The sequence below is a fragment of the Haloferax sp. SDI50 genome (assembly GCF_059802635.1).
The window spans coordinates 1-115,343 of record NZ_JBPULL010000002.1; the positions used below are offsets into that span (position 1 = coordinate 1).

Genomic DNA, 115,343 nt, shown 5'->3' on the forward strand with positions numbered 1-115,343 from the left:
CACAGTACGCAGTAGTAGAGGACAAATCCGTAGTTGAAGGTATCTGGGAAGATGAGCAAGGTCACTACGATGAGTTCAATCAGTTCCTCCGTGACAACCCTAGCTACAGCACGAGCACAGAAGAAACCGACGCACACTAGAAGGAGAACAAACAGAAAACATCAGCCAGCAAACACTAGCCTGAGCCCTAAAAACCTCTATCTCCTCCTTAGTTTCCGTTTTTCAGGGAGTCGGCTTTGTTGAAATCCTTCAGCGTTGACATTGCAAAGAGCGCTCTTTCTGGCTAGTTTCCGTGGATCACAGTGAAAACTGGTCTCTCAACAAATCGCAAGACGGCAAGAGGATTTCAACAGAGCCGCAAAATTGTAATGAATGCCCATCCGACTGCGACGAGAGTCGAGCCCTTGTACGCCCAATAGACTGTGAAGAGCAGGGTACCAACAGTCAGTAGAAGATGAGTACGTCGGCTGGCATACATTGGAATATAAATTTTCTTACAGGTACTAAATAACTTTCTTGGTAGCTACACACACAGCGCGTCGTGCTGGCAGGTCCAGCGAAGTCAATGTAAACCCTGACCGGAGGCCAACAAGCGTTTATGTATTCTGAAACTAGGTACGGACAGCAAAATGCACGATCTGACCGGGTTCCAACGCGACCTGCTGTATGTCACCGCCGGCTTGGATGAGCCACACGGACTCGCAATCAAAGACCAACTGGAAGACTACTACGAAACCGAGATCCACCACGGCCGGCTGTATCCCAACCTCGACACGCTCGTTGAGAAAGGACTGCTCGACAAGGGTGAAAAGGACCGCCGAACGAACGTCTACGCAATCACCGCTCGCGGTCGCCGGGAAATCGAAGCCCGCGACGACTGGGAACAGCAGTATACCAGCGAACTTACAGAATAGTGTGTCGAAGGCGTGTTGAATGCAGCTCGCGAGTCAATCAGTTTGTTCGGCTGGGTATGCAGAACTGTTGCACAATCCAACTACCGCCAAATCGGTGAAAAAGCGGTGAATTGAGATGTCTACTGTTGTGAGAGCGCGTTATCCGGATATCCTGCTCGCCTTCTTACAGCCTGCCGCTCGGTTTCAGTCAGCCGGTACGGAGACAACTCTTCATCCAGCGAACCGAGTGCCGACCGACGGGCCTGATGAGATTCGAGGAAATCCGCGATACGCTCTGCCGCGACTTCCTTGAGTTCACCACTCAATAGAGACCCCTCACGGTAATCTGCTGCCAGTTGTTCAACCCGCTCGTCGCTCTTCTCAAAGAAGTAGTACAACAACAGGTAAGAGACATCAACCTCTGGATTCCCACCTTGCGAGCGATGTTCCTCGATGCTCGTCTGTCCACCTGAGTACGCGTACGTTCGGATCTTATCGGTGACCGTCTCTCGGTCGTCCGAAAGGAGGATACTCGGGGCGTCGTCAGACGAACTCATCTTTCCCGGCCCTTCAAGACTCGGGAGGAATTTCGAAAGCAATGCCCCGGGCTTTCGTACGTCGTACCGTTGTTTCGAGGCAATGTCACGACAGACGCGTACATGTGGGTCTTGGTCTACTGCAATTGGAACGAGTGTCGGATGGGGACCTTCGACAAGCTGTGGAAGGAGCAGATGAGTTGCTTGCACGGCGGGATAGAACGACAGGCCGATATTCTCCGGTTCTCCGTACGTCGCGTCGACTGTCGATTGGGTCACTTCCTTTGCAAAGGCAGTAGCAAGTGGGTACACCACGTCGGCGTCTGCTGTATCAACGATGATGCGAGTGCGGTCAGGGTCAAAGCCGACGGCAAGGAGGTCGCGGAGATTCTGGCGAGTGTAGTCGCTGATTTCGTCCAGCGATTTGTCCTTGAGAAAATACTTCTCGTCGTCGGAGAACGGTATGTAGACGCGTGTGCCAGTCCGTTCTTGGAGATATTTTGCAAAATAAAAGGGGAAGATGTGGCCGATATGCATCGGCCCGGAGGGACCACGTCCGGTCACAATTGAATGGGGTTCGCCATCGTTTGCGGCATCAAGGAACGAGTCTACATCTCGTTGGGCGTAGAAGACGTCTCGACGGACGAGCGGGTGGCCGGGGTCGGGGAATCGCGTTTTCTGTTCGGAGGTGAGTCGGTCGGCTCCGAATCGGTTGAGGAGTCGGTCGTAGTCGATGTCGCCTTCGACGGCGTAGGGCGTTACGGTGAAGTTGTCTTCTGCTGGCATTGGTGGTGTTGAGAGGGTAGTCACTTGGAGTGCGGTACAGCGAAGAAGCGAGTGAGCATCGCGGTGGTATCGTTGGGTGAAGCCCGTCAGACCCTACACCGAGATACTGTCCACTTCCCGTAACGCGTACCAACGCCAGCAGTTGGCGGAGGAAGTGGACTGCACATGTCCGACGATGGGCACATGTAATATATATCCTCTGCTTCGATTGTCACGTCTTCTTTAGATACTGCACTATCGTGGCTGTCGATTCAAGCTGCTGAACTCACTCTCTGAGTGTGTCACAGCGCTTCTGTCAGATTCCGGGATTTTCAACGGAGTGGCCTGAGGAGAATTCACGAACAGGTGAGAAATCACGTTCAGCCGTGCCACAGCGTTGTCTTCTTGTTTACTCGCTTCAATCTCGCTGGAAAGGTCGCATCTTCTACCAGTAACTAAGGTCGTGGCTGCGCGCGCAGCGTCTGCGAGCACGGAGCGGAGGGTGGGGCGGCGGGGCCTGGGTCGGCTCGGCCACCAACAAAAAAGAGGGCTGCCTCGCGCCGTTAGGCGTCCCACCAAGCGTCGCGCTCAGGGGGGTGCACGGTCGTCCACCCCGTCAGGGCAATCGAGACGCGCCCGTCGTACCAGTTCCGCGCCGCCCCGTGAATCCGCACGCGTTCGCCCTCACGAATCCACGGCACGTCCGACGCCTTCCAACTCGTCAGCTTCACCTGTCCGCTTTCGTCTTCGAGTATCCCCGCTTGCTGAATCGCCGGCGACTCAGACTCCCACACCGTCGTCAGCGTTCCTTCAATGCACACCTCGCGTCGCAACACGCCCTCAAGCTTCTCGATCGACACCATCGTCCCCGGTGCGCCCTCAAGTTCCTCGAACACGCTTACCGCTGCCGACATCATATCCTTGCCACCCAACACCGCCTCGCTCAGTCGCCGACTGATCGCCGCTCGCGACCACCCATCCAACTTCTCCGCCAACCGTTTTGCCTGAGAGTTCACCGCGCCCAACTGTGCTTGGGTTAGCTCCGTCCGGGGGTCCGCCCGGTCGGGATCCATCACCGGATTCACGCTCGCCGCACGCTTCTGGAACTGCCGCCGTCGCGCAGCGCTCCGCTCGGCCGCAATCGCCCGGGACCGCGCCTCACGACCCTCTTGCGAGCCCAGTTCCGCACGGGCACTAATCCGTCCGAGTTCGGCTTTCCGCGCTCGAATGCGCTCTTCTTGGGCCAACGTCACGCCGTCAATCCGCTCGTCGCTCGTGTCTGCAATCCCGTCAGGGTGGTTCGCATCCACTTTTGCTTGGATCTCCTGTTGCACCGTCGCCTGGAACGTCGACGTCTCGTCGACGACCTCGAAGCCGCCTTCGTCGACTACCGTCTCGTCCGCGTGTTCGAACGCCTGTTCAGCCACCGAAACTACCTTGCGATTGGAGTTGTTACTAGACATTGTTGTTCCTGAAGGCGCTGACGCGCCGGCGCCCGCGACTCCACTCGCGGGATTCTCACGAACCAACCTGCTTGAGCCACGGCTCCGACGTCGACCGATGACGCCGTCACCGAGGTGCCCGCGTCGCGCCTTCACGCCGGACCCTGTCCGGCGCGGCGCGGCACCGACGGCACCCCCACAGACGAGTGCGGGGGGTGAACCTCGAGGTGAGCGCGCGGTCACCACCATATACCCAGCCGGTCACCGCGGGTCGGCGCCTCGCCGACCGCCGTCCGTCGGTAGACACAACGGAAGCGGTCGCGGCGCCGGGGCGGCACGGCCGGGGGGTATACGGTGGTGAACGGCGTCGCATACGGCCACAGCGAGGCCGCAGAGAGCGAGGACCCGCCGGAACAGCACCGCGCCCGGACCCGCACGAGCCTGTCCCGTCCGTCGTAGGCGCAACGGCACGACGACACCGAGAATTCGATCAAGGCGATCAGGTAGTTCTTCGGAGAAGGCTTATGTCTACACGGACGCATAGCATATGTATATGTCCGATGCTGATACAGGGTCCAGCAATAACGGCCCAGAGATGGTGCAGATAAACCTCCGGCTAAGCAAAGCCTTTCTCGAAGACATCGACGCAACGTGGGAAGAACAGGGGTTCAACTCACGGAGCGAATTCCTTCGCTACGCTGCTCGTGACGCCATCAAACATCCCGAATTTTCGCGAGAAGGATGGAAGCAAATCGCAGCGAGCGAACACGACCTCCGGTCCGGTGAATCAGATTTAGTCTCGCGAGACGAAGTCCTCGAAATGATGGATCGAGACGCGGATGGTGAGTGAGGAAGACTGGACGTGGAGGTTCTCACCACGCGCTGCGAACCAATTCAAAGGGCTCGATACGCACGTTCAAGACCGGATCGTCTCAAAACTCGACGAGATTGTCGACTCAGAGTGACGAGGTCCTGACGACTTTGTTGAGCCGTTAACTGGTGGACCATTCTCGAAACTCCGTATCGGACAGTATCGTCTGGCTTGTGTCTTGGACTACGACGAGTCAATCCTCGAGGTCCATCGAATCGAGCACCGAAGCGGTGCGTATACTGCCGACGATTGAACTTCAGAACAGGAAGTATCAGTATCTCTCAAATTAGTGGCTGGTTTTTGAGCAATGGAGTATCCTCAGTTCGGGAGTGATACGACTACCTTAACCAACAGAATCGAGATGGTGTTGCAGAACGTTGGTTAAACCTCTCGTCTATTGACTCGATAATTCCTCGATAACCGCTACTGTTGCAACGAGTGTCTGTCGCCGGTCCTGTCGTTCTTCTATCTCCTGGTTCAACTGCCGTATCTTTTCTGAGAGTTGCTCAACTACGTCCGTCGTCTCAGGGAGACGGCCATCGGGACGAGGGACGTTCCCACTCCGAATTTCGAGATCGGTCCGCCGTAGATGCTTGCACCCACCGCTCGGGTTCCGCTTCGAGAAATCTGGACACGTACACGTCTCACTCGCAACGTCGACCTCGTAGATGTTCCCTGACTCCGATTTCACCTCGTAGATTCCTCCCTTCTGTAGTAACGAGACGTCCTCTCTTCAGTTCGAACTCGCCTAGTGTGCACGGCGACTAGTCGGTGAGAACGTACAGGAAACGCTATTCCTGTTCTATATCACTGACCGAGCGGAAAATGACGCGTCGGGCCTCGAAATCCTCCAAGAACGCCTTCGAGCCGCCGACGGTAAACGTGTCGTCAGACGTCTCAACGACGAACGATTCCTGGGTCGGAAAGTCGTTCGAGAAGGGCCGGACGAGGCTCTGTTTCACCGCCACGATCGTCCCAGTAGTCGTCTCGAACGCCGCGTTACTCTGGGTGGGACGAATGTCCATCTCGGCCGTGACGACAGCACCGTCCATCAGATGTAACGTCGCGTCGAACACCGCATGGCGGAAGCTCGTGAACGTCGCCGGCAGTTGGCTTTTCGACCCAACGTGTACCTGCTCACCCATCGGCCAGTAGTTGGCGATAAATGAGTCAAACAACGAGGAGACGATATGCTCCTCGGCGTGATAGATGGCGTACTCATCTGAGTTCGAGTTCAGTATCGCATCTGCCGAGGCAATGATACCATCACCGCGGTCAACGGTCAGCGTCACTGGCGCCGGGGCGCTCCACGTCTGGATGATACTCGCAGTCGCACCGTCGATCGAACTCGTGCCGTCGTATTCCGTGACGAGAAGCATACAAAATACTCCCCGGCTCTGGGCCTCTCTAAGCGAGTCTTCGACCCGATGGAGAACCGATGCGGGAAGTGCGAGAACGAGTTCGGATTCAGCGGTGTCGATCAGCTTGTTGAGCTGAGCGAGTATCGTCCGTCGAGATTTGATGATACTGAACTTCTGCTGTTCGTAGCTCTCGGAGTCAAACAGGTCCTCTAACTGGGATTCGACGGTCTGTAGTTGGGAAACGAGGTTGTCGATGCCCTCTGCGGGCGGAATCGCCCGTAACTGCGTCGGTTGGACGTGGTCGTCGATTTCGATGAGGTCGCGCTCCTCGAGTTTTCCGACGATATCGTACGCGTAACTCTTAGAGATGTCTGCCTCTTCGGAGACGACCCGGATTGTCGTAGCCCCGTTACGGAGTATCGTCACGTATGCTCGTGACTCCTTGTCCGAGAGCCCGATCCGCATGAGGCTGTCCACCACCTCGTCTTCCACCATACCCAAGTGTTCGGCCAAGGTGGGGGATAAATCTTAGTATGGGAGTACAGACAGAGAGCTGTCCGGCGGGTAACCGCCTCGAACCCCGTTGTTCGAATGTAACGCTCCCTACTCGGTGCGGGCACCTCGGGTGACACGGGATGCGTGCGTGGCTAGTCGAATGGCGTGGGACCAACCCAACGGCGTCGCGCTGTCCGGCGCCCCAGTGTCGAAGAACTGCTCCGGGAGGTACCCCGATGGAAGGCACAGACTGCCGTCGAGATCAATTTGGTCGAACAACTGGTCGGCCCACTTCTCGGGATCGTACTCGTCGGTCGACGAGAAGAGTCGGATCGACTTCTCGGCCGCGTACGCGCCCCAGCCAGTCGAGACGGTCCAAACCTTCTCGCTTCCCTGGCCTCGCTGCCGCCACGTATCGCCCTCGAATCGCGTGAGTCCGGAGATGTCGTCAGTCTCTTTCCAGAGCCTGGAGAACGCGGTGTGGAGATGGCGCTCGAGCCGCCGCAATCGCGTTTCGCCGATGTTCCCGATAGCCCGGTAGGCGAGGTGAGCGTCGACGAGCGAGAAGGTCGTGCTGTCGACTCGGTCGTCTAAGTCACCGCTCCCGTCGTCTAATCGGAGCGCGTAGATACCCTCGTCGGCGGCCCACGCCATATCGAGTGCGTCGAAAACCTGCGTTGCCCGCGCAGTTGCGCGCTCTCTGGTGGCTGCATCGCACGTGACGACCGCAATCGTACTGTAGGCCTGAACGAACTTCGCGGCAGTGTGCGTGAAACGACCATTCGTATTCTCCCACGCATTTTCGCACACCGTCGGGAAGCCATCGTCTTCCAGCGAACTGTCGAGCCCGTCGACTCCCGACTGTAACGCGTTCTCGATGGCCTCGACGGTGACGTTTCGGAGCGACTGTCGGTACGTCGAGAGATACTCGGCGAGGAAAACGAGGACGCTCGCAGTCTGGTCGGCTTGGTACTGCGTTTCCGTGCCCTCGATGTGGCCGTTCGCCCATCCCGGCGCAAGCCGACCATTCATCGGCCACACCCGGTGAGGCCACCGGCCGTCGGGTAACTGCGTCCGCAGGTAGAACTCGGCGCTCTGTCGGTGTGTCTCGGCTGCGTCGAGTCCGAGCGACTCGTCGGCTTCCAAGAGAAACGTCGAAACTTCTCCGTCGTCTCGGAACCACGTGTAGCCGTAGCCGCCGGAGTACTGGTAGTACGGGTCGAAGTCCGGCCCCGCAATTCGGGCCCCAGTCGGTGCGGAGAGTAACTCAAGGACCGAAAGGTCAGTCGCGACGAGTCGGTTCGCGACCGTGGAGTACTGTCCGGCCTGCCGTGCCGTCGCGAGGAGCGCGGCTGAATCGCTGTTAGTTCGTCGCGTCCGGGTCGCGACCGCAGAGAGCGCATCCGAGCGAGACTGCGTTTCGATGTCCGACAGCAGGGTGACGAGACTGGTCTCACCGTCCTCGAAAGCGACGCGGACTCCAACACCACCGGTGAGGCGACTCTCCTCGTACTCTTCGGACGCGCCGAACTCCGGAAACGACCGCGATTCCGCGGCGAGTATCTCGTCGAACCGTTCGAGTACTTGGGGCGTACACTCCACGAACTCGGTCGAAGTACCGAGATAGTCGTGTTCTCGGTTGTGGTACACCTCGACGGCCTCGTCGTGGACGAGCTGCCCGACGCGCCCGTCTCTCCCCTCCGGGCTAATCTCGACGAACCCGACCAGTTCGATATCTTCCGGTGCATCGTCGCCAAGCTCAAACGTCGTCGTGTGGGCGAGTCCATCGGTAACGTCGCGTTGTATCACGTCGAATCCATCGAGACGGTGCGTCGTCTCGATGAGCGAACGACCCGCCCGGTGCGTCTGGCTCCCCGTGTCGAGCGCATCGAACCACTCGACCGCGTCACCGACACGGATGCCGAAACGCGAGGACACGATACCTCCGAAGCCCGAAAGTGGGTACGAGTAGTCTCGGAGTGACCCGGCTGGTGAAACGTGAACGAGACGTTGGTCCGACCCGCTGAATCTGCCTTGTCGCGTGCGTCGTTCGCCCGGAAATACGTCGGTCGCGTCTTCGTTCTGCTTGTAATCGTCGAGTGACCGTCGGAGTCCCATACACCTACTGGCCCAGAGTCCAGATAAAGTTCTTGTGATATCTCAAAGTCAATTCCTAAACTATAAGTGGGCCTATTTTGATGAACAATTCGGACGATGACAGCGAACCCAGAGACGAGCAAGACGACGAAGAAGAGCGTCTCACGACGGCGGTTTATCGCCGCTGCAGGTGCGACGGGAGTCACAGCGGGCCTCTCCGGCTGTGCGAGTATGTTCGGCAACGGCTCCGACACCGGCGGGCAGGTCGGTGAGTCCGAAAGCGGCGGAACGACCGTCGTCTGGGGCTTTGACGCGACTGTCGCACAGGACCACGCGGACCAGCTCCGTACTGCACTACACGAGAAAGGGGGACTCTCGGACGACATCCGCGTCGAGTTCCAGCCGGGCCAGCCGGACAGCGGGAAGCGTCGCTCGACGTACAATCGGCTCTTGAGCTCTCAGGAGACGACGCCGGACATGTTCATGATGGACAACGGCTGGGTGAACATCTTCATCCAGCGGGGACAGCTCGCTAACCTCTCTGAGGTTCTCCCCGAAAGTGCGCTTTCGACCATCGAAAACGAGTACTTCGGTGGGTTCACTGAGACGGCCATCGACCCCGCAAGCGGGGACCTGTTCGGTGTTCCGCTGTACCCCGACTACCCGACGATGTTGTACCGGAAAGATCTCGTCGAAGAGGCCGGCTACAATCCAACTGAGGAAAACTGGGCCACCGAGCCGATGACGTGGAAGCGGTGGTCGAACATCGCTGCCGAGGCACAAGAGGTCTCGGGCGTCGATTACGGCTTTACCACCCAGTGGGATATCTACGTCGGAACCGCCTGTTGTACCTTCAACGAGGTCCTGTCTTCGTGGGGCGGCGCCTACTTCGGTGGTCGCGAGAATCTCTTCGGTCCCGTCGGCGAACGACCCGTCACCGTCGATTCGGACCCGGTCGTTAACTCGTTGAATATGATGCGAAAATTCGTCCACGACGAGAGCTTCGACGGGGAGTTCAGCGACTACGGCGGTGGTTTCACACCGACGAACATCCTCGGGTGGATCGAAGACAGTTCGCTCGCACCGTTCGTCGACGGGAACGCCGTGTTCCACCGCAACTGGCCGTACGCGATTAACCAAGCAGCGTCGGAGTTCGGTGACGACCTCGGGACGATGCCGCTTCCCTACGGCGTCCCCGAAGGCGAGGCGCAGTTCCCCGGAACCGGTGGGTCCACCTCCGCACTCGGTGGCTGGCACATTACTGTCAACCCGAACAGCCAGAAGCTCGACGCCGTCACACAGGTCATCCAAGCGTCGATGCGCGAGGAGTTCCAGCTGTTTCTCCTGGAGGTCGAGGGATGGCTACCGCCGCGGGCGAGCCTGTTCAACTCCGAGACGGCTTCGGAGCTCGAACCGACCGGCGACTACATGGACACGCTCCGCGTCGCCGGTGAGAACACGATGGCTCGACCGGTTACGGCGGTCTGGAACAACCAATCGAGCAAAATAGCGGAACAGGCTAATCGCGCGGTCGGACAAGAGGTGTCTTCGGCCGAGGCGATGGCGACGCTCCAATCCAGCCTCGAAGAGACTGAGAGAAGCAACTGACGAGCTGAGAGCTCCACACTCAACAGATCAAACCATGAGTCCCACACCTCTCGGAGGGATAGTATGAGCGCTGATACGGCTTCGGAACCGGCACGTGAGTCACGGCAGTCGGGGCCAGTCGTCGTCTTCTTGCGGTGGCTGGAGAACCTGAGCGACACGCAGTACGCGTACCTACTGCTCACCCCGGTATTCGTCCTGCTTGGTATCGTGGCTATCTACCCGCTCTTGCGGACGTTCGAGCTGTCACTATACGCTGTCTCGACTGACCTCTCTAGCGTCCGTTTCGTTGGTCTCGACAACTACGTCGCGCTGTTCACCGGAGAGAAAAACCGGTTCCTCCCCGGAGGAACGACGTTCCTCCCGACCGGATTCGACGCCGCGAGTCTCCTCGATAGCGCCCTCGTAATCACCCTCATCTTCGCCGTGGCCAGCGTCTTGTTCGAGACCCTCATCGGACTGGGTCAAGCACTCGTCTTAGATCAAGACTTCTACGGCCGGCGGTGGGTCCGTGCGGCGATTATCATTCCGTGGGCCGTCCCAATCGTCATCCAGGGGATGATGTTCTTCTTGATGTTCGATTCGAACGTCGGATTCGCGACGCCGATTCTCGCCGACCTCGGAGTAGTGGCACCAACCAACACACTAAACGACACAATCAGCGCGACGTTCATCATTATCGTCGCCGACATCTGGAAAACCTCGGCGTTCATGGCGCTACTCATCCTTGCCGGGCTCCAGAGCATCAATCGTAATCTGTACGACGTGGCCCGCGTCGCCGGTGCGAGTAAGTGGCAGCAGTTCAGATATATCACGCTCCCGCTCATCCTGCCGACCATCGGAGTTGCAGTGTTATTCCGCTCGGTGCAGGCGATGCGCGTGTACGGTATCATCGATACGGTCTCAAGCTGTACCGTCGTCCCCTCACTCTCCTGCATGGTCGTCTCGACGTTCAACACGCACGAGGGGACGTCCGCGGCCATCGCATTCGTGACAGCGGCCATCATCGGCGTCGTCGTGATGGGAATCATCCTGTGGCAGGGGGAGGACGCGATATAATGTCCAGCGAAACCGACGGCACGGCAGACGATGCCGGGCCGCTCGCGCGGTGGGCACGGAACGCGATCCACAACCCACGACGGGTGTATCGAGCGCTGTTCTACGTCGCGATGGCATTTTTCATGGTCACGACAGTATTCCCGTTCTACTGGTTACTCGTCCTCGCGGTGACGCCGCAGGGGAACCTGCTTTCCGGGAGTTTCCTCCCGACGGTCGAAATATTCGGTGTCAGCGGCACGTTCCCGCTCCCCGTTCCGAAAGGATTCAATCCGACGGCATTCGTTACCGTCTTCGAACAGGTCCCGTTCCACCTGTACGTGCTGAATAGCTTCGTGCTAGCTGCCACGACGACAGTTATCGTCCTCGTCGTCGCGAGCCTCGCGGGCTACGTGTTCGGACGGATCGAGTTCCCCGGACGCGCGCTGTTGATGCTCGGTATCCTCGCCATCAGCTACTTCCCGCCCGCAGCGTTCGTCATCCCGCTGTTTCAGGCGTTCGCCGGTAACGCCCCGATAACGATTCCGTTCATAGGTGTCCCGCTATTCACGCCGCCCCGACTACTGAACACCCCGGGGTCGATGATCATGCCGTTCAGCGCGCTGTTCCTCCCGCTGTCGATATTCATCCTCACGACCTTCTACGGGCAGATTCCCGACGGGTTGGAGGACGCGGCGCGGGTGGAGGGAACGACCCGACTGGGCGCGCTGTTCCGCGTCATCGTGCCGCTTTCGGCACCCGGCGTGGCGACCGCGGGCGTCCTCACGTTCATCAGCGTCTACAACGAGTACTTCTTCAGCTCGATTATGGCGACGTCACCCGAAGCGTCCAAGTGGTCGCCGATCGTCGGCGGGATTCTCAGCTACCAGACTCAGTACACGACGCAGTACAACCTCATGGCCGCAGCGAGTGTTGTGGGGGTCATCCCCGTCGTCGTCCTCGTCATCATCGCGCAGGAACGCATCGTCAGCGGACTGACCGCAGGAGCACTTAAAGAATAACAATGGCACGAGTACGACTCGAACACGTAAGCAAGCACTACGACGACGTAACGGCGGTCGACGACATGAATCTCGACATCGACCACGGCGAATTCATCTGCTTTGTCGGCCCGTCGGGATGTGGGAAGTCGACGACGATGGAGAGTATCGCTGGACTCACGAAGCCGAGTGAGGGCGAAATCTACATCGGCGACCGCGAGGTGACGAACCTCCCGCCGAAGGACCGCGGGGTCGCGATGGTGTTCCAGAACATCGCGCTGTTCCCTCACATGGACGTCTACGACAACATCTCCTTCGGGCTCCGCCTCCGCAACTACGACAAGGAGGAAGTCGAGCGCCGCGTCGAACGCGCCGCCGAAATCGTCCAGTTGCAGGGCATGCTCGAACGCATGCCCGACGAGATGTCCGGCGGACAGCGACAGCGCGTCGCCATCGCCCGCGCCATCGTCCGTGAGCCCGATGTCTTTCTCATGGACGAGCCGTTAGCGAACCTCGACGCGAAGCTCAAGGTCCACATGCGGACCGAGCTCCAGCGCCTCCACAAGGAACTGGACACGACCATCATCTACGTCACCCACGACCAAGAAGAGGCGATGACGCTCTCGGACCGTATCGCCGTCCTTGACGCCGGCCAACTCCAGCAGATAGACCCGCCGCTCGTCTGTTACAACGAGCCGGCGAACCTGTTCGTCGCCGGCTTCATCGGCTCGCCCTCGATGAACTTCGCCGAGGCGACGGTCACAGAAGACGCGCTTTCGACAGCGAACTTCTCGCTCGCGTTCGATCCGACATCTGTCGAGTCTGTGGAGGTAGGTGACGAGGTGACTGTCGGGATTCGACCCGAAGACATCTATCCCAGCCGAGCGCGCGTCGAAGTCGAAGACTCCTCTTCGCTCATCGCCGCGCGCGTCGATATTCTCGAACCGATGGGTGACGAGATATTCGCGTACATGCTGTTGGGCGAGGGTCGAACCTCAATGGACCAGTCAGGGACTGATGACCAGTTGCTGATGAGTGTTGAGCCCGACTCGACGATTCGGGAAGACACGGACGTCGAAGTCGTGATAGACCGGGGGAATGTCCACCTCTTCGATACGGCGTCAGGAAACGCACTCACCCACGGCCTATCCCCCGTTTCAGGCAAGTTAGAGACCGAGACGACAGCCGACCCAGACGACTGAAGCGACCCGGCAACCTCGCCGTCGGCGACGGTGAGACGCAGTAACTCTTGGAGGCCACCGAAAGAAACCGCTCTCTCGGCCTCCTCTCCTCACACCAAGAGTGTGCCGAGCACAGATGGGTTCCGCAGTTTCTATCAAGGCGCGTTGACATCCATACTTTCCTGCAGGGCGGAGTTTAGCCTTGGTTTTCCATAATGGGGGGAGAATAGGTTCCGCTACCCCTCATCGTATAAGTGTATTAGTGGAAACGGTGAGGTCTGATATTCGTCAGACAGTCTAGATAGATTCCCAACGTAGAGAAGAATGCTGTTCACTCGTTGGTTAATAGTCAACTGTGAGTAGCACCAACGTCTACTCGTGTTCGGCGAGCTAATGCGACGAGATTGCCAGCCACCACACCACTATTTCCAGTAAAATATTGTCTCTCCGTCTCACCAACAAACGAGGACTAGTTATCCGAATCGACCGGTCCTTTGTACTTGGCAAGCACTCTATCACCTGCTCACTATTGCCAGTAGTAGTATCGATTGTCGTTGATCTTTTTCTCCGTAACCGTTGCCTACGAGGGTACGTTGTCCGGACGGTCCACTGGCCGCGCTCTGACCAGGTTGCTTTCTTCGGTTTCCGCTAGCCGTGCTTCTCGTTCATGGGATTCCGCAAGCTCTTCGGCGTATCTTGCAACGTGTCGAAGGAGTTAGGGTGAGTAGTCGTCGGGGGTATCGATAATGTCGGTGGGAAGTTCTAGGGGTGTCGGTAGCTCGTAGGATATGATCACCCAACCCACGTTAACCAACAATAATTGTCAACAACCCATTTCTATTGGTTAAGATGAGGTCTTTAACTCATCTCTGAAGCCCACATCAACCTGTGCACCATTTTCAACGTCGGCCCTTCAAATCTCGAACAACCGTGTTTGCCTCCATTTACCATCTTCTAATCAAAGCACCAAGAGTTCAGAAGAGTCTGAGAGCGAGTACTCTGAAGCAAGCGTCCATACAGAACTTGAAACAGTTGTTCAACCTTTTGAGAAGACAACAACACTCAACCAGAACAGTGGATATGGATTGATGTCTAGTGAACTTAATCCTGAGATTGGCGATGATTGGCATAAATATGATCTCATCGTTACGACTACTCACTCCAAGCTAGGTCGAAGTCAGTTGGAAGGGAATTTGTGCCGGCTAAGGGATGAACACGACTCAGAACCGAATCAGAACTTGTGAGGTTCAGTCTTCTCCCACCGCGCATACCATGATTCCTGTGGTGGCTGTATATCGGGTCATTTCCTGACTGGGATGGAGGCAGAGCACAGGTGGGATGATAATCACGCAGACCCAAGTGATGATGGCCTGTCAGGATACTATCCAAATACAGTACAGAACGGGAACTATAGTAATAGCTTTTCTCTATCGCTAACGGTACTGGACCCTCTGGATCGATCGAGTTCGACTACGATCAACCAGATGTCACAGTTACTCCCCAATCGGAAGGAAATAATGCAGTATGGGATTACTCTCCTAATGGCTTCGAGTCAGGTGAAGATCTTCTTGTGAACCTCGGAAGCCAGTGTTGGATATTGGACAATATCTCGAACCTCAATGAGAGACCAGCAGTCGGGACAGTATATAACAAGGCAAAGTGGAACGAACTACCGGGGGTTTCGACGACCGCTGAGACAGAAGTGGTATACCAACACGAGCTGGAGTAGTTAAAAGCTGAAAGATATTCGTTATTTCTATCCTACTTGGTACCCGAGGCATACCGAATTTCTTCGTGGCGACTCGTTTGAATTGAACCACCGCCCTCGAACTCTGTCTCTACGGTAATTGTGACTGGGTTATCACTCCCCGCTTCAAATGTAAGAATACCTGCCAAACCCTTCTGTTTAGTCCAACTTTGCTGCCACTGGTCAACAACGTCGTTGATAATCAGATGGACCGTTGTTTGTTTCGTACCAAGTATGTCGTATCCATTTAGATCTAGCTGGGGCGACACCAACATTACCACATTCCCGTCCTTCTCGAAGAGGTCTAGTATGAATACTGTTTGTTTGACCTCGGACGGAACCCCATTTCTGACGGTACTTGATTTTACATGATGATGTGTAGTCCTTTCACTCTCGTTTTCCCCAGTAACCGCTGAGCATCCCGCGATGGCTAGGGGAGATGCAGCAACAATTCCGCACAGAAAGTCTCGTCTGCGCATTTCTAGTCTAATGGTTTTATAGTTAGATATTTATCATTTTTGCTTATTGCGAGTGGACCGTCATATGTTTCTCAGCAGAATTAACAATTACAAGGTCAAAGATCATTAACTGGTTTTAATTTCTCCCTTCAACAGTATGAGCACATTGTCTGCAGTCACAATCGGGGAGGCTCGTACCCATCCGTCACTCGACCTGAACAAGGAGTCCCGCCGGCTCCGTTGCACTCGGAGCGTCCTAGTCTAGTCAACCAACATCCGGTGATATTCGAGGCCGTGAGGCTCATAGTCGCCATAGATTCTCATGGTGATAACTATCGACGAGAACGGGTTCAACAACGAGATGGGCACGGACTCGATCCAGACCAGTAAACCGCAACCCCTGTATGTTCAAGACGTACCACCGTTGAGTAGGCGTATGTCATCGTTCGATGTCGTAACGGTCGGGAGCGCCGTCATCGACCACATCTACTCTCTGTCGAATCTACCGAAACCCGACGGTGGTGCATTTGCCCGTGAACACGCGACCGATGTGGGTGGCGTCGCTGCAAATGTCGCCTCAGGCCTCGCTGAGTTTGGGAACACGGCAGGAATCATCACACGCGTCGGGGCCGGCGATGCCGCCGAGATCGAAGCTGATCTCCAAGCACGCGGGATTGATTGTTCTCGGATGCAAGCTGGACCCGAAGAATCGTCGTACACGCTGATTCTCCGTGATCCAGATGGAGAACGAATGATCGTCGCCGGTGGCCAGAGCGTTCCGAACTTGCGACTTGATGCGCGCGATATCGAGTATGCGGGTGACGCTAGTGTGGTGTTCACGAGTGCCTATGCTCCGGATGAGGTCGTCTCGAAACTCGTGACCGCCCGCGAACGCCGTGAGATTTCGACACTCGTCTTCGACCTCGCAGGGCCACTCTCGGAACTCGAAGGCCGAGGGACAACACCGGAGACGATTGACCGACTGCTTTCTGTTGTTGATCTCTTCGTGGCCGGCGAGGTCGCCGCACACTCGTATTTTGGTGGTGGTGCCGACGAAGCCATTGCCACGCTTACGCAGCGGAACGTCTCTCGCGCGGCGATTACACAGGGAAGTGACGGGGCGCGCCTTCTCGAAGGAGACACAGTAACTGACATCCCGGCCTTCGAGGTAGACGTGAATGATACGACCGGCGCTGGCGATACCTTTACTGCGGGACTGATTCACACGTGGCTCCTCAATGACTATTCAGCACGCAACGCAGGGCGCTTTGCCGCTGCCGCGGCGGCACTCAACTGTGCTGAACCGGGTGCACGCGGCAACCTCCCATCCGAACCCGACGTTCGGGAGTTTATCGAGACGCAGTGAACCCCTGGGGACAGCGAGGCCTATCGAACGGACGCGACAAGGCGTTCGACCGCTGCCTCGTCGACGGGATTCGTCGTCTTGCCACCTTCTTTGAGCGCGGTTCCAACGATTGCGCCATCAGCGACTGAAAGCAGTTCGGGTGCCGTCTCAGGGGTGACACCGCTTCCGATCAAGACAGGGGCGTCGAGACCGCGAGCATCGCGAGCGTTGACCACTGCTTCGAGAACCGTCGTATCGACCGCCTCGCCCGTGCCAGTCCCACTCACGATGATTCCGTCGGCACCACCGCGTTCGACGAGTTCACCAACAACCTCGTTGTGTGACCGCTCGGCGAGCGGCGCAGAGTGTTTCACGTCGATGTCTGCAAGGATAGCAACGTCAGTATCGAGTTGGTCACGCAGACGCAGTGTTTCGTGTGCCATCCCCTCGACGAGACCCTGATCAGTCAGCCGACCACCGGTATGGACGTTCACGCGAACGAAGGCACCATCTGTTGCAGCGGCAATGCCGAGGGCACTTTGAACATCGTTTCGGAGGATGTTCACGCCAAACGGAATTGCAACGTTCTCACGAAGTGTTCCGGCGAGTGCTGCAACGTCAGCGACGACGTGCCGAGGTACCCGGTCTGGATAAAACGGGGCATCACCGAAGTTTTCGAGCATAATACCGTCGACACCACCTGACTCGAGTGCTGACGCATCCTCAAGAAGCCGGGTTCGAATTGCGTCCCGGTCACCCTCGAACCCAGGAGAACCAGGGAGGGGAGGTAGATGGACCATGCCAATAATTGGGGTTTCTGTGCTGAAGAGATCCATATCCGATGTGGCCGTTCGAGAGACTTAACCGTACAGATATGTGGCTCTGTGAGGACGAATGTTGGTTTCGAGCGGTATCGCGCGTTGAGGCACAGGGTTGTATTCTCGCTTTCAGGCCACCGCCACTCGGTCGACAATAATGGTCAAGCCGCCCGACGCGTAGTCAGCCTCGAAGTCGACTGCAAATGCGTCGGCCTCGTAGGCGGCGTGGTAGGCGCGGTGGCGTTCGAGTGAGCCAGTCACCTTGAAGTGGAAGAATGCGGCCGCCGTGTCGGGCTTGCTCGGTGTTTCGACCTGCGACTCGACGAATGCGGGAAGCGGGATCTGGGGCGTCTCCGTGTCGATACTCGCAGCGAATTCCTTCGCTTCCTCGACGGTTGCTTGCGAATGTGCCGGTGTCTCGTCGGTGAACACGTTCACCGGGGTTTCCGTCCCGTCGGTGAACAGGACGTCTTCGAAGGTGTGTATCCCGAGGATTGCGCCGGGGTCTAACTCGCAATCGTGGAATGGATCGTCGCCTTGTTTCTCGGGCATCAAATCACGAGCCTCCGGCGGGACTCACCCATTCCGGCCCTTGAAAAACAGCAGTTGGCTTCGAGTAACCCGCCCACCGATGGATACCCAAAACCCCTATGGGTTCTGTATCCGACGTTTCGGTCAGATGCCCTCCATATCGCGCCGTGAATACCTTGTAGTCTCAGCCACGACAGTTCTCGCGGCAACTGCCGGCTGCCAGACCAATTCGTGTACTCCGACAGATCCTGGCGTCGCGCAGTGGCCACAGACACGTGCCTCTCCGCACAATACGAACGCCGTTCCCGATCAGCCGACGCTCACGGCTGGCGGTGATTATTGGACGAGTTCCCTCGCGGACGATATCGATATCACCGGACTCGTTGCCACAAATGATACGGCTGTCGTCGTCGGTCGCACGCCTCGCGAGCAGAATGGTATCGTGACAACCGTACAACTCGACGACGGGTCCTCCGAGACGACCCACGAACTCAATCGGCGTCCAACTGGGCCGCCAGCCCTCGCGGATTCGATCGCTGTCACGCCCGTACTTGGCGACTATACCGAACCCTCGACCGGCGGGCTCGTCGCACTCGACACCGATAGCTGGACGACCACCTGGACACACGATACGGCTGGCAGACCCAATCCGCCGACCGTCGCTGACGACCTCCTCGTCGCCACGAGCGACCGAGGCGATGTAACCGCTCTTGAGGCGTCCACCGGCGACACGCGGTGGACGCGATCGTTCGGTGACGATCACCAGCGTGCAAGCATCCCGGCACCGCCGGCCATCGACAATGACTCTGTGTACATCTCGGCAGATGGCTCTGCTGCCCAAGGAATCTACGCGCTAGACCGCGAGACGGGTGAAACAAAGTGGGAAATTCCTGAGCCAGATATCCCGGAACCGCTCGTCCGCACGGGGGATGTCGTCCTCGCGAGCTACGACCGTTACGAACTCGTGGCGTTCGATGCCACCAGTGGAGACCGGCAGTGGTCAAAAGCGATGTACGATGGTGACCTGTTCGCGCCAGCGGTCGGGTACCGCCGCGTTTTCAGCGCGGACAAGAAAACCGTGTATGGGCTGGCCGTTGAGGGTGGAGACGTCCAGTGGGAACAAGCCCTCGATGTCGCAGGCCCCCCATCGGTCGTTGGGGAGTCGGTCGTCGTTCCGACGACTGACCGGACTGTCGGTCTGAGCATTGAGGACGGGAGCGAGCTGTGGACTCTGTCTGAAACATCTGCAACAGGATGTGTTCCTGTCAGTCGTGGTCTGCTTTTCACGTCTGGGGATTCGGTCACGCTGCGAACGAACTGTGAATGATTCACTGACAGCGATCGATAGTAGTGCTATCAACAAATACACCGATTCTGATATGAGTTCGTCGGCAGAGGCATCGGATCGCTTGGGTCTGCCGTACCTCCGTCTCAGACATCAAACTGAACTGCCTTCTTCGTCTTCTTAGTCATACTCGAAGGTACCTGAATCCGATGCGGTAACGGTCTCCCCAAACGTTCCTGATTCGGTTGCCTGAACCGAGAACGAACACTGCAACGTCGATGGGAGGGCTTGCGCGTCTCGAATGACGAACGGGAATTCGATCGTCCCATCGATATCAAGCTCATCCATCTCCATCACGAACTGGCGGTGTGTCGTCCCATTCTGGAACCGCTGAAAGTAGGTGTTGAAGCTGTCACTCCGCACTGGTGGGCTGACCAAGTAGGTGAGTTGGCCGTGTTGGTCCAAATAGGTATTCGGAGTGGCGAACGTCGCCGTGAACTGATCCAGCTTATAGGAGGATGACGGGTCGATACTCGCGTTGAAGGTGAACCACCGTGACGGAATTGACTCCTCCGAGTCGAATTGTGGTTTCCGCCTGATTTCGACGTACCCGATGCTCTCAGCGTCGGATTGGCCCGGGAAATCCCACGACAGTTCGTCTGCCGAGTTTTCGTGAACGACGGTATCAAGCGTTCGTGACCCAGTCCCAGGCAGTCCACTACATCCAGCAAGAGCGGCGGTGGCAACCACTCCTCCGGCAGTTAGGAACTGCCGCCGTGTTCGGTTCCCGTGATCGTTCTGTGGAGGGTGCGGGGACTCAGGCACTCATAGCAAATTGGGAAACAACTGAATTAGTGTCTTTGGTCGTACCGTTCCACTCGAAGTACTTGCGATGGCTGTTTCGGCAGATTTGACCACGGTAGCATCGGATTCGTACTGATCCCGCCTCTATGAGCGGTTCAGACTCGCCTTCTCGAAGTGTTCCGAGAGAAACGGCGTTCCCGATGCCACCCGCTCGTTGAGGAACCCGATGGCGTCAGTAACCGCATCAGCGTCGCGCTCCGCAGCCGCGACACAGTCGACGTACCCAGACTGAACGCACGCGAGAAGTGGTCGTAGGCGCCGTCGACGCGCTCCATATTGTCGTCAAGCGACTCGACGAGGGCCCGATAGACGGTCGCTGCCGACGCGTACCGCCCCTGCTCGCGGTACTCGTTCGTGAGGTTGAACCACTGCGTGAAGTCGATGGGCTCGAAGACAACGTGATACTCAGGGTTTGTCTCTTCGAACCGTCGGTCGATCGAGGCGCGAGCGAAGCGAGCAACTCGGAAAGCCGCCCGGAGCGAGCGTCTCGATGCGAACGGTGAGCAGCGCGAACCGTGAGCAAGCGGAGGGCGTCGAGCGGTGCGAGCCGTAACGGTAACACGGAAAAAGTAGACATCGGCTGCCCGCCTATCTGAAAACTCCTCGTGCTGAAATTCGTCTGCGAATTAGACAACGAACTCCTCAATACAGCTGTGTTACTGATCTACGTCCGCGTTGGTTTCGAGAGTAAACTGTTCAAAGAAGGACTCCATAAAGTCCCACCGGGATTCTCCAAGACGTTGGCCTTGGTCTGTATATAGCGCATCAAGTCGCTCGCGTGCCCAGTTACGTAAGAGTTCGATGTCCGGCAATTCTGAGCGGTCCCTGCTGAGCGTGGATGCGTCATCGATTACAGCATACTGATCGCCAGTACGTCCCGAGCGTTCACCGACGATACAGGCGAGTCGAATGAGTCCGACTGCACCGGTCGCATCGAGCTTATCAGCATCGAAGAGAAACTTTGCTTCGATCGTTTCAGGATCAGGAGAGCTTGCTCGGATGCTGTGTGCTCGGAGACAATGCTCGATTGCGTCGATTTGGTCAGGCTTCACGTCTTCAGCTTCAAGCAGGCTTGTGGCTTCGTTGGCTGCCCATTTGTCATGGTCATCAATTTCTCCGACACGTTCGAGTGGTCGACCAATATCGTGAAACCACGCAGCTGCGGCTAGAACGTTCCGGTCAACATCCTTGGGGTACTTGTCCGCAAGCTGTTGCGAAATATCGTGTACCCGTTTTGCATGGTAAATATCGTGCGCGGGGAAGGCGGCCTCGTAATACGAGCGCGATAATTCTCGAGCAAGTGGACCTAGTTCGGAGGGCATATTCTCAAAAGTCACCGCAGGGCGCTTATCCATTATGGACTACACGTCTGTCCGAACAGCTGGTTCAGTGCTAACCGAGTTCCTATCGATTCAAAAGCGAGCGACCAGCGGATCGACATCCACTCCGTATACACGGAGCGTCCGCTCGCTGGTATCACGGCAACACCACGGCGGTATCTTGCGGGTCTGTGCGCTATTCGCCGGAGGGCATCGTAGTTCCCGCAACGGGACAGAAGGAACAGAAGCTGAGCAAGCGCTTGTTCACGTCAAGTCTGACTCGATACCCGACCTACCGTTCGGGCCGAAGAAACCGTACACCTCGCCCTCGTCGACGGTAAGGTTGAGGTCGGTGGCGGCGGGCGCGCCGTCGTAGCGCTTCGTGAGGCCGCACGTCTCGATGGCGGTCATCTCCGGTCACCGCCCGCTCTGGGTGTTCGTTCGCTGGCAACGCGTATGGGCTGGAGGGCCATGCGCTCCCGTATTCTGTGAACGTGGAAAAATCTTCGCGGTACCCGGGCGACGAGGAGCAACCACATGGGTCATGAACGCCCGATGGCCTAACGAAGCGAAGCTCAGACTCTCCCGAAGAAAATCCAGCAGGCGAATATTCTCGACGCTGATGTTACGGAATGGTCGGTCGCGAGCGACGCGGAGGTCTCGTAAGCGAAGCGAACGGGAGCAAGCGGGACTGCGTCTCGCGTGGTCGCGGGACGTCGAGCGGCCGAGGGATTTCGACGGTGATGCTTTACAATCGCGTGCTTTCTATCAGAACTCGAATGTCTGACCTCTATGATGCGATTATGTCGCGGGCTGCTGACAGTGAATACATCGATCCCGAACACGTCTGGCCGCTCGGAATCGGCTGCGCCGTCGTCCTCATCGCTCTCGTCGATATTCGTGCGCTGAACCAGCTACTGGCGTCCCTTGACGGATTCACGCAGCGACGACAGTGCTGGTAATGGCGTTGAAAGGAATTGGCGCGGGGATGATGCCCATTTCGCCTACAGTACGAGCGATATTTCGTTTCGAAGCCATCGTCTATCGGAGGTGCGTGATGCGCCCCGCCACCCTCTCGCGGGGGCAACAGACACCACCGGAACGCACCCTGTCAACCTATGCACTAAATTTGATACTTCCATAGTTCCACTACCCCTGTGACGGCCCCTCGGCCTGAGAGTGCCGGCGGCCTTCGCACACTGCATATCGCCACGTTCTTTGGACGAAAACCGCGATATGCAAGACGCTATGACGGTCTCAAATCTCAGAAGAGCCCCGTCGGGCTGATTTGAGGGCGTGGAAAACACCTCGACGAGCTCGGAATTAATTCTGCCCTTTCTAAAATTGCTCGACGGGAGTCAGAAGAGCTTGATGTTACTCGTCTGCCTGGTTGCCGACCTCTGCAATGACCAGTACGATTCCGAAAACGAACAGCCCGTAGCCCGCGATACCCGCCGCGAGCGACTGCTGGAACAGGCCGACCGTGCTTCCCGCACCGATGCCGCCGCCAAGCATCCCAATCTTCCATGAGGTACCCTCGCCGGACAGGGTTCGAATCGTCTCTGCGTTGTCGAGCGCAAACGCCGTTGTCGTCCCGTATATGAGTGGAATCATTGCCATGAGACCGAGATTACCGTCGTCAACGACGGCCGTCAGCGACATTACGCCCAGACCGACAATCACCGATAGAACGTACCGAATGGGTCGTCGCACAGCGGCGTATCGTCCGAGCGTTACTTCAATGTCCGAGGTTGTCTCTTGGACGCCAGTCTTGTCAGGTTCCGAGGGTTCAACAGAGTCGGGTCGTCTGAAACTCTCTTGTTGAGTTCCGAATCAGCGATAGCATGCCGCGAGCGCGCGGACATCTTTTATGTCGGTGTTATCTTGCGAGAGACATCGAAAAAATCCAGCGCTGTCTAACTCGCTGCCGTCTCAATGAGCGGCAATAGTCATTCGACGATAATCGCTCCTTTCTGGCCGAGTGATCTGTGGGGCTGACAGGTGTAGCGATACGTTCCGCGCTGTTCGAACGTATGTCGGAAGTGGACTCCGGATTCGGGCGTAACCTGACCGGAGTGGATGTCCGAATTCAGGAACACCACGTTGTGCCCGCCGCCGGTGCCGGTCCAGTTCCACTCGACCGTCGTACCCGTCGTAATCTTCAGAACCGGGGGGTCGAACGCAAAATGACCTCTGTTGCCCCGAGTCCCGACAGAGACTGTCGCCGTGTCGACGTCGGTTCGGTCAACCACTGTACCGTCGAAGTTACTGCTGTCGACGACCCACCTGTCGACGGTCTGGTTCCCCGTCGACGGAGGTTCTTTGACGAACACGGCGCCGCGCATTCCCTCATCTCGGTGCGGTTCCGAGACGAACGGATACGTCCCTGGTTCTTCGAAGATGTAGTGATAGGATGTCCCCGATTGGGCGTTCGGTCGTCCGCTGTCGAAGGTCCCATCGAGCGCAACGATGTTGTGGAGACCGCCGTGACCGGTCCAGTCCCAGGTCACATTCGTCATGGGAGCGACTTCGATTACGGGCGGATCGAACGACAGTCCGTCCTCGACGGGGTGGCCAACCTCGATCGACGGTTGGGAACCAGGCCCGTATCGAAGCGCATCACCTCGGTAACCGTTGGCATTTGCCAGCCAGTCGTCGATTGACTCGGGGGGTGTCAGGGTTGACTCCGTGGTCGTCGTTGCAGTGGTTTCGGAGTCGTTCGTGCTCGTCGACGACGTCGTACTGGTACTGGCGGCGTTCGGTTCACGATTTGCTGTGCTACAACCAGCTATCGCCACAGTGCCAGCGAGAGCGGTGCTGCGGAGGAGTTGCCTACGAGTCGGGGACCGTTTCATTGCAGTTTGACGGTCGAGTTATTGTCAAATCAACCCGATGACGCTTCCCCAGCACTGGGAGTACGCCCACACCTACATATGTATAGAGCGTGTAAATTTAGGGTTTTAATATTAGGTGAGAGCCGCTACCGGTCGACCGATTGTCTCGGTGTGAGTGACAGAACGGGGATTCCGTGCGAAGACGAGGAAAGCGGACGCCCGATACAAGATGGGCGGGAGGACTCGCGGCATCCCTCAACTAGCGACCCCAGCCAAGGCGGCTAGATCAGAGTTCCGAGGCCTGAGCGGGAGACTTCCAAGACGGATGGCGTCGAGACAGCTAGTGTTGCATGGACGGGGAAATCGGGACGTACGCGACCGTGACAGTATCGAGCGTCCACTCCCTCCACCGAGATAGCCAGCGACTCCCGTTGCAGCAATCGTGGGTGCGCCTGCCTGCTGGAGTAGTCTTCGGCGCGAGATTTGAGCCATCGGTTTTGGCAACTCTATCGACATATCAACCGATTCTTGTGATTTCCCCATCTAGAGTTGATACTAACGAGGATTGAAGTTCGTAGATGTTGCTAGGGGCGGCGTGAACGCAGAGAAGGGCAGAACAGAATTAGTTCATGTCGGCCAGCGGGCCGAAGTCGTCGACGGGGAGAACTGAGTAGTCGATTGTGAGCGTGTCCTTCGTCGCTCGAATCTTTCCGACGAAGGTTGAGATTTCTTCGAGCGACCCTTCCAACACGAACAGCTCCATGCAATGATGGCCGCCGACGTGGCTATGGAAGTTCGATGCGACGATGTCCTCGTGCTCGTGGCGGAGGTGCATCATTTTCTCCTCGACACTTGTCGTTTCGTAATCGAAAACGACCGTGACGACGCCCATTAAGTCTCGGTCTTCGAGTTTCTTGTCCTCGAACTCACCGAGAAGGTTTCGGCTCGCCTCGCGAATTACTTCACTGCGACCAGTATAGCCGTGGTCGTCCGCGAACTGGTCGATTCGATTAAGCAATTCTTCCGGCATCGAGACGCTTACCACGCTCATATAACAACACAGGGCGGGCAAAATATTAAACATTATCATCCTCAGCTTCGGAAGAACAGTAATTGTGGTCTGCCCGCTCACGATGGAGGGGTACCAACACTCGATGAAATCGACGCCAAAGGCGAAGAAACGTCGGCGCTCCTCACCGACCGCGTACAGTTCTGTCAGCACTATTCGGGGAACGAGTCGTCCGGGTCGGTTGCAGCGAGAGTTGGCACAATCAAGTCTGTTCAGGATGGGACCGACGACGCAGTCGAGGAGATGAACGCTCCTGACGGCAGAGTGTGTCCGCGTTGCGGACCCGCTCTCACCGAGGGTGGGCCGCCGATGTGCCCACGCCGCGGTGCTCCTCGCTGATATTTTTGGCCCGCCTAAAATTCGGAACGCTTTTGCGTATTTAGGCGAGCCTAAACCACATGCCAGACGGTTCCAGCGATCACGAGACATCGACGCGACGAGACGCAATCAAGTACGGTGGGGCAGTCATCGGTGGGGGACTGCTCGCTGGCTGTATCGGACAGTCAAACTCTGCGTCACCGTTGACTGAGACAACCGCGAACGACTCGTCAACCGCGACGAAGACCACAGAACCGGAGGTGGAGAGTTATTCGGTGACGATGGCACCAACCGGTACTGTCGGACTCGACGAGGTTCCCCAGAACGTATTCACCATTCTCGTTCACCACGCAGACATGGTCGTCGCTCTCGGTCACGGTGATGCCCTCAATGCGATGTACAGTCCGTCCAACTTCGAGGGCAATTACGACAAGCTTCTCGAACGGCTCAATGGAGTCTCGGTCGATTGGTCGGAGCTCTACAACTCGTGGAATCCGGACAAGGAAACCCTGTACGAACTCGACAGTGACCTCCACCTAGCCGACCCGGCATACGTCTCGACAATGGATGCGTGGGACACCGCGGATGTCGAGGAAGTCCAAACGGAAATCGCCCCCTGGTTCGGGAACTCCCTCAGTCGGAACCACAGCGAACCGCCGGCAGACTGGGCAGACCAGTACCAGTATTATTCCCTCTGGGATATTTTCGGCAAAGTAGCGCAAGTCTTCCAAGAACAGGAGCGGTACGAAGCGCTCTCTGACGTCAAAACTAATCTCGACTCGGCAATCTCGTCGAGTCTCCCAGCAAGCGATAACCGGCCGCAAACGGCGCGAGTCATGACGACTCCGGAGCTGGATACCATCTGGACCTTCCACATGAACGGCCCGGGATTCATTCGGTCGCACACGCGTCCATTCGGCGTCCCCGACGCACTCTCGGATGTGGAAGAGAGCAGCACGATTGACCTGGAGACCCTCGTCGAGACCGATCCGGAAGTCATCCTCGTCGAAAACGCGTTTGCCAGGAGCGGCGATTGGCGAGCAGTAAAAAAGGAGTTCCACAACGACCCGGTTGCGGGAGAAATTTCGGCAGTGAAAAACGACCGGGTGTATCCGCTCAGCGCCCGGTACGGCGGCCCAATAATGAACCTCTTCCAGTTAGAGATGGTCTCCAAACAGCTGTATCCGGAGCAGTTCGGTGAGTGGCCTGACTACGACGGTGGTCCGTATCCCGACTTTTCCAAGGGGGAACAACTGTTCGACCACCAGCGCGTCGCAGACATTATTCGGGGTGATACCGATGCATAGCAATTTCGTCGAAATGCCGACGCGCAGAGACGTGGTCAAAGGCAGCGGCGCAGTTCTAGGCAGTACGGTACTCGCCGGCTGTGCAAGCGATACCTCTGACCCACCCCAAACTGAACCGCCCCAAACCACCGGAACGGACAGGACCACCACAGCCCAATCGCTCTCGGCGGCGCTCCAGCCTGTCGGTGAGATCGAACTCGATTCAGTCCCGGAACACATCTTCACCGATTTGACCCATCACGCGGGGATGGCGCTTGCAGTTGGCCGAGCCAATGCCGTCAACGCGACCTGGGGCGGTGACGCAGCCACCCAGATGTGGAACAGTTATCTCGAACGGCTCGACGGCGTCTCCGTCGAGTGGAGCGACCTCCCGAACTCATTCAACCCGGATAAGGAACTGCTCTACGAACTCGACAGCGACCTCCATCTCGCAGATCCCGCATACATGACGTGGATGGACTCGCTGACTCGTTCCGACATCACTGAGATCGAAGAGAACGTCGCGACGTGGTTCGGCAACACGTTCAGCAACACACACGGTACTCCACCCGAAGGATGGGCTGACGCATACGAGTATTATACGCTGTGGGGGATCTTCGAGCAAGTCGCCAATCTCTTCGGAGCCGGAGAGCGGTACAGAGCGCTTGCTGAGATTCACACCTCCGTGCTCGCGTCGATCAAGCAAAACCGTCCGTCCCCAGACAGCCGGCCGACGGCAGTAACTTTCAAGGTGGTCGACGAGTCACTGTGGGCCTACCCCCTCAACGCACCGGGTTTCACCTACGCACATACACGTCCGCTCGAAGCGAGAGAGGCGTTCCCAGACCTATCGAGTAGCCGCCAGATCGATTACGAGATACTGCTCGAAACCGATCCCGATGTGATCCTCGTCGCCGAAATGATGGGCCAAGAAGGGATCGAGGATATCCGGACGATGTTTGAGGAAAACCCCGTCAGCCAGCAGGTTAGTGCAGTTACGAACGGCCGCGTGTACGCTGGCGGCGTACGTAATCAAGGCCCGATCATCAACCTCTTTCAGCTGGAGATGACCGCCAAACAGCTCTATCCCGACGCCTTCGGCGAGTGGCCTACGTACACGGGTGGACCATACCCCGATATTCCGGACAGCGAGCAACTATTCGACCGCGAACAGGTCGCGAATATCATCAACGGCGACTTCTAACTAAGGTTTGACCCCAGGACCCAGGACCCTCAACGGGCAGAAAGCGGGTCTACCGAACGTCCGATTCGTTCTCGATGTTGCTGAACGTAAGTCGCGGATCAAAATCAGCCTCCGAGGTTGTGGATCGGTGATAATGCAACAGCCGCACTCACTAGCTCTCGAAGTTCGAGAAGAGCCCAGAAGTCATCAGTAATCAGGAACGCTGCATCCACCTCGCGGACCGCGGTTACGCAACTGGCTTCACCATCGTCGATTCGGCTCGTTGCGAACACAGATATCGCCGTCGAGGAGTTCGAACGCCAACGGTGCGAGACGGCCGCTGAATCCGAGCCAGCGTCGTCTCCGAGGTCGCTATCTGAAGGCGGCCCGTACCGTGTCGAGAAGTACGTCGGGCTCGTACTGATGGGTGCTCACCGGCGGCACATCGCCCTCGGCGTCGAACAGTTCGTGAACCGCTATCAGTGCCGAGCGAACCGAGTACTCGACGGTGAACACCACGTCGTCGGGAACCTCGGCGAACTGGCCGAGGAACGCGAGGTTGTTCGATCCCGCAGGGACGACCCCGGGGCGGTCACCGGGCGTCCGCGGCATGAACTGACTCGTGATGAACGGCATCATACAGGGGATACAGGTGGCCGTCCCGCGTAGCTCTTCGAGACGGTCGGTGTAGCCGAGGTGGTGACAGAGCTCCGCCAGAATCTCCTCGCCCGTACAGTCCTCCATCTTCTTGTTCACGTGATTCCCGCGTTCTTCCGGGAAGAGACCGTACCCCCAGATGACCTTCACGTCATCCGGTTGGTTCGCGAAGTGGGGCTGGACGGCGGTGACGATGGAGAGCAGCCAGTTCGACTCCGTGAACGTCACGAGCGCGTTCCCCGGCTCTTCGCGGGTGACCTCCACGACGTGTTCGAGGAAGTCCGGCTCGCGGAGTGTGAGCGTGAACGACTCCCACTTCGACTCAGACACGTGGTTGGCGAATACCGAAGGGTTCCCGAACTCGGGGAAGTCGTCCGCGAGTGCCTTCCAGAGTTCGAACGACGTGCCGCTGTCGTGCAGGTCGGGGGCCTCGGTCATCGACCCGAGGCTCAGTGCGTCCGTCATCGACCCATTCGTCACGAAGACGACGTCGGTCGGCTCGACGGTGATAGTGCCGGCGGAGCCGTTTTGGTCCTCGTAGCGGATGGTTTCGACCGTCTTTCCCGCGCGGGCCGGGACGATATCGAGGTCAGTGACGGTGTGGCCACCCAAGAAATCGACGCCGCGTGCCTCCAGCCAGCGCCGGAGCGGTCGTACTACGGAGTCGTACTGGTTGTACTTCGTCCGCGACACGCCGCTCAGCGTGTGGAGTCGGGGGAATTCCCGTGTGAACCGCTGCATGTACCGGCGCATCTCCGCCACGCTGTGCCACGGCTGGAAGGCGAACGTCGTCGCCCACAGATACCAAAACGTGGTATCGAAGAAGGTCTCGTCGAACCACTCCTCGATGCGTGTCTCGCCGAGTCTCTCCTCGGGAGTGAGAAGGAGGCGGAGCAGCGATAGACGGTGTTGCGTCTCGAACCCGTAGGAGGAGACATCGAGTATCTCTTGGTCCGCGCCGACGAGTCGGGCCTCGGCGTACGTCTCGTGGTTCTCGTTGAACTCGTCCATCTCCTCCCTGATGGTCGTGTCGGGGTCTTCGAGCGACGGGATCGACCGGAAGAGGTTCCACGTACACTCGTAGGTCGGAAAGTTGAACATGCGGCCGCCGGGTAGGACGTAGCCCTCCTCGGGGGTCCCGCGCCCGTCGAGCGCGCCGCCGAACACCTGCCGCTTTTCCAGCACGTGAACGTTCTCGCCCGGTATCTCGGTGTCTCGAAGGAGGAACGCGGCCCCGGCGAGAGACGCGATGCCGCCGCCGACGAAGTAGGCGTCGCGTTCGGCCGCGTCCGCTTCGGTGCCGACCGTATCGGTCACGCGCAGGTCACCCCGTCAACCGTCGTCATGCGGCGGCCTACCCGCCGGTTCGGGTGGCGTCCGACGCCGTCGGCGGGGAGGTTTCGCAGCCGTGGTTGTAGCTTCGATGCCATGTCTATATCCCGGGGGCGTGCGGCGATAAGTACTGACTCTAACCTGTTGTGGTGTTTAAGATGTCTTTTTATCTGAGGCGACGGTGTGCCGGACGAGTCGGTCTTGTGCCCGCCGGAGTCGCTCGGAGACGGACGGGGCGGTGACGCCGAGTTCGGCCCCCAACTCCGCCAGCGAAGTCGTTCGCGGAACGGAGAAGTAACCCGCCTCGTGGGCGGCGAGCAGCGTTTCGCGCTGTTTCGCGGTGAGTCCGTACTCGTTGCTGTCCGAGGGGGCGACGTCGACGACGCGGTCGAGTCGGAACGTGATGCCGTTTTCTTCGCAGTCCTTGTTGAACTCGGCGAGCGTCGCTCGGTCGGAGAACCGCGTCCGCACGTCCCATCCGCTCGGGGTTATCGTCGCTGAGATGGGGGCGGTGTCCAGCCGGATGAACTCCGTGTAGATGGCCGGCGGCCGCTCCGAGAGTTCGACGCGATAGAGACGGCGGTCCACAGTCGACCCGAGCACGCTGTGAGTCGCCACCGACGCGTCCCGTAACGCCGCGTCGACCGAGTCCAACCGGCCGCCATCAGCCCAGAAGATGAGCACCGGTCGGCTCCGCGCGGACGTCAGCGTGTTCTCTACCCGGAGGGTCACGTCCGGTACGGCGGCGGCGACGTCGGTCAGCGGCAACCGCTCCGAGACGAGACGACACTCGACGACGAGGGTCATGGTCAGTGGAAGACGACGGACGAGGTCCCCAAAAGTCCTGAGGTCAGAACGCCTCGGCTCGCTCTGTTTGATGAACCCGCGTTGACTTCGTGTCGACATCGATCACCGCCGACGCGTGTGCGACGACACCCATCGCCGGCGCAGAAATAACCTCTCCAAGTACCTCACGAAGCACGGTGCGGAGGGATGTTCTCGATAGTGGATACAGATTCCCGGTCGGCTTAGGAAATGAGCTCGATACAGAATACTTCGGGTGAATTACTAAGTCGGCTCTAGGGCTACGATACTCATGGCGGATTGGAATGCGGATTTCGGGCCGTTCGATGGACATACTTGGCTGAATTGCGCCCATCAAGGGCCCTTACCGAAGCGAGCCGTCGAGGCGGTTGACGATGCGGTTACATTGAAACGAGCGCCCCACCGGCTCCCAGAACGGGCCTTTCGCGAGGTACCAGCCGGGGTCAAACGGGCACTCGGAGCACTCATCAACGCCTCTCCCGACGAAATCATCCTCGGAAACAGCTTCTCGTACGGGCTGCACCTGCTGATTCACGGGCTTGAGTGGAACGATGGTGATGAAGTAATCCTCGTCGAGGGTGATTTCCCGGCGACAATGCTCCCGTGGCAGCTGCTCGAATCCCAGGGGGTCCAACTGCGGTTCGTCGATGCCGAGCGTTCGACACCTTTGACACAGCAGCTCGCCGAGACAGCGACCCCGCGGACACGCGCCTTCTGTACGACGTGGGTGGACTCGTTCACTGGGCGGCGGCTCGATATCGACGAGATCGGAACCGTCTGTCACGAACACGACGTGCTCTTCGTGCTAAACGGCTCGCAGGGCGTTGGGGCGCGGCCGATTGACGTATCGCGAACCCCGGTCGATGTGCTCATCAGTTGTGGCTACAAGTGGCTCTGCGGACCGTACGGCACGGGCTTTACGTGGCTCACACCGGAGGTTCTCGATTTACTTGGTCCAGTGAACGCCTATTGGTTACCGATGCAAGCCGGAACGACGCTGGACGAAATGCAGAATCTGTCACTTGATACGGAGCTCGGGGCGTCCGGATACGACATCTTTGGAACGGCGAACTTCAACAACTTCATGCCCTGGACCGCGGCGATCGAGTATTTGACCGAAATCGGCATCGAGCGGATCAGCACTCATGGCGAGCGACTCGTCGGTCGGCTCATCGAAGGGGCTGAATCGAGTTCGTTCGACGTTGTAACGCCGGAAGACCCTCAACGGCACGCCAACATCGTCGTACTCAGCCATTCGTCGGAAAGCGTGGCCCGTGAAACCCATCGAGCGCTTGCGGATGCTGGCATCCATACAGCCTTGCGCGAAGGGAATATTCGTGTCAGTCCTCACGTGTACAACACGCACGCCGAAATCGATGGGCTGGTCGAGCGACTGCCGGAATAATCCAGACTCGCCATGGTGTCGCGCAGATCCGTGGAACTGTCCGTTGAGCGCTCGTTACACGGGAGCAATCGAACGATTTCAGTTGGGAGTCGCACGCAGGATTCGCGCCCCGAATCAGCACAACGGACAGTATTGGCCCGCGGCCGACACGGTATGCCGCCGAGTGTCCGGATTGGTATCGCTTATGTAGCGTGCTCAGCACCAACGGTATGCACCTTGAGACAAGTTCCTGGACAGATGTCAAAGCGCGGCACCGACGGTAGCGCTGCTCCCCGTTGGAAGCACGGAACAACACGGGCCACACGCACCCGTCGGTACGGTATCGTTACACGCCCGAAATGTCAAAAGTTCCAGTATCGTTTTGTACCCTCGCGTCGCGTACCTAGGTGACTCCGAACTGAGCACGCCGGGGGCGGACTATCGATACTCGGCGTAACTGCCCGAAGCAGAAACGGTCCCGCGGTAGGTATTATTCTAACCCGTCTCAGATGTTTCCGTGGACGATTTCTGCGACGCGTTCACGGTCGAATAGCGTCACGTTCTCGAACGAGTCCGGGTAGATATCTTTCGCCGCCCGGTCGGTATGGTAGAAGTTGATGATTGGCCCTTGATCAAGGTAACCGGCACTGTAAACCGCGTCGTCCTCAACCGCCTGCACGCTATGGGACCCCGCTTGGTCTTGGAGTGGTTCGACGACTTCCTTCTGGAACGTTGACTCGGACGCCCCGCCATAGTTTCGCACCAGCAGCACCTCGGGGTCGATTTCGATCAGGGCTTCGATATCGAGCGTCCCCCTGTCAGAGAAACTGTAATGACCGACATCCGTCGCCGCAAGCGCATCGGTCAGCCCGAGGTCACGCCACTGCTTGGTGCTGACTCCCCCGTCATCAAACCGGAACGGGTAGAACTGGAAGCCCGCTCCGTCGGCCGGATATACCAGTAAGGCGGTTGGACGCTGGTCGGCTGGCGGCAAGTGCTCATCGACCAACGCAAGCATCTCCTCGTGGAGTTCGACGAATGCCTGGTATCGGTCCTGTGCCTGAAAGACCTCAGCCATCAGTCCGAAGGCCTCGTACAAGGTGTAGTAACGGTAATCGTGCCAGTCGTCGCTGTGGCGGCGGATAAAGTTGCCAAAGAACGGGCCGACGTTGTCCGCAATCTCATCGACGTCAGACTGATCCCAGCCGTACCAGAGTCGCAGTATATGGGGGTCTATGAAATGAACGTCCGCGTTCATCTCATAGAACAGTTCCTTACTCACACCGTCGGCAACCAGTTCCACGGTGTCATCTGCGTCGAAGTCTATCCCGGGAAGCTCTTCGAAGGCCTCGCTCGCAAAACGGTCGTGGTTCTGAATACCAAGCGTCTGTCCACCACCGAGTGCGAACGCCATATCCGCAAAAGTGGGTAGTAATGCGGTCCACCGCTCGGGCGGGCCGTCGAACGCAACCTCACCCATTGGTTCGATTGTGACAGTGTACGGCTCATCTGACCCGGTCGCCGTATCCGTCTCCGAAGCAGCCGTCTGTGTCGATGACGTACGCGACTTCGGAGACGAACTGCTTGGCTCGGAAGTACCAGAACAGCCTGCAAGGAGCCCGCTTCCCACGACTGTTCCGCCGTACTTCAGACAGCCACGCCGTGTCAGTACCCTGTTGTCTCTGGAACCGTCAGCCATACTGTTTAGGCCAGCCTAAACATACAAAACAGTTCCGAACTTTAGGCCAGCCAAACATTCAGCAACGTCAAAACAACCACCGGGGGCGACTGGCTTAGCGTATTCGTTTTCGTAGAGAACAACCGTCTGCAAACGCGACCCGGTTCACGCGTTCACGTCGCTTCGAAATTCACCAGAAAGCACTCGGCGAGCAGATCGGTGAATGTGAGCCCAACGTAACTCAACGACCTGCTCGGTCCTCAAACTGCGACTATCGTTAAGTACCTTCTCAGCACACATCCAATCAGAATAGACATGAGCGAGTTAGTGAACGAGGTGGCCGTCCTGTACGTCGACGACGACGAGGACTTCACCGACCTGACGGCGACGTTCCTCGAACGGGAGCACGACCGGTTTCGCGTCGAGACGGCCACGTCGGTCGCCGAGGGACTCAATCGTGCGACAAATTCGACGTTCGATTGTGTCGTCTCGGACTACGACATGCCCGAGCGCGACGGGTTAGACTTCCTCGAAGCCCTCCGCGAGGACGCACCCGACCTCCCGTTTATTCTCTTTACCGGCGAAGGCAGCGAGGAGGTCGCCAGCGATGCCATCTCCGCGGGCGTCACCGACTATCTCCAGAAAGAACGGGGAACAAGCCAGTTCACCGTGCTCGCGAACCGTATCGAAAACGCAGTCGAGCGGCACCGCTCGCAACGCGCGCTCGAAGCGAGCGAACAGCGCCTCTCGTTGTTCATCGAACAGTCGCCGCTCGGCGTCCTCGAATACGACAGCGACTTTCGGATCGTCGGGCTCAACGAGCGCGGCGAGGAGATTCTGGGCTACACCGAGGAAGAACTCCGCGGCCACAGTTGGGAGACCCTCGTCGCGGACGACAGCTACGACAACGTCGACGCCGTCACAGACCAGCTCGCGGTCGCGGAGGGCGGCTACCACAGCATCGACGAGAACGTCCGGAAAGACGGCGAACACATCCGCTGTGAGTGGCACAATCGAGTCATCACCGACGACGACGGCGAGGTCGTCGGTATCATCTCGCTGTTCCAAGACGTGACCGAACGCGTCCGCCGCGAGGACGAACTCGAACGGACCAACGCGCTGCTCTCGACGCTCATCCGGTCGCTCCCGGTCGGCGTCCTCGCGGAGAACAGCGACCGGACCGTCCTCGCGATTAACGACCGACTGCTCGAACTGTTCGACGTCTCGGAACCATCGGCGGAACTCATCGGCGCGGACTGCCAAGTATTGGCGCGGGAGGCCAGCGAACTCGTGGTCGATTCGGAGGGCTTCGTCGAGCGCGTCGACGAACTAATCGCCGGGACAGAGTCGGTCCACAACGAGTCAGTCGCCCTGACGAACGGTCGGACGCTCAACCGAAGCTACGAACCGATCGAACTCCCCGACGGGACCGGCCATCTCTGGATGTATCGCGACACGACCGAGCAACGCGAGCGAGAACAGCAGCTTCAGCGCCAAAACGAGCGACTGAGCGAGTTTGCGAGCGTCGTCAGCCACGACCTCAGAAACCCGCTGAACGTCGCCGCGGGGAACGTGGAACTGGCTCGTGAAGACCACGAGAGCGAGCGTCTCGAAACCGCCGCTCGGGCGCTGGCCCGTATCGACGACCTCATCGACGACCTGCTCACGCTCGCCCGGAAAGGCGACAACGTCGGTGAACGAGAACCGGTGTCGCTGGGGACGCTCGTCACCGACTGCTGGGAGACCATCGAAACGGGTGACGCCGAACTCCAAACCGACCTGACGGCGACGGTCGTCGCCGACCGGAGTCGGCTCCAACAGCTCATCGAGAACCTCGTCAGAAACAGCATCGAACACGGTGGCGACGGCGTGGTGGTCACGGTCGGCGAACTCCCCGACGGGTTCTACGTCGAGGACGACGGGGTCGGCATCGCGGCCGACCGACGCGACAGCGTCTTCCAAGCCGGACAGACGACGTCACGGACGGGCACCGGGTTCGGGCTCGCTATCGTGAAGCAGGTCGCGGAGGCCCACGGCTGGACGGTCAGCGTCACCGAGTCAGACGGTGGTGGCGCGCGGTTCGAGATTACGGGCGTCACGTTCGCTGCGGGCGACAGGTGAACGGCGGCGGCTGTCGTCCGAGGCGCGGGAGCGAACGCGGGAGCGAGTTTCGGTCGGCACGGCCGTGACGGACGACCGCTCGTCGGTCACGCCGGACGCGGAGTTCAGTACGGCGCGCCGCAGCTCGGACACATCGGCGGCGCGCCCTCGGGGAGGTCGATACCGCAGTGGGGACAGACACCCTCTGCGTCGGGCGACGTTAGCTCGGTGACCGCGTCCGCGGTCGTGTGTCGAACGCCGGCGAGCGTGCCAACGTCCTCGACCGTCGACGCCGCAGCCGCGGTATCGCCCTCCATCGACGCCCGAAGAAACCCGACTCGTTCGGCGGCGAACGCGGTTTCCTCCTCGGACTCCGCACCGAGCGCCGAGTCCGGAACCGCCACCGATTCACCGTGGTCACGGCGGTCGCCGCGCTCACCGACCAACAGCCCGAGCGCTTCGGCGGCGCGGCCCCTGACGAAGGCGTTCTCGTCGACGAGCCGAGCAGAGAGCGCCCCGCGAACCGCCGCGAGCGCGTCGGGCGAATCGCAGCCGACGCCCGCAATCGCCGTACAGAGATGGTACCGGACGAGTTCGTCCTCGTCGTCGAGATGTTCGGCGAGCGCCGAGACGCGGTGTCGGAGCCGACCGGGGTCACCGAGCGCGACGCATTCGAGCGCCTTCGCCAGCTTCTGTTTCACCTCGGGTTCGTCGAACGAGAGGCCGACGCGGAGGTCCGCGAGCACCGCCGGCGAGGCGACCGCGTCGGGGTGGTCGAGCGCGACGTAGCCCAGCGCCTCGGCCGACCGCGCGCGGACGTAGTAGAACTCGTCTTCGTCGGCGAGGCGCTCGGCGAGCGCCGAAACCGCGGGCGCGACCGCGTCGGGGTCGGCCGCCGCGACCGCGACGAGCGCCTTCGCGGTCAGCAGTCGGACGGCGCGGTCATCGTCGGTGAGAAACGGCGTGACGGCGGGGAGGAACGACTCGAACGCAGTCGGGCGGTCGTCGGCGAGGCGTCGAAGCTCTCGGAGCGCCTGTTTTCGGTCCTCGGCCGAGCCCGTTCGGAGCTCCCCGAGCGACCCGCTCACCGCCTCGTAGGCGCGGTTTTCGACTGATTCGACGAGGCGCTCCAGCGGGGGCGCGTGACGTGTGTCGTCCATCGGTTCGTGCTCCTCGTTAGCGAAGTATCTCCTCGGTACGTCAATAAGTTGGTGGGAGACCGCGTCGACACCGAACAGAACAGACAAAAAGACTACATTTTCGCGGAGCGACGACAGAACCGTGAGCCCGATTACGCTTGCCGTGGCGGCGCTCCTTGGGAGTGTGGCCGCGGCCGCGACGTATCGACACGCGAGACGCCGCGACCGAAACCCGACGAGGTGGAGCGCGGAGGTCGGAGCGACGTTCCTGCTCGCGCCACTTCTCGCGGCCGAAGTGGGACTCGACGCCGTCCGAACAACGCTGGTCGCCACGTCCTCGGCTGGGGTCGTCGAGGCGATCCCTCCGGTAGCGTTCCACGGCGTGACTATCGCTGTTGGGCTGGTCGCCGGTGCGGCGGCACTCGTCCACTACCGGCGTGCCGCGGTGGCCGCGTAGTCGAGTCGAAGCGACGCGAGGCAACGAACCGCGTCGTCCTCGCGGTCACTCCAGCGGGAACCGCGCGACTGCGCCGTCGTCGACGTACGAGGCGAACACCGACGCCGGCTCGACGCGGAGGGAAAGCCGGCTGTTCGATTCCGGTTCGTACGACCACCGCGACGCGCCGGTGTCTCGGGCCAGCACCTCGAAGCCGCGGTCCCAGACGGCGACGACACGAGAGTCAGTGACGCCGAGCGAGTCGACGGACGGGAGTCCGGTCACGGTCTGCCACCGCCGCGTCCCGTCGAGGCCGAAGCAGTCGATTTGACCGAGAACCCCGCCGTCGGGGTCGTCGACGCGGGTCCCGACGAACACCGCGTCGTCCGTGGCCTCGACCGCCCGAATCTGGTAGCCGGTGGGGTTCGCCCACAGATGCTCGCCGGTCTCGCGGTCGAACGCGAGCAGTTCCTGCCGCCCGTCCCCACGGCGGATGAGGTACGCCTGCGACCCGAGCACTATCGTCCGACCCACGTCGCCGATGGGGACGCGCCACCGAGCGCTCCCGTCTGACGGCTCGTAGGCTGCCAGCGTCCCGTCTCTCGCGGCGACGACGAGTCGAGAGTCCACGACCACGTTGGAATACCACCGTCGGGGCTCGGTTCGCCACCGGACGCTCCCGTCCGCCGGCGAAAGCGAGACGACGCGCGAGTCGCTCCCGCCCACCGGCACGGGAACCACGACCGAGTCGTCGGTGACGCCGTTGAGGAAGTGCGAGGAAACAGCCCGGTCGAAGCGTCGGTCACCGGTCTGGGGGTCGTAGCCCGTGAGCGTGTTCTCGGGGCCGGCGAAGTCGAGTTCAGCGACGAGCGAGTCGGTGCGGACGAGTCGCGCCCGGCGCGCCGTGCCCTCGTCGCGCCACAGTTCGTCGCCCGCCGCATCGACGGCGTAGAGGTCGCCGTCGGTGCTGTGGACGTGGTACGGGCCGCCGGACGAAGAGGCGACGGGTCGCGTCTCTATCGGGCCGCCCGTTTCGAACCGGACGGCGGTCGACCCGTCTTCGCGTCGCAGGCCGTACAGCGCCTTGTCCTGCATCCCGACGAGAACCAGTTCGTCGGTGATGGCGGGCGGGCCGGCCATGTACGAGCCGTCGATGTCGCGTCGCCAGACGGGCCGTCTCCCGCCGAACCCGGGAATCGAACCGCAGCCGGCGACCGCGAGCGAACCGACGGCCGCGAGCCCGCCGAGCACCGCGCGGCGGGAGACGTGTCGGTTCCGATTCCCGGCCGAACCCGTCCGTTCCGGCGGCTCACTCGGCATCGAGCACCTCCGGGGCGAGGCGAGCGAGTTGCCATTCCTGTCCGACGTAGACGCCGCCGCCCGCGGCGACAGCCCAGTTCACTCTGCCGCCATCGGGAGTTCGCTCGAACAGCTGTTCGTCGACGAGCGTCCCGTCGGTCGCGTGGACGTACAGGGCGGTCGGGTCGAACGGGACGGTCCCGCTGTGCCCCCGGGCGAGGATGTCCGACCCCGCGACGGTCACCAGGCGGTTGCCGACGCGGGTCGGCCCACGGGTCACGGGGGCGGCCAGCTCGTCCCGCCACAGTCGGGTGCCGGACGCGGCGTCGAAGGCGTAGAGGAAGTAGTCCGCGCCGCCGACGTACACGCGGCCGTCGGCGACGAGCGGCCGGGCGAACACGGTGTTTCGGAGCGGCGCGCGCCACCGAACCTCGCCGGTCGCCGCGTCGAGCGCCAGCAGTTCCTCGGTCGCGCTCCCGACGAAGACGGTGTCGCCGGCGACCGTCACCGACGACGGCGACGGACCCACGTCGACGCGCCACGATTCGGAGCCGTCAGTCGCGAACCGGCGAAGCGTCCCGTCGAGGACGGGCGCGAAGACGCCGGCATCGGAGCCGTCGCCGGCGGATACAGAGGCGGGCGCGCCGGCGAGCGACGCCGGCAGGTCGGCGCGGAAGCGTCGGTCGCCCTCCTCGCGGGACAGCCCGAGCAGCCGGTCCACAACGTCGTGTTCCACGCCCGAGATGGGGAAGACGACGGTGTCGCCGGCGACGACCGGCGGGTACTGAACGACGCCCGGGTCGGCTCTATCGACGCCCGTCAGTTCGGTGGTCCACGCTCGCTCGCCCGCCTCGTAGTCGACCGCCGTGGCCCGCTCCGCCCTCGAAAACAGGTAGGCGTGGCGGTCGTCGAAGCCGAGGGGCGACCGGCGGCCTTTGCCACCGGTCACCGCCCAGCGCTCCTCACCGGTCGCGGGGTCGAGAGCGGACACCATCGGGTCGTCACGAAACGGGCTCTCAGTCCCGACGAGCAGGGGGCCGGACGGCGGCCGAACGGCGCGGGTCGGAGTCCGCACGTCCACCGTCCACGCGGTCGGCATCGGAAGCGAGTCGCCGCGGCCCGTGAGACTCGCACAGCCGGCGAGACCGGCGGCGAGCGCCGGAATCGTCTTCAGCGCGTCGCGTCTCGAATAGGAGGGCATCGCGGGGACGTGTGTACCGATTGATAATACCCCTGTTGGTTCCGACGGCGGCGCGGCCGGCCGTGGCCGGCGAGTCTCCGAGTCGGGAGCCACGAAACCTTTTATGCCGCGCCGAGACGGCGGGCGTATGCTCTCCAGACGAGAGGTACTGGCCGCGGGCGGAGCCGCGCTCGTGAGCGGGGTCGCTGGCTGCGGCGGTTCGTCGTCGGCCCCGGACGCGACGTTCGACGCGCCGACGACGGCGTGGCCGACCGCCGGCTACGACCCGCAGGCGACGGGTCGCGCCCCCGACGGCCCGACCGAAGGAACGGTCTCGTGGAGCGTCTCGCGGAGTTCCACCGACCCACCGCTCTACGGCGCGCTGTCCGCGCCAGTCGTCGCTGACGGCACGGTCTACCTCGCCGGGGTCGCCACCCACTATTACAGGCCGGACGACTTCGTGAGCCCGCTGGCCGCAGTCGACGCCGCGTCCGGGTCGGTCCGGTGGGTCGAAGGCTTCGCGGACGGACTCAGCGGCGGCCCCGCGGTCGTCGGCGGCGACTCAGGAACCGTCGTCATCGGCGGGTACGACGGCGCGCTCCACGCCGTCGGGAGCGACGGGGCGAGCGAATGGTCGGCTGACCTCGGCGGCCGTCTCGGCACGCCGACAGTGTACGGAAACCGGCTGTACGTCGAAAGCGGGAGCGGCCGCCTACACGCGGTCGGAAGCGACGGAAGCCGGCTGTGGACCGCCGACCGGCCGGGGCCGGCGGAGCGCCTCCTCGGCCCGGACGAACCGGTCGAAACCACGATGCCCGTTGCCGACGACCGCGGCGTCTACGCCGCCTTCACGCCGTTCGACCGGGAGCGCGAGGCGGTCGTCGTTCTCGGCTACGACCACGGTGGCGAGCGGCGCTGGCGGACGGTGCTCGACGGGCGATACGGCCGGTCGCCCAACGGCCTCGCCGTCACCGACGACGCGCTGTACGCGACCGTCGGCGGAACCGTCTACGCGCTGGACCCCGACACCGGCGAGCAGCGGTGGCAGTTCGTGACCGGCTCGGCGGCGGCAGGCCCGCCGACGGTCGACGACGAACGGGTCTACGTCGGCGCGAAGAATCTCTACGCACTCTCGCGGACCGATGGCGGCGAGCGCTGGCGCGTGGTGAACGAAGCGCCGCCGAGCCACGACCGCGACCCGACCGCCCTCCCGTATCTCGCTCGCCCGCCCGTCGCCGACGGGCGAGTCTACCTCCGAACCGGAGCCGTCGACGCCGCCGACGGGACACGGCTGTGGGGCGGCGACGCCGACGAGTGGCTTCGGAGCGCGAACTACTTCGCCGAGCCGTACTACGACCGACCGGTGGCGTCGCCGGTCGTCACCGGGGACGCGGTGTATCTGACCCACGCGCACCGCGGGGTGGTGAAGGTCGCATGACCGACGCCGGCAAGCGACCGACTCGACGACGGCTCTTGGCGAGTCTCGGAAGCGCCGCCGCCGTCGGTGCGGCGGGCTGTCTCGGGACGCGGTCGGAGCGCACTCCGACGAGCGGGGAGTGCCCCGAGTACGACCCCGTCGAACCGGCGACGACGGACTGGCGCGGCGTGCTAGGCCCGGCGACGAACACCGGAGCCGTCGCGGCCGAGGCCGTCCCCGAGGGCGACCTCACGATAGACTGGACGGTGCCCGTCGAGACCTACGTGGGCCACCACGTCCCGGTCGTCGCCGACGACACCGTCTACGTCCACGACATGGACGACGAACTCTCGGCGGTCGACGCCGAGACCGGCGAGCGGGTGTGGACCAGACCGCTCACCGACCCCGAACCCGCGCCCGCAGTCGGCGACGGAACGCTCGTCGTCGTGACCCGCGAGGCGACCCACGCCTTCGACGCGGCGACGGGAGACCGACGCTGGAAACGGGAGGGACTCGGCGGCGGCATCTTCGGTGCGAGCCCCATCGTCGCGGGCGACACCGTCTACGTCCAATCGGGCGTGGCGACCCACGCGCTGGCGCGTTCGACCGGCGAGACCCGCTGGCGGGCCGCGACCGGGTTCCCCTCCGACTCGACGCCCGCGGTCGACGGCGACACGGTCTACACCGCCGGCGACGACACCTACGTCCGGGCGCTGGATACGGCCGACGGGACGGAGCGCTGGCGCGCGAAGACGAGCGCCCGAATCGGCTGTAACGTCTCGGTCGTCGAGGGGACCGTCCTCGTCGGGACCGGGGCGGGAACGGTGCTCGGATTCGACGCCGAGACCGGCGAGGAGCGCTGGCGCTACCGACTCGAACCGCGGCGGGCAGGGGGCGAACGCCGACCGAGGCAGCCCGAAACCATCGCGACCGACGGGAGTCGGGTGTACGTCGCGGCCGACGACCGACTGGTCACGCTCGCGCTGGCGGACGGGACCCGTTGTTGGGACTCCCGGAGCTACGCGGGAAGCTATGCGAGCGGTATCGCCGTCGGCGCGGGAACGGTGTTCGTCCCGACGCAGGATGACAGCGGCGGCGCGATGACCGTCCTCGACGCCGCCACCGGGAATACGCGACAGGAATTAGCCGGAGACGAGCGCCAACGCTTCGACATCGGACCGAGCGTCGCCGGGGGCGGCGTCTACTTCGCCGGCCGGAGCGCCGTCGTTCGGCTGAGTTAGGGCGTTCGTCGCCGGACGCGACTCGGCCGGTTAGGTGGTCGGGCGGGTAGTCGGGCGGTCCGTTCCGCGGTTCGTCAGTTCGGAAGCGGCGGCCACGTCGTCGCGACCGTCTCGGCGATGAGCCGGGTCTGCGCCCGCCGGAGTCGCTCGGACGCCGAGGACGCGGTGATGCCGAGTTCGTCGGCGACCTCCCGCAGGGTGGCCCCGCGAGGGATGTCGAAGTAGCCCAGTTCGTACGCCGTCCGGAGCGCCTCGTTCTGTCGGTCGGTGAGTCCCTCGCCCGGCGGTTCGGGGTCGCCGTCGCGGGCGAGTCGTCGGAGTTCGAAACCGGCGTTCTGCCGCCAAAACGACGCGAATCGCCCGAATTCGTCGCGGTCCGCGAACCAGCCGGTCTGCCGCCAGCCCGCCGGTCTGACCTCGATGCGCTCGATGATGGCGTCGGCGGTGGCGAGGGCCTCCAGTCCGGCGAGGTCGTCGAGGCTGTCTCCGAGCTGTTCTTCGAAGCTCCGCGCCGGGGCAGCCTGATACCGGCGCGTCTCGCCCGACTCACCGATTCGCGTCCAATCGGCCACGTCGAAGGCGTCGTCCATGGCGCTTTCGAGCGCCCGCGTCTCTCCCCCGGTGACCGTCACGATGAACATCGGCCGCTCGCCGTGGTTGTACTGGAGTTCCAACGCGAGCGTCGCCTCCGGGACCGCCGCCGCGACCCCGGTCAGCGGGAGCGCGTCGCAGTCGATGTCGAACTCGGCGATGAGCCCCATACGTCCGCTCTCTCGGCGGTCGGTCATGGGCGTGTCGAAGCGGCCGAGGCGGTCTCCGTCTTCAGCCCCCATGTAAACGGCCGCACGGCTGAGAGTGCGACTTAGCCGACGCCGGCGACAAGTGAGGGTGCGATGCAACCGATTCGATTCGAACCCGGAGCCGGACTGTCCGACGAACGATTCGGAGACGACACGCCGCTTCTGTGCTGTCACGGCGGGATGGCACCGCCGGCGTTCTGGGACCCGGTCGTCCCGCATCTCGGGGACTACGAGGTCGTCGTCCCGGAGCGCCCCGGTTTCGGCACCTGTCTGGACGACGCCGAGACGACGCCCGCCGAGGCGGTGCTGGAGCGCGAGGCCGAGTGCGTCCGCGAACTCGTCGACGAGATTCGCGCGGCGACCGGGCGCGACCCGGTGCTGTTCGGTCACTCCTACGGCGCGCTCACTGCCCTCGAAGCGGCGACCGACGCGCGGGTGGCCGCCGTCGCCGCCTACGAACCGGCGGTACTCCCGGAAGCGAACCGAACCGAGGCGAACCTCTCGGAGCGCATGGCCGCGCTCGTGGAGGCGGGACAGCGGCGCGAGGCGGTCAAACGCTACGTCGAGCAGGTGCTCCACCCCGACGGCATCGACGACCTCGACGCGTGGCTCGACGAATGGCCCGTCTGGCCCGACTGCGTCGCCCTCGCCGAGGAGGTCGTCCGGATGAACCGCGCGGTCGAGCAGTACCGGCTTCCGGCCCGCTTGGACGTGGACGCGCCTGCCGTGGTCTTGGCCGGCACCGACGGTCCCGACTTCCTCCGCGAGAGCGCCCGAAACGTCCACGACGCCCTCCCGACCAGTCGGTTCGTCGAGTTCGACGCGCTCGGCCACGGCGGCCCCGGCGACGACCCCGAGCGGGTTACGGCCGCGGTCGACGCGTTCCTTCGTGACCGAGTCGGTCTCGCGTGAAAGCCCCGATTACACGGGTACACGCGTAATCGCGGTCTCGGCAACACGGGCCGCCTCCCGTTCGTCAACGACCGAGTTGTGGGTCGGAGACCGGATGCGGGAGAGACGACCTGTCAACCCAACATTCTTTGTGCGGTACCGCGACGTGGGCGGTATGGCAGCCCTCCAATCCATCGGTACAGCCGCCGGGTCCCTCAGACGGAACCCGATACTGTTCGTCGTCGCCATGGCGTTCAGCCTCGTCCAACTCCCGTCGCTGTTCGCACAGGCGGTCGCCCCGCTCGTCGGCGGCATCGTCTCGCTGGTCTTCAGCGGGGTCACGATATTCGTCATCCCGTTTTTCCTTGGCGGGGTCCTCGGCATGGCCAACGAAGCTATCGACGGTCGCACCTCGCTCGGCACGCTCGTCAGCGAGGGGAAGTCGCACTACGTCTCGCTGCTCGTCGTCTACTTCGGCCTGCTCGTCGTCAACCTCGTGTTGTCGTTCGTCGGCGGCCTCGCCGCGGTGTTCGTCGGCCTCGCCGTCCTCGGGAGCGGAATCGAGTTGGGCACGGTCGGGCTCGCGATTCTGGCCATCGTCGTCCTCGCTGTCGTGCTCACCTACCTCGCCGTGGCGTTCGTCGTGCAGTTCTTCGGCCACGCCATCGTCATCGACGACCTCGGCGCGGTCGACGGCGTCAAGCGGAGCGTCGCCTGCGTCAGAAATAATCTCGTATCGGTCTTCGGCTACTCGGTCATCGTCGGCCTCGGCGGCCTCGTCGCCGGCGCGTTCGGCGGCGTAGCCTCGCTCCTTCTCACCCCGTCGCTCCGGCATCAGGGGACCGCGGTGGCCGGCGCGGGAAGCGGTGCGCCCGCCGCGTCGGCGTTTTCGAGCCTCCCGGCAATCGGCGTCGTCGGCATGGTCGCTGTCGCGGTCGGACTCGTGCTCGTCAGCGGCCTCATCGGCGGCTTCTTCGCCGCGTACTCGACCGCGTTCTACCGGTCGATTCGCCCGACGAACCCCGAGACGGCGACACCCTGAGACGGCGGGCGAATCGACGCGTTTCTGTTGCCCGTGTATCAAGTCGCAACCATTACGCGTCCGGAGAGTGAATCGAGGGTCGTCCCATGCCCTCCACGAACGCGGACGCCGCGGTCGAAGCAACCGACCTCAGGAAGGCCTACGGCTCCGAGGTCGCGCTCGACGGCGTCTCGCTGTCGATTCCGAGCGGAACGGTGTACGGCTTTCTCGGGCCGAACGGCGCGGGGAAGACGACGACGATGCGCATCCTGACGGGGCTTTCACAGCCCACCTCGGGGTCGGTCCGCATCTGCGGCCTCGACGTGAGCGACCGCGGGAAACTCGCGCCGCACGTCGGCTACCTCCCGGAGACGCCCCCGCTGTACGACGAGTTCAGCGCCCGCGAACAGCTCGACTACGTCGCTGACCTCCGCGACATCCCGTCGGAGACCGCCGAGGCGCGCATCGACGACCTACTCGATACGTTCGGCCTCGTCGGCGACGCGAACAAGCGCATCGGCACGTACTCCAAGGGGATGAAACAGAAGACCGCGTTCATCCAGAGCGTGCTCCACGACCCGGACGTGCTGTTTCTCGACGAGCCGACCTCGGGGCTGGACCCCCGCGCGGCGCGGCAGATTCGGACCTCCATCGGCGACGTGGCCGACTCGGGGGCGACCGTCTTCCTCTCGACGCACATTCTGCCCGTGGTCGAGGCCGTCGCCGACGAGGTCGGCGTCCTGTTCGACGGCCGCGTCGTCGCCGAGGGGACGCCCGACGAGGTGAAGTCGCGCGCCCAGACGGGCGGCGAAGGCTCGCTCGAAGACGCGTTCCTCGCGGTCACGAGCGACGAACCGCAGCTGTCGGGTGCCACCGACGAATGAGCCTCCGACGAGACGTTCGCCACGGACTCCGAATCGGGCGCGCCGAGTTCGTTCGGAGTATCCGGGGGTACACCTCCGAGACGCGCCGAGTCGTCGGCCTCTTGTTGCTCCTGTTGTTCTTCGGGAGCAGCCTCCTGTTTTCGCTCCCGGCCGTCTACGTCGCCGGTCGGAGCGCGCAGTCCGTGACCGAGATTCCCCTCTTCGGCCTCGTCGCCACCGCGGTACCCGCGGTGCTCACGCTCCTCGCGACGTTCCGAACGCTCGAACGAATCGGCCGCGTCGAACACGAGTCGCTCGTACTGACCACGGTTCACCCGCGGGCCGTCGTCATCGGACTCATCACGGCCGAAATCGCCCGAATCGCCCTTTGGTTCGGACTCCCGATTGCGGTCGTCGCCGCGACGTTCACGGCCGGGCTCGGCGCGCCGTCGCTGCTGCTCACGACGACTGTCGTCGTCGTCCCGCTCGCGTGCTGTACGACCGTCTGGGGCTACGCCGCCGGCGTTGCCGTGCTCCGCGGCTTCAAGCGTCTGCCCGGCGTCCGGCGCGTTCTCAAGGTCGTCGGCTTCGTCGCGATGGCCGCGTTCGTCCTCGTCTCGCAGGCGTTCGGCCGGTTGCTGGGCGATGGGTCGCTTCCGGTTGACACGCTGGCGGCGACGCTGACGTTCGGTCCGCTCACTGACTACCTCGCGCTCGCATTCGTCGGCACCCCGCTCGCCCGACCGTTCTCGGCGGCCGCCGTCGCCACCTTCGCAGCCATCGTCGCGCTCACGCCTCTCGGCCTCGTCGTCGCCACCCGGCAGGCGAGCGCGCTCTGGTTCACCGACCGCGCGCCCGGGGGCGACCGAGGCTCGGCGGCGAGCGCAAAGGCCGACGGGTCTGCCGGCGGCTTCTCGACGCCGAAGCCGCTCGCGGGGACGAACGGCGGCAACGTCGCGTGGGGCCTGCTCGTCCGCGGCGTCCGCCACCCCCAGCAGTTCACGCACCTCGTCATGTTGGTGTTCTTCCTCGGCCCGCTCGGGACGACCATCGTCCAGTCCTCGGCGGACGGTCTCGGACCGATACTCGCCGCGAGCGGTGCCGGCCTCGGAACCTATCTCGCGGGCGCGACGTTCGGCCTCAACCCCGTCGGCGACGACCGCCCGCAGTTCCCGATGTTGCTGTTGACCGCGACTGCGCCGCGAACGCTGGTCCGCGGACGCGTCCTCGCCGGTGTGCTTCTCGGCGCTCCGGTCGCGGCGGCGCTCCCGCTGGTGACCGTCGCCCTCGGTACGTCGCCGCTGTCCGCGGTCGGCTTCGCGCTCGTCGGCGTGTGCATGTGCCTCGCCGCGGCGGCCTTCTCGGTCGGCATCGGCGCGGCGTACCCGATATACGAGGAACGCGAGTTCTGGGGTGCGACCACGGTCGTCCCCTCGACGCTCGTGCTGATGGCGTTCATGTTCGTCGTCGGCCCCGGAACCGTCATCGGCCTCGTCGCGACGTGGTTCGGCGTCACCGGGCACCTCGCTCCGACGCCGCTTCTCGCCGCCGGAGTCGGGCTGTACCTCCTGGTGACCGTCGGCGTCTCCTACGGCTCGTACCGCTACGCGATTCGACGATACCGGACGTACACGTTCGACTGACGGGAGGTGGCATCGTCGGTCGGCGCGAAACGCAATCGCGGCGGCGACGAGTGGGCGTCAGTCCGCCACGCGGAACACGCCGGGGTTCCGACCCATCCCGGCGAAGTAGAGTTCAGACCCGCGGACCGACAGGCCGCCCGACGGTCGGGCGTCGAGCGCCTTCGACCACAGGTTCTCACCGGACGCCGCCGAAACCGCGTAGAGACGGTCGTCGCTCCCCACGAAGCGGGTGTCGCCGGCGACGACCGGCGGTCGGGCGAACGTATCCGCATCGAGCGACAGCGTCCATTTCGTCGCGCCGTCGGCGGCGTCGAACGCGGCGAGGCTCCCCCGCGAGGTCTGGGCGTGGACCGTGTCGCCCGCGACGGCGGTCCGCGGGCTGCCGTTCTCCGGGAGCGGAATCGACGCCTGCCACTGCGTCGACCCGTCTTCGAGGGCGAGAGCGAACACGTTCCCGCGGTGGGCGTTGTAGTACAGGTGAGAGTCGCCCACCGCGAGCGGGACGCCGCTCTGCGGGAGGTCCTCGCGCCGCCACCGCTCCTCGCCGGTGGCGGCATCGAGCGCGGCGACGCCGGTCTGTTCGTGGTCAGCGCCGATTGGCGTGTAGACGACGCCGTCGCGGGCGACGAGTCCGGGATACGCCTCGCCGGCGTCGTAGCTCCATTGCTCCTCCCCGGTTGCGGGGTCGCGCCCGAAGACGGGCGCGCTCCCGCCGTCGACGAGCGTTCCCGCGGCGAGCACCGGCGCGTTTTCGGCGGTCCCGTACCCGCCCTCGCTCGTCCGCCAGCACCGCTCGCCGGTCCGGGCGTCGTAGGCCGCGACGAACTCCGCGGTCGAGACGAACATCGCGTCACCGGCGAGCGTGGGCGTGGACTTGCCGTACGCGTAATCGATGGTCCACGCGTCGTCGGACTCGGCGGGGGCGGTTTCGGAATCGAGGTCGAGCGCGCGGTAGACGCCGTCCTCGCCGTCGCCGTCGCTGTGGCCGAGCACGCCGCGCCCGTCGGCGAGGGCGACCGAGGTGGCGAGCGCGGCGTCGCCCGACGCGATTCGTTCGACGCTCGCGTCCGACGAGGGGCCGGAGTCGGTCGTGTAACCGGTGTTGGCGAAGTCGTGCTGGGCGGTCGGCCACGCGCCCGTCACGTCGCCGACGGGCGCGTCGCGTCGGTAGTCTCGCTCAAGGTCGAGGGCACCGAGCGCGCGGCCGACACAGCCAGAGAGCGACGCCAGAGCGGTCGCCCCGCCGGCCGCGAGAACGGCTCTGCGCGTGTGCATGTTGGAGGGCATACATATCTGTCTCTTGTCGCGACCGTACTAACAGTTCCCCTCGAAGCGGCGGGGGCGGCCGGGGAGCGGCGGAGGCAGTAACCGCGAGGGCAACTCGCCCTACCGATTCTCCACGAGCGCGTCGACCGGGTTGTCGAGGGCGAAATCGACGCTCTCGGACGGGTCGTCGGTCCGCGCTTCGAGGTCCGAGACGAGCGATTCGGCCCGGTGGCGGAACGCGCGGAGCGTCTGTCGCCCCTCCTCCGTGAGTTCGAGGTAGCGGCGAGTACCTCGCTGGGTGACCGTGACGTAGTCCTGATGTTCGAGCGTCGCAGTGACGCGGTTGTCGAGGACGTTGTAGTCGCCGGTGACGGGGTCGTAGTCGTCGGCGTCGCCGTCGACGCGGCCGCGCATGAAGTCGAGGCCGTAGCGGGCCGCCTCGGTGATGAGCGTCTTCTTCTTCGCGTGCTTGGCGTCGGTGTCGTGGGCCTCGATGATGGCGAGCGCGGCGACCTGGTCGGGGGACGGCGAGTCGATTTGGTAGGTCGTCAGGAGCGACGCCTGCGCGAAGCCCTCCGTGACCGGTGCATCGAGGCCGTGCGGCCGGACCTCGGGGTCGACGACGTACGGTTCGGCGTCGGTGTGTTCGTCCATGCAGGCCATCGTCGCGCCGACGGCCGCGCGCTTGGTGCCGGCGGTGACGTTGACGCGGACGAAGTCGTCGGGGTGCCAGTCGGCGATGGTCGTAATCGCGCCCATCACCTCGTACATATCGAAGAGGTCCAAGTATTCGACGTCGGGCGGAGAACCGACCACGTCGGCGATGCGGTCGACGACCGCCTCGTGGTAGGTCGGGCGCTCGACCGCGGAGTCCTCGTGTTCGAGGAGGTAGACCTTGTCCGGTCGGTCGTCCTCGATGGGGCCGACGATGCGGTCGTGTTCGCGCCACAGGGGGACGATGTGAACGCGGAGGTGTCGTTTCATCTGTCACTCTCGGCCACGACCCCCCGCGTCGAAAGTCATTCGATTGGGTAATTCGCCCGGAGGCGAACGAGAGAACGCCCGTAACCCCGGACTTCCGGAAAATACACGTTATTCACGCTACGCATGTAATTAACGGTAGTAACCGAGGAACCGACAATGTGGGATATCGACTACGAATAGTTGCCGCCGGCCGCGCCCTCCAACGCACCGGCGGTTGCGACCCGCCGACGGCGGCGCGACCAGCGGTCCCCGGTCGCGTCTCCGCGGCGGAACCCGCGTCGGCGGACACCCCCCGGAACCCTCGTTCGGTGCGCTCGGGGCGTCGGCCAGTCCGCCGACACACGCTCTCGCCCTCCAGCCCCCCTCGCTTCGGCCCTCCACCACCGGCCGACGCCCCGACAGCGCCGTCTTTTCTTTCTCCGAACGTCTCACGCCAGCCGACGGACGCGACGCTCTCGACTCACGCAGGCGTGGGAAAAAGCGACTGAGCGTCCGCACCGCGACGCGCTCGGTCCGATTCAGTTCGATTCAGTCCGGCTCAGTTCGGTCCGGGCCAGCTCAGATGTCGAACACGTCGAGGCCGGTCCGCTCGTCGAGGTGGTGGGTCAGCGGCGTCTCGCCGAGGTGGATGACCACCTCGAACGTCCCGGAGACGCGCGCGCCGGAACAGTGGCCGCCGAGCGTCTCGAAGTCGCGGGTGCCGACCTGGATGTGCGTGTGAATCTTGTCGGGTCCGATGTTGCCGAGGAAGCTCGTCACCTCGAACTGGCCCGTGAACTCCTCTTCGAGGTACTCCTGGTCGTTCACGTCGTAGTGGCCGAGCGTGACGGCGTCGACCGCACCGATACCCGTGAGAAAGCCGTGTTCGATGTCGAGCTCGTCGCGCACCGCGGCCAGCGAGTCGAGGACCTGTTCGCCGGGGTCCAGCCTGACGACGACCGTGTCGCCTTCGTTGACATAATCCATGGTTGTGCCCGAGCGTCCGGTACACCGGCGGTGGCGTAATATGTTTTGAAAGACTCAACGTTGCGGGACGAACGCGGATGCTGAAAATATTGTTTTGTCGATAGTTTCTCGGTTCATTAAAATATTGGATAAAAATACGAAATCGAGAACGGCGATGACTCGACCGGTAGCGACACCGACCACGCGGCCGCGAACGGAGGCGGTTCAGGAGACAAGGGTCGAATTTCAAGCGGTCAGTCGCACCGGCACGCACAGAGACACGGCGACGCGCGACGACGCGCGACGATTCGGTGACGCAGTTCGGTGCCGAGTTCGTCATCGAGTCGTGACGGCGCTACAAGTCGGTTGACGACGCTGTACTAGCCGTTTTCGTCATAGACGCGCTGGCTGGTTCGGAGACGGTCGAGTGAGCAGCGCCGGGACAGTGCTGGGCGGAGAATACGAGAGATTAGGCGCAAAACTATCAAATCTAAATACTATCTTTAGATTTAGTATGTTTCGGTCGGTTTGCGGGTACTGGCTGTTCGCTCGGCGTCCGACGGCCGGCGGCCTCGGTCACCGGAGCATCGACCCGCCGTCGACCGTCAGCACCGTCCCCGTCACGTAGCTCGCGCCGTCGCAGAGGAACGCGACCACGTCAGCGACTTCTCCGGGCGTCCCGATGCGTTCGAGCGGGAGGTCGGCGGCGTACTCGGCAAGCGCCGCTTCCGTCCAGAGGTCCGACTCGGTGAGAAGCGGCGTCTCGACGAGTCCCGGCGCGACGCAGTTGACGCGCACCTCGGGGCCGAGCTGTTTCGCCAGACCCTTGGTCAGCCCGAAGACGCCCGCCTTCGACGAGGAGTAGTGAACGCCGCCGGTGGCGCTCCCGCGGAGGCCGGCGACGCTCGACACGTTGACGATGGCACCCTCGCCGCGCTCGACCATGCCCGGGGCGACGGCGCGGGCGACGACGTACTGCCCTTTGAGGTTCACGTCGAGGACGCGGTCCCACTCGTCGGGGTCGAGGTCCGCGAGGGAGACGGCCCGCGAGATACCCGCGTTGTTCACGAGCGCCGCCACGTCGGCGACCGATTCGACCGCCGCCACCGCGTCCGCGACCGCGTCGGGGTCGCGAACGTCGACCGCGAACTCGTGGACGCCTTCGTCCTCCCAGTCGGTCTCGCCGGTCTCGATATCGAAGCAAGCGACGTAGTCGTAGTCCGCTCGGAGTCGTTCGACGACCGCCCGCCCGATACCGCTGGACGCGCCGGTCACGATTGCCGCGCGCTGGTGATCCGTCATGTGATACCGAACGGCTCGGGTTGTAGTACGTGTTGGGATGGCGGCGAGTGAGGACGCGAGTGGGAGTGAGAAAGCGAGTGGGAGTGGGAACTGTTTTCGTGGTCGCGCGTGAGCCGTTCGTATGCAGTTCGCAGTCAACGTTCCGACCAGCGCCGGCGACTCCGTTCACTCCCAGTTGGCGTTCTGCGACGAGATTTCGTGGGACGCGCAAGTGGAGTTCGCCGTGACGATGGAGGGCCTCGGCTTCGACGGCGTCGCCGTCCCCGACCACGTCATGACCGGCACCGGTCCCACGACGGAGTGTTTCGTCACGCTGGCCGCCATCGCCCGCGAGACGGAGGACGTGTACCTCTACCCGAAGACGGTGAACAACCACTTCCGAAACCCCGCGCTCCTCGCCAAGCAGGCCGCGACGCTCGACGCCGTGAGCGACGGCCGACTGAAACTCGGCATGGGCGCCGGCTGGAAGGAAAGCGAGGCGCGGGCCTACGGCTACGACTGGCCGGACGCGCCGACTCGCCTTCGGATGCTGGAGGAGTCGATTCGAATGCTCAAGCGCCTGTGGACCGAGGAGACGGTCAGCTTCGACGGCGACTACTACACCCTCGACGAGGCGATGTGCCAGCCGCATCCCGTCCAAGACCCGCACCCGACCATCATGGTCGGCGGCGGCGGCGAGTCGTTCACGCTCCGAATCACCGCCCAGTACGCCGACTCGTGGAACTTCTGGGGGCCGCCGGAGGTGATGCAACACAAACTGGACGTGCTCGAACGTCACTGCGAGGGGTACGGCCGGCCGTTCGAGGAGATAGAGCGCTCGTGGTTCGCGCGGTGTCTGATACGCGAGGACGAGGCGGAACTCGACGCCCTCCTCGACGAGCACTTCCCGCGGTTCAAGCCCGAGAACGTCGCCGAGGGCGAGTACCCGCTCGTCGGCACGCCCGAACAGGTCCGCGAGCGACTGGCGACGTTCGTCGAGATGGGCTTCGACGAGGTCGTCGTGGAGTTCGTCGACTTCCCCGAGGCGACGAGCGCCGAACTGTTCGCCGGGCGCGTCGCGCCGGCGTTTCGGTAGCTCGCAGGCGGGAGACGAGAGGTTGCCTGCTTGGAGTGTGGTATGGAAACAGCTATCACGACGATTTTCGTACGTCGAAGCGTGACTCACCACAGCGTCTGCCTCACGTTCGACTTCGACGGCGTCTCCTCGTGGATACACTCCTTCGAGTCGCCGGACAGCCCGACGAAACTGTCGAGAGGACTCTTCGGCGTCGACGTGGGCGCGCCCCGCGTCCTCGACCGCTTGGACGAGTTCGGCGTCGAGACCACGTGGTTCACCCCGGGCCACACCATCGACAGCTTCCCGGAGGCCGCCGAGGAGGTGTGGAGCCGCGGCCACGACATCCAACACCACGGCTGGTCGCACACCCGCCCGCGACAGTACGAGTCGCGGGAGGCGGAGTACGACGACGTGAAACGCGGCGTCGAGAGCATCGTCGACCTCACGGGCCGGCGGCCGACCGGCTACCGCTCGCCGTCGTGGGATTTCTCGACCCACACGCTCGGCATCCTCGACGAACTCGGCTTCGAGTGGGATTCAAGCCAGATGGCGACCGACTTCGAGCCGTACCGCGTCCGCGAGGGGTGGGCCGCGCCCGCCGACGCCCCCTTCGAGCGCGGCACCGAGACCGATATCGTCGAGGTGCCCGTCTCGTGGCAACGCGACGACTTCCCGGCGTTCGCCTTCAACCGCAAGCGGGGCTACGCGAACGAGAAAGCGGTGTTCCGGCAGTGGCGCGAGCAGTTCGACTGGATGGTCGACAACGTCGATGACGGCGTCTTCGTCCTCACGATGCACCCGCAGGTCATCGGGCAGTCCCACCGGCTCGCTCGGCTCGAATCGTTCGTCGAACACGTCTCCGACACGCCGGGCGTCGCCTTCGAAACCGTGGCCGAAGTCGCAGACCGATTCCGGTCGGCGTGAGGGCGAAATAAGGACGGCGACGCTTTTTCAGGAGTAGTGGTGACAGCTGACGATACGGTCGAGTTCGTCGGGCGACTCCAGCGCCGGCACCTCGGAGGTGCAGACGCTCGGCTCGACGAACGTCTCGGTCAGGAGCGACGCGGCGTCGCGCCACGCATCCTCGGCTGCGAGCGAGAGCGCGCGCTCGACAGCTTCTCCGGCGTCGCCAGCGGGGAGGCCGTGGGGGAAGTAGGTCGCTCTCGCGTCGGCGGCGGCCGCGTCGGGGGACTCGCGCTGGACGGCTCTGACGAACCGGCGCACGCGGTCCCACTCGTCGTCACTGAGGTCGAGTTCCGCCGGGGCGACGAGGCTCGGACACCGGGTGTGGAACCGGCAGCCGCTCGGCGGGTGAATCGGCGACGGCACGTCGCCGGACAGCGGGACGGTCTCGCGGGACACCCGCGGGTCGGGTACCGGAATCGACGAGAGGAGCGCCCGGGTGTAGGGGTGCTTCGGGGACTCGAACAGGTCGTCTTTGTCCGCGAGTTCGACCAGTTCGCCGAGGTACATCACGGCCACGCGGTCGCAGACGTGGCGGATGACGCTCAGGTCGTGGCTGATAAACAGGTACGTCAGCCCGAACTCGTCTTGAAGCTTCTTCATCGTGTTGAGTACCTGCGCCTGCACCGACGCGTCGAGCGCCGAGGTCGGCTCGTCGCAGACGATGAAGTCGGGGTCGACCGAGAGCGCCCGCGCGAGGTTGACCCGCTGGCGCTGGCCGCCGGAGAACTGGTGCGGGTAGCGGTTGTAGTGGTCTGCGTCGAGGCCGACCGTCTCCAGCAGTTCGCGCGCCCGCGCCTCGCGGTCGCCCTCGTAGAGCCCGTGGGCCTGCATCGGCTCCTCGACGATTTCTCCGACGGTCATCCGCGGGTCGAGCGACGCCTGCGGGTCCTGAAAGACGAACTGCATGCGCTTGCGGCGCTTCCGAAGCTCCTCTTTCGACAGTTCGGCGAGGTTCTCCCCGTCGAAGACGATGTCGCCGGAGGTCGGGTCGACCAACCGGAGGAGCGTCCGCGCGAGCGTGGACTTCCCGCAGCCGGATTCGCCGACCAGGCCGAGCGTCTCGCCGGGCAGGATGTCGAACGAGACGCCGTCGACCGCGCGGACGAACTCGCGCTCGACCGAGAAGGGGAGCGGTCCCGCGTCGCGGTCGAACCGGAGGCGGTCGAGGAAGCCGTCGCTCGCGTCGAAGTACTTCCGCAGGTCGCGCACGCTGAGCAGCGGGTCGGCGTCGGGGTCGAAGGTGGACCCGGTGGCGGTGTCGAGAGCGTCGGCGGTGACGGCGTCGGCGGTGTCACCTGCGGAGGCGGACGCCGACTCCGACTCCGACTCTAATTCCGGAACTGACTCCCACTCGGCGTCGTCGAGCGGGGCGCTCTCCCAGTAGCCGGCCTCCGCGAAAGCGTCGTTCCGCAGACACGCCGCTCGATGGGACGAGGCGGCGGCGACTTCCGCGTCCGCGAGGGTCGTCCCGTCGGCAGTCTGCATCTGCATCGCCACGTCACCGTCTTCGTCACCGCCGCCGTCGACGCGCCGCGCGTCGGGGTGGGAGTGCAGACACGCCTCTCGGGCGTGCGGACACCGCGTGTGGAAGCGACAGCCCTGCGGCGGGTTGATGGCCTCTGGCATGATGCCCTCGATTGGCGACAGGCCGTCCACGTCGCGGTCGGGCCGGGGAATCGACCCGAGAAGCGCCTCGGTGTAGGGGTGTTTCGTGTCGTGAAACAGGTCGTCGACGGTCGCCTGCTCGACGATTTCGCCGAGGTACATCACGGCCACGCGGTCGCATATCTCGGCGACGACGCCCATGTCGTGGGTGACCCAGACGAACGACGTGTCGTAGCGCGCCGCGAGGTCCTTCACGAGGTCGAGAATCTGCGCCTCGACGGTCACGTCGAGCGCGGTGGTCGGCTCGTCGGCGATGACGAGGCTCGGTTCGCACGCGAACGCCATCGCGATGAGGACGCGCTGGCGCATCCCCCCGGAGAACTCGTGGGGGTAGTCGTCCATCCGGCGTTCGGCCTCGGGGATGCCGACCTCGCGGAGGCGCTCGACGGCGATGGCCTCGGCTTCGGCCGCCGACACGTCGCGGTTGAGCCCGATAATCTCGCTCAACTGCTCGCCGACGGTGAACACCGGGTTGAGGCTCTCCGTGGGGTCCTGAAATATCATCGCGATTTCGCGGCCCCGGATGCGCTCGCGTATCTCGCGGCTCGACAGCATCTCGGGGTCCTGTCGGGGCTCGCCGTCGGGGTCGTCGCCGCGCTCGACGCCGACGAGTAGGTCGTCTTCGAAGCGGACCTCGCCGTTGACGATGACGCCCGGCGAGTCGATGAGGCGCATGATGCTCCGCGCCGCGACGCTCTTTCCCGCGCCGCTTTCGCCGACGATGCCGAGCACTTCGCCGCGCTGTACCTCGAACGAGATACCGTCGACGGCCCGAACGGTCCCCGCGTCGGTGCGGAAGTGGGTGTGCAGGTCGCGGACGGTGAGTAGCGTATCAGACATTGGTCGTGGAATCGTGGGGGGCGTCGGTGCGTGAGATGGGTGCCTCTGCAGAACCGCAAGAGCGAGTGCCGACGCCGCCCCGAGGGGGGAGCGATAGTTCGGCGGGCGAGCGACTGACGGCGGCCGGGCGACTCCCGGCCCCGGGGCGAACGGTCGGTGAGAGGTGTCGTCCGTTCATCGTCAGTCGTTCGACCGCGGGTCGATTGCGTCGCGCAGGCCGTCGCCCAGCAGATTGAAGCCGACGACCGTCGCGAGAATCGCGAGGCCGGGCCAGAGACTGAACCACGGGTTGACGATCATGTACTGCCGCGAGTTGGCGAGCATCTGCCCCCACGACGGCGTCGGGGGCTGGACCCCGAAGCCGAGGAACGACAGCGACGCGACGATGAGGATGTTCACGCCGACCTGAAGCGTCGACTGGACGAGCACCGGCGCGAAGCTGTTGGGGATGATGTGGCGGAAGATGATGTGCCGGTCGCGCACGCCGGCGGCCTTCGCGGCCTCGACATACTCCATCTCCCGGACGCTCAGCACCTGCGAGCGAATCAGGCGCGTGAACACCGGAATCGTCGTGATGGAGACGCCGATGATGGCGATGCCGAGTTCCTTGCCGAACGCGGACATGATTGCGATGACGAGGATGAGGAACGGAATCGCGTACAGCGATTCGACGAACCGCTGGAGCACGTCGTCGACCCAGCCGCCGTAGTAGCCGGAGACCGCGCCGACGACCGTCCCGATGGTCATCCCGATGCCCGTCGCGATGAGACCCACCTGAACGGCGATGCGGGTGCCGTACACCAGCCTGACGAGTACGTCGCGGCCGCGGTGGTCCGTCCCGAGCGGATGCGCCCACGTCCCCGTCCCGAAGCTGTTTTCGATGCCGACCGGCGGGAGCAAAATGGTGCTCCCCGACGGGTCGTTCTCCGGGTGGTACCAGAACGTCGCCGCGAACTGGTAGTCGAACAGGTCGGCGTCGATAGTCGTCACCAGCGCGACGAGCGTCACGAGCCCGATGACGTAGAGACCGACGCGCGACGCCGAGTTGCGCTTGAGCTGTCGAACCACCTGCGAGGTGCGCGAGACGGCGGAGCGCTCGTCGGCGTCCGCGACGCCGCCCGTGCGGGCCGAGTCGCCGGCGGCGGCCGTCGAATCACTCACCGGAACCACCTCCGTAGGAGATGCGCGGGTCGATGACCGCGTACAGCACGTCCACGACGAGCACGCCGAGGACGAACACGATGGCGAAGAATATCGTCGTGCCCATGATGAGCTGGTAGTCCTGCGCCCGGACCGCGGTGATGATGAGGTTCCCCATCCCGTTGATGTTGAAGACCGTCTCGGTCAGCACCGCGCCGCCGAGAGCGGTCGTCATCTGGATGCCGATGACCGTGAGCACCGGCAGTTGCGCGTTCCTGAACGCCTGTTTTCGGAGAATCGTCCGCTCGGAGACGCCGTACGCGCGGGCGAGCTGGACGTAGTCCTTGTTGAGCACTTCGAGCATCGACGACCGCTCGATGCGCGTGATGGCCGCCATCTGGAGCGTCCCCAGCGTGATAGAGGGGAGTATCAGATGCGACGCGGCGGTCGCGAGCACGTCCAGTCTCGACGCCGCCCCCTCGACCGACGCGGGGTCGGCCCACGGCATGATGAGCCCGCTCGGCGGCAGGAGGTCGCCGTAGTACGCGAACACGATGATGAGCAGCAGGCCGACCCAGAAGCTCGGCGTGCTGACGCCGATGAGCGACGTGATGCGGGCGAGGTGGTCGTAGCCGTTGTTACGGTTCTTGGCGGCGAAGATACCCAGCGGAATCGCCGAGCCGATGGCGAGGGTAAAACTCGACGCGAGCAGCAGCAGCGTCACCGGAAGCCGCTCGAAGATTTTCTCCGTCACCGCGACCCCACCGTAGTGGATGCTCGTCCCGAAGTCGCCCGTCGCGACCGCCGCGAGGTACCTGACGTACCGGACGTACAACGGTTGGTCGAGGCCGTACTTCGCGCGGGCGGCCTCGATAGCCGCCGCGTCGGCGGCCGGCCCGACCAAGATGCGAACCGGGTCGCCGGGTATCGAGTTGATGAGGACGAACGTGACCGTAACGACGAACAGCAAGACCGGAACGATTTGGAGTAATCGCCGTCCGATGTAACCGGTTGTCGTCATGAGTGGAGTGGATGGGGAGTGAGCATATAACGTTTGGTAACTGTTACCGACAGTGCAACGTCATCTGTCGACGGAGACGTTGTTGTAGCCGGTGAGGAGCCGCGGGTTCTGCGGCGAGACCGGGTGGACCTGGAAGTCGCTGACGGTGGACTTCACGCCGTAGGAGTTCTTGTAGTTGAACGCCGGGAGGTGGACCTTCTCCTCCAGGAGCGTCGAGATGGCCGACTGGTAGAGCTGTTGGCGCTCGTCGCGGTCGGTCGACTCCCGCGCACCCTGAATCTGCTCCATCACCTCGTCGTTCTTGTAGTAGACGCCCTGGTTCACGCCCTCTGAGTCCTCGTGGAACAGGTTGTAGATGAAGTCGTCGGGGTCGGGGTAGCGGACCCACCCGAGGACGTAGATGTTGTAGTCCGAGGCGTTGCCGGTGTAGGCGCGGCTGAGCATCGCGCCCCAGTCGAGCCGTTCGACGTGGGCCTCGTAGCCGGCCTCCTTGATGCCGTTGGCGATAGAGAGGCCGATGTTCTCGCGGTTGTCGTCCGGGGGGACGATAATCTTCGCGTCCCAGTCGGCGGGGACGCCGGCCTCCTCGAACAGCGCCGTCGCCTGCTCGACGTCCTTGTCGTTCGGAATCTCCATCCACTCTTCGAGCGGCATCTCCCACTCTTCGACCATCGGCCCCGGAAGCGGGCCGTACTGGCGGAGTCCGGCCGGGTCGATGTAGCGGTCGACCGCGTCGTCCATCGAGAAGCTGTAATCGATGGCCTCGCGGACGCGTTTGTCGGCTGTCGGCCCCTCGTTGCAGTTGAACGCGACGTAGAAGTAGCCGACGCTCTCCACCTCGGAGATGCTCGTGTCCTCGGTGCTCTCGACGGTCTCCCAAAGTCGGGGCGGAATCGTCTCGATAACGTCCACGTCGCCCGTCCGGAGGTTGGTGACGCGCGTCGTCGATTCCGTGATGGGCGTGAACTCGACGCCCGCGACGTTGGGTAGTTCGTCGCCCCAGTAGTCGTCCCAGCGTTCGAGCGTGACGTAGTTGCTCTCTTCCCACTCGACGAACTTGAACGGCCCCGAGCCGATGGGCTGTTGGGTGCTGAACGCCTCTTTGTCCTCCTCGCGGACGGCCTCCGGCACGACCTGATGGGTGAGGACGTGCTGGAACATCGCGTAGGGGTTCGAGAGGTCGAACTGGACGGTCGTCTCGTCGATTGCCTCGACGGTGTCGATGACGCTGAAGATGCCCAGGAGGGGCGTCTCCTCCTCGATGGGCGCGCGGAACGAGTAGGCCACGTCCTCGGCGGTGACCGGGTCGCCGTTGTGGAACATCGCGTTATCGACGATTTCGACGATGTATCGGGTGTTGTCCCGCTCGATGGTCGGCATACTCGTCGCCAGATTCGGGACCACGTCGGTCCCCTCGCCGTAGGTGTACAGCTGACTGAACACCCGGTTCGCGACGAGCGCGTCGGGGTTCGAAAGCTGCGTTATCGGGTCGAATCGGACGGGGTTCAGCGCCTGACCGATGTTTATCGTCGCGTCGGAACCGCCGGCGGCCGTTTCGGTCGCGCCGCCCGCGGTCGTTTCGCCGCCACCGCCGTCGCCCTCGCTCGTCGTTTCGGACCCGGAGTCGGACGTACAGCCGGCGAGCAAGACGGGTATCGACGCACCCGTCGTTTTCAGTATATCTCTACGTGAGACACTCTCTCTCATCATTGACGCCGAATCATTTCGGCATCACCGACTTAAGCGTTTGCATACCGTGTGTTTGTTTCCCGTTATCTGCTAAAAAATCCGATTCAAAAAGTATTATATATGGAAGCTGTGCGTATCTCCCTATGGACTCAACGGAGTCACAGTCGCTCCTAGCGGAGATGACGTGGCAGGAAGCCGAAACCGCGTTCGACGAAGCGGACTTCGTCGTGCTCCCCTGCGGGGCAACCGAACAGCACTCGACGCACCTCCCGACCTCGGTCGACTCCATCCGAGCGGAGAACCTGACCGCGGAGCTCGCCGCGGCGGCCCCGGAACACGACTTGAATCTCCTCGTGCTGCCGGTGCTCCCGTACGGCTACTCGGAGCACCACATCAACTACGCGGGGACGATTTCGCTCGGAGCCGACACGTACCAGGAGATAATCATCGACGTGGGCCGGTCAGTCCAGCGCCATGGCGGGACCCGGTTTCTCGTCGCCAACTTCCACGGTGGCAACATCGAGCCGCACAAGCTCGCGCTCGACCGGCTCCAGCGCGACCACGGACTCGACTCGTACTACGCCCATTGGACCGACTTCGCCCGCGACCAGTTAGAGGAGCGGTTCGGCACCGAGTGGGGCCACGCCGGCGAGTACGAGACGAGCGTCATCGAGCACTACCGTCCCGACCTCGTCCGCGGCGACCGCAAGACGCCGCAGACGAAGAAGAACCGCTACGAGGTCCGCCAGTACGCCCACTTCGACGACCTGACCGTCGAGGGCGGCCTCGGCGACCCGACGCAGTCCGACCCGGAGTTCCTCGAAGAAGTCATCGAGTCGACGACCGACCGCATCCTGACGCATCTCCGGTCGGAACTGGAGTAACGCGAGCCTCGGCGACGGGGAGACAGACGAAAGCGAGCGAAACTGCAAACCGAAACGAGAGCTGATTTTCCCGACGCTCGCCGCCTACAACGTGAGGTGGAACGGCGGCTCCGTCCCCTCCGGCAGCGCACACTCGTAGTCGCCGGGGACGGACGCTTCGAACTCCTCGCGGGCCGCCGCCACCAGCGCCTCGTCCGAAAACAGGTCGAGCGTCGTCGCCGCGAGGACCTTCGCGGCGTACACCGCGGCCTTCGACCCGAAGCTCCCGTTTGCGGCGACGGCCTGCCACGTGTGCGAGGGCGTCCCCACCGGCCACGACGCCGCCCAGAACTGCGCGGTCGGCGTAATCCAGCTCACGTCGCCGACGTCCGTCGAGCCGTTGAGGACGGTCCCCACGTCGTAAGAGGGCTGGGCGTCCGGATACAGCACCGACGAGCGCGCCACCTCGCGCCGCTCCTCGGGGAGTTGCGCCGTCCGCGCCTCGATTGTCTCCGCCGAGAGCGTCTCCTGAAGCTCCGCGGCGAACTCGCGGTCCTCGTCGGTGTACGGGATGGGGCCGGCGAGTCGCATGTTCTCCAGCAGTGCATCGGACAGCGCGTGGTTCGCCACGTAGTCGTAACAGCCGGTGTGGAACCGCCGGGAGACCGTCGTCTGGGTCATGAGCGCCGCGCCCTCGGCCACGTCGTCGAGCCAGTCGGTGATGCGGTCGACCTCGTCGCGGGTCGGTGCGCGGACGTAGAACCACGCCGTCGCCTCCGCGGGGACGACGTTCGGCGCGCCGCCGCCGTCGGGGATGGTGTAGTGGATGCGGGCGTCGTCGGAGACGTGCTCGCGCATGAACTCCGACCCGGTGTTCAGCAGTTCGACGGCGTCGAGTGCGCTCCGACCCGACTGCGGGCTGTCGGCGGCGTGCGCCGACTCGCCGTGGAACGTGTACTCGACGGAGTTCATCGCGAGCGTCTGCGCCATGAACGGCGCGCTGAGATGGCTCGGGTGCCACGTGAGTGCGGCGTCGAGGTCGTCGAACGCCCCGTCGCGGGCCATGAACACTTTGCCGACGAGTATCTCCTCGGCGGGACAGCCGAAGAACGTGACCGTTCCCTCGGCCCGCCCGTCGTCGATGGCGCGCTTCGCGGCGAGGGCGGCCCCGACGCCGGCGACGCCGAACAGGTTGTGTCCGCAGCCGTGGCCCGGTGCGCCGGCCTCGACAGGGTCCCTGTTCGACGACACCGTCTGCGACAGTCCGGGCAGCGCGTCGTACTCCCCGAGGATACCGACGTGCGGTTCGCCCTCGCCGTAGGTCGCGCTGAACGCCGTCGGCATCCCGCCGATTCCCTCGGTGATGTCGAATCCCGCGTCGCGGAGAACCGACGAGAGCAACTCGGCGGATTCGGTCTCGTGAAGGCCGAGCTCCGGCTGCTCCCAGAGCGACTCGGTGAGTGAGACGAGTTCCGCCTCCAGCGACTCGACCGTCTCGAACGTCTCGTTGTGGTTCATTGCGTCTCGTGCGATTGGACTGGAGAAACGATAATAACACTTCCGGAGCGGTGAACGTTCGGGCTTCGAATCACCCACAGAACGCACGATTCACGAGGAACGAATCCAAACACCGGGAGACGCCGAAATCTGACGAGCGTCGTTACTCCCGCGTTTTGGACGCTTCCGGACCGCTCTCTGCCGGTTTTCGGTCGTTGACCTCGCCGCCTTCGAGGCGGGGCGTCGCACCCCAATCCAGCCGCGAACCATGCATATAGTTCACAAACAACTCGTTTCGGCGTCAGCGTGGCCCGCATTCGTTAGCGGACAACTGGTATTCGGGAGCAGCGAAAATACTATGTGCAATGGTGACGAGCCGCAGATAATGACCGAAACCCCGAACGACCGCTCGCTCAAAACGACGGTCACAACCCTCAGAATCGTCGAACTACTCAGGGAGCGCGACGGGGCGGGCGTGACCGAAATCGCCCGCGAACTCGACATCGCGCCGAGCACCGCACACACTCACGTGACGACCCTCGAAGCGCAGGAATACGTGGTTAAAGAGGGTGATACGTATCATCTCGGGCTTCGCTTCCTCGGTCTCGGGAACTTCGTGCGGACGCGGAAACGCCGATTCGGGAAGGCCGAACACTACACCAACGTCCTCTCGGAGGAGTCGGAGCGGCGCTCGATTTTCACCGTCGAGGAACACGGGCGAGGCGTGTACGTCCACACCGCACCCGGAAAACACGGCGTCTGGACGCAGTCGACGGTGGGAAAGCGCGTCTATCTCCACTCGACGGCGAGCGGGAAAGCCATCCTCGCCAACATGCCGCGAGAACGGGTCCGAGAAATCGTCGACCGAATCGGCCTCCCGAAGGAGACCGAACAGACGATTCACGACGAGGAGGCGCTGTTCGACGAACTCGACGAGATCAGAGAGCGCGGCTACGCGCTGAACGTCGAAGAGCAGATAAGCGGGGTTCGCGCGGTCGGTGCGCCCGTCATGGGGCCGGACGGCGACGTGTTCGGCGCGCTGAGCGTCGCCGGTCCCTCCAACCGGATGAAAGGTGAGCAGTTCGACCGTCTCACCGAAGTCCTCCTCGGCATCGCAGAGGAGTTGGAACTGAGCATCGCGCTCTCCTGAGCGCGTCGCCCTGTCGCCGCCAATGCCCAGTTCGTGACACACCTAATAGTGTAACTCGAAACGAGATGCGCCGTTCGCGACGCGACTCGACGCAGGGGATGAAAAACGAGAAAAACGAAGCGCTGTCGGCGTCGTTACGCCGGCGAGTAGCGCGGGTACGCGCTGTCGACGGCCTGTGCGTCCTCTTCGAGGAGGGCGACGGCGAGGAAGTCGGCGTAGTCTGCGAAGTAGTCCACGAGCCGCGAGATGCGGTTCGAGTCGATGGCTTCGAGCGAGTCGAGGACCATGAACGGCACCGTCTCGTAGACGTCGTGGATGAGGTAGCCGGCGAGCGCGAACACGAGGCCGGTCACCTCGCGCTCGGACTCCGAGAGGTGGGCGACGGAGTCCTCGTAGCTCACGCCGTCTTCGTTCGTCCGGATGACGTGGAGGTCGAACACCGATTTCGTGACCTTCCTTCGGCCCTCCCGAACCCGCTTTTCGGTGCGCTCGATCCAGATGCGTTCGAGGTTGTCGTATTCGAGCACGTCGAGGACGTCGTCCATGTGGGTGTTGAACTCCTCAACGGCCTCGGATTCGAGGCGCTTGATGCGCGTCCGAAGCTCTTCGAGTTCGTCTTCGATGTCCTCGCGGGCCGCTTCGAGTTCGTCGCGCTCGTCGAGTTTGCGCTCGATGTCGGCGATTTCGTCTTCGACGTCTTCGAGGTCGCTGCGGAGGCGGCCGAGGTCGTATTCGAGCTGGTTCGCCTCGCGGTGGAGGTCGAGCAGGTCGCCGTGTTCCTCGCTTTCGAGTTCGTCGACGGTCTGTTCGAGCGAGTCGATTTCGGCTTCGAGGTCCGAGCGGTCGGATTTGAGCTCCTCGATGCGCTCTTGGCGGGTCTCGCGCTCGCTTTCGATTTCGGAGAGGCGGCGCTCGATGCGGTCGCGCTCGCGCTGGCGGCGCTCGTAGGTGGACTTCTCGTCTTCGAGTTCGGAGAGCTGTTCGCGGTGGTCGCGGTTGTCTTCGAGCTTCTCCTCGCGGAGCGACCGAAGGCGTTCGAGCGTTCCTTCGATTTCGGACTTGTCGACCTCGGAACCGCACGTCCAGCAGACGACCTGGTCGTCGCCGAGCAGTTGGTCGGTGACGCTCCCGCCGTCGCCGTCGGCGTCGCGGAGCGCGTCCACGACGTCCGAGGAGGTGCCCGAGAGCATCTCTTCGTTGAACTGAATCACGGACTGAAGCTCGTTGACGGTCGACTGAATCTCCTGCCGACGCGTCCGGAGCCGGCTGATTTCGGACTCGATTTCGTCGAGTTTGCCGCCGGCGACCTCCGGGAGGTCCTCGGCGTCGTCCTCAAGCTCCGCTTCCTCGGATTCGAGCGCGTCGAGGCTCTGTTTTTCCGTCTCGATGCGGCGGTCCACGTCGTTGATGTCGCGGCGCTTGCTCCGAAGGTCACCGAGCTTGGATTCGAGTTCGCTCTCGACTTCCTGGCGCTCGCTCACGCTGGCGTCGTACTCCTCGACCTCCTGTTCTTTCTCCGCGAGTTCGTCTTCCTTCTCCTCGATTTGGTCTTCGAGCTTCGTCCGCCGGCGTTCGAGCTGCGGCAGGCGGTCGGAGAGGTTGCTGAGCGTCGAGAGCTCGTCGGCGATATCGCGTTTCTCCTGCTGGAGCGACTCGATCTGCTCGTTGATGGACTCGACGTCGACCGGGCGCATGATGAGGTCGCGGAGGTCGTCGCCGCGGGCGACCGCCTGTCGGGCGTCGTTCGTTTCGAGCAGGAACGCAAAGAGGTCCGCGAGGTCCGGGTCGTCGAGGACGGGGTTCCCGCCGGAGATGACCGTGTCGCCCTGCCGCTCGAACGTCCGAGTGTACGTTTCGTCGCCGATAGTGAGTTCAACGGAGCCCTCGTCGGCGTCGCCTTTGAGCGCCACGTCGTCGCTCCCGTGGGCGGCCATGATAGACCGCAAGAGCGACGTTCGGTTCGTGGCGTTTCGACCCGCCAAGACGGTCACGCCCGGCTCGAACGACGTTGACAGGTTGTCGATGCCACCGATATTCTCGACCGAAAGGTGGACTTTGGATTTTGACACTTGTTCTGAGCTCATACCTTGACCCAACAGGTACACCAATATAAAATCACCCGTTGAGTCGAGGAGAATGTGACAGCGCTAAGTATGTAATCGGTTAGTTCGATTCGCTCTCGTCGCAGTCGCACCCGCCGCGCTGGAGCAGTTCGACGACCTCGTACTGCGTCCCGCAGTCGCGGCAGTACACTTGCGTGTCCACGAGGACATCGAAGTCACCGAGTCGGAGTTTGCTCGTGTTGCGGAGCGAACTCAGACTCTGCTCGATGACCGCGACCAGTCGGCCGCGGAGTCGCTGGATGGACTCGATGACGTTGTCGATTCTGTTTCCTGACGAGGACTCCTTCGAGACGCCGCGAATATCCGTCAGGTAGGTGTAGACCGCCTGATGAGAGACGAAATCCGAGAGCAGTTGGTCGACGTCGACGCCGCGGGACTGGAGCGTGTTCTTCGCCTGAACGCGCATCCCCTCCGTGGTCTCGTCGCCGGTGAGAAGCGTGTACAGGTTCTCGACCTCACCTTCGAGGACGTCCTCGCCCGCCTTGCGGAGTGCGGCGTCGAGCACCTTCTCGTTCATCAGATCCGCGAGGTCCCGGAGGCTGTCGCTGTCCTCGGGAGCCGTCCAGCGGTCGGCGAGCTGCTCGCCGAATCCGTCCAAGTCGTACGTCTCGATGACCCGCTCTACCTTGCTTAGGCGACGGTTCGTGCTTTGGTCGGTACCCATTACTCGTTTTTCACACGGTGGCGTGAAATATCTTCAGGTTTGGAGAGCGATTCGTCACACTCGGTGAGGCGCGTTCGTCGGAATCGAACCAGTAAGATCCGGCAATGTCGGATGAGATAGATGGGATTCGACGACTCACGCGGAGACTGGGCAGTAACGCGGGGCTGGAGTCGGGAATGCAGACGCTACGTAGCCGACGGGAGACGACCGAAAAATAGAGCATCAATGGGACGTTGTGCTCGATAGGTAGCCGCGCCACGTGTTCACGAGTATCAGTTGGGCAGGCGTACTCGGTGGGGGCTACCGTGCGTACAGTATGACTGACGTACTGATGGCTATCGTGCTGGATGCACGGGATGCTGATTACACATGGGTCGGACTGCTCCAACCACGTGCTACTACACGACACACCAATATGTAAATTATGTTTGTGACTATTATTGCCACGAGGGGCGAAATCCGGTGCTCAAAGCCACGAGCCTGTCGCTGAGTGTCAGCGGTGAATTGGACGAGTCACGGCCGGCGACGACAGGCCACCAACTGCGGCGGCGTGAGGCGATGCGGACATCTCCGAGCCGTTTGATTTCGCATCCTCACGGCGGTCGCGTGCGCCGCGACGGGCACGCCGCGGTTCAGTTCGCCCGGCCGCCAGATGCTACACAATCAATATCCGATAATGCCGGACTGCGTGTGAGTGCTGTGGCCGAACGCTCGGGCTCGTGGTCGGGCGGCCGAAAGCACCGATTTCGGACGCTTCGGGCGACTTTCGAAGTCGTCGCGGCGAACGCTAGTGTTTGAGGTAGCCGCCGTCGACGGCGATGGACTCGCCGGTTATCCAGTCGCCCTCCTCGGAGAGGAGCAGGACCGCGACGTGGCCGACTTCTTCGGGTTGGCCGATTCGGTCGAGGATGTGCGCGTCGAGCGTCTCCGCGAGGATTTCGTCCGGCGACTTGCCCGACTGCTCGGCGTGCTCGTCGAGCCACGCCTCGACCATCGGCGTCTCGACGGTGCCGGGCTTGAGCGCGTTGACGGTGATGCCGTGGTCGCTGAGTTCCTTCGCCAGCACGGTCGTGAAGGCGAGGACGGCCGCCTTGGACGCGCCGTACGCACCCTGTCCGGCGAACGGTCGCTCCGCGCCGACCGAGGAGATGTTGACGATGCTCCCCTCGATTTCGCGGTCGACCATCCGGGCGGCGACGGCCTTGGAGACGAGGAACGTCCCCTTGGCGTTCACCTCGAAGTGGAGGTCCCAGTCGTCTTCGGTCGTTTCGAGGAGCGGGACGGCCTGCTGGACGCCCGCGTTGTTCACGAGGCCGTGGATGTCACCGAGCGAGTCGATAGCGGCGTCGACGGCGGTTTCGACGGCCTCGGCGTCCGTCACGTCGACCTCGTACACCGCGGCCTCGCCGCCCTCCTCGCGGACGAGGTCGGCCGTCTCGGCGGCCACCTCGGGCTTCGTGTCGAAAATCGATACGTCGGCCCCGGCGCGGGCGCAGCGGACCGCGATGCCGCGGCCGATGCCGCGCGCGCCGCCGGTCACGACGATATGCCTGTCTCTCAGTCGGGTGTCTGTGTGCGTGCTCATAGTCGGTAGTTCCGGGATATCCTATAAATAATTGTGCTGTACGGCGGTCGATTACTCGTCGCGCTCGGCAACGACGGGGTTCGTGAGCGTGCCGATGCCCTCGATTTCCACGTCGACGCTGTCGCCCGGTTCGAGCAGTTCCGGCGGGTCGCGGAAGATGCCGACGCCGCCGGGCGTGCCGGTGGAGATGACGTCGCCGGGTCGGAGCGTCGTGATGTTGCTGATGTACTCGACGACCTCGTCGACGCCGAAGATGAACTCGGAGGTGTTGGACTCCTGTTTCGTCTCGCCGTTGACGCGGCAGGCCACGTCGAGGTCGTGCGGGTTGAGGTCGCCTTCGGGGACGAACGTCGGCCCCATCGGGGCGAACGTGTCGTAGCTCTTGCCGCGGAAGAACTGACCGTCGTCGAACTGCGCGTCGCGGCCGCTCACGTCGTTGATGGCGGTGTAGCCCGCGACGTAGTCGAAAGCGTCCTCGGCGTCGACGTTCTTGGCCGTTTGGCCGATAACGACGCCGAGTTCGACCTCGTAGTCGACCTCGTCGATGGCCGCCGGGTGGACGATGGGGTCGCCAGGGTTCGTGACGGACGTGCCGGCTTTCCCGAACAGAAGCGGACGTTCGGGCACCTCTTCGTCCTGTTCTTCGGCGTGGTCGTGATAGTTGAGCCCGACGCAGACGATTTTTCCGGGGCGCGGGACGGGCGCGAGGAGCTTCACGTCCTCGACGGGGACCGACTGGTCCTCGGCGGCGTCCGCGGCGTCCTCGACGACGGTGAGGAAGCCGGGGCTGTTGAGGTTCTGGACGGTCACGTCTTCGCGGAGGCCGGAAAGCGGGACGACATCGTCGTCGCGGCGGACGCCCCACTCGGGAGCACCGCCCGCGGTGTATCGAACGAGTTGCATCGTTACACTCTGCCACACCGTGATACGTAACTGTTGCGCTCTACGCAGCATTGCGACGACGGGAGCGAGGCGGGCGACCCGAGGCCGCCGACCCGCCGACTACGAGTACGTCAGGTTCACCTCGATGACGTTCGCGCTCTTGAGAATCTGGTTCGGCAGCTCCTCGGTAAAGCGCTCCTCGCGCATCCGGCTTTTCGGCCCCGAGACGCTCACGGCGGCGATGGCGTAGTCGTCCTCGTTGAGTATCGGCGCGGCCACACAGCGCATGCCCTTGACGCGCTCTTCGTCGTCGTACGAGTAGCCGCGCTCGCGGACCTGCTCCAGCACGTCGAACAGTTCCTCGCGGTCCGTGATAGAGCGGTCCGTCACCGACTCCAGTCCGTGGCGGTCCAAGATGCGCTCGACTTCCTCCCGCGGCCGGTTCGCCATGATAGACTTCCCGAGCGCCGTCGTCTGCAACGGGACGCGCATCCCGGCGTGGGTGTCCAGACGAACGGCGTCGGGACCCCGCGAGCGGTACAGAAAGACGCCGATACCGTGTTCCTCGATCATCAGATTCGCGTGCTCGCCGGTCACCTGCGCGAGTTCGTTTATCTCGGGGCGAGCGATGTTGAACACCTTCTGGCGGGACCGCGCGTGAGCGCCCAACTGGAGGAACCGCGTGCTGACGTAGTAGGTGTCGCCTTCCTTGACGAGGTACTCCTGTTTCTCCAGCGTCCGCAGGTGGTCGTGAATCGTGCTGGTCGGCTTGTCCAGTCGCTTGGCTACCTCCGAGACGCCCGCCCCGTCGAGTTCCCGCAGGAGGTCGACGAGTTCGAGCGAGATTTTGACCGCGTTGACCGGGACGTCCTTCGTCATAGTTGGTTATGAACCCTCATCCCTCAAATGTCTTTCCGCTATTGCCGGAAGCGATGGAGAAGAGACGAGCGACGACCTCGGGCGGTGAGAACATTTGCATAATTTAAATAATTCAAATTTCGTGTCTATCGAGGAGACGATTGACGAGAGGACGCGAAAAAAGAAAGCGAGTGCGCAAGGGCGACGCGAGTGCGAGGCGCTCAATCCGCGGGAGCACCTCAGTTGAACTGCGGGATGACTTCGTCCGCGAACAGTTCCATGCCGTCCGTGTCGGGGAAGTCGATGAACCAGCCTTGGAACTTCGTCACGCCGGCGTCGATACGGCGCTCGATGGCCTCCGCGCACTCCTCGGGCGTCCCCATGATGAAGTACTCGCGGGCGTCTTCCTCCGTCACGATGGGCGCTTGGTCCTGATACTCTTCTTCGAACTGGATGGGCGTCATCAGGTCGAGCAGGCGGTCGAACTTCTCCTCGTCGCGGGTGCAGATAACGTGGCCGTCCCACGAGTACTCGATTTCGTCGGGGTCGCGGCCGACGGTCTCGCAGTGGTCTTCGATGACGCCGATTTTGTGTTCGAGCGTCTCCACGTCGCCGTTGAACACGTCGGTGTTCCACACGTCGGCGTGCTTGGCGACGAGTTTGAGCGTGACCTCCTCGCCCTGCCCGCCGACGAGGATGGGCGGGTGCGGGTCCTGAACGGGACCGGGGACGCAGTAGGCGTCCTCGATTTGGTAGTGCTTCCCGTCGAAGCTCGCGCCGTCGGTGCCGGCGGCCCACATGCGCTTCATGAGACGGATGGACTCGTCGAGCCGCATCAGGCGCTCGAAGCCGTCGCGGTACTCCCAGCCGTAGGCGTCGTACTCCGGTTCGTGCCAGCCCGCGCCGAGGCCGAGTTCCAGTCGCCCGTCGGAAATCGCGTCTAGCGTGGCCGCCATCTTGGCGACGAGCGCCGGGTTGCGGTAGTCGTTACAGAGGACGAGCGAGCCGAGGTTGATGTCCTCGGTGAAGCCGGCGATGGCCGACAGCAGCGTCCAGCACTCGTACTCGGCGTGGTCGCGGCCCAACAGCAGGTGGTCGGGTGCCCACGCCGCGTCGAAGCCGAGTTCCTCCGCCTTCTGGACGCCCATCTTGGTCGTCTCCCAGTCGAGCGCCTCGTACTGCGGCGTGTCGCGGTGCGTCGGCTCGGTCCCCTCGTCGGGCGCGCCGGCGAAGACGGGGACGTTGTACTCGAAGCTGATGTCCGACATCGTCACTCGATGGCGAAGTGTTCGAGCGCCTCGCGGTTCAGTTGCGTGCTGACGCCGGGCTCGTCGGGGAGCGGAATCGACCCGTTTTCGGGCGACGGCGGGTTCTGGAAGATGGCGTCGGCGTAGGTGGACTCGCGTTTCTCCTGGCGCTCCTCGAACCACTCGGGGGTCGGGAAGTACTCCGCCATCGGCATGTTCGTGTGGCCGGCGATAGCGTGGAGCGTCGGGTTCGTACCGGCGTGCGGGATGACGGGCACGTCGTGGACTTCGGCCATGTCGGCGACCTTCTGGAGCTCCGTGATGCCGCCGACGCGACCCACGTCGGGCTGGAGGATGTCGACCGCGCCTTCTTCGAGGAGGTCTTCGTGGCCCCAGCGGGTGAACTCGTGTTCGCCGCCCGAAATCGGCATCGGCGCGGCCTCGCGGACCTCGGCGTAGCCGGAGATGTCGTCGGCGATGACCGGCTCCTCGACCCACGCCATGTCGTACTTGCCGAGGCGCTGGGTCATCTCCTTTGCGTACTTGACCGACCAGCCCATGTAGGCGTCGCCCGCGATTTCGATTTCGTCGCCGACGGCGTCGCGGACGGTGGCGACGATTTCCTCGTTTTTCTTCATGCCCGCGCGGCCGTCTTCGGGGCCGTGGAGGAAGCGGAGTTTCATCGCGTCGAAGCCCTCCTCGACGTACTGGATGGCCTCGCGCTCGAGTTTCTCCATGTCGACGGGGTGGAGGTTCGACGCGTAGGCGGGAATCTCGTTTTTGGTGGGGCCGCCGAGCAGTTCGTACACCGGCTTGCCGGCGTCCTTCCCGGCGATGTCCCACAGCGCCTGGTCGACCGCGCTGATGGCCATGACGGCGACGCCCTTCCGGCCGAACGGGAGCGTGGCGCGGTACATCTGTTCCCAGAGGAGTTCGCGCTGCATCGGGTCTTTGCCGACCACGATTTTCGAGAGCGTCTCCTCGACGACGGTGGCGATGGCTCCGGTACCCCAGTTACCGACGCCGACGCCGGTGATGCCCGCGTCCGTCTCGACCTCGACGACCACGTCGCCCACGGGGCCCATCCACTTGCGGCGGGCCTGCGGGTTCTCCCCGTCGATGTTGCGGTACTCGTCGTACTTCGACATGATGGTGACGAGCGGAAATTCGATGAACTCGCCCCACGACTCGTTGCTGATTTTCGTCGCTGAGATGCCTGTAATCTCCATGATTTGTTTGGTACGACCTCACATCCAATCGGCACGGGTAAAATAGTTTCTGTCGTTGGGCGGTTCGCGGCCGGAACGCGGGGCCGTTCAGCCGTCGAACTGGAAGACCGGCTTGCAGGTCTCCGAACCGAGGAACGCTTCGAACGCCGCGGCGGGGTCGTCGACGCTGTAAGAGGTGTCGAGAATCTTCTCGACCGCGATTTCGCCGCGCTCCATCAGGCGAAGCGCCTGCTCGAAGTTCGTCCACGTCGAGCCGTAGGAGGTGTTGATGTCGACTTCGCCGCGGACGGTCGAGGTGAGGCTGAGTTCGCTCGCGGAGTTCGGGATGCCGACGACGACGATTTGGCCGCCCTTGCGGACCACGTCGTTCCCGGAGACGACGCCGCTGTGGTGGCCCGTGGCGTCGAAGACCACGTCGAAGCCGATGCCGTCGGTCTGCGACTCGACCCGCCCGTCGAGTCCGCCTTCTTCTTCGAGGTTCACCGTGTCGATGCCGAGGTCTTCGAGCAGCGGGAGGCGATACGCCGCGTCCTGACCGAGTCCGGAGACGACGACGTTCGCGCCGAGGGAGTCGGCGACGGCGGCGACGAGCACGCCGATAGGGCCCGGCCCCTCGACGAGGACGTTGTCGCCGGGCGTCGTCACCGACTGGTCGAGGACCGCGCGGGTGGCGATGCTCGTCGGCTCGGTGATGGCGGCGTGCCGGAGGGGAACGCCCTCGGGCACCGCGTGGACGTGCTCGGGCGTGACGGTGACGTACTCCGTGTACGCGCCGTCGCGGTGCATGCCCGTAATGGAGAAGTTCTGGCAGACGTTGGGTTGGCCGTTCTGACACTGGAAGCAGTGACCGCAGTCGTGAATCGGCTCCTCGACGACCTTGTCGCCGACCTCGAACGTCTCGACGTTCGCGCCGACCTCCGTGACCGTCCCGGAGTACTCGTGACCCATGACCCGGGGGATGGGAATCCACTCGTAGCCGCCGTCGTACTTGTAGGCGTGGGCGTCGCTGCCGCAGAGGCCCGCCGTGTGGACCTTGATGAGCAGTTCGTCTGCACTGGGAGTGGGGACCTCCCGCTCCTGTGTCTCTACCGAGCGCGGCCCGGTCTGAATAATGGCTTTCATAGTTGCGAATAACCGTGTAGGTTCGTCTCATACACATCATGAGGGTACACCGATTAATATGTTTGGGTGCGGTCGGAGAATTTCGGCCGTAGCGCGGCTGAAGCCGCGGCTCTGCGTGCCGCGAGACACCACGCCCGCTGACGTTTGCTGGGCGGCAGTCGCGCCGAGTTATATTTCGACGCCGTCCGACTCCGACGACTGGGACTGCGATTGGACGGACGCCCGATTCTCGATACGCCGGCCCTTGCGCAGCGCCTCCGTCTCGGCGTCGAACAGGTAGACGTGTTCGGGCGCGATGGAAAGCGACAGCGTGTCACCGGCCGACAGCCCGTGGAACTCGCCGATTTCGGCGGTGACGTCGCCCATGGGGCCGTCGCCGTGAACGATGGCTTTCGTTCCGACCGGCTCGATGACGCGGATATCGACGTCAAAGGTCAGTCCGTCGGCGCGCCGCTTGCCCGTCTGGTAGAAGTCCTGCGGCCGGAAACCGACGTTGACGCCGCCGGGCGGCACCTCCGCGTCGAGGGCGTCGCTCGGCAGTTCGAAGCTCACGCCGTCGAGTTCGACGCGAACGCCGTCGGCGGCCTCCTCGACGACGCCGTCGTAGATATTCATGTCCGGACTGCCGACGAACTGCGCGACGAAGAGGTTCGCGGGCTCGTTGAACACCTCCTCCGGGCGACCCAACTGCTGGAGCGCGCCGTCGTTGAGGACGGCGATTTTGTCGGCGATGGTCATCGCCTCCTCCTGGTTGTGGGTGACGTACGCGGAGGTGATTCCGACCTCGGACTGCAGTTCGTCGATTTCGGTCCGCATCGTCTTGCGGAGCTTCGCGTCGAGGTTCGCCAGCGGCTCGTCGAACAGGAACAGCCGCGGCTCGCGGATGATAGCTCGGCCGAGCGCGACGCGCTGTTTCTGCCCGCCCGAGAGCTGTGCGGGCTTGTTGTTCAGGAGCTGTTCGATTTCGAGCATCGTCGCCACTTCCTCGACCCGCTCGTTGACGTCCGCCGTCGACATGCCGTTGTCCTCCCGCTTGAGGCCGAACCCGAGGTTCTCTCGGACGGTCATATGCGGGTAGAGCGCGAAGTCCTGGAACACCATCGCCACGTCGCGGTTGCGGGCTTTGATGTCGTTGACGACGACGTCGTCGAAGCGAATCTCACCGGAGGTCGGCGTCTCCAGTCCGCCGATCATCCGGAGCGTCGTCGTCTTCCCGCACCCGCTCGGGCCGAGCAAAACGAGAAACTCCCCGTCTTCAACGTCAATGTCGAGTTCGTCGACTGCGACGACGCCGTCTTTGTCCGGGTCGCCGAAAATCTTCGTGACACCGTCTACTGTGAGGTGTGTCATTGTAAATCATTAGCGTGTTGCGCCTCTTAAACCTAGCGACCGACGGCAAACGTTGACCGGGGCGCTCGGTACGTCGAGACGGCGGGAGAAGGGTGTTATCCCTTAATCGCGCCGCCGGTGAGTCCCTGCACGAAGTAGCGCTGGATGTAGGCCAGTCCGAGCAGGACGGGAAGCGAGATGATGATGGAGGCCGCGGCGACGACGTTCCATTGGGTGTTGAACCCCTGCACGAACGTCAGGAGGCCCGGCGGAACCGTGTACCGCGAGTTGTCGAGGAGCGTCAGCGCGAACACCAGCTCGTTCCACGCGAGGAGGAACGCGAAGATGAACGACGCGATGAGCGAGTTCCGCGCCATCGGGACGATGACGTACCAGAACGTCTCTATCGAGCTACACTGGTCGATGCGCGAGGCCTCGATAATCGAGTCCGGGAAGTCGTCGAAAAAGCCCTTCATAAGCCAGACGACGAACGGCGCGGTCATCGCGCCGTAGATGAAGATCAACACGAGGTGCGTGTTGAACAGGCCGAGCGCCGAGACGAGTTCCCACTCGGGGACCATGATGGCGGTCCCCGGGAACATCAGCGACGCGAGGAAGATGCTCATGAGCGCGTTCTTCCCGACGAAGTCGCGGCGCGAGAGCACGTACGACGCGGCCGTCCCGAGGACGAGCGCGATCGCGCCCGCGCCGACGGCGACTTTCAGGCTGTTCAGCACGAGCGACAGGATGTCGATGTCGATGGCCGACGACGCCTGCCAGCCGAACAGGTTAGCGAACAGCGAGGTGTAGCCGCCCGCCTGAATCGACGACTCGACGACGAGCCGGAAGCCCTCCAACGAGAAGTCGTTCGGGTACACCGTCGGCGGAATCTGCTGAATCTCCGCGGTGGTCTTGAACGCCGTCACGACCATCCAGTACAGCGGGAAGAGGACGAACGCGAAGACGACGAGCGTCAGGAGCGAAACCGCCGTCTTGCGGACGTACGCGCCCGCCGTGGTGTCGAACAGCCACGACTCGTTCCGCCGGAACTCGGCGGCCGGGTCGGGGTCTTGCGCCGCCATCAGACGTCACCCCGCACTTGGTCGTACACCTGGATGTAGTAGTACGAGAACACGAGCAGGACGACGAACAGGATGAGAGACAGCGCGGACGCCAGCCCCACGTCGAAGTCGACGAACGCCGTCCGGTAAATCATGACCGGGAGCGTGCTGCTGGAGACGCCGGGGCCGCCCTTCGTCATCACCCAAATCATCGAGAAGTTCCTGATGTTGTAGATGAGCATCAGGAGGAACCCGATGGCGAGGTTGTACCGCATCATCGGGATGGTGATGAACCGGAACTGCTCCCACGGTGTCGCGCCGTCCATGCGCGCGGCCTCGTAGAGATGCTCGTCGATGCCCTGCAAGGACGTGAGCGTCAACAGCGCGAAAAGCGGTGCGAGCCGCCAAATCATCCCGATAATGGGGGGCCACAACGAGAGCTCCGTCGAGCCGAGCATGACGATGTACTCGTCGATGACGCCGAGCTGGACGAGCAGTTCGTTGATGATGCCCTGCGAGCCGCCGAACATGAACTGCCAGATGGACGCGCCGACGACCCGCGGGAGGACCCACGGGATGAGCACGATTGCGCTCGCGACGCTCGTGTACGGGAGCTTCTCGTGGAGGAGCCAGCCCATCAGGAAGCCGAGGACGATAGCGGCGGAACTGCCGACGACGACCCAGATGAGCGTGTTCCACAGGACCTGATGGATAGTCGGATTCGACCAGATTTCGGCGTAGTTCGCCAGTCCGACGAACTCGGCCTCGCTGGGCGCGAGCAGGTCTTTGTTGAAGAAGCTCGAATAGATGGCTTGCGCGATGGGGTAGAGGATGAACAGTCCGACGAGCGCCGTCACCGGCAGGACCGGAAGGTACACCTTGACACCCTCCGGAATCCGCTCGGAGACGCTCTCGAACGAGCCCCTCGCCTGCTTCGAGTAACTCATGGCCGTAACTCACCGCCGTTGGGCCGCCGTCGTTCGAGCGACGGTTCGAGTCGCATCGTCAGGCGAGCTCCTCGTCGATGACTTCCTGAACCGATTCGTTGGCGGTGCTACAGGCCTCTTCGGCCGTCGCGTTGCCGAGGACGACCGGCTGGATGACCTCGGTGTTGATGATGCTCTGGACCGACGCGATGCCCGAGAACGACGGGAACCGCGAGGTGCGCGTGAACAGGTCGTCGTTCTCGTACAGCGTCACGAGGTCGCCAAACTGGCTCCGGAAGAGGTCACTCGGGTCCTCGAAGGCGCTCTTGAGCGTCGGGACGCGCCCGCGGATGCCCACGTCGTTCTCGGCGTCGTAGGTCCACGGCGCGAGCTGTTCTTCGGAGTTCCACCACTCGGTGAAGTCGAACGCGGCCTGCAGTTCGGCCTCCGAGTCGGTGCCGTTGCCGAGCATGAAGCCCTGCGCGTTCTGCAAGAGCAGGTCGCGGGGTTCGAAGCTCCCCGACGGGCTGTCCGGAAGCGGCGCGCGGGTGACGGTGTGGCCCTCGCCGTCCAGCCACGCCTGCGGCGCGCCGGTCGTCTGGTAGACCGCGTTGGCGTGCGAGTACGTGATGAAGATGCCGGACTCGCCCTCGCGGAGGAGCCGTCCCGCACCGATGTGGTCGTTCTCGGCCATCGAGTCGGGGAACAGCCCGGCCTCGGCGATGTCCTGATAGAGCTTGACGGCGTCGACGAAGCCGGGTTGGTCGACCGTCGCCTCCAGCGTCTCGGGGTCGAAGTACCGACCGCCGTTGGCGTAGACGAAGCCGATGAAGTACCCGGTCGTCAGGCCGAAGTCGGTTCCCGGCGCGGTAATTGCCGCCGACACCTCGTCGAGCTCCTGCATCTCCTCGCCGAGTTGGATGAGTTCCTCCCAGTTGCGCGGCGGGCTGTCGAAGCTCGTCTGTTCGAGGTAGTCGGTTCGGATGTCCACGAACGGACCGAGGTCGGCGTAGCCGCCGGGGAGCCCCCACTGTCGTTCCCCGTCGGTGTCGCCGAGGCTGTCGTAAATCTGGGTGTCGACGTTCGCCTGAATGAACCGGCTGTTTATCTCCTCCAACTGATCGGTGAACTGCTCTTGGTCGAGCGGCTGAATTGCGCTCGCGCCGACGTAGTCCGGAATCTGCTGGGTCTGGCCGGCCATCACGTCCGGGAGGTTGTTGTTGGCCGCCGCGGACGCGATAATCTGGTACTTCTGTCCCCACTCTTGGTGCTGGTAGGTGACGTCGTGGTCGCCGTAGCCGCTGTAGTGATTGCTGATGTACTCCCGCTCTGCGGGAATGCCGCCGAACAGCCAGAAGTCGAGGGACTGCGACCCGGACCCGCCGCCGCCGGAACCGCCGTCGGAACCGCCGCCACCGTCGTTTCCGCCACCCATACAACCCGCCAACGCCGCCGTGAGACCCGCTCCGAACCCGGTCACGTACCGCCGCCTACTGAGCCGGTTCTGTGAACCACTGTTTGTCATGATGTGCCATTACAAACCACTATAGTTCATTATAATAAATATGTCGGTGAGAATCGCGTGTCACGGCTCGACGGGTGGCGAATGACGCAGCCGAGCGAGCGCGCTTGAGCGACCGTCACGCTCACCCGAGGTCGACGTGCCGCCGGAACGACTTCCCGGTCAGCCACGACCGGTCGGCCGCCGACAGCGAGTCGACCTGTTTGAGCCAGTTGCACGCCTCCGCGTAGCTGGCAACGTCGCTGACGTTGGGGTAGTCCGAACCCCAGACGACCCGCTCGCGCCCGAAGGTGTCGAGGAGCCACCGGACGTGGTCGTGCATGTCGGCGTAGGGGAACGCAGAGTCCGACATGTGGACGATTTCCGAGACCTTCACCGCGACCGAGTCGTGTTCCGCGAGGTCGGCGAACCGGCTGAACGTGCCCTCGTCGATGGGTGTCTCGGGGCCGGCGTGAGCGAAGTGGTCGAACAGGTACGTGAGGTCGGGGTACGCCTCGACGAGTTCGAGCGCCTGGTCGAGTTGGCCGTGGTCGCAGAGAATCTGAACCGTGGCGTCGTGCTCGACCGCGGCCTCCCAGAACGCGGTCTCCTCGACGCTCTCTCGGAGCCACGTCACGCTCGGGTCGAACGTCTCCCACATTCTATCGTACGGGCAGGCCGCGCCGAGACGAAAGCCGAGGACGCCGTCGGTCTCCATGCAGCGGTCGAGCCGCTCGACGGCGTCGGCGGCGAAGGGGTCGAGCATCACGATGCCGTGGAGTCGGTCGTACTCGGCGGCGACCCGGCGGGTGTACCAGTTGTCCGTCCAGTCGCAGATGGGGTAGCCCACGACGACCGCCTCGTCCACGCCGTGTCGGTCCATGTCGGCGAGTAGGCGGTCGGCGGTGTAGACGGTGTGCACGTCGAAGCTGTCCACGAGGTCCAAGATGGGGCCGTTGGTCCACGGGTGGTCCGGGCTCGCGGCACCCCACGCGTGGGTGTGGGTATCTATCATTACAATCGACGACGGGCGTTCCCGTACTAAATCTTACCCGCCGAAAAGCTAAGACGGGGGCCGCCGAATCGGAGGCCGTATGGCGCGAATCGCGTTCCACCTTGAGATTAAAGACGGCAAGCGAGAAGAGTACCGAACGAAACACGAGAACGTCCCCGAGGCGCTCGAATCCGCCTACTTGGACTCCGACGCCGGCCTGCAAACGTACAGCATCTTCGAGAAAGACGGCCACGTTTTCGGCTTCATGGAAGTCGACGACCCGGAGGCCATCCAAGAAGTCATGGACAACAGCGAGGCGCAGGCCGACTGGGCCGAGGTCATGAGCGGCATCACCGTCGAGACCGACGACAGTTGGATGGACGAAGTCTACCGGATGGTCTGACGCCCGGAAGACGAGAATTATCCGGGCATGGCGGACGAAGCGCCGTTCCGACCGAATATATCAGGACCAACAGTATCGAATGAATACCCATGGACTCTCGTTTTCGACCATCTCAAACCCCATATCGGGGTGATTCCAGAATATTCCTGCGGCTCCGGTTCTACCGGATAGTTGTCCGGCGATGGCGGAAGTCCGTCCGGGCGGAATCGACCAGTTGCGGTTGTCCGTCGAGGCGAGGACGCAAGGACGAATTGCGTGCTCTCGCCGGCAACGCGGGTTGTACGCCGCAAATCATTACGGACATAGAACTGTAATTCAGAGTTAACTCCATTTAAATTGATTCAGGAATAATGTGGTGACCGGACGTGAGTCAGTAACGCTGACCCCCGGCAGGGGAAAACGTGACGAAACGGCGCTACTCTGTACCGACAGCGCGTCTATCACGAATATTTAGGGCGTTGTCAGTGACCCACGACAGGAATCCGGCGTCCGGTGATGCCGGATAGTTACTCGTGGTGAACGACAAGCCGACCGCCCGCGGGCTACCAGGACGTAATAGGAACTTCGCGGAGCGGCCCCGGAAGCGGGATATCGACGGTCGAGTCGGTGTAGTGCGAGAGGTAGAACCCGACGATGATTTCGAGCGAGCGAGTCGCCGCGACGCCGGGCGAGTAGTTCTCGGCGTCGCCGTCGAGGAGGTCTTGAACGTGAGCCGCCGCGTTGGCGAACGACCCCTTGTAGTCGTCTTCCCACGTCCACGCGCCTTCGATGCCGGGGAGCGGTCGCTCGACGTGCTCGCCGTCCTCGAGCGACCAGTAGCGCCACTCGCCGTCGTCGTTGTTCATGTAGAGTTTGCCCTCGGTGCCGATGAAACTCAGCGTCATCGAGGAGACGTCCCGCGGAATCGTGCAGTCCACGGTGACGAACGTGCCGTCGTCCATGACGACGTGCCCGCCGCCGCCGGCGTCAACGACCGACTCCGTGGCGTCCAGCGCGTCGAGCACCTCGTTCTCGCCGGTGATGTGGCCGCTCACCCGCGAAGCCCGCGCGTCGAGAAGGTAGACGAGGGTGTCGAGGACGTGCGTGGAGTTCCGCATGAGTTCCATGCGGTACTGCGCGCTGACGGACTTCACGTCGCCGAGAATTTCTTCCTCGCGGACGAGGTCGCGGAGCCGACGGAGCTTGTCCGTGAACCGGAACGAGTGGTTGACGACGAGTTCCGTGTCGGTGTCGTCGCAGACGGCGACCATCTCCTCGGCGTCGCTGACGGCCGACGCGATGGGTTTCTCGCACCAGATGACCGAGGGGTCTGCTGCGGAGCGCGCGGCGTCGACGACGTGGTCGCGGTGGAGGAACGACGGCGTGCAGACCGACACCGCGTCGAGGTCCTCGGCGTCGAGCATCGCCTCGTGGCCGACGTACCGGCGGTCCGCGGGGATGTCCCACGCCTCGCCGAAGGTGTCCAGTTTCGACTCGTCCACGTCGGCGACGGCGACGAGTTCGATGTCGTCGGTCGCGGCGTAGCCGCCCGCGTGGCTCGCGTCGATTTTCTCTCGACCGATGGCCGCCTCGTCGTGCATGCCGAGGATGCCCATCCCTGCGATACCGCCCGTGCCGATGATGCCTGCGTGGTAGGTCATAGTGTCTCCTGTCGCCGGAGTTCGTTCGTCAATGTGCGCCGGAGCGCATAACTGTGGTGCCGGGCCGAAAGAGTCGAAAAGAACGCTGGGAGCGAAGGTGTCAGTCGAGCGCGGCCGCGGCCATCAGGAACCAGCCCTGCCCGTAAGGCGTGTCCGTCAGCGGGGCCTCGGGGCCGCCCGGCGGGCCGGCGACGCGGTTGACCGCGCCCTCCTCGCTGACGACGCGAGAGACGGCTGCGAGCCCGTCTTCGGCGGGTTGGCGGTAGGTCTCCGCATCGAGGATGCCGAGGTCGATGCCGCGGGCGAACGCGTAGGCGAACATGAGCGTCCCCGACGATTCGAGCGGCGTGTGCGGGTCGTCGACGAGGTTGTGCCAGAAACCGCTACCGTCTTGGAGCGGAAGGAGCGCCTCGCAGTGCGACCGGAACAGGTCGAGGAGGTCGTCGCGCTTCGGATGGTCCTCGGGGAGTCGTTCGAGTACGTCCGCCGAGGCGGCGGCGGCCCAGCCGTTGCCGCGCGCCCAGAACGCGCCCTGCGGGTAGTGGTTCGGCTGTTCGACCCAGATGTGTCGGAACAGCCCCGTGTGGCCGTCGCGGAGGTGCGCGGCGTGAATCAGAATCTGCTCGACCGCCTCGTCGAAGGCGTCGTCGTCGCCGGCGGCCGCGCCGTAGCGGGCGAGGAAGGGACACATCATGTAGACGGAGTCTATCCACAGCGACTTGATGCCCGCGAGGTCGGGGTCGTGGTGGGGGATACCGCCGTCTTCGGTCCGCTCGAAAGACAGAAGCGACTCGTAGGCGCGCTCGGCCGCGTCGAGGTAGCGGTCCTCGCCCGTGCGGTCGTAGAAATCGAGAACACCGTGCCCGATGGCGGTGCTGTTGTTCGTGTTCATGCACTTTTTCACGGTCAGCTCCCAGCTCGCCTCGTACTCGCGGCCGTGGCTGAAGACCTCAATCGGGTAGCTCGGGCCGTAGCTCAACTGCCCGGCGTCGTTCTGTGTCGCCACCGCGGTGTCGACGAGGTGTTTCGCGCGCTCGACCGACTCGTCTCCCCCTTCGGCGAGCAGGCCGTTGATGGCGACGCCGGTAATCCACGACTGACCGTCGATGTCCAACGACCGGAGGTACGAGGCGGCGCGCTGGACTGGTGTAAGCTCGTCTGCTGGCATGGGTACAGTACCCACACGAAGACGTGCTGGGATGAAAAATGTATCCCATGGCGTCGCGCCACCGCGGGACGGCGGCCGCGCGGGCCAGTCGGTCAGCCAGTCCGGAGCCGAGGGTACTCGTTCGTCGCAGCCGACACGTTCCCCAGGCGGGAACAGATATATACGGCTCGGGTTTGACTACCACACCATGAGCCCCCCACCGAACAACCGCCCCGGCCGGACCATCCGCTCGGTCCAGATAGCGTTCAACATCATCGACCTGCTGCAGGAGGAGGCGGGCATCGGCGTGACGCGAATTGCCGACGAGCTCGGCCACTCGAAGAGCACCGTCCACAGCCACCTCCGAACGCTCGAAGAGCGACGCATCATCGTGCGCGAGGGCGACGGCTACCGCCTCGGACTGCGCTTTCTCGACGTCGCCTCGCACGTTCGCGACCAGATAGGCAACTTCGACATCGTCCAGAAGGAAGTCGATTCGCTGGCCGACGAGACGGGCGAAATCGTCCAGTTCGGCGTCGAGGAGTACGGGAAGGTGTCGTACCTCCACAAGGCGCAGGGCGAACACGCCGTCGAAACGCTGTCGCGGGTGGGGACCCAACAGCCGATGTACTCCACGTCGCTCGGCAAGACGATTCTCGCGTACCTGCCGCCCGAGCGCATCGAGGAGATCGCGGCGGCGATGGAGTACGAGCCCAAGACGGCGAACACCATCACCGGGCCCGAAGAGCTGTTCGAGGAACTCGAAACCATCCGCGAGCAGGGGTACGGCATCGACGACGAGGAGAACATCAACGGCCTGCGCTGCGTCTCAGCGCCCGTCAAGAACGACGAGGTGATCCTCGGCGCGATTAGCATCACCGGCCCGTCGAGCCGATTCACCGAGGACCGCCTGCACGGCGAACTCGCGGACTACGTGCAGAGCGCCGCGAACGTCATCGAACTGAACACGAAGTTCTCCTGAGCGCGCGGGGCCGCCGCTCAGTAGTTCTCGTAGATGGTCTTCACCGACGAGAAGAAGTCGAGCCCGGCGTCGCCCTGCTCGCGGTACGTGTTGGTCGACGAGTCCTTGTAGCCGCCGAAGGGGACGTGGAGTTCGAGGCCGGTCGTCTTCTCGTTGATTTTCGCGACGCCCGCTTCGACCTCGTTGACGAAGCGCTTGCCCTCGCTGAGGTCCTGCGTGACGATGCTGGCCGACAGGCCGTAGTCGACGTCGTTGGCGAGGGCGAGCGCGTCCTCGAACGAGTCGGCTTTGACGACCGCGAGCACGGGACCGAAAATCTCCTCTTGGGCGATGCGAGCGTCGTTTTCGACGCCGGAGAACACGGTGGGTTCGACGAAGTAGCCGTCGTCGTAGTCGTCGCCGGTGAGCCGACTGCCGCCGGCTTCGAGCGTCGCGCCCTCCGAGGCACCGATGTCGATGTATTCGAGCGTCGAAGACAGTTCGTTCTCGGAGACGTGCGGACCCATGTCGGGGTCGTCGAGGCCGTCGCCGACGACGAGCGAGTCTGCGTAGTCGGAGACGGCCGCGACGAACTCGTCGTACACGTCCTCGTGGACGATGGCGCGCGAGGTGGCCGTACACGACTGGCCGGTCGTGCCGAACGCGCCGACGCCGACGGTTTCGGCGGCCGCCTCGATGTCCGCGCTGGGCATCACGACGGTCGGGTTCTTGCCGCCCATCTCACACTGGACGCGCTTGAGGTCGACCGCGGCCGTCTCGGCGACCATCGTCCCCACGGCGGTGCTGCCGGTAAAGGAGACGCCGTCGATGCGCTCACTCTCGATGAGCGGGCCGCCGACCTCGCTCCCGGAGCCGGTGATGGTGTTCGCCACGCCGGCCGGGAGTCCCGCGTCGTCGAGACATTCGAGGACGATGGCGACGACGCCCGGCGCTTCGGACGCCGGCTTGAGGACCGCGGTGTTGCCGGCGGCGAGCGCCGGGGCGAGCTTCCAGACCGGGATGGCGATGGGGTAGTTCCACGGCGTGATGAGCGCGACCGTGCCGAGGGGTTCGTGCTTCGTGTAGAGGTCCTTCCCGGGGGCGCTCGCGGACTTGACGGTGCCGCCGAAATCCCGCGCTTTCGCGCCGTAGTAGTGGAAGATGTCGATGGCGCGCTGTACCTCGCCGCCCGCCTCGGAGCGCGTCTTGCCCTCCTCGCGGACGAGCACCTCAGTTGCCTCTTCCTTGCGCGCTTCGAGGTTGTTGCCGGCCTCGCGGAGCACCGCGCCGCGGGACGGACCGGGCGTCGATGCCCACTCGTCCTGCGCGGCGACGGCCGCGTCGAGCGCCGCCTCGACGTCCGCCTCGGTGGACGCCGGGTGGACGCTGACGACTTCGCCGGCCGCCGCGGGGTTCGTCACTTCGAACGTCGCTCCGGAGTGGGAGTCTGTCCATTCGCCGTCGATGAAGTTACCGTAGGTTCTCGACATTCGACCTAGCCATGCACACCCATCACCAAGTAAGCTTCTCATGGCGAGCGCGGATGACCGCCGCGCGCTCGTGGCCGTCGCAAGGTGTGAGCGAAGCGAATTCGCGAGGTTCGGATTGGTATCGACGAGTCGCCGCCGCCTCAAAGGAGGAACTGGAGGACGACGAACAAGGTGGCGACCGAGACGGCGGTGGTCGCGAACACGTTCATCGACGCGAGGTCGGCGTCGCCGCCGAGTTCGTTCGCGTAGATGAACGACGAGACGGCGGTCGGCGTCGCGAGCATCGTCACGCCGGCTTGGACCGTCGACCAACTCGACGCGAACGTCGAGAAGACGGCGAAGGCGAGAAGCGGCATCAGGACGACTTTGCTGCCGACGACGGCCCCGACGGTGCGAAAGTCGAACGACTCGGTGGAAATCGTGAGCGACGCGCCGATGGAGAGCAGCGCCACGGGGAGCGCGAGCGAGGAGAGCGCGTCGAGCCCCGTCAGAAGGACGCCGGGGACGCCGAGGCCGAGCCCGGAGAAGGCGAGCCCCAACACGAGCGCCGGGATGACCGGCGTCTTGAGCACGCCGACGAACTCCTCTTTGAACGATACGTCAGCGCCGTTGACGAGCACGAGGACCGTGATAGTGAGCGGGACGTGGGTGAGCGCACCGATGCCGAGGATGACGGCCGCCTTCGCCGACGCCAGCGAACCGAACGTGGAATCGACGAGCGGGAGCCCGAGGAAGCCGAGGTTCGAGTAGTACGACTGGACGATGGCGACACTGCGAACCGAGTCGGGCGACACCCGCCGGTGGACGACCCAGCCGACGGCGAGCATCGTAAAGAGGACGAGCCAAAAACCCAACACGAGCGTCGGCTCGATGACTTCGCGAATCGGCTGGTCGTACGTCGAGGTGAACACGAGCGCGGGGAGCGCGAAGGCGAACGCGAAGAACGTGAGTTTGTCGCGGCGGCCGCTATCGAGGAGGCCGAGACGCTTCGCTAGCGCCCCGAGGCAGAGCACCCCGAGCATGTAGCCCAGATTTGCGGCGACGGTCATACACGTCCATCGAACAGGGTGGTTCTTCCGTGTTACGCTCGCGGAGATTTCGTTCGGGTAGTTCGACTACGAGAGCGCTTGAGACCCGCGTATTCCGGTTAATCGTCCATGAGAGATTCGAGCTCGCGCGCGAGGCGCTCGCCGATGCGAATCATCGCGTCGTCGCCTGGGTGAACGAGGTCGGTCGTCATCCCGCTGGCGGTCGGCAGGAGGTCGGGACCCTCGACGAGGTGGACGTTGTCGTAGCCGCACTCGACGACCACGTCGCGGAGCTGCTCGCGGAACGTCTCGGAGAGCGTCGCTTCCTCGTGGTCACGCTTGTACTCGCGCACGTGCGGGAACAGCGTGATGCAGGCGACGGGTTTGGTCGGGTTCGCCGCGGCGACGGTTTCGACCATGTCCGCGGCCCGCTCGCGGAACTCGTCGGGCGAGAATCGGCCGACCATGTTCACCGACAGCGAGAGCGTCGCCACGTCCCAGTCGTCTCGGGCGGCGATATGCTCGGCCATCGCGGGGTCGCAGTAGGCGGTCCCACAGGAGCCGAGGTTTATCGGGTCCGCGCCGAGTCTCCGGGCCGTCTGGTTAACGTACGTGAGCATCTCCGCCGACGGGTCCTCGCCCTCGGTAATCGACGTGCCGTACGCGAGGTATCGGAGGCCCGGAACCTCGTCGGCGGTCGGCGGCCGCCGCGCGCCCTCAACGCCGTGGTAGTAGATGTGGCCGCCGCGGTGGTCGCCGGGGAAGACGAGTCGGCACACCTCGGGCGCGTAACGCATCTCGCCGGTGGCATCGGGGTCGAGGTCGGAAAGCGACTCCGGGGGAGACAGTTCGACCGTCTTCGGTTCCGGCCCGAGCGTGAACTCCTCGCCCGTCGCCTGAAAGTCCCCCCAGAACGGTCGAACGAGGCTGTCTCGCTCCTCGGAGGAGAGCGTGATTCGAACCGTCTCATCGGGGACGAGTCGAATCTCGGTTCCCGCCGGGTGAGACATCCGCGTCTGCGCGCCGGTGTTCAGGCCGCTCCTGACGGCCTCCGGAACGCGGAGCAGTCGAAGTCCTTCGTGCGGTCTGACCCGCTGGAGCGCCCTGACGTTGTGGAACTGAACGTCGTCGTGCTGGATATCGTCGTGCTGCATACCGTGTGAGTCACGCACACGCCACACCTACTTATCGCTACCTCCGGCGACCGACACGCGGCGACGGGCGCGCCGGTGCTGGACGGAAACAGACGCCGAAGTGGCATCATCGGTTCCCGAGGCGGGAAAATTACAGTCATATGCTTGTAATATATGGATGGATATAGCGTCGAATTCGCGCGTTCGTCGTGAGTGACGCACAGCCGACCAAAACGTCAACCCCCCTAAACCCAATCTAGAGCCCACAGAGAGGCCTAAATCCGAAGATTCGCCACCGGGGAACGCAAAATCCATCCAGAGTGAATAATTGGGCACGATTCGCCTGATGTGCGTTCCCCACCGGCGAACAAAATGGAGTATAACGCTGCCCTCGTGCGGTCAGTCTGGGGATGGAGCCGCTCAACTGCCGGAGCTGAAGGTGTGTTATGATTGGTGCAGGCCGGGAGTCCGGTGGGAGACGAGCGGGCCGTAAGACGTTAAAACGGCTCAACAGCGGAGCGAGGGAACGTCGAGGCGGCGAAAAATGGGGAGAGGTGCTTCCGACGGCTGCCGTCGGGTAGCGTCAGGCAGGTGCGGTGAGCGCGGTCAGTCGATATCGGTGCGGTCGGAGTCGTCGGTGCGGTCGGAGTCGTCGGTGAGTCAGTCGATGACGCGGGCGATGCCGTCGTCGAGTTCCTCGTACAGTTCCTCGGCGCGGTGCTCGTCGTCAGCCGACAGCGACCGAATCGGTTCGCGGACCGACCCGCCGTGCAGGCCGGCCAGTTCGAGGCCCTTCTTCACTATCGGGACGCTTATCGCGCCGGGAAGGTCGTTGTCGGTTCCCGTCTCGCCGCGGAGGGCTTGGAAGGGGAGCGTCAGGTCGCGAATCTCGCGGGCGCGTTCCCAGTTCTCCTCGGTGAGCGCCTCGAACAGCGCGAGGCCGATCTCCGGGCGGAAATTGCTGACGCCCGCCGAGAACCCCTCGATGCCCTCGTTCCAAAACGAGACGGCGTAGGGTTCCGCGAGGCCGTCCACCCAGACCACGTCGTCGTCCGCGACGGCGACGGCGGAACCGAGCTTGACTGGGTCCTCGATGGCGTACTTGACGCCGACGACGCCCTCGATGCGCGAGAGGTCGCGGAGGAAGGAGACCGAGGGGTCGAAGCCGCGGACGTAGGGAACGAGCGGCGTGTCGGTCGCGGCGTCGAGTTTCTCGTAGTAGCGGATGAGTCCCCGTTCGTGGACGTAGGTGTGGTCCGGCGGCATGACCATCATGGCGTCCACGCCGACGCGGTCGTAGGCGTCTATCAGGTCGGTCGCGGCCTTCGTCGACCCGCCGACGCCGGCGAGGACGCAGGCGCTGTCAGGGAGCGCGTCGACCGCCGTCTCCGTCACGTCGACGCGCTCCTGTTGGGACAGCGAGTGATATTCGCTGATGTTCGCGGCCGCGAGGAACGACGAGATACCGTCGCCGGAAAGCGACTTCGCGTTCGCTTCGAGTTTGTCGTGTTGAATCTCCAGGTCGTCGTCGAACGGCGTGAGCAAGCCGACGGCGACGCCACGGAGACGACTACGTACACGGTCGTCTGCGAGTGGCATGGTACAGTCAATCTGAGTCAACCGTGATAAACCCATCGTCAACGCCTGAATCCGGCGTTCGCGCGTGAGAGCGCCCGCGAGTCGTCCATCTGGTGCGCGACAGTCAGGCTTCGTGACCCGAACGGGCGGGCCGGAACGGCACCCGAGTCGAAGTCTGATTTCGCGGTCACCCCTCAATTTATTACGATTTGGTCAGAGTGGATTCGTATGGACGTCTTGATGACCGGCGTCTATGGCCGGTGCGGCACCGCAGTCATAGACCACCTGCACGACGACGACGCCTACGACTTCACGTACTTCAACCGCTCCGACCGCCCCGACGACCACCCCTACGGCGGCTACGACACCGTCGTCGGCGACGTGTCCGACTACGACGCCCTCGACGAGGCCGCGGCGGGGCAGGACGCGATGGTCCACATGGCGGCGTACCCCTACACCGACGGGACGTGGGAGGACATCTTCGAGCCCAACATCATCGGGATGTACAACGCGCTCGAAGTCGCCCGCGAGAACGAAATCGAGTCGTTCGTCTTCCTCTCGACCAACCACGTCATGGGCGGCTACGAGGACGAGTTTGCCCCCGAGATATACGAGCCGGGTCACGGACTCGTCATCGGCCACGAGGACCCCGTCCGCCCCGACTCGTTTTACGGCGCGTCGAAGGCCTACGGCGAGGACATGGGTCGGTACTACGTCGAGAACTACGAATACCCCAAGCAGTTCTACGCCCTCCGGGTGTGCAGCGTCCGGATGCCCGAGTACGACCACCCCTACGGCGACGCCGAGGCCGCCGTCGAGAACGGCGAGTTCGAACGCGGGAGCGCCGAGTACGAAGAGACCGTCGGGCGCATGAAGGCGATGTGGCAGTCCCGCCGCGACTTCGCCCACGAAATCGACTGCTGTCTGCAAGACGACAACGTCGAATTCGGTATCTTCAGCGGCGTGAGCGACAACCAGCGCCGGTGGTACGACCTCGAACACGCCCGCTCGCGAATCGGCTACCACCCGCAGGACGACGGCGAGGAGTGGGACAGCCCGCCGGAGTAACCCCGAAGCCCGAGTCACGTCCCCTGTCTGTCCCGTTTTCGATGCGTCCAGCGACGCACGTTCGCCGGTGCGAGCGGTCCTGATTCTGCAATTAACTTTATTTATATTTGTTAGGAACGGATTCGTGGGTATGAAAGACACACCCACAGCCAGCGATTCGAATCAGGCGTCGCTCAGCAGACGAACCGCGCTCGCGCTCCTCGGGGGCACGGGCGTCGCGGCGCTGTCCGGCACCGCGGCCGCCCAGTTCGGTGAGGAACGCGAGGACGACGGCGAAGAGGACCGCGGAAACGGCCGCGGAAACAGCGGCAAACCGTGGAATCGGGACGTCGATGCGAACGGGAACGGACTGTACAATCTCGCGTCGCTCGACGTGGGTCGCGTCTACACCTCGGCGCGCGACGCCGACGTCATCGTCTGGAAGGACGACGACGGGACGTTCCACGCGGACGGCGCGGACGGCGAAGTCGCGTCGGGCGACGGCGTCGTCCCGGTCGCGCAGGCGGCCATCGACAGCCTCACCGAGGGGCGGACGTGGAACGAGAAGGTGCTCATCGCCTCGCCCGGCGAGATGACGAGCGCGGACGGGAGCCTCGAACTCCCGAGCTACACGACGCTCGACGCGCCGGCGACGCTCTCGATTCCCGACGGGGAGTCGGTGCCGCCGGTCGTCCGGGCCGTCGGCGCGGAACACATCGACGTGGAATCGCTCGTCGTCGAGGGGCCCGCAGCGATGGGCATCCGACTCACCAGTTGTTCGAACGTCCGTCTGGGCGACATCCGCATCACGGGCGTCACGAGCGACGGCATCCGCATCGACGGGCGGGGCGACGCGCCCCGGTCGACCGACATCCAGATGGGGCAGATATACGTCGAGGGGAACGGCCACCACGGCGTCGAGACCTACGGCGTCGACCGCATTCAAATCGAGCAGGTCGTCGGCAACGACCCCGCGAGCTGCGTCGTCCTCCTCAACGACACCGTCGACGCGACGGTCAACAGCGTCGTCGGCCGCGAGCCGGGCGGCCCTGCGGGCTACGCAACGTTCCGCGTCGCCAACGGCGCGCACGACGTGACAGTCGGGGAAGTCGTCAGCCGCGGCGGCAATCGGGGCGTCTTCGGCGTCTCCGAGTGCTACGACATCACCATCGGCCACGTCAACATCGAGGGCGCGGAGGACCAAGGAATCCTCGTGCAGAACTGCCGGGACTTCGCGGTGCAGGGCGGCGTCGTCAAGAACACGAACGGCGACGGCGTCCGCATCGACTCGCGGGACGACGGCGAACAGCTTCCCGCGGAGGGCGTCTCGATTAGCAATCTCCGCGTCTACGACGACCGCGACGAACCGAAACAGACGTGGGGCATCCTCGAAACCGGGCCGGCGTGCAATCACAACCGCATCGTCAACAACGACGTTCGGGGCGGCGGGACGACCCGCAACATCGGGATTTTCTCGAACACGACGGTCGTGCGGGACAACGTCGGCGGCGGCTTCGCTGACGGCGAGGTGACGCTCTCGGCCGGCGAGTCGCCCGCGGCGCGCGTCGAGGGCGTCAGCGAGTTCCCCGACGTGACCATCCCGGGGAGCGTCGACGAACCGGAGGACTTCGAGGCGTCCGCGCTCGCCGTCCGCGCGAAGCCCGCGACGACGGGGTCCACCGAGACGTACGCGTGGGAGAGCTACGTGGAGTGGAACGGCTCCGCCGGGAGTTGGGACCTCGTCTTCGAGTGGCGTACCGACCCCGGCGTCGACGTGACGCTCGAGTACGTCGTGGACAAGACGCGCTGAGGCGGTCGCGAACGGGCGTCCGGCGGCTCGCGTTCGACTCGCTGGTGGCGGCTGCTGACTGACCGCTCACTGCGCGGGTCGATGAGTCCGAAAAACGAGGGTTGCGGGTCAGACAGCCGCGACGACGCTCACTCGGTGTGAAGCGTCACGTAGCCGTCGAAGTTGAGAATCACGAACTGCGCGAGGTCACCGAACAGCGCCTTTCCGGTCGGCGACCGCTTCCGGCCGAGGATGAACACGTGGTCTGCGCCCTCCTCGTCGGCAACGTCGATGACCGTCTCGGCGCGCTCTTTCTCGGCGGCGATTCGCGGGACGATTTCGTAGGACACCTCGTCGTCGGTCGCGAAGACCTTCCGGGCGACTTCCTCGGCGTCGTTCATCGCGCCCTTGAACGCGTCCTGTTCGGTGTACGACGTGTGCTCGACGTCGCCGATGGTGTCGAGGACCTCCTGGGTCTCCTCGAACTCGTCTTCGGTGAGCGTGACGAGGAGGACGAGGTCGGCGTCCGCGCCGAGCGCGTGTTCTCTGGCCTCCCGGAGGAGGTCGGCGTGCGAGTCGGTGTTCTCGATGAGTACTAATCCTCTGTCCATGCACCCCCATTCCGTCTCGTCTTATCTAAGTCTACCGCAGGAACGGACGGCCCGGCCGGAGTTGGCGAGGGCGCGAGTCTGCCGGGCCGCCCGCACCGGTCTCGCGTGCGCCGCGCGACTCGTCGCCCGGCGGGGCAGTATACTGAAATACACCGCGGTACTCTACGCAGACATGCCCGAAACGAGTCTCGCCGACGTGCTCCGCGATTACGAGACCCGAATGAAGCTCGTCCTCGTCATCTCGCTGGCCTCTATCGCCCTGCTTCTCCTCTCGCTGCCGTCTATCGAGCCGGGGACGACGACCCACGCGCTCGTCTATCTCCAACTGACGACGTTCGGCGGATTAGCGGTCGTGATGCTCGGACTGTTGCTGTGGACGGCGAGGAGCGCGTGAGACGGAGCGAGAATCAGCGCGAACGAGCGGGGAACTGTTATTTTCTCTATCATGGTTGGGATGGGCAAATCCAGTATCTATATTAACGGGGAGTATCATGATAGATGATACCGCATGGCTGGAAAGCGTTCAACCAACTGGAGTAGACGAGACCTTATCAAGTACGGGGCGGTGGCTGGCACGGCTGGACTGGCCGGCTGCTTCGATAGTTCGGGACAGACGACCGAAGACGGCGGCACCGGAGACGGGACGGACGGCGGCACGAGCACCGAGGGCGGCGCGAGCCTCGCTGACGACACCCTCGACTACCCCGCGGGCCGACCCGCGACGGACGTGCAGTTCAACCGCTACAGCCTCGGCAACTACGCGCACACCCTGCAGGACCAGCTGTTCGAGGAAGTCGCGCGCGGCTACGCCGACGGGTCGGTCCGACCCGACCTGCTCGAAGACATGACCGTCGACGGGCGGACGCTCACGCTGACGTTCCCCGAGGGGTTCAAGTGGTGGAACGGCGACGACCTGACGGCCGAAGACTACTACATCGGCCTCGAAATCGACCGCCTGCAATCGCCCGAGCAGTCGCCCATCGAGAGCAACACGCTGGTCGACGACTACACCATCGAGCGGACGTTCAAGACGGCCGTCTCGCCCAACCTGATGAAGGCGAACGTCGCCGAGACGTTCGTCAACACCCCGCGGTCGATTTACCGCGAATACCTCACCCGCTACGAGGAAGCATCGAATGAGAGCGAGCGCGAGAGCGTGACGAGCGACCTCCTCGACATGAGCATCACGACCCAACAGCTCATCGACGAGGGGCTCGGCAACGCGCTGTACCGCGTCACCGGCTTCAACTCCTCGGAGACCATCCTCGAGAAGTTCGAAGACCACCCGTACGCGAGCCGGACGGACATCCCGAAGGTGCGCATCATCCCCGAGACGACCGCCGACGTGGAGTCGCTGTCGGTGAACGACCAGCTCGACATGAACCCCGACGTGCTCATGTCGGAGTCCCAGCAGTCCCGGTACCCGGACAACATCGAGAACGTCTACCGACTCAACTGGTTCCGCACGCAGAAGTTCACGTTCAACTTCAAAAACGAGCACATCGCGCGACTCCCGGTTCGGCGCGCCATCGTCAACGCGGTGGACTTCGAGTCGATGGTCGCCGCGATGCGGCAGGCCGGAACCGTGGGCGCACCCGCCGAGAACCAGACGGCGCTGCGCTCGACGATTCACGAGGAGTACCTCGGCGAGGACTTCGTCGACCAGCTCATCGACTACCCGGTCGGCAAGGACCTCGACGCGGCGACGCAACTGCTCGAAGACGCCGGCTACACCAAGGAAAACGGGACGTGGGTCGACCCGGACGGCGAGTCGTTCACCTTCACGGTCCTGACGCAGAACAACAACACCCAGGTGCAGGCGACGAAGGTCTTCAACGACCAGCTCAACGCGTTCGGCATCCAGACCGAAATCAGCACGGTCAGCTCGACCGACTACTACCAGCGCCTCCAAACGTACGAGGCGGACATCTTCTGGATATGGCACGTCGCGAAGGCGCTGTGGCACCCGACGGCGTACTTCTCGAACAACTTCTACGGCATCGAGGTCGGTGACCCCTCCAGTGGGAACGAGACCGGCCCGACGGGCAAGCCCTTTACGACGACCATCCCGAGCGAGGTCGGCGCGACCGAAATCTCCGGCAGCGGCAAAGAGATTCAGCCCGCACAGCTGATGAACGACCTGCCGAACTCCGAGTCCGCAGAGCAGGTCAGAGAGCGGACCCGCGACCTCGTCCAGTGGTTCAACTACGCGCTTCCCGACTTCGTCTTCGTCGAGGAAGACTCCGGCTACTGGGGCGACACGCAGGACTTCTCCATGCCGACGGGCGACGACTACGAACTCAACACGAACCGACCGGGCGAGTTCTCCTTCAAAAACGGATGGATTAGCTCCAACTCGCAGTGAGGTGAGACGGCACCCTCGACGGGCTTAACCACCACAATTAAGCTCTCTCACGCTAGAAGCCAAACTATTAATAATGACACCAAAGTATTTGTTGAAGCGTCTCGGGCAAGCGATACTGACGTTTTTCGTCACGATGACGGTCTCGTTTCTGCTGTACCAGGCCATGCCCGGTGGCCCGACGGAAGCGATGCGGAGCGTGATCCTCTCGCAGAGCGGCGGGAGCGTCGATATCGACCGACTGAACAGGATGATACAGCTCTACACGAACGTGAACCCGGACCAGCCGATGCACGTACAGTATTTCAACTACGCGTCTGACGTGATTCTCCGGCAGGACCTCGGGACCTCGTTCTTCAAAAACGAGGAGGTCACGACGCTCATCATGCAGCGCATCCCGTGGTCGATGTTCATCAGCGTCTACGCGCTCGCGCTGGGCTACTCGCTGAGCATCTTCCTCGGCGTGATGACGGCCTACCGGGAGAAGTCGCGGTTCGACTCCACGGTGTCATCGCTCATCATCGGACTCAACTCGATTCCGTACTACATCGTCGGCGTCGTGCTCATCTACTTCCTCGCCATCCAGAACAACTACTTCCCGACCGGCGGCCGCATCGGCTCGGGCATCGCCGCGGGGTACAATCCGGAGTTTATGCTCAGTCTCGTGCAACACGCGGCGCTCCCGGCGATTTCGATGGGCGCGCTCGCGACCTCCGGCGCGCTCGCCATGCGCGGCAACGCGATTCGCGTCCTCGGCGAGGACTACATCCGCGTGGCGCAACTGCGGGGTCTCCGCGAGACCCGCATCGCCACGCAGTACCTCGGGCACAACTCCATCCTCCCGATGTACACGCAGTTCATGATCGGCATCGCCGGCGTCTTCAGCAGCGCCGTCATCGTCGAGGAGGTGTTCGCGTACCCGGGCATGGGCCTCCTGATGTTCGAGGCGGTCAAGACGCAGGACTACCCGCTGTTGATGGGCACGCTCCTCGTGTTCACGGCGATTTCGCTGACCGCTATCTTCATCGCCGACCTCACGTACACGCTCATCGACCCGCGCATCTCGGTGGGTGAGGAGTAACTATGAGCGAAGCACATTCCGACTCGTTCGACCTGAAGGACCTCTACGACGAGGACATCGACCCGGACCCCGAATCGCGGGCCGACCGCGCAAAGCGATTCCTCGAGATGAACGTCGTCGCCCCCGCGCGCATCGCGGCCGACGACTGGCGCGCGCTCGTCGGCGGCGCGATTCTCGCCTTTTTCCTCCTCATGGGAACCGTCGGCGTCTGGCTCGTCGAGCGGCCGACGAGCGGTGACGCTCCCGTTCTCGCCGCACCGTTCGAATCGCTGGCGTACCCGCTCGGCACCGACGTGTTCGGCCAACCGATTCACGCCCAGCTCATCCACGCGACGCCGGGTATGTTCAAGATGATCTTCGCGGGCGCGGTCGTGAGCGTCGGCTTCGCCGCCCTCGTGGGCGTCGTCGCCGGCTTCGAACACGGCACGCGCATCGACTCGTTCCTGATGACCGTCACCGACGTGGTCATCACGATTCCGGGTCTGCCGCTCATCATCGTCATCACGGCCATCTTCCAGCCAGAAAACCCCTACATCGTCGGGGTGTTCCTCGGCATCGACAACTGGCCGGGGCTGGCGCGGACCGTCCGCTCGCAGGTGCTGAGCATCCGCGAGGAGTCCTACGTCGAGGCGTCCGAAATCATGGGCATCCCGCTGTCGTCGATTCTCCGGCGGGACATCCTCTCGCAGCTCATGCCGTACGTGATGATTAACGGGGCGCTCACCTCGCGGCGCATCATCTTCGAGTCCGTGGGGCTGTACTTCCTCGGCATCCTGCCGTTTACCACGTTCAACTGGGGCGTCATGATGAACCTCGCGTACGAGGGCAACGCGCTCACCCGCCCGGACATGCTCCCGTGGATGGTCGCGCCCATGGTCTGTATCTTCCTGCTGTCGTTCGGGCTCGTCCTCCTGTCGCAGGGGCTCGACAGCCTGTTCAACGTCCGCCTCCGGGCGCGCCACGCGAACACCTCGAAGAAAGGTACCTCGAAGAACAACCAATCGCAGGCGACCGGCGGGGACTGACCCCGTGCCAACACCTATAACCAGACGATGACTACCAACCAAGCAATGCGAACGTCGAATCAGAACGACTCGGACCCCGACCAAGACGTCGTGTTCGAAGTCCGCGACCTGGAGGTCACCTTCGGGACCAACCGAGGCGAATCGAGAGTCGTCCGCAACGTCGACTTCGATATCTACCGCAACGAGACGCTCGGGATGGTCGGCGAAAGCGGCAGCGGCAAGTCGATGACGTCGTCCGCGTTGATGAACGCGGTCGTCAGCCCGGGCGAGACCTCCGGCGAGGTTACCTACTACCCGCCCGACGGCGGCGAGCCGATTTCCGTGCTTGACCTCGACGAGGAAGCGCTGCGGAAGTTCCGCTGGGGCGAAGTCGCCATGGTGTTCCAGGGCGCGATGAGCTCGTTCAACCCCGTCAAGAAGGTCCGCGGCCACTTCAGGGAGACCCTCGAAGACCACAACCGCGACGTGGAGGCGGGGCTCGACCGCGCCCGCAAGATTCTGGGCGACCTCTATCTCGACCCCGACCGCGTCCTCGACTCGTACCCCTACGAGCTCTCGGGCGGGATGAAACAGCGCGCGCTCGTCGCGCTCGCGCTCATCCTCGAACCGGAGGTGCTCGTGATGGACGAGCCGACCGCCGCGCTCGACCTCCTGATGCAGCGCTCTATCGTCTCGCTGCTCAAGGAGCTCAAAGAGGAGTACGACCTGACCATCATCTTCATCACGCACGACCTGCCGCTTCTCACCAAGCTCGCGGACCGACTCGTCGTGATGTACGCGTTCGACATCGTCGAAATCGGCTCGACCGAGGAAATTCTCTACGACGCGGCGCACCCCTACACGCGGTCGCTCCTCAACGCGACGCCGGACCTGAACGCGCCCATCGAGGAGATGCAGTCCATCTCGGGGTCGAAGCCCGACCCGGTGACCAACATCCCCGGCTGTTCGTACCGGCCGCGGTGCCCGATGGCTGACGAGTCTTGCGCGGAGGCCGAGCCGCCGATGGCTGACCGCGGAAACGGCCACCGAACTGCGTGTTTCTACCACGACGACGTGTCCGACGAGATTCCGATTCCCGCGATGGAAGCGGCCGAAGAGGGCGGTGAAGGCGAATGAGCGTCGATAACTCCATCCTCTCGGTAGACGACGTATCGGTCCACTTCACGGACAGCAGCGGCTTCCTCGGCCTGTTCGGCGAGCGACAGACGGTCCGGGCCGTCGACGGCATCTCGCTCGACATCGGGGAAAACGACGTGGTCACGCTCATCGGCGAGTCCGGCTGCGGCAAGTCGACGCTCGGGAAGACCATCATCGGCGCGCAGGAGCCGACCCAGGGCTCGATTACCTACCGCGGACAGGATATCTGGGAGGCGAAAAACAGCCGCGACCCGGACATCCCGTTCTCGGAGATTCGGCGGTCGCTCCAGATTATCCACCAGGACCCCGGCAGCGCGCTGAATCCGAACCAGCGCATCCTCACCTCGCTGATGCTCCCCCTGAAGAAGTGGAACCCGAGCCTCGGTGAGGAAGAGCGCAGAAAGCGCGTCTATGCGCTCCTCGAACGCGTCGGATTGACGCCCGCCGAGGACTTCGTCGAGCGGTTCCCCCACCAGCTCTCGGGCGGCGAGAAACAGCGCGTCGTGTTGGTTCGGTCGCTGCTTTTGAACCCGGACGTCATCCTCGCCGACGAAGCCATCAGCGCCCTCGACGTGAGCCTCCGGGTGGAGATGATGGACCTGATGCTCGAACTGCAAGACCTGTTCAACACCTCCTACGTCTTCATCAGCCACGACCTCTCGAACGCCCGGTACATCGCCGAAAAGTCCGGCGGCCGCATCGCCGTCATGTACCTCGGCCGCATCGTCGAAGTCGGGCCGATAGAGCAGGTCATCGGTGACCCTCAGCACCCCTACACGCAGGCGCTGAAGTGGGCGACCCCGAACCTCTACGAAGGAGACGAGGACGACGACCTCCCGATTCGGAAAATCGACATCCCCGACCCGACGAACCGACCCAGCGGCTGTCACTTCCACCCGCGCTGTCCGAAGGCGCGCGAGGTCTGTGAGACGAACGACCCGGGCGCGTTCGAAGACGAGACCGGCCACGCCGCGCGGTGTTTCCGCGCCGACGACACCCACGAGTACTGGGACAGTCCGAGCATCGTCGACGACTGAACCGGGCTCGCGGACGCCGTGCGCGGCCAACCACCGACCATCGGCCACCGACCACCGACCGCTGACCGTCAGCCGCTTTCCAGCACCACGTTTTCGCCCCGCAGAGCCGTGCGAGCCGGTCGAACGACCCCCGTGCGAACAGTATCTATTTGTGTGCGGAGAGCGACCGTGTGAGTACGTATGTCAGTCAACGCATCGCGCGTGCCTTCGCTCCGGAAGGCCGCGTCGTCGAACCGGAGTTTCATCATGACCGTGCTCGCCGGCGTCTTCATGATTGTCCTCGCGCGGTTCGTCCTCGACGGGACGCTCGCGGGGATGTTCGGCGTCTGGGGCATCTCTCTCATCGGCGTCGGCGTCGGCGGCTACCTGTTGCTCCGGCTCTGGGGCGCGTACAATTGACCCCCGAGGCTCGGCCACCGACCGGAACGGCGAACTGAATCACCACTCGGAAAAACGGGGATAGCGTTTCGCGAGCGACCGCCGTCGCGTCGTCGTTCTCTCTCGTCGCGTCCGAACTCGTTCCGTCCCGCCTGCCGAGGCAGTTACGCGACGCGGTTGGCGTCGATGTAGTCCCAGTCGAACGCGTAGCCGAGACCGGGCGTCTGCGGCAGTTCGACCACGCCGTTGTCGTCGATTTCGTCCGGCGGGTGTTCGAGACCGGGGAAGTACGTCTCGTAGTCGTGCTTCGGGTGCAGGAGGCCGCGCTCGTAGTACCGGCCGGGGAACGCCATCGTCCCGAGCAGTTGGAGGTTGGGCGCGTCGCGGCCGTGTATCTCGCACTCGATGTTGAACGACTCGCAGAGGCCGACCGCCTTCAGCGCCGGCGTGAGGCCGCCAACGTCGTAGACGCCGACGCGGATGATATCTGCGATGTCCCGCTTAATCCACTCGGCGCGGGTGTGCATCCGCCCCTCGGCGGTCTCGGGGCCGACGACGGCGATATCGAGTTCGTTCGAGAGCCATTCGTAGGAAGACATCGAGTGTTCGTCCATCGGCTCTTCTATCCAGCGGAAGTCGAGGTCTTCGAGCGCCGTCCCGATTTTCTTGGCCTCGCTCCGACTGTAAAAGTGGTGGGCGTCGAGCATGAGGTCGATATCGTCGCCGACGCGCTCGCGGACCGCCCGGCAGGCGGCGATGTCCTGTTCGGGGTCGTCACCGAACGGCGGCATCCACGTGTGGAGTTTGACGGCCTGATACCCCTCCGCGACGAGTTCCTCGGCGAAGTCGGCGTACGCCTCGGGCGAGCCGAGTCCGTCGGGGTCGTCGTCACCGACCATCGTACTGCCGTACGCCGGGACCGAATCGCGGGCCGCGCCGATGAGTTGGTAGACCGGGAGGCCGGCGTCCTTGCCGGCGATGTCCCAGAGCGCGCAGTCGATGGGCGCGACGCGCTTGTCGGTGAGCGTCCCCTTGTTCAGTCGCTCGGCCCGGCAGAGCAGTTGCCAGAGCTTCTCGCGGTACAGCGGGTTCTCGCCGACGAGGTGTTGCTTAGCGAACTCGTTGGCCGCCTCGTGGCCGCCGCGGCAGTAGCCGTCGGGGCCGCCGTCGACGACGACGTGGGTGATGGTCCGCGTCGACTCCCTCGGCTCGCCGGGGTGGCCGTGGCCCTTCTCGTCGGGGTCGATGTGGGACGCACAGCTGAACCGGATGGTACGGATGTCGCTGATCTCCATTCGTGGTAGTCGGTTACGCGGAACGTTCATAAAAGTACGGCGGGACCGGCGATTTCGGGGACCGGACGGCGAGGAGAACGAGGGAGAGAACCCGGGGAAAGCGGGGGAGAGAACCCGGTAACGCTGGTCGGTCAGTCCAGCGCGTCCGCCGGCTCCTCGGGATACGGCTCGCGGACGAGTCTGCCCATGTCGATTTCCTGGTACGGCGCGCGTCTGAGCGTCCCGTTCTCGACGAACTCGTCCGCGCCCGCGTCGGCCAGCTTCGCCGCCAGCGCGTCGCGGAGTTCGGAGACGACCTCGGGGTGCTCGGCGGCGCAGTCGTCGCGTTCGTTCGGGTCGGCCGCGAGGTCGAACAGCTGTTCCCGGCCGCCGTTGCGCATGAACACGTACTTCCAGCGGCCCTCGCGGACCATCCCGGTGAAGTTCGGCGGGAGCCGCGGCGTCCGGTGGTAGCCGAACAGTCGCTCGCGGGGGTCCGCGTCGCCCCGAATCGTCCCGAGCACGTCGACGCCGTCGCGGAGTTCCTGGTCGCCCGCGGCGGTCGTGGCGATGCCGAACAGGTCGGTGAGCGCCACGAGGTCGTCGCGGCGCTCGCCGGCCGGCAGTTCCGCGGGCCAACTCACGAGAAACGGGACGCGACACGACGACTCGAAGAACGACGACTTCTCCCAGCCGCGGTGGTCACCGAGGAGTTCGCCGTGGTCCGAGAAGAAGCAGATGAGCGTGTTGTCGGCGTCGTCGCGGGCTTCGACCGCGTCGAGCAGGCGACCGATGCGGCGGTCGACCTCCGAAATCATGCCGTAGTAGTACGCCTTGATGACCCGAACGGTGGTGTCGTCGATGCCGCCCTCGCGGGTCGTCCAGAAGTGGTGGTTCTGCGCGGGTATCTTCTCGTCCATGTGGTCGATTTCAAGGTCGCCTTTCACCGGGTTTTCGAGCCGCTCGGGGTCGTACATCCGGTCGAAGGGCGGCGACGGTGCGAACGGCGGGTGCGGCGGTTCGTACGAGACGAGGCCGAAAAACGGCTCGTCGGTGTCGCGGCCGACGAGGTCGACCGCGCGGTCGGTCATCCACGCCTCGTAGTTGTCGTCCGGCGGGAGTCGGTTCTGTTGGGGGAGGTGGACCATCGCTCCCTGCCGGGCGGTCGTCTTGACCTCGTGGCCGGTCTCCTCGCGGAACGCCTCGAAGCTCAGGTGGTGATCGTAGCCGAGGTCGATGTCGCGGGGGTGGGCGTGGTACTTCCCGACGAGGAACGTCCGGTAGCCTCGCTGGCGCATGCTCCGGGCGAGGAAAGGACCGCACCGCTGTTCGAGGTGTCGCGCGTCGCGCTTTTCGTTCCCGAGATAGCCCGTCGAGACGGCCTCACAGCCGGTTCGAATGGTGTGCCGCGCCGGGATGCAGATTGGGTCCGGCGAGTAGGCGTTGGTAAAGGAGACGCCGCGGTCGACGAGTCGGTCGATGTTCGGGGTGTGGATTCGACTGTTTCCGAGCGCCCGAATCGTGTCCGACCGCTGCTGGTCAGTCATCACGAACAGGACGTTTGGGCGAGCATCACTCACGGCCGAACTCCGACCACCAGTAGTATAAAGATAGGCCACCGCGAGGGTACGCGTACATGCCACCCGCAGCGAGTGCCTTCGACGTGACAGCCTACGCCGACGAGACGGCCGACCTCCAGACCGAGGCGTTTCAGACCGCCATCGACGACTGCTCTGCGTCCGGCGGCGGGACCGTCACCGTCCCCAGCGGGACGTACACTGTCGGAACCGTCCATCTCCGAAGCGACGTGACGCTCTATCTGGAAGCCGGCGCGGTCGTCAGCCCAGCGAAGGACGAGTCCGAATACACGGACAAGTTCGTCGGCCCCGACAACGAGCGCATCTTCTTCCTCGCCGAGGGCGTGGAGAACGTCACCATCGCCGGTGAGGGCGAGTTCGACGGCCTCGGGACCGAGTTCATGCGGATGGACACGCCCATTCAGGGCCACTCCAACGAGAGCGCGTCGCACCCGCTCATCTCGAACGGCCCCCACGAGGCGAGACAGGGCGACGCCTACCTCTCGCGGACGAAGGGAACGGACGGCTGGCCCGTCGCCAAACCCGACTTCCGGCCCGGCCCGATGTTCCGGTTCAACAACTGCACGAACGTCCGCATCCGCGACGTGACCATCCGCGACATGCCCGCGTGGACGCTGTCGTTCCACGGGACCGAGGAGGTCGATATCCGCGGCGTCGACATCCTCAACCACCTGCTCATCCCGAACTGCGACGGCATCGCGCTCGGTGACACGAAGAACGTCCACATCTCCGACTGCACCATCCAGTCGTGCGACGACAGCATCACCTTCGGCGCGCGACCCGACGAGCCGACGACCTGCGAGGGCATCGTCGTGACGAACTGCACGCTCCGGTCGAGCGCCTGCGCCATCAAGTTCGGCTCGGGCACCGACGACACGATTCGCGACTGCCTGTTCCAGAACATCGTCGTGCAGGAGTCGAACCGCGGCCTCGGCATCCAGCACCGCGACTCGGGCGTCGTCGAGAACGTGCTTTTCACCGACATCGTCGTCAACTCCAACATGCTCCCCGGCCCGTGGTGGGGCAAGGGCGAGCCCATCTACGTCACGTCGGTCCCGCGGGACGACGACACCGACCTCGGCGGGATTCGGAACGTGCGCTTCTCGAACATCGTCGCGCGCAGCGAGAACGGCGCGCTCGTCTACGGCTCCGAGGACGCCGATATCGAGACCATCGAGTTCGACAACGTCCGCATCGAACTCACCGGGAGCGAGCACGCCGACGAGGTGGGCGGCAACTTCGACCTCCAGCCGAGTTCGGTCGTCACGCCCATCTTCGCCAACGACATCGCCGGCGTCCACGTCGAGAACGCCCGCGACGTGACGATGCGCGACGTGACCGTCGAGTGGGACGACGACGACGACCTGCCCGACTACTACCGGAGCGGGCTGGCCTGCGAGGACGTGGACGGCCTGCTGGTCGACGGCTTCGTCGGCCGACAGGCTCACCGCGGCGACGACGCGGACGACGCGGACGACGCGGCGGCGATTTCGCTCGTCGACACCGCGGACATCACGGTTCGGAACTCGCGGGCGACCGAGGGAACGGGAACGTTCCTCTCGCTTTCGAACACGGACGGCGAACGCCTGTTCGTGAACAACGACCTCATCGACGCCGCCGACGCCGGCGACGTGGCGTCGTTCGAGCGGTCGGGGAACGCACTCCCGCGATAACCCGTACGTTCAAGCCGACGCGACCACGACAGGGGAACGCGAACGCGAACACGCGCAGTCGAGTCCGCGGCGTTCGATTCGGTTCGAATAGCCGCATCGCCGTCTGTGGCCGTTCCAGCGGCGGTTCTCCCCGTGAGCGGTGGATTTTTCCTCCGAGCCGCCGACGGTCGAGTCGATGGTACAAGAGCTGACGCTAGCCGAAGCCAAGACGATTCTCGACGCGATGGAGGAGAAAGCCGAGGAACTCGGCGTGCCGCTGAACCTCGCGGTGACGAACAGCGAGGGGAACCTCCTCGGCTTCCGCCGGATGGACGGCGCGAAGCTCGTCGCGAGCAACATCGCACAGAACAAGGCCTACACCGCGGCCGCGGTCAAGAAGCCGACCCACGAACTGAAGGAAGGAGCCGAACCCGGCGGCGACGTGTACGGCCTCCACACCACCGATAACGGTCGCGTCGTCGTCTTCGGCGGCGGGTTCCCGGTCGAACACGACGGCGTCGTCGTCGGCGCGGTCGGCGCGAGCGGCGGCGCGGTGTCCGAAGACATGGAAGCGTCCCAAGCGGGCCTCGACGCGTTCGAACCGCTCCGCTGAGACGCCCGCGTCGGAGTCGCCGCGGTCGGGGTCGATTCCGACGATACCCACCCCGGCGTATCTGTCCTCACGGTCCCTGTTTCGTCAGAACCGTACGAATTCGGAGCGGTCGGTCTCCGCCGCGTAGAGACTGCCGGTCATGTCCGCGACGTAGAGCGTCGAGCCGTCCGGCCCGCCGAGCGTGCAGTTGGTCGGGCGGTTCTCGGGGAACGGGTGGCGTTCGAGCACCTCGCCCGACGGGGAGAACACGTATATCGACGGTCCCGGGCCGCCTGTCTCCCAGCCGGCGCAGGCGACGATGTCGCCCGACTCCGTGAGCGTCATGCCGTCGATACCGCGATGGTCACCAAAGTCGTGCAGTATCTCGCGGGAGCCCAGCGACCCGTCGTCGCGAATCGGATAGGCCCGCAGGTCGGTCTCTTGGTCCGGGCCGTAGGTGCACTCTGCGACGTACAGTCGCGACTCGTCCGGCGAGAGGAGGATGCCGTTCGGTCGGTCCATCTCGTCTGTGAGGTGGACGAGCTGCCAGCCGTCGCTCGCGTCCGCGTCGGTCCGCTCGGCGCGGAAGACGGAGGTGTGACCGAGCAGCCCCCGGTCTTTGTCGTCGGGGTCGGTGAACCAGATATCCCCGTCGCGGTCGATTTCGAGGTCGTTCGGCCCGTTGAGCGGCGTCCCCTCGAACTCGTCGACGACGACCGACGCGGATTCACCCGGAGTCAACGCGGCGATGCGGTGGCCCTCGGCCTCGCAGGCGTACAGTTCGCCGTCGCGTCCCTCGTGGAGGCCGACCGCGCCGGCGGTCGAGTCGATGTAGACGCTCGTCTCTCCCGTCTCCGGGTCGTATTCGAGGACCTGATGCTCCTTTATCTCCGTGAATCGAACCGCGTCGCCGGTCCAAATCGGGCCCTCGGTGGCCCGAAACGGACCCGCGACCCGCTCGAACTCCCATGCCATCGAGTGGTCGTTCTCCCCGCGGGAACTTAAGCGTCGTCCGAGTTACTCTACGTGCCGATTTGTCAACTCAATTTCCGATTTTAGAATCACTTCTGGAAGTGGGAACGGGGCGAACGAGTCGGGTGCAACCAAGCCGGAGAAACGGGTCGGAACAGCGTCTTGTGTGAGAATATATAATAGTAAGTAAAAATATATTTTTCTCAAAACATAGGATTTCAGTGTGGAAAGGCAATCAGTTGTTGAGCCACAATTACTGATAAATATCCATTGATAAGGAGCTAAGTTCTATGTATAGTCATGAATAGGTGTTTTAGAACTCTATTTATGAATTTATGTTTGATTTTTTCGAGGGACCCAGATAAATTTATCATATTTTAAATAATCATTGTTTTCTTATAATACTCCCGTCTCGAACGACCGAGAACTGTATAGTCGGGAACGGACTCTCGTCGCAGTAGCGGGGGGAGCGCGGGTGCGAGCGGCTCACGAGCGCCAGCGGGCGAGAAACTAATCTTCGAGCCGTCCACGACAGCCGGCGACGTTCTGCGGAAGGTCGTGCAGTCCGTCGATTACGGAGACACGACCAGACGTGTGGCAGACGACAGACAGCCACATTGTTCCATATTGTTCACTGAGTATTCCGTTTTGAACCGAGAATATTGTTTTAGGTTACTATACGGTACCTTTATGTTCCATTGCACCTCTGTGAGAATGAGTAACGTATGTCGAGAAAAGACATCACACAGATGCGGTCGCAGGTGGGTTCGGCGTCGGAGTCGGTCCGCGCTCGGTTCGGAGACGCGGCGAGTCGGCGGAACTTCCTCAAGGCGCTCGGGACGGCCGGAATCGCCGGTCTCGCGGGCTGTTCCGGCGGCGGCGAGAGCTACGACGGCCAAGAACAGACCACGGCCTCGGGCGGCGACGACGAGGAGACAGAGACGGAGTCGTCGTCCGGCGGCGACTCGGGCAGTTCGACGCTCCGCATGAGCGCGACCCAGCGCTTCGGGACCGTCGACCCCGCGAAGGGGACCGACTACACGCAGGTGCTCGCGTTGGTCAACCTCTACGACCCGCTCGTGTTCCCCGATACGGAGGGGAATTTGCAGGGGCACCTCGCGGAGGACTGGACCGTCTCGGACGACAACCAAACCTACACGTTCACGCTCCGCGAGGGCGCGACGTTCCACAGCGGCAACCCCGTTACGGCGGAGGACGTGCAGTTCTCGGCCGAGCGCTTCCTCGATATCAACCAAGGCTACTCGTCGCTGCTCGGGAACGTGCTCTCGAAGGAGAACGTGACCGTCGAGGACGAGCGGACGGTGTCGTTCACGCTCGACCGCGTCCACTCGCCGTTCCTCGCGACGCTCGTGCTCCTGTTCGTCGTGGACAAACAACTGGTCCTCGACAACGCCGCAGACGGCGACTTCGGTGACCGCGGCGACTACGGCCAGTCGTTCCTCAACGACAACGACGCCGGCTCCGGTCCGTACGAACTCGCGGGCTTCGAGCGGCAGGCGCAGATTTCGTTCAGCCGCTACGCCGACTACTGGGGGTCGTTCAAAGACGGCGCGTACGACAACGTCACCGTCCAAATCATCACCAACGACCCGACGGTTCGGTCGCTGATGAAGACGGGCGAACTCGACATGTCGAGCCAGTACCAAAGCGAGGAGACCTACGAGGCGCTCGCGGCCGAAGACGACATCCGCGTCGAGTCGGTCCCGACGGTGACGACGTTCTACTTCAAAATCAACACCCAGAAGGCCCCGACCGACGACCCCGCGGTCCGCGAGGCGATGGCCTACGGCTTCGACTACGAGACGGCGCGCAACGAAATCGCGCCGGGGTCGCTGCCCGCGCAGGGCCCGCTCCCGTCGTCGTTCGGCGTCCACAACGAGGATATCGTCCAGCCGACTTACGACCCCGAGCGGGCGCGGCAGATTCTTTCCGACGCCGGCTACGAGGAGGGCGACATCACCGTCCAGAACACCTACGTGAAGGACTACGGCCTCGAAGAGAAGATGGGGCTGCTGTTCCAGCAGAACATGGACGAAATCGGCATCGACGTCGAGTTGAACCCCCAGACGTGGGGGACGATGACCGAACTCGCCACGAGCGTCGAGGACACGCCCCACATCAATCAGGTGTTCTACGGGCCGGTGTACCCCTCGCCCGACACGGTGTTCTACAACCAGTACCACTCCGAGGCCGCCTCGACGTGGATGAGCATGGAACACCTCGAAGACGAGAACGTCGACGCACTCATCGACGAGGCGCGCTCGACGGTCGACGCCGACGCCCGCGCCGAACTGTACGCCGAGGTGCAAGAACGCATCGCGAACCAGTACCCCGACCTGTTCATCTTCGTCCAGTCGAAGAAACACGCCTTCGCCGACGACGTGGCGGGCTACACCTTCCGGCCGTCGATGAGTTTCGACTACTGGTTCCCCGACTTCTACCAAGAATGAAGTACTGGCAGTATCTCGTGCGCCGGCTCGCGGGCATCCTCGTGAGTCTCATCGGCCTGTCGATAATCATCTTCACCACGTCACGAGTGCTCCCCGGGAACCCCGCGCGAATGGCCCTCGGCGCGCTCGCGTCGGAAGAACAGGTGCAGGCGCTCGCCGCCGAGATGGGCCTGAACAAGCCGATTCCGTTGCAGTACCTCGACTACATGCGGGGCCTGCTCGTCGGAGACCTCGGGACGAGCCTCGAGACGAAGCGCGCGGTCAGCACCGACATCGTCTACTACCTGCCGGCGACGCTCGAACTCATCACGGTGTCGATGTTCCTCACCGTCGTCATCGGCATCCCGCTGGGCGTCGTCGCCGCGCAGAACAAAGACGGGCTCGCCGACAACGCGACGCGGCTCGTCGCGTTCTTCAGCGTGAGCGTGCCCGGCTTCTTCATCGCAATCATGTTCCAGCTGATATTCGGCTACCTGCTCGAATGGCTCCCCATCACGGGGCGGCTCGGCTCGGAGTTCGGTTCGGGCGTCTCGCGGTTCACGGGCTTCCTGCTCGTGGACACCCTGCTGTCCGGGAACCTCGCGGCCCACGTCGACGCGTGGGCGCACATCATCCTCCCGGCGCTCGCGCTCTCGCTCGCCGGCATCGGACAGGTGATGCGCATCACCCGGTCGAGCATGATAGACGTGAAAGACCAGGACTACGTCGAGGCCGAGCGCGGCTTCGGCCTCCCCTCGTGGCTCGTGACGTACAAGTACACGCTCAAAAACGCGTTCATCCCGACGCTCACGATTCTGGGGCTGCTGTACGCCTCGCTTCTGGGCAACGCGTTCCTCATCGAACTCGTCTACTCGTGGCCCGGCCTCGCGTCCTACGGCGTCACCGCGGTGCTGAACAACGACTTCAACGCCGTCGTCGGCGTCACGATGACTATCGGCGTCGCGTTCGTGAGCATCAACTTCCTCGTTGACGTGCTGTTGGGTCGCGTCGACCCGCGCATCAGACTGGCGATGGAGGAGGCGACATGAGCGCCGAGTCAGCGAGCGTCCTCGACCGGGTCGTCTCGGCCGAGCGCCGCGAACTCTGGCAGCGGTCGTGGAAGCGCTTTACGAGCAGGCCGATGAGCGTCATCGGTCTCGGCATCATCATCGCCATCATCCTGCTCGCCGTCTTCGCGCCCGTCGTCGCGCCGTACCCCGAACACGCCGGGAAGTTCACCGACTTCTCGAACACGCTCCAGCCGCCGAGCCTCGACCACCCGCTGGGAACCGACCACGTCGGCCGCGACGTGCTCTCGCGCATCCTCTTCGGCTACCGGCTGTCGCTCATGCTCGTGGCCGTCGTCCTCGGCTTCGGCGTCCCCGTTGGCGTGCTGCTCGGCCTCGTCGCCGGCTACTACGGCGGCTGGACCGAGACGATTATCATGCGGGCGACCGACACGGCGCTCGCCTTACCGCCGCTCGTGATGGCGTTGGCAATCACGTCGGCCTTGGAGCCGACGCTGACGAACGCGATGATAGCCATTGCGGCGCTGTGGTGGACGTGGCACGCCCGCCTCGTCCAGAGCATCGTCGCCAGCGAGCGCAGCGAGGAGTACGTGCAGGCCGCCAAGCTCGCCGGCGCGAGCACGCCGCACATCCTCTTTCGGGAGATTCTCCCGAACACGCTGTCACCGATTCTGGTCAAAGTGACCCTCGACGCGGGCTTCGTCATCCTCATCGGCGCGGGCCTGTCGTTCATCGGCGTCGGCGTCCAGCCGCCCCAACCCGGGCTCGGCACGATGGTCAGCCAAGGAACGTCCTACCTGCCCGACTCGTGGTGGGTGAGCGTCTTCTCCGGCCTCGCCATCTTCGTCCTCGTGATGGGGTTCAACATGCTCGGTGACGGCCTCCGTGACCTGTTCGACGTGGAGGTGAACCGATGAGACTCGACGAACCGGTCGCCGAGAACCCGCTTTTGACCGTCGAGAACCTCGAAGTCGGCTTCGAGTCGTTCGACGGCCTTGCGGAGGTCATCGACGGCGTCAACCTCTCTATCGGCAAAGGCGAGGTCGTCACCATCGCCGGCGAGACCGGCTGCGGCAAGTCGGTGACGATGAAGTCCATCCTCCGCCTCCTGAATCAGCCGCCGGCCCGCGTCAGCGGCGACATCACGTTCGACGGGACGGAGCTGCTGTCGCTTTCGGACCGCGAGTTCGAGCGCGTCAAAGGCCAGCGGATGAGCCTCGTGTTCCAGGACCCGATGTCGAGTCTCAACCCGACGTTCACCATCGGGGAACAGCTCACCGACACCGCGCAGTTCGGCGGCGACAGCGACACGGGCGTCGTGGAGTTCTTCCGCCGCCGCTTCAGCGGCGAGCGCGACGAGGCGCGCGAGCGCGTCGTGGAGATGCTCCGCGAGGTCCAGATGCCGGACCCCGAGAACATCATGGACTCGTACCCGTCGCAGCTGTCCGGCGGGATGCGCCAGCGCGCGCTCATCGCGCAGGCCCTGCTGAACGAGCCGGACCTGCTCATCGCCGACGAAATCGGCACCGCGCTGGACGTGACGATTCACGACCAGATTCTCGACCTGCTCGCGGACCTCATCGAGAACCACGACCTGAGCGTCCTGATGATCACCCACAACCTCGGCGTCGCCCGACAGGTGAGCGACCGCGTGTACGTCATGTACGGCGGCCGCATCGTCGAGACCGCGCCGACCGAAGAGCTGTTCGAGAACCCGAAACACCCCTACACGCAGGGGCTCATCGCGTCGATTCCGCGCCTGACGGGCGACGAGATGGCGACCGGCATCGACGGCTCGATTCCCGAGTACCTCGACCCGCCGCCGGGCTGTCGGTTCGCGCCGCGCTGTCCCTACGCCACCGCCGAGTGCGAGGAGGCCCGCCCGGAGATGTACGAGCGCGGCCCGCAGACGGGCGTCGAGTGCGTCCTCTACGACGAGGCCGTCCCTGCGTCCGAGCGGCCGACCGTCGAGGAGACCCGGAGCCACATGACCCGCAGACCGGGGAAACAGGGGGGCGACTGACGTGTCCGAACCCCTGCTCGAAGTCGAGGACCTCGAAAAATACTTCCCCGTCAAAAGCGGCATCATCAAGCGCACGTCCGACCACGTGAAAGCGGTCGACGGCGTCTCGTTCGACATCGACCGCGGCGAGACCCTCGCGCTCATCGGCGAGTCCGGGTCCGGGAAAAGCACCGTCGCGCGGACGATTATCGGTCTGACCGGCGCGACCGGCGGCACCGTCAGGTTCGACGGCGAGGACATCACGAACGCGACCGACGAGCAACTGGCTCGCCTCCGGTCGCGCGTCCAGATGGTGTTTCAGGACCCCACGTCGAGTCTGAATCCCCGGCGGACCATCGGCAAGTCGCTCGCAGTCCCGCTAAAAGCGCGTGGCGTGCCGAAATCGGACCTCCGGGAGCGCGTGGTCGACCTGCTCGAACGCGTCGAACTGAACGACGAGTACTGGAACAAGTACCCCCACGAACTCTCGGGCGGGCAGAAACAGCGGGTGAACATCGCCCGCGCGCTCGCGGTCGAGCCGGAACTACTCTTGCTCGACGAGCCGACGAGCGCGCTCGACGTGAGCGTGCAGGCGAAGATTATCGCGCTCCTCGAAGACTTACAGGCGGAGTTCGGCCTCACCTACCTCTTTATCACCCACGACCTCTCTCTGGTCCGCAACTTCGCCGACGAGACGGCCGTGATGTACCTCGGCGAGATTCAGGAGCGCGGCCCCACGCAGGAGGTCTTCCAGCGGCCGCGACATCCCTACTCCCGGGCGCTCCTCTCCGCGATTCCGGTCACGACCGACGAGGAAGAGGCGTACAAGCCGCGGCACGAACCGCTCCGGGGCGAAATTCCGAGTCCCCGAGACATCCCCACGGGCTGTCGGTTCCACACGCGGTGTCCCTACGCGACCGACGCGTGTTCGACCGACGAACCGGCGTTCGTCGCGGTCGACGCCGGCCCCAGCGTCCGGTGTCACATCTACGACGAGGCGTACGCCGACGCGTTCGACGACGTGCCCGACGTGGCCGTCGCGGCGGTCGCCGGCGAGGGAGTCGCATCGAACACCAACGAGCCATGAAGATAACCACAGACAACATCGACGACTTCGCCACCGGCGCGACCGTCCTCGGGACGGGCGGCGGCGGCGACCCCTACATCGGGAAGCTGATGGCACAGCAGGCTATCGAAGAGCACGGCCCCGTCGACCTCATCGACCCGCGGGACGTGCCCGACGACGCGCTCGTCATCCCGAGCGCGATGCTCGGCGCGCCGACCGTGATGGTCGAGAAGATGCCGAAGGGAACCGAGGCGTTGGCCGCCTTCGAGGCGCTCGAAACGCACCTCGGACAGGAGGCCTACGCGACGATGAGCATCGAGGCGGGCGGGCTGAACAGCACCGTCCCCATCGCCGTCGCCGCCGCGCTCGGGCTTCCGCTCGTCGACGCCGACGGCATGGGTCGGGCGTTCCCCGAGGTACAGATGGTGACGCTCACGATGGGCGGCGTCAGCGCGACCCCGATGAGCATCGCCGACGAGAAGGGCAACTCGCTTCTCGTGAACACCGTCAGCAACGAGTACGCCGAGGCGTTCGCCCGCGTGACGAGCATCGAGATGGGCGGCGCGTGCATGATAGGAACCTACGCGCTCTCCGGCGCTGAGGTCCGCGAGCACGCGATTCTCGACTCGATGTCCCTCGCCCACGACATCGGCGAGGCGATTCGCACCGCCAAGCACCGCTCGCGTGACCCCGTCGAGTCGGTCCTCGACCTCACCGACGGCTACGAGCTGTTCGCGGGGAAGATAACCGACGTGGAGCGCCGGACCGAAGGCGGCTTCGCCGTCGGTGAGGCGACCCTCGACGGCATCGACGACTGCGAGGGCCGGACGTTCACCCTCTCCTTCCAAAACGAGAACCTCGTCGCCCGCGACTCGGAGCGCGGCGTCGTGGCGAGCACTCCCGACCTGATTACGGTCGTGGACGCCGAGACGGGCGACCCCGTCACCACCGAGCGACTCGCCTACGGCCACCGGGTGCGGGTCATCGGGATGCCGTGTTCACCGAAGTGGCGGACCGAGGAGGGACTCGACCTCGTCGGCCCGGCGTACTTCGATTACAGCATCGACTACGAACCAATCGAAACTCTCCAGCAACCCAGACATGACTGACTACCGAATCGGAATCGACGTCGGCGGCACCAACACGGACGCCGTCGTCATGGACGGCGACGACAACCTCCTCGCGAAGACGAAGACCCCCACCACGGAAGACATCACCTCGGGCATCCTCAACGCCCTCGACGTGGTCCTCGACGACAGCGGCGTCTCCGAGGACGAACTCGACTACGTGATGCTCGGCACGACCCACGCGACGAACGCCATCACGGAGCGCCGCGGCCTCAACGAGGTCGGCGTCATCCGCATCGGCGCGCCCGCGACCCAGAGCATCCGCCCGCTCCTCGAATGGCCCGACGACCTCGCCGCGGCCATCGGCAACAACGTCGCCATCCTCGACGGCGGCCACGAGTTCGACGGCCGACTCCTCAACGACCTCGACGAGGAGCAGGTCAGAGCGCAGATTCGCGAGTTCTCCGACGTGGACGCCTTCGCCGTGACGAGCGTCTTCTCCCCCGTCCGCGACGACCACGAGACGCGGGTCGCGGAACTCATCCGCGAGGAGGTCGGTGACGACGTGCCGATTTCCGTCTCGAACGAAATCGGCAGCGTCGGCCTGCTCGAGCGCGAGAACGCGACGGCGCTCAACGCCGCGCTCACCAGCGTCGCCTCGGAGGCCGCGAACGCGTTCGTCGAGGCGATGGACGAACGCGGCATCGACGCGAACCTCTATTTCGGCCAGAACGACGGGACGCTGATGAGCGTCGACTACGCCATCCGCTACCCCATCTTCACGGTCGCCAGCGGCCCCTCGAACTCGGTCCGCGGCGCGGCGTACCTCTCGCAGGTCGAAAACGGCATCATCGTCGACGTGGGCGGCACGACGACCGACGTGGGCGCGGTCACCGAGGGCTTCCCCCGCGAGAGCAGCGTCGCCGTCGAAATCGGCGAGGTGAAGACCAACTTCCGGATGCCCGACATCATCGCCATCGGCATCGGCGGCGGCTCTATCGTCTCAACCGACGGCGGCGTCACCGTCGGCCCCCAGAGCGTCGGCTACAAGCTGACCGAGGAGGCGAGGTGTTTCGGCGGCGAGACGCTGACCGCGACCGACCTCGAAGTCGCCGCGGGCACCATCGACATCGGCTCCGAGACGCCGGCCGTGGACGCGGACATCGTCGAGGCCGCCCGCGAGTACGTCAGAGAGCGCGTCGAGCGCGAGGTCGACCGCATGAAGACGAGCGCCGACCCCGTCCCCGTGGTCATCGTCGGCGGCGGAAGCATCCTCGTCCCCGACGACATCGCGGGCGCGAGCGAGGTCCACAAGCCCGACCACTACGAGGTCGCGAACGCCGTCGGCGTCGCCATCGCGCAGGTCTCCGGCGAGGTCGACCGCATATACAGCCTCGACGAGATGGACCGCGAGGGAGCCATCCAACACGCGAAAGACGAGGCCACGGACAACGCGCTCGCGGCCGGCGCGGACCCCGACAGCGTGGATATCGTCGACATCGAGGAGGTCCCGCTTTCGTACCTGCCCGGCAACGCGGTGCGAATCAAGGTGAAAGCCGCCGGGGCGCTCGACCACTGATGACGGTCGAAATCGGCGTCGAGGAGATAGAGGACATCGCGCTCGGCGCGACCGTCCTCGGGACC

At 63.6% G+C, this 115,343-nt stretch carries 96 protein-coding genes and 4 pseudogenes (1 of these 100 running past the window's edge); 47 read left to right on the plus strand and 53 right to left on the minus strand.

Going from position 1 to position 115,343, the window contains the following annotated elements:
• Positions 1 to 629: 629 nt before the first annotated feature.
• Positions 630 to 914, plus strand: coding sequence for a PadR family transcriptional regulator (locus tag ACSR87_RS14975; RefSeq protein ID WP_498531078.1), 285 nt, complete (start codon positions 630 to 632; stop codon positions 912 to 914).
• A gap of 119 nt (positions 915 to 1,033) precedes the next feature.
• On the opposite strand, the gene ACSR87_RS14980 is transcribed toward ACSR87_RS14975, so the two are convergent.
• Positions 1,034 to 2,215 (minus strand): tryptophan--tRNA ligase, encoded by a 1,182-nt coding sequence (locus tag ACSR87_RS14980; RefSeq protein WP_498531079.1) that lies wholly within the window; start codon positions 2,213 to 2,215, stop codon positions 1,034 to 1,036.
• A 542-nt stretch (positions 2,216 to 2,757) separates the two neighbouring features.
• A complete protein-coding gene (locus ACSR87_RS14985; RefSeq protein ID WP_498531080.1) occupies positions 2,758 to 3,657 on the minus strand; it encodes an SOSS complex subunit B family protein in 900 nt (299 codons plus the stop codon).
• 532 nt (positions 3,658 to 4,189) lie between these two features.
• Between ACSR87_RS14985 and ACSR87_RS14990 the strand changes: the two genes are divergently transcribed.
• Complete coding sequence (locus ACSR87_RS14990; protein ID WP_498531081.1) at positions 4,190 to 4,486, plus strand: ribbon-helix-helix domain-containing protein; 297 nt, start codon at positions 4,190 to 4,192, stop codon at positions 4,484 to 4,486.
• Positions 4,476 to 4,760, plus strand: a pseudogene (locus tag ACSR87_RS14995) (type II toxin-antitoxin system RelE family toxin). Before ACSR87_RS14990 ends, ACSR87_RS14995 begins: the two are co-directional and overlap by 11 nt.
• Positions 4,761 to 5,298: 538 nt before the next feature.
• Here the strand turns inward: ACSR87_RS14995 and ACSR87_RS15000 are convergent.
• Positions 5,299 to 6,363, minus strand: a complete 1,065-nt coding sequence (locus ACSR87_RS15000) for a TrmB family transcriptional regulator (protein WP_498531082.1) — start codon at positions 6,361 to 6,363, stop codon at positions 5,299 to 5,301.
• Positions 6,364 to 6,471: 108 nt separating this feature from the next.
• The gene (locus tag ACSR87_RS15005; protein ID WP_498531083.1) at positions 6,472 to 8,481 is read right to left on the minus strand and encodes a DUF7997 domain-containing protein; all 2,010 of its coding nucleotides are present in this window, start codon (positions 8,479 to 8,481) and stop codon (positions 6,472 to 6,474) included.
• 96 nt (positions 8,482 to 8,577) lie between these two features.
• Here ACSR87_RS15005 and ACSR87_RS15010 point away from each other — a divergent pair, with 96 nt between their 5' ends.
• The 4 genes from ACSR87_RS15010 (at position 8,578) to ACSR87_RS15025 (ending at position 13,303) form a co-directional block, all read left to right on the plus strand.
• Positions 8,578 to 10,068, plus strand: coding sequence for an extracellular solute-binding protein (locus ACSR87_RS15010; protein ID WP_498531084.1), 1,491 nt, complete (start codon positions 8,578 to 8,580; stop codon positions 10,066 to 10,068).
• A gap of 63 nt (positions 10,069 to 10,131) precedes the next feature.
• Positions 10,132 to 11,124 (plus strand): carbohydrate ABC transporter permease, encoded by a 993-nt coding sequence (locus ACSR87_RS15015; protein ID WP_498531085.1) that lies wholly within the window; start codon positions 10,132 to 10,134, stop codon positions 11,122 to 11,124.
• Positions 11,124 to 12,122, plus strand: coding sequence for a carbohydrate ABC transporter permease (locus tag ACSR87_RS15020; RefSeq protein WP_498531086.1), 999 nt, complete (start codon positions 11,124 to 11,126; stop codon positions 12,120 to 12,122). Before ACSR87_RS15015 ends, ACSR87_RS15020 begins: the two co-directional genes overlap by 1 nt.
• Before the next feature lie 2 nt (positions 12,123 to 12,124).
• Complete coding sequence (locus ACSR87_RS15025; RefSeq protein WP_498531087.1) at positions 12,125 to 13,303, plus strand: ABC transporter ATP-binding protein; 1,179 nt, start codon at positions 12,125 to 12,127, stop codon at positions 13,301 to 13,303.
• Between the two features lie 448 nt (positions 13,304 to 13,751).
• Here the strand turns inward: ACSR87_RS15025 and ACSR87_RS15030 are convergent.
• Positions 13,752 to 14,072 (minus strand): annotated as a pseudogene (locus tag ACSR87_RS15030) (hypothetical protein).
• Between the two features lie 1,851 nt (positions 14,073 to 15,923).
• Between ACSR87_RS15030 and ACSR87_RS15035 the strand changes: the two are divergent.
• Entirely contained in the window at positions 15,924 to 16,853 is a 930-nt protein-coding gene (locus ACSR87_RS15035) for a carbohydrate kinase family protein (RefSeq protein WP_498531088.1), read from the plus strand.
• Between the two features lie 20 nt (positions 16,854 to 16,873).
• Here the strand turns inward: ACSR87_RS15035 and ACSR87_RS15040 are convergent, their stop codons facing one another.
• Both ACSR87_RS15040 and ACSR87_RS15045 read right to left on the minus strand, forming a co-directional pair.
• Positions 16,874 to 17,668 carry a BtpA/SgcQ family protein gene (locus ACSR87_RS15040; protein ID WP_498531089.1) on the minus strand — a complete coding sequence of 265 codons (795 nt, stop codon included), beginning with the start codon at positions 17,666 to 17,668 and terminating at the stop codon, positions 16,874 to 16,876.
• Positions 17,669 to 17,779: 111 nt separating this feature from the next.
• Positions 17,780 to 18,202: a DUF8025 family protein gene (locus ACSR87_RS15045; protein ID WP_498531090.1), complete on the minus strand. Its 423-nt coding sequence runs from the start codon at positions 18,200 to 18,202 to the stop codon at positions 17,780 to 17,782.
• A 127-nt stretch (positions 18,203 to 18,329) separates the two neighbouring features.
• Here ACSR87_RS15045 and ACSR87_RS15050 point away from each other — a divergent pair, with 127 nt between their 5' ends.
• A complete protein-coding gene (locus ACSR87_RS15050; RefSeq protein WP_498531091.1) occupies positions 18,330 to 19,508 on the plus strand; it encodes a PQQ-binding-like beta-propeller repeat protein in 1,179 nt (392 codons plus the stop codon).
• A 138-nt stretch (positions 19,509 to 19,646) separates the two neighbouring features.
• On the opposite strand, the gene ACSR87_RS15055 is transcribed toward ACSR87_RS15050, so the two are convergent.
• The 4 genes and pseudogenes from ACSR87_RS15055 to ACSR87_RS15070 all read right to left on the minus strand — a co-directional run.
• On the minus strand, positions 19,647 to 20,291 hold the full coding sequence (locus tag ACSR87_RS15055; protein ID WP_498531092.1) for a twin-arginine translocation signal domain-containing protein: 645 nt from the start codon (positions 20,289 to 20,291) through the stop codon (positions 19,647 to 19,649).
• A gap of 123 nt (positions 20,292 to 20,414) precedes the next feature.
• Positions 20,415 to 20,776, minus strand: a pseudogene (locus tag ACSR87_RS15060) (SWIM zinc finger family protein); the annotation flags it as partial.
• A gap of 210 nt (positions 20,777 to 20,986) precedes the next feature.
• Complete coding sequence (locus ACSR87_RS15065; RefSeq protein ID WP_498531093.1) at positions 20,987 to 21,652, minus strand: HD domain-containing protein; 666 nt, start codon at positions 21,650 to 21,652, stop codon at positions 20,987 to 20,989.
• A 291-nt stretch (positions 21,653 to 21,943) separates the two neighbouring features.
• Positions 21,944 to 22,060 (minus strand): annotated as a pseudogene (locus tag ACSR87_RS15070) (ABC transporter ATP-binding protein); the annotation flags it as partial.
• A gap of 368 nt (positions 22,061 to 22,428) precedes the next feature.
• Here ACSR87_RS15070 and ACSR87_RS15075 point away from each other — a divergent pair.
• Entirely contained in the window at positions 22,429 to 22,611 is a 183-nt protein-coding gene (locus tag ACSR87_RS15075) for a hypothetical protein (RefSeq protein WP_498531094.1), read from the plus strand.
• Positions 22,612 to 23,023: 412 nt separating this feature from the next.
• On the opposite strand, the gene ACSR87_RS15080 is transcribed toward ACSR87_RS15075, so the two are convergent.
• The 3 genes from ACSR87_RS15080 to nikR form a co-directional block, all read right to left on the minus strand.
• Positions 23,024 to 23,311, minus strand: a complete 288-nt coding sequence (locus ACSR87_RS15080) for a DUF8153 family protein (protein WP_498531095.1) — start codon at positions 23,309 to 23,311, stop codon at positions 23,024 to 23,026.
• A 287-nt stretch (positions 23,312 to 23,598) separates the two neighbouring features.
• On the minus strand, positions 23,599 to 24,504 hold the full coding sequence (locus ACSR87_RS15085; RefSeq protein WP_498531096.1) for a halocyanin domain-containing protein: 906 nt from the start codon (positions 24,502 to 24,504) through the stop codon (positions 23,599 to 23,601).
• 601 nt (positions 24,505 to 25,105) lie between these two features.
• Positions 25,106 to 25,534 carry a nickel-responsive transcriptional regulator NikR gene (nikR, locus tag ACSR87_RS15090; RefSeq protein WP_008573258.1) on the minus strand — a complete coding sequence of 143 codons (429 nt, stop codon included), beginning with the start codon at positions 25,532 to 25,534 and terminating at the stop codon, positions 25,106 to 25,108.
• Between the two features lie 416 nt (positions 25,535 to 25,950).
• Between nikR and ACSR87_RS15095 the strand changes: the two genes are divergently transcribed.
• Positions 25,951 to 27,177: an ABC transporter substrate-binding protein gene (locus ACSR87_RS15095; RefSeq protein ID WP_498531097.1), complete on the plus strand. Its 1,227-nt coding sequence runs from the start codon at positions 25,951 to 25,953 to the stop codon at positions 27,175 to 27,177.
• Entirely contained in the window at positions 27,170 to 28,360 is a 1,191-nt protein-coding gene (locus ACSR87_RS15100; RefSeq protein ID WP_498531098.1) for an ABC transporter substrate-binding protein, read from the plus strand. Before ACSR87_RS15095 ends, ACSR87_RS15100 begins: the two co-directional genes overlap by 8 nt.
• Positions 28,361 to 28,711: 351 nt before the next feature.
• On the opposite strand, the gene ACSR87_RS15105 is transcribed toward ACSR87_RS15100, so the two are convergent.
• The gene (locus ACSR87_RS15105; protein ID WP_498531099.1) at positions 28,712 to 30,313 is read right to left on the minus strand and encodes an oleate hydratase; all 1,602 of its coding nucleotides are present in this window, start codon (positions 30,311 to 30,313) and stop codon (positions 28,712 to 28,714) included.
• A 168-nt stretch (positions 30,314 to 30,481) separates the two neighbouring features.
• Positions 30,482 to 31,135 (minus strand): helix-turn-helix domain-containing protein, encoded by a 654-nt coding sequence (locus ACSR87_RS15110; RefSeq protein WP_144859686.1) that lies wholly within the window; start codon positions 31,133 to 31,135, stop codon positions 30,482 to 30,484.
• A gap of 289 nt (positions 31,136 to 31,424) precedes the next feature.
• Here ACSR87_RS15110 and ACSR87_RS15115 point away from each other — a divergent pair, with 289 nt between their 5' ends.
• Positions 31,425 to 32,558 (plus strand): aminotransferase class V-fold PLP-dependent enzyme, encoded by a 1,134-nt coding sequence (locus ACSR87_RS15115; RefSeq protein ID WP_498531100.1) that lies wholly within the window; start codon positions 31,425 to 31,427, stop codon positions 32,556 to 32,558.
• 265 nt (positions 32,559 to 32,823) lie between these two features.
• Entirely contained in the window at positions 32,824 to 32,994 is a 171-nt protein-coding gene (locus ACSR87_RS15120; RefSeq protein ID WP_498531388.1) for a creatininase family protein, read from the plus strand.
• Between the two features lie 48 nt (positions 32,995 to 33,042).
• Here ACSR87_RS15120 and ACSR87_RS15125 read toward each other — a convergent pair whose 3' ends face one another.
• The gene (locus ACSR87_RS15125; RefSeq protein WP_115803532.1) at positions 33,043 to 34,017 is read right to left on the minus strand and encodes an ABC transporter substrate-binding protein; all 975 of its coding nucleotides are present in this window, start codon (positions 34,015 to 34,017) and stop codon (positions 33,043 to 33,045) included.
• Between the two features lie 513 nt (positions 34,018 to 34,530).
• Between ACSR87_RS15125 and ACSR87_RS15130 the strand changes: the two genes are divergently transcribed.
• On the plus strand, positions 34,531 to 36,336 hold the full coding sequence (locus ACSR87_RS15130) for a PAS domain S-box protein (protein WP_498531101.1): 1,806 nt from the start codon (positions 34,531 to 34,533) through the stop codon (positions 36,334 to 36,336).
• Between the two features lie 104 nt (positions 36,337 to 36,440).
• Here ACSR87_RS15130 and ACSR87_RS15135 read toward each other — a convergent pair whose 3' ends face one another.
• Positions 36,441 to 37,475: a HEAT repeat domain-containing protein gene (locus ACSR87_RS15135; protein ID WP_498531102.1), complete on the minus strand. Its 1,035-nt coding sequence runs from the start codon at positions 37,473 to 37,475 to the stop codon at positions 36,441 to 36,443.
• 121 nt (positions 37,476 to 37,596) lie between these two features.
• Here ACSR87_RS15135 and ACSR87_RS15140 point away from each other — a divergent pair, with 121 nt between their 5' ends.
• Positions 37,597 to 37,911 carry a hypothetical protein gene (locus tag ACSR87_RS15140; protein WP_498531103.1) on the plus strand — a complete coding sequence of 105 codons (315 nt, stop codon included), beginning with the start codon at positions 37,597 to 37,599 and terminating at the stop codon, positions 37,909 to 37,911.
• Between the two features lie 45 nt (positions 37,912 to 37,956).
• Here the strand turns inward: ACSR87_RS15140 and ACSR87_RS15145 are convergent, their stop codons facing one another.
• Together ACSR87_RS15145 and ACSR87_RS15150 are read right to left on the minus strand one after the other, a co-directional pair.
• Positions 37,957 to 39,210, minus strand: a complete 1,254-nt coding sequence (locus ACSR87_RS15145; protein ID WP_498531104.1) for an outer membrane protein assembly factor BamB family protein — start codon at positions 39,208 to 39,210, stop codon at positions 37,957 to 37,959.
• Positions 39,200 to 40,390: an outer membrane protein assembly factor BamB family protein gene (locus tag ACSR87_RS15150; RefSeq protein ID WP_498531105.1), complete on the minus strand. Its 1,191-nt coding sequence runs from the start codon at positions 40,388 to 40,390 to the stop codon at positions 39,200 to 39,202. The genes ACSR87_RS15145 and ACSR87_RS15150 overlap by 11 nt, the downstream gene beginning before the upstream one ends.
• Positions 40,391 to 40,517: 127 nt before the next feature.
• Between ACSR87_RS15150 and ACSR87_RS15155 the strand changes: the two genes are divergently transcribed.
• Positions 40,518 to 41,807 (plus strand): outer membrane protein assembly factor BamB family protein, encoded by a 1,290-nt coding sequence (locus ACSR87_RS15155; RefSeq protein ID WP_498531106.1) that lies wholly within the window; start codon positions 40,518 to 40,520, stop codon positions 41,805 to 41,807.
• A complete protein-coding gene (locus ACSR87_RS15160) occupies positions 41,804 to 43,027 on the plus strand; it encodes an outer membrane protein assembly factor BamB family protein (RefSeq protein ID WP_498531107.1) in 1,224 nt (407 codons plus the stop codon). The genes ACSR87_RS15155 and ACSR87_RS15160 overlap by 4 nt, the downstream gene beginning before the upstream one ends.
• A 74-nt stretch (positions 43,028 to 43,101) precedes the next feature.
• Here the strand turns inward: ACSR87_RS15160 and ACSR87_RS15165 are convergent, their stop codons facing one another.
• The gene (locus tag ACSR87_RS15165) at positions 43,102 to 43,860 is read right to left on the minus strand and encodes a helix-turn-helix domain-containing protein (RefSeq protein WP_498531108.1); all 759 of its coding nucleotides are present in this window, start codon (positions 43,858 to 43,860) and stop codon (positions 43,102 to 43,104) included.
• Between the two features lie 60 nt (positions 43,861 to 43,920).
• Between ACSR87_RS15165 and ACSR87_RS15170 the strand changes: the two genes are divergently transcribed.
• The 4 genes from ACSR87_RS15170 to ACSR87_RS15185 all read left to right on the plus strand — a co-directional run bounded on the left by ACSR87_RS15170 (position 43,921) and on the right by ACSR87_RS15185 (position 48,245).
• Entirely contained in the window at positions 43,921 to 44,739 is an 819-nt protein-coding gene (locus ACSR87_RS15170) for an alpha/beta fold hydrolase (protein WP_498531109.1), read from the plus strand.
• 154 nt (positions 44,740 to 44,893) lie between these two features.
• Positions 44,894 to 45,760: a DUF7847 domain-containing protein gene (locus ACSR87_RS15175; RefSeq protein ID WP_498531110.1), complete on the plus strand. Its 867-nt coding sequence runs from the start codon at positions 44,894 to 44,896 to the stop codon at positions 45,758 to 45,760.
• An 86-nt stretch (positions 45,761 to 45,846) separates the two neighbouring features.
• Positions 45,847 to 46,623 (plus strand): ABC transporter ATP-binding protein, encoded by a 777-nt coding sequence (locus ACSR87_RS15180; protein ID WP_405310824.1) that lies wholly within the window; start codon positions 45,847 to 45,849, stop codon positions 46,621 to 46,623.
• Positions 46,620 to 48,245 (plus strand): hypothetical protein, encoded by a 1,626-nt coding sequence (locus tag ACSR87_RS15185; protein ID WP_498531111.1) that lies wholly within the window; start codon positions 46,620 to 46,622, stop codon positions 48,243 to 48,245. The genes ACSR87_RS15180 and ACSR87_RS15185 overlap by 4 nt, the downstream gene beginning before the upstream one ends.
• A gap of 57 nt (positions 48,246 to 48,302) precedes the next feature.
• Here the strand turns inward: ACSR87_RS15185 and ACSR87_RS15190 are convergent, their stop codons facing one another.
• The 4 genes from ACSR87_RS15190 to ACSR87_RS15205 all read right to left on the minus strand — a co-directional run bounded on the left by ACSR87_RS15190 (position 48,303) and on the right by ACSR87_RS15205 (position 52,742).
• Positions 48,303 to 49,532, minus strand: coding sequence for a PQQ-binding-like beta-propeller repeat protein (locus ACSR87_RS15190; protein ID WP_498531112.1), 1,230 nt, complete (start codon positions 49,530 to 49,532; stop codon positions 48,303 to 48,305).
• A gap of 99 nt (positions 49,533 to 49,631) precedes the next feature.
• Positions 49,632 to 50,495 carry an HFX_2341 family transcriptional regulator domain-containing protein gene (locus ACSR87_RS15195; RefSeq protein ID WP_498531113.1) on the minus strand — a complete coding sequence of 288 codons (864 nt, stop codon included), beginning with the start codon at positions 50,493 to 50,495 and terminating at the stop codon, positions 49,632 to 49,634.
• A gap of 558 nt (positions 50,496 to 51,053) precedes the next feature.
• Positions 51,054 to 51,461 (minus strand): PPC domain-containing DNA-binding protein, encoded by a 408-nt coding sequence (locus ACSR87_RS15200; RefSeq protein WP_498531114.1) that lies wholly within the window; start codon positions 51,459 to 51,461, stop codon positions 51,054 to 51,056.
• A gap of 555 nt (positions 51,462 to 52,016) precedes the next feature.
• Positions 52,017 to 52,742, minus strand: coding sequence for an SDR family NAD(P)-dependent oxidoreductase (locus ACSR87_RS15205; RefSeq protein WP_008578674.1), 726 nt, complete (start codon positions 52,740 to 52,742; stop codon positions 52,017 to 52,019).
• Positions 52,743 to 52,863: 121 nt separating this feature from the next.
• On the opposite strand from ACSR87_RS15205, the gene ACSR87_RS15210 reads away from it, so the two are divergent.
• Both ACSR87_RS15210 and ACSR87_RS15215 read left to right on the plus strand, forming a co-directional pair.
• Positions 52,864 to 53,817, plus strand: coding sequence for an LLM class flavin-dependent oxidoreductase (locus ACSR87_RS15210; RefSeq protein ID WP_498531115.1), 954 nt, complete (start codon positions 52,864 to 52,866; stop codon positions 53,815 to 53,817).
• An 81-nt stretch (positions 53,818 to 53,898) separates the two neighbouring features.
• A complete protein-coding gene (locus tag ACSR87_RS15215) occupies positions 53,899 to 54,723 on the plus strand; it encodes a polysaccharide deacetylase family protein (protein ID WP_498531116.1) in 825 nt (274 codons plus the stop codon).
• A gap of 27 nt (positions 54,724 to 54,750) precedes the next feature.
• On the opposite strand, the gene ACSR87_RS15220 is transcribed toward ACSR87_RS15215, so the two are convergent.
• The 4 genes from ACSR87_RS15220 to ACSR87_RS15235 all read right to left on the minus strand — a co-directional run bounded on the left by ACSR87_RS15220 (position 54,751) and on the right by ACSR87_RS15235 (position 61,078).
• Positions 54,751 to 57,270 carry a dipeptide ABC transporter ATP-binding protein gene (locus ACSR87_RS15220; RefSeq protein WP_498531117.1) on the minus strand — a complete coding sequence of 840 codons (2,520 nt, stop codon included), beginning with the start codon at positions 57,268 to 57,270 and terminating at the stop codon, positions 54,751 to 54,753.
• Between the two features lie 180 nt (positions 57,271 to 57,450).
• The gene (locus tag ACSR87_RS15225) at positions 57,451 to 58,431 is read right to left on the minus strand and encodes an ABC transporter permease (protein WP_498531118.1); all 981 of its coding nucleotides are present in this window, start codon (positions 58,429 to 58,431) and stop codon (positions 57,451 to 57,453) included.
• Complete coding sequence (locus ACSR87_RS15230; protein ID WP_498531119.1) at positions 58,424 to 59,431, minus strand: ABC transporter permease; 1,008 nt, start codon at positions 59,429 to 59,431, stop codon at positions 58,424 to 58,426. Before ACSR87_RS15230 ends, ACSR87_RS15225 begins: the two co-directional genes overlap by 8 nt.
• 60 nt (positions 59,432 to 59,491) lie before the next feature.
• Positions 59,492 to 61,078 carry an ABC transporter substrate-binding protein gene (locus tag ACSR87_RS15235; protein ID WP_498531389.1) on the minus strand — a complete coding sequence of 529 codons (1,587 nt, stop codon included), beginning with the start codon at positions 61,076 to 61,078 and terminating at the stop codon, positions 59,492 to 59,494.
• A gap of 221 nt (positions 61,079 to 61,299) precedes the next feature.
• On the opposite strand from ACSR87_RS15235, the gene ACSR87_RS15240 reads away from it, so the two are divergent.
• Complete coding sequence (locus ACSR87_RS15240; RefSeq protein WP_498531390.1) at positions 61,300 to 62,004, plus strand: creatininase family protein; 705 nt, start codon at positions 61,300 to 61,302, stop codon at positions 62,002 to 62,004.
• Positions 62,005 to 62,088: 84 nt separating this feature from the next.
• Here ACSR87_RS15240 and ACSR87_RS15245 read toward each other — a convergent pair whose 3' ends face one another.
• Entirely contained in the window at positions 62,089 to 63,501 is a 1,413-nt protein-coding gene (locus ACSR87_RS15245; protein ID WP_498531120.1) for an amidohydrolase, read from the minus strand.
• Positions 63,502 to 63,865: 364 nt separating this feature from the next.
• Between ACSR87_RS15245 and ACSR87_RS15250 the strand changes: the two genes are divergently transcribed.
• Positions 63,866 to 64,630: an IclR family transcriptional regulator gene (locus ACSR87_RS15250; protein WP_498531121.1), complete on the plus strand. Its 765-nt coding sequence runs from the start codon at positions 63,866 to 63,868 to the stop codon at positions 64,628 to 64,630.
• A gap of 134 nt (positions 64,631 to 64,764) precedes the next feature.
• Here the strand turns inward: ACSR87_RS15250 and ACSR87_RS15255 are convergent, their stop codons facing one another.
• From ACSR87_RS15255 to rhcC, 13 genes are all read right to left on the minus strand, one after another.
• A complete protein-coding gene (locus ACSR87_RS15255) occupies positions 64,765 to 66,714 on the minus strand; it encodes an archaea-specific SMC-related protein (RefSeq protein WP_498531122.1) in 1,950 nt (649 codons plus the stop codon).
• A 79-nt stretch (positions 66,715 to 66,793) separates the two neighbouring features.
• A complete protein-coding gene (gene rdfA, locus ACSR87_RS15260; RefSeq protein WP_498531123.1) occupies positions 66,794 to 67,417 on the minus strand; it encodes a rod-determining factor RdfA in 624 nt (207 codons plus the stop codon).
• A gap of 787 nt (positions 67,418 to 68,204) precedes the next feature.
• A complete protein-coding gene (gene rhcB / locus ACSR87_RS15265) occupies positions 68,205 to 69,002 on the minus strand; it encodes an L-rhamnose 1-dehydrogenase (RefSeq protein WP_498531124.1) in 798 nt (265 codons plus the stop codon).
• Between the two features lie 51 nt (positions 69,003 to 69,053).
• A complete protein-coding gene (rhcF, locus tag ACSR87_RS15270) occupies positions 69,054 to 69,905 on the minus strand; it encodes a 2,4-diketo-3-deoxy-L-rhamnonate hydrolase (RefSeq protein ID WP_498531125.1) in 852 nt (283 codons plus the stop codon).
• Positions 69,906 to 70,004: 99 nt separating this feature from the next.
• On the minus strand, positions 70,005 to 70,763 hold the full coding sequence (locus tag ACSR87_RS15275) for an IclR family transcriptional regulator (protein WP_498531126.1): 759 nt from the start codon (positions 70,761 to 70,763) through the stop codon (positions 70,005 to 70,007).
• Between the two features lie 218 nt (positions 70,764 to 70,981).
• Positions 70,982 to 72,010: a TIGR03560 family F420-dependent LLM class oxidoreductase gene (locus ACSR87_RS15280; RefSeq protein ID WP_498531127.1), complete on the minus strand. Its 1,029-nt coding sequence runs from the start codon at positions 72,008 to 72,010 to the stop codon at positions 70,982 to 70,984.
• A 2-nt stretch (positions 72,011 to 72,012) separates the two neighbouring features.
• Positions 72,013 to 73,218: an L-rhamnonate dehydratase gene (gene rhcD / locus ACSR87_RS15285; RefSeq protein ID WP_498531128.1), complete on the minus strand. Its 1,206-nt coding sequence runs from the start codon at positions 73,216 to 73,218 to the stop codon at positions 72,013 to 72,015.
• 87 nt (positions 73,219 to 73,305) lie between these two features.
• Complete coding sequence (rhcE, locus tag ACSR87_RS15290) at positions 73,306 to 74,340, minus strand: 2-keto-3-deoxy-L-rhamnonate dehydrogenase (RefSeq protein ID WP_498531129.1); 1,035 nt, start codon at positions 74,338 to 74,340, stop codon at positions 73,306 to 73,308.
• A gap of 168 nt (positions 74,341 to 74,508) precedes the next feature.
• Complete coding sequence (locus ACSR87_RS15295; protein WP_042665830.1) at positions 74,509 to 75,690, minus strand: ABC transporter ATP-binding protein; 1,182 nt, start codon at positions 75,688 to 75,690, stop codon at positions 74,509 to 74,511.
• Positions 75,691 to 75,785: 95 nt separating this feature from the next.
• A complete protein-coding gene (locus tag ACSR87_RS15300; RefSeq protein ID WP_042665829.1) occupies positions 75,786 to 76,751 on the minus strand; it encodes a carbohydrate ABC transporter permease in 966 nt (321 codons plus the stop codon).
• Positions 76,751 to 77,677: a carbohydrate ABC transporter permease gene (locus ACSR87_RS15305; protein WP_042665828.1), complete on the minus strand. Its 927-nt coding sequence runs from the start codon at positions 77,675 to 77,677 to the stop codon at positions 76,751 to 76,753. Before ACSR87_RS15305 ends, ACSR87_RS15300 begins: the two co-directional genes overlap by 1 nt.
• Before the next feature lie 58 nt (positions 77,678 to 77,735).
• On the minus strand, positions 77,736 to 79,091 hold the full coding sequence (locus ACSR87_RS15310; RefSeq protein WP_498531130.1) for an ABC transporter substrate-binding protein: 1,356 nt from the start codon (positions 79,089 to 79,091) through the stop codon (positions 77,736 to 77,738).
• Between the two features lie 211 nt (positions 79,092 to 79,302).
• Positions 79,303 to 80,172 carry an L-rhamnono-1,4-lactonase gene (gene rhcC, locus ACSR87_RS15315; RefSeq protein WP_498531131.1) on the minus strand — a complete coding sequence of 290 codons (870 nt, stop codon included), beginning with the start codon at positions 80,170 to 80,172 and terminating at the stop codon, positions 79,303 to 79,305.
• A gap of 79 nt (positions 80,173 to 80,251) precedes the next feature.
• On the opposite strand from rhcC, the gene ACSR87_RS15320 reads away from it, so the two are divergent.
• Positions 80,252 to 80,554: an L-rhamnose mutarotase gene (locus ACSR87_RS15320; RefSeq protein ID WP_498531132.1), complete on the plus strand. Its 303-nt coding sequence runs from the start codon at positions 80,252 to 80,254 to the stop codon at positions 80,552 to 80,554.
• A gap of 542 nt (positions 80,555 to 81,096) precedes the next feature.
• On the opposite strand, the gene ACSR87_RS15325 is transcribed toward ACSR87_RS15320, so the two are convergent.
• Both ACSR87_RS15325 and ACSR87_RS15330 read right to left on the minus strand, forming a co-directional pair.
• On the minus strand, positions 81,097 to 82,194 hold the full coding sequence (locus ACSR87_RS15325) for a Gfo/Idh/MocA family protein (RefSeq protein WP_498531133.1): 1,098 nt from the start codon (positions 82,192 to 82,194) through the stop codon (positions 81,097 to 81,099).
• Between the two features lie 100 nt (positions 82,195 to 82,294).
• Positions 82,295 to 83,362 carry a glycoside hydrolase family 88/105 protein gene (locus ACSR87_RS15330; protein ID WP_498531134.1) on the minus strand — a complete coding sequence of 356 codons (1,068 nt, stop codon included), beginning with the start codon at positions 83,360 to 83,362 and terminating at the stop codon, positions 82,295 to 82,297.
• Between the two features lie 187 nt (positions 83,363 to 83,549).
• On the opposite strand from ACSR87_RS15330, the gene ACSR87_RS15335 reads away from it, so the two are divergent.
• Positions 83,550 to 84,323 (plus strand): IclR family transcriptional regulator, encoded by a 774-nt coding sequence (locus tag ACSR87_RS15335; RefSeq protein ID WP_498531135.1) that lies wholly within the window; start codon positions 83,550 to 83,552, stop codon positions 84,321 to 84,323.
• A gap of 17 nt (positions 84,324 to 84,340) precedes the next feature.
• Here ACSR87_RS15335 and xacF read toward each other — a convergent pair whose 3' ends face one another.
• The 4 genes from xacF to ACSR87_RS15355 form a co-directional block, all read right to left on the minus strand.
• Complete coding sequence (gene xacF / locus ACSR87_RS15340; RefSeq protein WP_498531136.1) at positions 84,341 to 85,792, minus strand: 2,5-dioxovalerate dehydrogenase; 1,452 nt, start codon at positions 85,790 to 85,792, stop codon at positions 84,341 to 84,343.
• 140 nt (positions 85,793 to 85,932) lie between these two features.
• The gene (locus tag ACSR87_RS15345; protein ID WP_115803559.1) at positions 85,933 to 86,841 is read right to left on the minus strand and encodes an AEC family transporter; all 909 of its coding nucleotides are present in this window, start codon (positions 86,839 to 86,841) and stop codon (positions 85,933 to 85,935) included.
• A 98-nt stretch (positions 86,842 to 86,939) separates the two neighbouring features.
• Positions 86,940 to 87,974, minus strand: a complete 1,035-nt coding sequence (locus tag ACSR87_RS15350) for an SGNH/GDSL hydrolase family protein (RefSeq protein ID WP_498531137.1) — start codon at positions 87,972 to 87,974, stop codon at positions 86,940 to 86,942.
• 639 nt (positions 87,975 to 88,613) lie between these two features.
• Complete coding sequence (locus ACSR87_RS15355; RefSeq protein ID WP_498531138.1) at positions 88,614 to 89,552, minus strand: dihydrodipicolinate synthase family protein; 939 nt, start codon at positions 89,550 to 89,552, stop codon at positions 88,614 to 88,616.
• Positions 89,553 to 89,759: 207 nt separating this feature from the next.
• Between ACSR87_RS15355 and ACSR87_RS15360 the strand changes: the two genes are divergently transcribed.
• Positions 89,760 to 90,599 (plus strand): NAD-dependent epimerase/dehydratase family protein, encoded by an 840-nt coding sequence (locus ACSR87_RS15360; protein WP_498531139.1) that lies wholly within the window; start codon positions 89,760 to 89,762, stop codon positions 90,597 to 90,599.
• A gap of 130 nt (positions 90,600 to 90,729) precedes the next feature.
• The gene (locus ACSR87_RS15365) at positions 90,730 to 92,388 is read left to right on the plus strand and encodes a right-handed parallel beta-helix repeat-containing protein (RefSeq protein WP_498531140.1); all 1,659 of its coding nucleotides are present in this window, start codon (positions 90,730 to 90,732) and stop codon (positions 92,386 to 92,388) included.
• A 128-nt stretch (positions 92,389 to 92,516) separates the two neighbouring features.
• Here the strand turns inward: ACSR87_RS15365 and ACSR87_RS15370 are convergent, their stop codons facing one another.
• Positions 92,517 to 92,978 carry a universal stress protein gene (locus ACSR87_RS15370; protein ID WP_008573174.1) on the minus strand — a complete coding sequence of 154 codons (462 nt, stop codon included), beginning with the start codon at positions 92,976 to 92,978 and terminating at the stop codon, positions 92,517 to 92,519.
• A gap of 172 nt (positions 92,979 to 93,150) precedes the next feature.
• Between ACSR87_RS15370 and ACSR87_RS15375 the strand changes: the two genes are divergently transcribed.
• From ACSR87_RS15375 to ACSR87_RS15405, 7 genes are all read left to right on the plus strand, one after another.
• Positions 93,151 to 93,372 carry a hypothetical protein gene (locus ACSR87_RS15375; protein ID WP_004061687.1) on the plus strand — a complete coding sequence of 74 codons (222 nt, stop codon included), beginning with the start codon at positions 93,151 to 93,153 and terminating at the stop codon, positions 93,370 to 93,372.
• Positions 93,373 to 93,543: 171 nt separating this feature from the next.
• On the plus strand, positions 93,544 to 95,343 hold the full coding sequence (locus tag ACSR87_RS15380; protein WP_008573167.1) for an ABC transporter substrate-binding protein: 1,800 nt from the start codon (positions 93,544 to 93,546) through the stop codon (positions 95,341 to 95,343).
• A 73-nt stretch (positions 95,344 to 95,416) separates the two neighbouring features.
• Positions 95,417 to 96,421, plus strand: a complete 1,005-nt coding sequence (locus ACSR87_RS15385; protein ID WP_239640814.1) for an ABC transporter permease — start codon at positions 95,417 to 95,419, stop codon at positions 96,419 to 96,421.
• A gap of 2 nt (positions 96,422 to 96,423) precedes the next feature.
• Entirely contained in the window at positions 96,424 to 97,446 is a 1,023-nt protein-coding gene (locus ACSR87_RS15390) for an ABC transporter permease (RefSeq protein WP_498531141.1), read from the plus strand.
• A 45-nt stretch (positions 97,447 to 97,491) separates the two neighbouring features.
• A complete protein-coding gene (locus tag ACSR87_RS15395) occupies positions 97,492 to 98,562 on the plus strand; it encodes an ABC transporter ATP-binding protein (RefSeq protein ID WP_498531142.1) in 1,071 nt (356 codons plus the stop codon).
• Positions 98,559 to 99,620, plus strand: coding sequence for an ABC transporter ATP-binding protein (locus tag ACSR87_RS15400; RefSeq protein WP_498531143.1), 1,062 nt, complete (start codon positions 98,559 to 98,561; stop codon positions 99,618 to 99,620). The genes ACSR87_RS15395 and ACSR87_RS15400 overlap by 4 nt, the downstream gene beginning before the upstream one ends.
• Positions 99,621 to 99,800: 180 nt before the next feature.
• Complete coding sequence (locus ACSR87_RS15405; protein ID WP_008573157.1) at positions 99,801 to 100,019, plus strand: hypothetical protein; 219 nt, start codon at positions 99,801 to 99,803, stop codon at positions 100,017 to 100,019.
• A gap of 143 nt (positions 100,020 to 100,162) precedes the next feature.
• Here ACSR87_RS15405 and ACSR87_RS15410 read toward each other — a convergent pair whose 3' ends face one another.
• Entirely contained in the window at positions 100,163 to 101,293 is a 1,131-nt protein-coding gene (locus ACSR87_RS15410; protein ID WP_498531144.1) for an enolase C-terminal domain-like protein, read from the minus strand.
• Positions 101,294 to 101,424: 131 nt separating this feature from the next.
• On the minus strand, positions 101,425 to 102,852 hold the full coding sequence (locus ACSR87_RS15415) for a sulfatase family protein (protein ID WP_498531145.1): 1,428 nt from the start codon (positions 102,850 to 102,852) through the stop codon (positions 101,425 to 101,427).
• Between the two features lie 56 nt (positions 102,853 to 102,908).
• On the opposite strand from ACSR87_RS15415, the gene ACSR87_RS15420 reads away from it, so the two are divergent.
• Positions 102,909 to 104,543, plus strand: a complete 1,635-nt coding sequence (locus ACSR87_RS15420; RefSeq protein ID WP_498531146.1) for a glycoside hydrolase family 28 protein — start codon at positions 102,909 to 102,911, stop codon at positions 104,541 to 104,543.
• A 175-nt stretch (positions 104,544 to 104,718) separates the two neighbouring features.
• Positions 104,719 to 105,135: a GlcG/HbpS family heme-binding protein gene (locus tag ACSR87_RS15425; protein ID WP_004041071.1), complete on the plus strand. Its 417-nt coding sequence runs from the start codon at positions 104,719 to 104,721 to the stop codon at positions 105,133 to 105,135.
• 84 nt (positions 105,136 to 105,219) lie between these two features.
• On the opposite strand, the gene ACSR87_RS15430 is transcribed toward ACSR87_RS15425, so the two are convergent.
• Complete coding sequence (locus tag ACSR87_RS15430) at positions 105,220 to 106,089, minus strand: SMP-30/gluconolactonase/LRE family protein (protein WP_498531147.1); 870 nt, start codon at positions 106,087 to 106,089, stop codon at positions 105,220 to 105,222.
• A 746-nt stretch (positions 106,090 to 106,835) separates the two neighbouring features.
• Between ACSR87_RS15430 and ACSR87_RS15435 the strand changes: the two genes are divergently transcribed.
• The 8 genes in view from ACSR87_RS15435 to ACSR87_RS15470 are tightly spaced (at most 1 nt apart) and all read left to right on the plus strand, a layout consistent with a single transcriptional unit that may run on beyond the window.
• Positions 106,836 to 108,557, plus strand: a complete 1,722-nt coding sequence (locus ACSR87_RS15435; protein WP_498531391.1) for an ABC transporter substrate-binding protein — start codon at positions 106,836 to 106,838, stop codon at positions 108,555 to 108,557.
• Positions 108,554 to 109,585: an ABC transporter permease gene (locus tag ACSR87_RS15440; protein ID WP_498531148.1), complete on the plus strand. Its 1,032-nt coding sequence runs from the start codon at positions 108,554 to 108,556 to the stop codon at positions 109,583 to 109,585. The genes ACSR87_RS15435 and ACSR87_RS15440 overlap by 4 nt, the downstream gene beginning before the upstream one ends.
• Positions 109,582 to 110,481, plus strand: a complete 900-nt coding sequence (locus tag ACSR87_RS15445; protein ID WP_498531149.1) for an ABC transporter permease — start codon at positions 109,582 to 109,584, stop codon at positions 110,479 to 110,481. Before ACSR87_RS15440 ends, ACSR87_RS15445 begins: the two co-directional genes overlap by 4 nt.
• Entirely contained in the window at positions 110,478 to 111,587 is a 1,110-nt protein-coding gene (locus tag ACSR87_RS15450; protein WP_498531150.1) for an ABC transporter ATP-binding protein, read from the plus strand. The genes ACSR87_RS15445 and ACSR87_RS15450 overlap by 4 nt, the downstream gene beginning before the upstream one ends.
• Before the next feature lies 1 nt (position 111,588).
• Positions 111,589 to 112,653 carry an ABC transporter ATP-binding protein gene (locus ACSR87_RS15455; RefSeq protein ID WP_498531151.1) on the plus strand — a complete coding sequence of 355 codons (1,065 nt, stop codon included), beginning with the start codon at positions 111,589 to 111,591 and terminating at the stop codon, positions 112,651 to 112,653.
• Positions 112,650 to 113,741, plus strand: coding sequence for an S-methyl thiohydantoin desulfurase family protein (locus ACSR87_RS15460; protein WP_498531152.1), 1,092 nt, complete (start codon positions 112,650 to 112,652; stop codon positions 113,739 to 113,741). The genes ACSR87_RS15455 and ACSR87_RS15460 overlap by 4 nt, the downstream gene beginning before the upstream one ends.
• Positions 113,734 to 115,278, plus strand: a complete 1,545-nt coding sequence (locus tag ACSR87_RS15465; protein WP_498531153.1) for a hydantoinase/oxoprolinase N-terminal domain-containing protein — start codon at positions 113,734 to 113,736, stop codon at positions 115,276 to 115,278. The genes ACSR87_RS15460 and ACSR87_RS15465 overlap by 8 nt, the downstream gene beginning before the upstream one ends.
• A protein-coding gene (locus ACSR87_RS15470; RefSeq protein WP_498531154.1) for an S-methyl thiohydantoin desulfurase family protein crosses the window boundary here: on the plus strand, positions 115,278 to 115,343 show its start. It continues 1,023 nt past the right edge of the window; only the first 66 of its 1,089 coding nucleotides appear in the window; the start codon lies at positions 115,278 to 115,280; its stop codon lies off the right edge, out of view. Before ACSR87_RS15465 ends, ACSR87_RS15470 begins: the two co-directional genes overlap by 1 nt.

Bases quoted from the DNA above. Each gene is read 5' to 3' on its own strand.
- ACSR87_RS14985 (WP_498531080.1), bottom strand. From the start codon at position 3,657: ATGTCTAGTAACAACTCCAATCGCAAGGTAGTTTCGGTGGCTGAACAG.
- rhcD (WP_498531128.1), bottom strand. From the start codon at position 73,218: ATGGAGATTACAGGCATCTCAGCGACGAAAATCAGCAACGAGTCGTGG.
- ACSR87_RS15020 (WP_498531086.1), top strand. From the start codon at position 11,124: ATGTCCAGCGAAACCGACGGCACGGCAGACGATGCCGGGCCGCTCGCG.
- ACSR87_RS15130 (WP_498531101.1), top strand. From the start codon at position 34,531: ATGAGCGAGTTAGTGAACGAGGTGGCCGTCCTGTACGTCGACGACGAC.
- ACSR87_RS15205 (WP_008578674.1), bottom strand. From the start codon at position 52,742: ATGACGGATCACCAGCGCGCGGCAATCGTGACCGGCGCGTCCAGCGGT.
- ACSR87_RS15325 (WP_498531133.1), bottom strand. From the start codon at position 82,194: ATGACCTACCACGCAGGCATCATCGGCACGGGCGGTATCGCAGGGATG.
- ACSR87_RS15390 (WP_498531141.1), top strand. From the start codon at position 96,424: ATGAGCGAAGCACATTCCGACTCGTTCGACCTGAAGGACCTCTACGAC.
- ACSR87_RS15345 (WP_115803559.1), bottom strand. From the start codon at position 86,841: ATGACCGTCGCCGCAAATCTGGGCTACATGCTCGGGGTGCTCTGCCTC.
- ACSR87_RS15300 (WP_042665829.1), bottom strand. From the start codon at position 76,751: ATGGCGGCGCAAGACCCCGACCCGGCCGCCGAGTTCCGGCGGAACGAG.
- ACSR87_RS15445 (WP_498531149.1), top strand. From the start codon at position 109,582: ATGAGCGCCGAGTCAGCGAGCGTCCTCGACCGGGTCGTCTCGGCCGAG.
- ACSR87_RS15335 (WP_498531135.1), top strand. From the start codon at position 83,550: ATGAGCCCCCCACCGAACAACCGCCCCGGCCGGACCATCCGCTCGGTC.
- ACSR87_RS15310 (WP_498531130.1), bottom strand. From the start codon at position 79,091: ATGGGTGGCGGAAACGACGGTGGCGGCGGTTCCGACGGCGGTTCCGGC.
- nikR (WP_008573258.1), bottom strand. From the start codon at position 25,534: ATGAGCGTGGTAAGCGTCTCGATGCCGGAAGAATTGCTTAATCGAATC.
- ACSR87_RS15150 (WP_498531105.1), bottom strand. From the start codon at position 40,390: ATGCCCTCCTATTCGAGACGCGACGCGCTGAAGACGATTCCGGCGCTC.
- ACSR87_RS15385 (WP_239640814.1), top strand. From the start codon at position 95,417: ATGACACCAAAGTATTTGTTGAAGCGTCTCGGGCAAGCGATACTGACG.
- ACSR87_RS15155 (WP_498531106.1), top strand. From the start codon at position 40,518: ATGCTCTCCAGACGAGAGGTACTGGCCGCGGGCGGAGCCGCGCTCGTG.
- ACSR87_RS15435 (WP_498531391.1), top strand. From the start codon at position 106,836: ATGCGGTCGCAGGTGGGTTCGGCGTCGGAGTCGGTCCGCGCTCGGTTC.
- ACSR87_RS15430 (WP_498531147.1), bottom strand. From the start codon at position 106,089: ATGGCATGGGAGTTCGAGCGGGTCGCGGGTCCGTTTCGGGCCACCGAG.
- ACSR87_RS15410 (WP_498531144.1), bottom strand. From the start codon at position 101,293: ATGGAGATCAGCGACATCCGTACCATCCGGTTCAGCTGTGCGTCCCAC.
- ACSR87_RS15230 (WP_498531119.1), bottom strand. From the start codon at position 59,431: ATGACGACAACCGGTTACATCGGACGGCGATTACTCCAAATCGTTCCG.
- ACSR87_RS15210 (WP_498531115.1), top strand. From the start codon at position 52,864: ATGCAGTTCGCAGTCAACGTTCCGACCAGCGCCGGCGACTCCGTTCAC.
- ACSR87_RS15400 (WP_498531143.1), top strand. From the start codon at position 98,559: ATGAGCGTCGATAACTCCATCCTCTCGGTAGACGACGTATCGGTCCAC.
- xacF (WP_498531136.1), bottom strand. From the start codon at position 85,792: ATGTCGAGAACCTACGGTAACTTCATCGACGGCGAATGGACAGACTCC.
- ACSR87_RS15175 (WP_498531110.1), top strand. From the start codon at position 44,894: ATGGCAGCCCTCCAATCCATCGGTACAGCCGCCGGGTCCCTCAGACGG.
- ACSR87_RS15420 (WP_498531146.1), top strand. From the start codon at position 102,909: ATGCCACCCGCAGCGAGTGCCTTCGACGTGACAGCCTACGCCGACGAG.
- ACSR87_RS15180 (WP_405310824.1), top strand. From the start codon at position 45,847: ATGCCCTCCACGAACGCGGACGCCGCGGTCGAAGCAACCGACCTCAGG.
- ACSR87_RS15190 (WP_498531112.1), bottom strand. From the start codon at position 49,532: ATGCCCTCCAACATGCACACGCGCAGAGCCGTTCTCGCGGCCGGCGGG.
- ACSR87_RS15185 (WP_498531111.1), top strand. From the start codon at position 46,620: ATGAGCCTCCGACGAGACGTTCGCCACGGACTCCGAATCGGGCGCGCC.
- rdfA (WP_498531123.1), bottom strand. From the start codon at position 67,417: ATGGGTACCGACCAAAGCACGAACCGTCGCCTAAGCAAGGTAGAGCGG.
- ACSR87_RS15280 (WP_498531127.1), bottom strand. From the start codon at position 72,010: ATGTCGGACATCAGCTTCGAGTACAACGTCCCCGTCTTCGCCGGCGCG.
- ACSR87_RS15220 (WP_498531117.1), bottom strand. From the start codon at position 57,270: ATGTCTGATACGCTACTCACCGTCCGCGACCTGCACACCCACTTCCGC.
- ACSR87_RS15255 (WP_498531122.1), bottom strand. From the start codon at position 66,714: ATGAGCTCAGAACAAGTGTCAAAATCCAAAGTCCACCTTTCGGTCGAG.
- ACSR87_RS15110 (WP_144859686.1), bottom strand. From the start codon at position 31,135: ATGACCCTCGTCGTCGAGTGTCGTCTCGTCTCGGAGCGGTTGCCGCTG.
- ACSR87_RS15100 (WP_498531098.1), top strand. From the start codon at position 27,170: ATGCATAGCAATTTCGTCGAAATGCCGACGCGCAGAGACGTGGTCAAA.
- ACSR87_RS15405 (WP_008573157.1), top strand. From the start codon at position 99,801: ATGTCAGTCAACGCATCGCGCGTGCCTTCGCTCCGGAAGGCCGCGTCG.
- ACSR87_RS15115 (WP_498531100.1), top strand. From the start codon at position 31,425: ATGGCGGATTGGAATGCGGATTTCGGGCCGTTCGATGGACATACTTGG.
- ACSR87_RS15350 (WP_498531137.1), bottom strand. From the start codon at position 87,974: ATGCAGCACGACGATATCCAGCACGACGACGTTCAGTTCCACAACGTC.
- ACSR87_RS15375 (WP_004061687.1), top strand. From the start codon at position 93,151: ATGCCCGAAACGAGTCTCGCCGACGTGCTCCGCGATTACGAGACCCGA.
- ACSR87_RS15425 (WP_004041071.1), top strand. From the start codon at position 104,719: ATGGTACAAGAGCTGACGCTAGCCGAAGCCAAGACGATTCTCGACGCG.
- ACSR87_RS14990 (WP_498531081.1), top strand. From the start codon at position 4,190: ATGTCCGATGCTGATACAGGGTCCAGCAATAACGGCCCAGAGATGGTG.
- ACSR87_RS15135 (WP_498531102.1), bottom strand. From the start codon at position 37,475: ATGGACGACACACGTCACGCGCCCCCGCTGGAGCGCCTCGTCGAATCA.
- ACSR87_RS15450 (WP_498531150.1), top strand. From the start codon at position 110,478: ATGAGACTCGACGAACCGGTCGCCGAGAACCCGCTTTTGACCGTCGAG.
- ACSR87_RS15275 (WP_498531126.1), bottom strand. From the start codon at position 70,763: ATGACGAAGGACGTCCCGGTCAACGCGGTCAAAATCTCGCTCGAACTC.
- ACSR87_RS15320 (WP_498531132.1), top strand. From the start codon at position 80,252: ATGGCGCGAATCGCGTTCCACCTTGAGATTAAAGACGGCAAGCGAGAA.
- ACSR87_RS15250 (WP_498531121.1), top strand. From the start codon at position 63,866: ATGACCGAAACCCCGAACGACCGCTCGCTCAAAACGACGGTCACAACC.
- ACSR87_RS15170 (WP_498531109.1), top strand. From the start codon at position 43,921: ATGCAACCGATTCGATTCGAACCCGGAGCCGGACTGTCCGACGAACGA.
- ACSR87_RS15460 (WP_498531152.1), top strand. From the start codon at position 112,650: ATGAAGATAACCACAGACAACATCGACGACTTCGCCACCGGCGCGACC.
- ACSR87_RS15365 (WP_498531140.1), top strand. From the start codon at position 90,730: ATGAAAGACACACCCACAGCCAGCGATTCGAATCAGGCGTCGCTCAGC.
- ACSR87_RS15050 (WP_498531091.1), top strand. From the start codon at position 18,330: ATGCCCTCCATATCGCGCCGTGAATACCTTGTAGTCTCAGCCACGACA.
- ACSR87_RS15165 (WP_498531108.1), bottom strand. From the start codon at position 43,860: ATGGGGGCTGAAGACGGAGACCGCCTCGGCCGCTTCGACACGCCCATG.
- ACSR87_RS15000 (WP_498531082.1), bottom strand. From the start codon at position 6,363: ATGGTGGAAGACGAGGTGGTGGACAGCCTCATGCGGATCGGGCTCTCG.
- ACSR87_RS15160 (WP_498531107.1), top strand. From the start codon at position 41,804: ATGACCGACGCCGGCAAGCGACCGACTCGACGACGGCTCTTGGCGAGT.
- ACSR87_RS15370 (WP_008573174.1), bottom strand. From the start codon at position 92,978: ATGGACAGAGGATTAGTACTCATCGAGAACACCGACTCGCACGCCGAC.
- ACSR87_RS15125 (WP_115803532.1), bottom strand. From the start codon at position 34,017: ATGGGTGAGGTTGCGTTCGACGGCCCGCCCGAGCGGTGGACCGCATTA.
- ACSR87_RS15195 (WP_498531113.1), bottom strand. From the start codon at position 50,495: ATGAAACGACACCTCCGCGTTCACATCGTCCCCCTGTGGCGCGAACAC.
- ACSR87_RS15240 (WP_498531390.1), top strand. From the start codon at position 61,300: ATGACGTGGCAGGAAGCCGAAACCGCGTTCGACGAAGCGGACTTCGTC.
- ACSR87_RS15295 (WP_042665830.1), bottom strand. From the start codon at position 75,690: ATGACACACCTCACAGTAGACGGTGTCACGAAGATTTTCGGCGACCCG.
- rhcB (WP_498531124.1), bottom strand. From the start codon at position 69,002: ATGAGCACGCACACAGACACCCGACTGAGAGACAGGCATATCGTCGTG.
- ACSR87_RS15075 (WP_498531094.1), top strand. From the start codon at position 22,429: ATGTCTGACCTCTATGATGCGATTATGTCGCGGGCTGCTGACAGTGAA.
- ACSR87_RS15465 (WP_498531153.1), top strand. From the start codon at position 113,734: ATGACTGACTACCGAATCGGAATCGACGTCGGCGGCACCAACACGGAC.
- ACSR87_RS15095 (WP_498531097.1), top strand. From the start codon at position 25,951: ATGCCAGACGGTTCCAGCGATCACGAGACATCGACGCGACGAGACGCA.
- ACSR87_RS15245 (WP_498531120.1), bottom strand. From the start codon at position 63,501: ATGAACCACAACGAGACGTTCGAGACGGTCGAGTCGCTGGAGGCGGAA.
- ACSR87_RS15305 (WP_042665828.1), bottom strand. From the start codon at position 77,677: ATGAGTTACTCGAAGCAGGCGAGGGGCTCGTTCGAGAGCGTCTCCGAG.
- rhcE (WP_498531129.1), bottom strand. From the start codon at position 74,340: ATGAAAGCCATTATTCAGACCGGGCCGCGCTCGGTAGAGACACAGGAG.
- ACSR87_RS15200 (WP_498531114.1), bottom strand. From the start codon at position 51,461: ATGGATTATGTCAACGAAGGCGACACGGTCGTCGTCAGGCTGGACCCC.
- ACSR87_RS15040 (WP_498531089.1), bottom strand. From the start codon at position 17,668: ATGGATCTCTTCAGCACAGAAACCCCAATTATTGGCATGGTCCATCTA.
- ACSR87_RS15395 (WP_498531142.1), top strand. From the start codon at position 97,492: ATGCGAACGTCGAATCAGAACGACTCGGACCCCGACCAAGACGTCGTG.
- ACSR87_RS14975 (WP_498531078.1), top strand. From the start codon at position 630: ATGCACGATCTGACCGGGTTCCAACGCGACCTGCTGTATGTCACCGCC.
- ACSR87_RS15065 (WP_498531093.1), bottom strand. From the start codon at position 21,652: ATGCCCTCCGAACTAGGTCCACTTGCTCGAGAATTATCGCGCTCGTAT.
- ACSR87_RS15005 (WP_498531083.1), bottom strand. From the start codon at position 8,481: ATGGGACTCCGACGGTCACTCGACGATTACAAGCAGAACGAAGACGCG.
- rhcF (WP_498531125.1), bottom strand. From the start codon at position 69,905: ATGCAACTCGTTCGATACACCGCGGGCGGTGCTCCCGAGTGGGGCGTC.
- ACSR87_RS15360 (WP_498531139.1), top strand. From the start codon at position 89,760: ATGGACGTCTTGATGACCGGCGTCTATGGCCGGTGCGGCACCGCAGTC.
- ACSR87_RS15085 (WP_498531096.1), bottom strand. From the start codon at position 24,504: ATGAAACGGTCCCCGACTCGTAGGCAACTCCTCCGCAGCACCGCTCTC.
- ACSR87_RS15010 (WP_498531084.1), top strand. From the start codon at position 8,578: ATGACAGCGAACCCAGAGACGAGCAAGACGACGAAGAAGAGCGTCTCA.
- ACSR87_RS14980 (WP_498531079.1), bottom strand. From the start codon at position 2,215: ATGCCAGCAGAAGACAACTTCACCGTAACGCCCTACGCCGTCGAAGGC.
- ACSR87_RS15355 (WP_498531138.1), bottom strand. From the start codon at position 89,552: ATGCCACTCGCAGACGACCGTGTACGTAGTCGTCTCCGTGGCGTCGCC.
- ACSR87_RS15145 (WP_498531104.1), bottom strand. From the start codon at position 39,210: ATGCCGAGTGAGCCGCCGGAACGGACGGGTTCGGCCGGGAATCGGAAC.
- ACSR87_RS15025 (WP_498531087.1), top strand. From the start codon at position 12,125: ATGGCACGAGTACGACTCGAACACGTAAGCAAGCACTACGACGACGTA.
- rhcC (WP_498531131.1), bottom strand. From the start codon at position 80,172: ATGATAGATACCCACACCCACGCGTGGGGTGCCGCGAGCCCGGACCAC.
- ACSR87_RS15045 (WP_498531090.1), bottom strand. From the start codon at position 18,202: ATGCCCGAGAAACAAGGCGACGATCCATTCCACGATTGCGAGTTAGAC.
- ACSR87_RS15015 (WP_498531085.1), top strand. From the start codon at position 10,132: ATGAGCGCTGATACGGCTTCGGAACCGGCACGTGAGTCACGGCAGTCG.
- ACSR87_RS15080 (WP_498531095.1), bottom strand. From the start codon at position 23,311: ATGTCGCTGACGGCCGTCGTTGACGACGGTAATCTCGGTCTCATGGCA.
- ACSR87_RS15440 (WP_498531148.1), top strand. From the start codon at position 108,554: ATGAAGTACTGGCAGTATCTCGTGCGCCGGCTCGCGGGCATCCTCGTG.
- ACSR87_RS15035 (WP_498531088.1), top strand. From the start codon at position 15,924: ATGTCATCGTTCGATGTCGTAACGGTCGGGAGCGCCGTCATCGACCAC.
- ACSR87_RS15330 (WP_498531134.1), bottom strand. From the start codon at position 83,362: ATGCCAGCAGACGAGCTTACACCAGTCCAGCGCGCCGCCTCGTACCTC.